Raw genomic sequence first — 112,503 nt, forward strand, 5'->3', positions numbered from 1 at the left:
GTGATCGACAATCAGGCGGCGGATCAACTCACCGAAAGCTTCCTCTACCTGATGAGTCACGGCGGCCGGCCGATCAAACATCTGGTGCGTCTGTCAGAGGAGCGGCCTTTACTAAGCCCCGCGATCATAGACGTGACCGCGATGGCTGAGCGGCCTGACGTGGAACTGTTCGGGCCTTTGTTGCAGGTCATCCGGGTGCCGGATTTCCCAGCGGCGATCGCGGAGGCGAACAATAGCCGTTATGGGCTTTCCGCTTCGCTAATCGGGGGATCGCCAGAGCAATATAATCAATTCTGGGCGAATGTCCGATGCGGGATCGTCAACTGGAACCGGCCGACCAACGGCGCTTCGTCATCGGCGCCTTTCGGCGGGCTTGGGATTTCCGGCAACCACCGGCCGAGCGCTTATTATGCCGCGGATTATTGCGCCTATCCTGTGTCTTCGGCAGAGATTGAGCAGCCGCGAGCATCCATTGGCGTCGGGCTGAAGGATATTGATACAAGCGCAATGGGGGAGTGAAGCGATAGCTTCTTTGCCCCAGCCGTTGCTCGAGGACGAGCTTACCCCAAATTTTCCTTCGTCCCGGACAAAGCATTCTGAATTGAAACGCTTGGGCCTTTTCGCCATTTGCCCGTCATGGCCGAACAAGCACCTGCTACCGTCTTTCTCGTCGGCGCGGGTCCGGGTGATCCGGAACTGCTGACACTTCGCGCTGCACGGTTGATCGCGCAGGCGGAGGTGATCGTGCATGACGGGCTGGTTTCGAAAGATATCCTGGCGATGGCGTCGCAGGGTGCCGAACTGATCTCGGTCGCCAAGCAGCGCAGCCGCCATTCAATGCCGCAGGAGGGAATCAACGCGCTGCTGGTGAAGCTGGCTCTCGCCGGGCGGTCTGTGGTGCGGTTGAAGGGTGGCGATCCGTTTGTTTTCGGGCGGGGCGGCGAAGAAATGGAAGCCTGCCGCGAAGCTGGCGTGCCCGTGGAGGTAGTGCCGGGAATCAGCGCGGCGATCGGCTGCGCAGCGCAGGCGCAGCTTCCCCTCACCCATCGCGATGCGGCGAGCGCGGTGAGCTTCGTCGCGGGCCAGTGCAAGGGGCTGACGGATCAGGATTGGTCGGGATTGGCGGGCAAAGGGCGGACGCTCGTCATCTACATGGGCGTGGCGACGGCGGCGGACATTGCAGACAAGCTGATCGCCGATGGCGTGTCGCCGGCCATTCCGGTGGCGGTGCTGGAAAATGGCACGCGGTCTGACATGCGGACGCTGCGGACGCTACTCGCCGACCTGGGCGACATGGTGGTTCGCGAACACGTAAAAAGCCCGGCCCTGATTGTGGTTGGCGATGTGGCGGCCTATGCGGTGGCGCAGGATGTGCTGACCGGCTGGGCTGCGCAAATGAACAATGGGGCGGAGATGCATTCGTGAAGATTTTGACCGGCAATGACCTTGGCACCGGGGATGTGATCTGGTGGGCGGGCGACGGCTGGTCGCGGCAGGTCGGCGATTCCATTGATGTGGGCGACAAGGGCGAAGAACTGGCGCGCTCCGAAGAGGCTGCGCTGCGAGTCGTTGGCGCTTATGTGATCGATGCGACCGTCACTGACGAAGGCGTGCGCCCGGCCCATATCAAAGACCGCATCCGCGCTCTGGGACCGACCGTGCGGCCCGACCTGACGCTGAAACCGAATGACGCCGATGCCGGCAACTGGGTGATCTGAACCATGTATCGTTACGACAGCTACGACCAGTCCATCGTTGACGCACGCGTCGAGGAATTTCGTGATCAGGTGCAGCGGCGCCTGGCCGGTCAGTTGACTGAGGATCAGTTCAAGCCCCTGCGGCTGATGAATGGCCTCTATCTGCAGCTCCACGCCTATATGCTGCGCGTAGCCATTCCTTATGGCACGCTGAATGCGCGGCAAATGCGCAAGCTGGGCGAGATCGCGCGTAAATATGACAAGGGCTACGGCCATTTCACGACGCGTACGAATCTGCAGTATAATTGGATCAAGCTGGCCGACGCGCCGGACATCCTGGCAGAGTTGGCGACGGTCGAGATGCACGCCATCCAGACCAGCGGCAACTGCATCCGCAATATCTCTTCTGACCAATATGCAGGGGTATCAGCGGACGAAGTAGCCGACCCACGTCCTTGGGCGGAGCTGCTGCGTCAGTGGTCGACCTTCCATCCGGAGTTCACCTATCTGCCACGCAAGTTCAAGATCTGCGTGATCGCGTCCGAAGAGGATCGTGCGGCGATGAAGCTGCACGATATCGGCCTAAAGCTGGTGTCGCGCGATGGGCAGGTAGGCGCGGAAGTCTATGCCGGTGGCGGTATGGGCCGTACGCCGATGGTTGCGCCGCAAATCAGGGACTTCGTGCCCGAAGATGAGATCGTGCCTTATCTGGAAGCGTGCCTGCGCGTCTATAACCGTTACGGCCGCCGCGATAACAAATACAAGGCGCGGATCAAGATCCTGGTCCATGAACTGGGGGTCGAGGAATATAAGCGCCAGGTGGAGGAAGAGTTCGCGCATATGCGGATCCTCGGCCTCAATCCGCCGGTCGAAGAGCTGAATCGTATCCGGCCTTTCTTCGCCAACCCGGCCTATGAGCAGGGTTTGAGCGATGATCTCGATCGCACCGATCCGGCCTTCGCGCTGTGGGTTGACCGTCAGGTCGCAGCCCACAAACAGCCCGGTTATGCCATCGTCAACATCAGCCTGAAGCCGCGCGGCGGCATTCCAGGCGATGCTTCGGCGGAACAGATCGAACTGGTGGCGGATCTGGCGGAGACTTATTCGCTCGACGAACTGCGCGTCACCCATGCGCAGAACCTGGTTTTGCCGCATGTGAAGAAGGCGGATCTCTACGCCATCTGGCAAAAGCTGGATGAGGCTGGGCTGGCCGAGGCCAATCTGGACCTGATCACCGACATCATCGCCTGCCCCGGCCTCGACTATTGCAGCCTCGCCAATGCGCGGTCGATCCCGCTGGCGCAGAAACTGTCGGAGCGGTTCGCCGCGGCAGACCGGCAGAAGGATCTGGGCGAGCTGAAGGTCAAGATTTCCGGCTGCATCAACGCTTGCGGCCACCATCATGCCGGCCATATCGGCGTGCTGGGCGTGGACCGGAAGGGCGTGGAGAATTTTCAGCTCTCCCTCGGCGGATCAGGCGCCGAAGATGCGAGCGTCGGCCAGATCACCGGCCCCGGCTTCTCCGAGGACGGCGTGGTGGACGCGATCGAGAAGGTGACGGACCTCTATCTCGCCCAGCGCGAGGAAGGCGAACGCTTTCTCGATACCTATCGCCGTCTTGGCATGAAGCCCTTCAAGGAGGCGATCTATGGTTGAGTTCCTGTCTTTCCGCGACGGTGAAGCCGCGCAGGAGCCCGCCGTGACGGTCGAATCGTTCACGGGCCAGTCCAACTCGACCGCCGTTCGGATCGAAGCGGGCGAGGATGCGCGCGAATTGCTGCCCTATATTGACCGCCTGTCGCTGGTGGAGGTGAACTTCCCGGCCTATGGCGACGGGCGTGGCTATTCGGCGGCGCGTATCCTGCGTGAGGCCGGATATCAGGGCGAACTGCGTGCCGTAGGTGATGTGCTCGTCGATCAGCTTGTCGCGATGCGCCGCTGCGGTTTCGACAGCTTCCGGCCCGACAAGGCGCTGGACGATGCCGCCGTGGAGCGTGCGCTCAATCGTTATGCCGACGTCTATCAAAAGACCGTCGATGGCCGCAGCCCGGTTTGGGCAAAGCGGCACCCGGAGAGTGTGAATGGCTGAACCAGCCCGCCAGCTTGACGTCATAGACGCCCGCCCCGCCTTTACCCAGGCAGATGCCGATGCGCTCAATGCGCGGTTCGAAGGTGTGGATGCGCTGACCATGCTGAAGACCGTCTTCGCCGAAGGGCTGGCTGGCAAGGTTGCTGTCGTATCGTCTTTCGGCACCGAGAGCGCCGTGCTGCTGGACCTGGTGGCAAGGGCGGACAAAACCGTTCCGGTGATCTTCGTCGATACGCTCAAGATGTTTGCGGAGACGCTGAACTATCGCGACACGCTTATCGCGCGACTGGGCTTCACAGATAGCCGTTCGGTGGTGCCCGATCTTGATGTGCTGGCGAAGAAGGACGAGACGGGCCTGCGCTGGTCTTACGATCCCGACGGCTGCTGCGACATCCGCAAAGTTGAGCCGATGAATCGTGCCAAGCAGGGATTGGACGCATGGATTTCCGGGCGCAAAGCGTTCCAATCGACCACGCGCCAGAATATGCCCCGCTTCGAGATTGAGGATGGTCGGCTGAAGATCAATCCGCTGGGAGATTGGGCCAAGGACGACCTTGAAGCCTATTTCGCGGAACATGACCTGCCGCGCCACCCTCTAGAAGCGCAAGGCTATCTGTCAGTAGGCTGCGAGCCGTGCACATCCAAGGTGCTGCCGGGCGAAGACCCGCGTGCAGGACGCTGGCGGGGTTGGGACAAGGTGGAGTGCGGGATCCACTCGCCGATCACTCCCATTCCGGTTCCGGTTGTCGATCCGGATGATCCGGCTAACCAGCCAGTGTTCTGAGGCGCGGTCCATGGTTCGTCTCGTTTCGACCGAGCCATGGCGCCGCCGCTCCTGGTAAGATAGTGTCGCGCCCGGAACAAATGGCGGGAGAGACATATGGCCGTGGAGTTGAAGATCCTTACATGGAGTTGCGCACTGCTGCTCGTGCATATTTTTGCGGCGGCGCATCTCAAGACACGGCAATATGGCGTTAAATGGAACATGGGCGCGCGGGACGAGACGCTTCCGCCGCTCAATCCGCTCGCTGGGAGGCTGGTAAGAGCGCAAGCCAATTTCATGGAGACCTATCCCTTGGCCATTGTGGGTCTGTTGGGAGTGGTGATCGCCGGACGAACAGGCGAAATGACGGCGATCGGCGGATGGCTATGGCTGGCAGCCCGCGCGGTCTATCTCCCACTGTATGGCATAGGCGTGCCTGTTGTGCGGACGTTGGCCTATGGTGTCAGCATGGTCGGCTTGGCTCTCGTGTTCGGGGCGTTCGTCAGCGGCTGAGCGATTTGCTCGTCATACGTTCAAGCGCGTCCGCTACGGCGGTCATTCCCGCCAGATTGGGGTGATAGGGGGCGAAGGAGGCGCTACCCTTCGGTTTGATGAAACCGTTCATCCAGGAATTTGCCGCGCAGGCATCATGCCCGCGGCTGAGCGAAGATGCTGCCAGTATCTCAGCACCCGCGTCGTGGGCCACCTTGGCTGTCAGCGCTGCGAGGCGGCTCGCGATCATCCGGCTCCTGTCGGCCTGCTCGGGCGACAATGGTGCTGCTGCACATTGTCCGTGGTCCGGGAGAACCGTCGGATAATGACAAGAATTATGCGGGCGTTCGGTGCCCGGCGTCGCATTTCGGCAAGCAGCTTGCGCATATCGGCTTCGAGCTTCTGCCATTTCTGCTCGGTGGGTTCCGGCACGGTCATGCACGCCTTGCCGTTCATCGCCTGGCATGACGCGGCCATGATGCCACCAATATAGCCCATATCATTGCCGCCGATGGTCGCGGTTATCAGCGATGTGTCAGGGGTGAGCGCGTCAAGCTGCGGAGGCAGTTCGGACCAGGGACCAAGAAGATGAGCCGTAGTCGCAGCACTACAGCTTACGTCGATCAGCCGAAGTCCCTTTTTTCGCGCGAGTTGATGCGCATAATTATCGATAGATCGAGCGCAGCGCGTGGGCGGCGTGTCCGCCGGTTTGCTGATCCCTGGCCCGGCCGCGAAAGAGCTGCCCATGGCCACATAGATGTCACCCGGCGCCAGAGATCGCCTGCCAGCGCCTGGTTCTAGGGTCATGCAGCCCGGCAGGCCGAGCGCCAAAGCGCAGGCGAGATTATCCGCCCGATTTTATTCATAATCGCCCATATATCCACCGTCGGCGAGGTCGGAGAAGCGGGTGATCTTGGCATCGAACTTCATGCGGATGCGACCGGTGGAGCCATGGCGCTGCTTTGCCACGATCAGCTCGGCAAGGCCGTAGATCCGCTCCATTTCCTGCGCCCATTCGAGATGCTCGGAGCTTTCCTTATTCCCCGGCTCTTTGGCTGCGACATAATAGTCTTCACGGAACACGAACCAGACCATATCCGCGTCCTGTTCGATCGAGCCGGATTCGCGCAGGTCCGATAGCTGCGGGCGCTTGTCCTCGCGCTGCTCGACGGCGCGGCTGAGCTGCGATAGGGCTAGAACCGGAACGTTAAGTTCCTTCGCCAAAGTCTTTAAACCACGAGATATCTCGGAAATTTCTTGCACGCGGTTGTCGCTGCCCCTCCCACTACCCTGAAGCAGTTGGAGATAATCGACGATGACCAAGCCGATGTCGTGGCGGCGTTTCAGACGGCGGGCGCGGGTGCGTAGGGCAGCGATGGTGAGGCCGGGCGTGTCGTCGATAAAAAGCGGCAACTCCTGGAGATCGCGCGCGGCGCGGGAGAGATTCTGGAAGTCAGCGCGGCTGATCTTGCCCATGCGAAGTGCTTCACCGCTAATGCCCGACTGCTCGGCGAGAACGCGGGTAGCCAACTGGTCGGCCGACATTTCCAGGCTGAAGAAAGCCGTCTTTGCGCCCATATTTTTTTCAGGCGGGATGCCGTCGCCATTATCCCGCATCCAGCGGGAGGCAGCGTTATAGGCAATGTTGGTAGCGAGCGAGGTTTTGCCCATGCCAGGGCGCCCAGCCAGGATCATAAGGTCCGAATTGTGCAGGCCGCCAATCTTCTCATTGAGACTAGCCAGCCCGGTCGTGATGCCCGAAACATGTCCGCCGCTGTTCAGCGCCCGTTCTGCGACCTGAACGGCCATGGTGGTGGCGGTGGCGAAGCTCTTGACGGAACCGGTCTCCCCCTCGCCCTCCGACACCTTATAAAGCGCAACTTCGGCCTGCTCGATCTGCTCGCGGGGATTGACATCCTCGCTGGTATCCAAAGCGTTTTCAACAAGTTCACGGCCAACATTAACAAGCTGACGCAGCAAGGCCAGGTCATAGATTTGGCTGGCAAAGTCGCGTGCGCCCAGAAGCGCCGCGCCATTGCCCGTCAGCTGGGCGAGATAGCCGACGCCGCCCAGTTCCTTGAGCGCCGGGTCCTGTTCCAGCAGCGGCTTCAATGTCACGGGATTGGCGATCATGTCGCGCTCCACCAGCTTCATGACCGCTTCATAGATCCGGCCGTGGAGCGGCTCGAAGAAATGCTCTGGCTTCAGCTTGAGCTGCACGTCCTCGGCGATTCGATTGTCGATCATCAGTGCGCCAAGCAGCGCCGCCTCCGCCTCCACATTGCGAGGGAGTTCGGGCACGCCTGCTTCCGCGGCGGGGTTTATCTGCACCAGTTCGACCATGCGCCTCTCATCGCCTTCGCAGCGGTCCGGCGCAAGTGGCAAGCTACGAGGCGATCGGCAAAACTGTGGAGAACTCCGCTTGCTTTTCGGCGGCCGCAGCAGCAGGGACTATGAGCCCATGACCGACCCGCGCATCATAGATATCACGCTCGACGAGCGGACGATCCTGTGGCGCAATGCGGATGTCGAGCAGGAACGGCGGATCGCGATTTTCGATCTGCTGGAGGATAATCATTTCGAGCCGCAGCGCGCTCACCCCGACGGCTACGCCGGACCCTATCGCGTGCTGCTGCGCGTCGAAGAAGGCCGACTGGTGATCGAGATCAAGCGGGAAGATGGGGAACCGCTGGAGGCCATCATCCTAAGTCTCGGGCGGTTCCGGCGGCCGATCCGCGAATATTTCGCCATTTGCGACAGCTATTATCAGGCGATCAGCAACGCGTCCCCTCAGCAGATTGAAACGGTGGACATGGCGCGCCGCGCCATTCACAATGATGCGGCGGACATGCTGATCGATCGGCTCGAGGGGAAGATCAAGGTCGATTTCGATACGGCACGCCGCTTGTTCACGCTGATCTGCGTGCTGCATATCAAGGGGTAAGGGGACATTCGTCAGGGTTCTTCCGGCCAGTTTCTGGTCCGCATCTTTGCGGGCGCGGCTATCATCGCTCTGCTGGCGGTGATGCTGTGGGCCTATGCGTGTCGCTGGGCACCGGAGCGCGACGTCTATCCGGTTCAGGGTGTGGCGGTAGCGGCCGGCAATGGCCGTATCGATTGGGGTACTCTGGCAGCCAATGGCGTGGATTTCGCCTATATCCGCGCGGCCGAGGGGGCGGAGGGACGCGATCCCGCCTTTGCGCGCAACTGGTCGGCGGCGCGCTCTTCCGGGCTGCGCTATGGGGCGGTGCTCGACTTCAGCCTCTGCAAGCGTGCGGCCGAGCAGGCGACACGCTTCATCACCACCGTGCCCCGCGACAATGCCGCTTTGCCTCCGGTGATCAGGCTGGCGTTCGATCCGTCCTGCACAGCACGACCGGGTCGGGACGCGGTGCTGTCCGAACTCAACACATTGGTGAACCTTATCGAAAGCAATGCCGGCAAGCCTGCCTTGATCAATGTTTCCAACGACTTCGAGGAAGAATATGACATCGCGTCTGGGATCAACCGGACGCTGTGGCTGGATGGCAATTTCTTTCCGCCTGATTATGCGACGCGTAAATGGGTGATGTGGACCGCCAATGACATGCGGCATATCGATGGGGTTGAAGGGCCGGTAAGATGGGGCGTGGTGGCGCCATGAGCGTGGACGAGGCCGTCAAAGAGTTGGTCGAGGCGGCGCAGTTGGCGAAGGGGAACGCCTATGCCCCCTATAGCCGCTTTGCTGTTGGGGCTGCCGTACGGTTGACGGATGGCACGATCATCGGCGCGGCAAATTTCGAAAATGCCAGCTATGGCCTCTCGCTCTGTGCTGAAACGGTGGCTCTTGCAGCGGCCAATGCGCAAGGGCGGCTGGGCGACGTAGAGGCGATCGCAGTGGTTGGCGGAGATACCGCGCCCGTGACCCCGTGCGGTAGGTGCCGCCAGATATTGAACGAGGCGGAGCAGGTGGCGGCACGGCCGATCGCCATCTATTGTGCAACGCGCGGCGATGATTCTGTGGTCACGTACAGCGTCGCTGAACTTCTGCCTTTTGCATTTGGAACCAAAGACTTAGGCTGCACTTCTTCAAGGACGAGTCAAGAATAGCATGTCGATCTTGTCGGATAAATGGATACGCGAACAGGCCCTCTCCCATGGCATGATCGAGCCTTTCGTGGAGAGCCAGCGGCGTGACGGTTGCATCAGCTACGGCCTTTCGTCCTACGGCTATGATGCGCGCGTAGCGGATGAGTTCAAAATCTTCACCAATGTCGATAGCGCAGTCGTCGATCCGAAGGACTTCGCGGCGAACAGCTTTGTCGATCGCAAAACCAGCTGCTGCATCATCCCCCCCAACAGCTTCGCTCTGGCCCGGACGGTCGAATATTTCCGGGTGCCGCGCGATGTCCTGGTCATCTGCCTAGGCAAATCCACCTATGCCCGCTGCGGCATCATCGTGAATGTGACACCGCTGGAACCAGGCTGGGAAGGGCATGTGACACTGGAATTTTCCAACACCACCCCCCTGCCCGCGAAAATCTACGCCAATGAGGGCGCGTGCCAGTTCCTATTCCTGAAAGGCAATGAGCCGTGCGAGGTCAGCTACGCCGACCGGGCCGGAAAATATATGGGGCAGCAAGGCGTCACATTGCCGCGACTCTGACAAGCATGCGAAGATCGCGCTTATGTTTTCCATGCGCGACCCACCATGCTGAAATTCCTCCGCCGCAGAGAAGCGCCGCGTCCCCTGCCCAGCCTCGGTGAGGACCGGCGCGTCTATGCGGTCGGCGACATACACGGCCGCCTAGACCTTTTCGACCAACTGCTTGAGTTGATCGAACGAGACGATGCCCGGCGCCACCCCCTACCCTGCCATCTCATCCTGCTCGGCGATTTGGTGGATCGAGGTCCGCACTCAGCACAGATGGTCGAGCGGGCGATGGCGCTGCAGGACGCAACCGAGAAGGTGCACTTCATCAAGGGCAACCATGAGGAAGTGTTCGTCAGCGCAGCACGCGGAAGCTCCCAGTATGCGGGCTATTGCCGACGGATTGGCGGTGTTCAAACGCTGGCCAGCTACGGGCTCGACGTTGGATCATCAGAACGAATGACCGACGAGGACGTGGCGTCATGGATGCTCAATCACGTGCCGCGAAGCCATGTGGATTTTCTGGACCGGTTCGAAGATATGCTAACGATGGGCGATTATCTGTTCGTTCATGCTGGGATTAGACCCGGCTTGCCGCTGCAGGCGCAAACAGCTGCTGACTTGCACTGGATCCGCAGCGAATTTTTGAACCACAGGGGCGATCATGGATATGTCGTGGTCCATGGCCACAGCATCACGACCAAAGTTGATGAAAAGCCCAACCGCGTCGGCATCGATACTGGAGCATGGAGCAGCGGCAAGCTGACCGCCGTCGGCTTGCAGGGAACGGAGCGCTGGTTCCTGCAAACCTAGACCGAAGCAAAAAGAGGCCCCGACAAACTCAGCCGAAATGGGAGGACCCGCCCTAATAGAAGCTTAGCGCCAACCTTTCGCCTTGGCGGCAGCTTCTCCCGCAGCGTCAGCAGGCGCACCTTCGATCAGGGCATCAACTGTAGCGGTGACGCGAGCATCAGTGGAGGAAGCCTGGCGATAATCGCTTGTAGGGCCCTTCCCCGGTATCAGTTGCTGGACTTGCCAGCCTTTGGTTTCACGGCAGGCTACTCCAGAAAGGGCGCTGCCCTCGAAGCTGCGGCACCAGCCGCCGCCCTTCCTCTGAAAGCTGAGTCCAATGCGGACGCCCGAGTCCTGCGGGATGGAGGCAAGTTGGGTATCGAGAGCGGAAGCGAGTTGCCCTTGTGCCATCATGACGCCATTGCTGACGGCAACGGGTCCTGCGGGCCCGCTTGAGATACGGCCGATACCCAGGCCCAGCAACAGGCTGGCCGCGATCGCACCGCCAATGCTCCAGCTGCGCCAGCGGGGCGCTGCGGGACTGACCAAGCTAACAACCTTGGCGCTGTCCTCCAGCAGCGTGCGCATTGCCGGCGGCACCGGCTCGGCCTCGATCGGGGCATAATAGCTCGAAAGACGCGTGCGCAAGCGGCGGTGCATCTCCAGGCGTTCGGCGAGAGCGGAGTCTTCCGCCACCGCGCGATCGATGCGGCGACGGGTCACCTCGTCCAGTTCCCCATCGACCCAGGCGATCAGCATGGCTTCATCAATGTCGGTCATGCCGCTTCCCCCAACAGTTCAAGTAGGGCGCCGCGCCCCCGCACCAGACGCGAGGTGAGCGTGCCCATCGGGATGCCCAGAACCTCCGCCGCTTCCTTGTAAGACAGGCCCTCAACGAGCACGAGCGCAATGGCTTCGCGCTGCTCGTCCGGCAGAGCGTGCATCGCGCGATCGACGTCGGAGAGCATGACATGCGCCTCCACATCCCGGTCGCCGGCATGACCGACATGCTCGCCCGCCTCTTCCGGTGCAAAGGTCCGGGCGGCGCGCTGCCGCGAACGGCCCTCATCGATCCAGACATTACGCATGATCCGATACATCCAGCTGTCCAATCTCGTACCCGGCTGCCATTGATCGCGCGCCCGCAGCGCCTTTTCCAGCGCCGCCTGGCACAGATCGTCGCCGTCGGCACGATCCCGCGAGAGGCTGGCGGCAAAGCGCCGCAGCCGGGGCAGGATCGCCAACAGATCGCTCTCGAATGACATCCGTTCTCCATTACATGGTCGAAGGATGAAACGGCCCTGCCCAAGCGTTTCATCCCTGAAGCCACATCATCTATCGGAATTTTTTCGCGATGAAGCATTTTGCGGAGGACAGGATCGAAAAATTCGCGTCTGCGCAAGGCGGGAGTAAAGAGGCCGATATGAGATTGGGACGAACCTGGATCGCCGTTGGTTTACTGCTGGCCGGGCCCGGTGCGCAGGCGCAATTATTGCCTTCTCCGGGCGGTGGGCTTGGACAGACGGCGGGCGTGGTACCCAACTTACTCAATCGGGTGGACGGGACGCTGGATGAAGCTGGGCCGGACCGGCTGAACCCGGCGCGGCTGGCCGAACGGCTTACTGCGGCACGGGCAGCGCGTATCGGCGACTTGCTGCGGCGGCATGGCGACAGCATCGAACTGGACGACCGGCGTGAGCCCGCGCGGCGTGGCGTCATCCTGCTGACCGGCGCGAAAACAACAAGCATCGAGGCGCTACGCGGTGCAGGCTATGGCGTTGAGAGCGAGGCGCTGGAAGGCATTGAACTTCCCGTCACCCGCCTGATGGTCCCGCAGGGACGCAGCCTGCCGCGCGCGTTGAAGCAAGTGCGATCAATCGCCCCCGAAGCCCAAGCGAGCGCAGACAACCTGTATTTCCCCAGCGGCGTGCTGACTATGGCGACAGCCGCGACGCTGGCGGGCGCAGGGTCCGTGCGCGGGCGCGCGGTGGGCTTGATCGATGGCGGGGTTGCGCGGCACGCGTCCCTGACCGGCGAGGTCGAGCAGCGCGGCTTTGTTCGCGGGGCGCCAAAGGCCAGTTCGCACGGAACAGCCGTGGCCTCCCTGATCAGCGGGACCGGAATTATTCGCGGCGCAGCGCCCGGCGCGCCGTTACTGGCAGCAGATGTCTATGGCGATGATCCGGCTGGCGGGAGCGCTTTCGCGATCGCCCGCGCGTTGGGCTGGATGGCGGCGCGAGGCGTCCCTGTCGTGACGGTGAGCTTGGTCGGACCAGACAATCCGCTGCTAGCTGGGGCGATACGGCTCGCCCGAGACAAGGGCGTCGCAATAGTAGCGGCCGTAGGGAATGACGGGCCTGCCGCTCCCCCCGCCTATCCCGCTTCCTACCCCGATGTAGTGGCCGTAACGGGCATAGATGGACGCGGGCGTCTGCTGCCAGAGGCGGGGCGCGCGCGCCACGTGGACTTTGCCGCACCGGGCGCCGACATGAATGCGGCTCGTAGCGATGGCGGCAAGGGACGGGTGCGCGGTACGTCTTTCGCAGCTCCCCTGGTGGCGGGACGTCTCTTTGCGGCGGGAAATATCGGCGCGCTGCGGATCGAGGCCAAGCCCGGCCAACGCGAGTTTGGCCGGGGCGTGATCTGTGGAAATTGCAGAAATATCGATTGATTTTCATTGGTTTGAGAAATTTTTTGCGAGGCTTGGGATTAAACTGAAAGTGCGTCCCGTTCTCCTTTCATCGGATCGACAACGAACAAGGAGACGATCGATGAAAGCGAAGTTTTTTCTTGCCACAGCCTTCCTCGCCGCGCTGACGACGGCCCCTGCTTCCGCCCAACTGCTTGGCGGCGGCGGCGGACTGGGTGGCGGTCTTGGCGGTACGCTGGGTGGCGTTGGCGGATCGCTCGGCGGCACGCTGGGCGGATCAGGCGGCGTCGGCCTCGATCGCAGCATCGACTTGCAGAATGGCCGGGTTAGCGCGAACGGCTCCGGTTCTGGCCGGGCCGACGGCTCAGCAGCCGGTTCAATCAGCCGCAAGGGCAAGAGCCGCAGCGCGAACGCATCGGGTTCGGCAAGCGGATCGGCAAGCGGCGGTCTGACTGCCGACACGCTGGGCACCAATGATATGGCCAATGCTGTGGGCAGCGTGCGTGACAGCGCCAGCCAGACAGCAGGCGCCACTCGGGACCGCGCGGTGACCGCCACCGCGGCAGCCCAGGGACAGGCGAGCGCCACTGCACAAGCGGCGCGTAACCGCGCCAGCACGGCAGCTAACGGCGCGGGTAGCGCAGCAGGCAGCGCGACGGGCGCCGCTCAATCTGGCGCGAGCAACGCAGGTGGTAATGCGGGTAATGCGCTGAACGGCGCGGCTTCACTCAGCGCTGCCGGACAGCTTTCGGGAAGCGGGCAAGCCTTCGGGTCGAACGATGGCGCGTCCTCCGGTCAGACGGAAGAATAACCCTTTGCGGGGCGGCTCCCCCCACCTGACGGGCTTTCAGCCCGCCCCTCTCCGCCCCACCGTCTGACAAGGCAGGGCCGGTGATCTCGACGGATCACCGGCCCTTTTTTCGCGCTTCCCCAACGGAAAAGCCGGCAGTCCTTCGAGGACGACCGGCTTTTTCTGCACTTGCAAGAAGCTATTTGATCAGGCCACCTTAGTGGCGAAGTCCACCGCCTCATCCGGATCACGCAGCACATAACCACGGCCCCAGACAGTCTCGATATAATTGTCGCCGCCACAGGCCAGCGCGAGCTTCTTGCGCAGCTTGCAGATGAAGACGTCGATGATCTTGAGTTCAGGTTCGTCCATGCCGCCATAGAGATGATTGAGGAACATCTCCTTGGTCAGTGTCGTGCCCTTGCGGAGCGAGAGCAGCTCCAGCATCGCATATTCCTTGCCGGTCAAATGGACGCGGTTACCATCGACTTCCACTGTCTTGGCGTCCAGGTTCACCGCCAGCTTGCCGGTGCGGATGACAGACTGCGAATGCCCCTTGGATCGGCGGACCACAGCGTGAATACGGGCGATCAACTCTTCGCGATGGAAGGGCTTGGTCACGTAATCGTCAGCGCCGAAGCCGAAGGAACGGACCTTGCTGTCCATCTCTGCAATGCCCGACAGGATCAACACCGGCGTCTGCACTTTGGCCGCGCGGAGCTTCTTCAGCACGTCGTAGCCGTGCATGTCCGGCAGGTTGAGGTCTAGGCAGATGATGTCGTAGTCATACAGCTTGCCGAGATCGAGGCCCTCTTCGCCCAGGTCGGTCGTGTAGACATTAAAGCCCTCGGTCGTGAGCATCAGCTCGATCGCCTTGGCGGTGGTCGGTTCGTCTTCGATTAGCAGAACGCGCATGTGAAGCCCCTGTCCTTGCAGATCCCGTCAACCCCTCAGAACGGCGTCTGCTCCAATTCATTAACCAAAAAACTTCTGAAGGACAAAGGTTAATTTTTCGCTAACCCGCAGAAATCCACGAGTCGTGCGGAATTGAATCTATTTTAAAAGATTTTCAACCGAAGTGATTCAAATTGAGTCAAGATAGATTCGCCTGTGCAACGATGCTCAGCAACCATGATGTTCCGCGATGAAATCAAGTAGCGCCTGCACACGAGCGGGCCGTAGTCGGGATGGCGGCGTCACCAGGTGCAGGCCCAAAGGCGGCGGCCTCCAGTCGATCAATATTTCTTCCAACTCGCCCGATGCCAGCGCGTCTCCGACAATAAAATCGGGGAGCCTCGCAATGCCGATCCCCGCGCGAAGAGCCGGCAACATCGCCTCACCACTGTTGACCGTGATCCGTGCCCTTACCTGGATGGTGACATTCTGCTGCCCTGGCCCAGAGAAACGCCACACGTCGGGCGTCGGGACATTTGCGTAGCAAAGGCAATCATGATCGCTGAGATCCGCGGGATGCGCTGGGCGCCCGCGCTCCACCAGATAATCAGGCGAGGCGATGAGGTGCATGTTGACGTCGGCGAGACGCCGCGCGCGGAGTGAACTGTCGGGCATGTCCGCGATGCGGATGGTCGCGTCCAGCCCCATGTCGATCATGTCGATGCGCGCGTCGGAAAGGTGGAGGTCCACATTGACGGCCGGGTGAAGCTTGGTGAATTCGGCGATCAGGGGAGCGACGCGAAGCAGGCCGAAGGTCATGGGTGCGCCAAGGCGAACCGTGCCCGAAAGTTCGGCTGTGTCGTCCCGCGCCGCTTCCTCGGCGGCCTGTCCCTCGGCCAGGATGCGGGCAGCATGGTCGGCCAGGCGCTTCCCGCTTTCGGTAAGGGCGAGACGACGGCTGGTACGGCTGAACAGGCTGGTCTCCAGATGCTGTTCAAGGCGAGTGACCGCTTTCGACACGGTGGCCTTGGAAACGCTCAGCGCCTTGGCGGCATCCGTAAAGCTGCGGTGCTCCACCACGGCAGCAAAAATGGCCCAGGCTTCAAAGTCGGGAAGACGCATAAGGAAACAATCCGTTTCAATGCTGCTCATTTCAGAAACGATCCTGATGGCTAAATTGATCGAAAGCAAGCGGGAATGGGTTCCCGCCTCATTGGAAAGGCACCGCAATGACCATGACTGTGGACAACTCTATCGAACGCCGCCCCTTTGCGTCGCTGGGTCACGCCGACCATGGGTGGCTGAACGCCCGCCACCATTTCTCCTTTGCCGACTACCATGATCCGGCCCGGATGGGCTGGGGTGCGATCCGCGTCTGGAACGATGATGAAATCGCGCCGCACACCGGCTTTCCGCCGCACCCGCATCGGGACATGGAAATCATCACTTATGTTCGCAAGGGCGCGATTACCCACCAAGACAGCCTGGGCAACAAGGGCCGTACCGAAGCGGGCGACGTTCAGGTGATGAGCGCCGGCACAGGCATTCGCCACTCCGAATATAATCTGGAAGGCGAAACGACGACCTTGTTCCAGATCTGGATCATTCCCAAGGCACAGGGCGACGCTCCCAGTTGGGGAGCCAAGCCTTTTCCCAAGGGCGATCGGTCGGGACGGCTGGTGGTACTCGCCAGCGGTTATGACGAAGATCAGGACGCACTCCGGATCCGCGCCGATGCTCGCCTGCTGGGCGGCACGGTCAAGGCCGGCACGAGCGTCACCTATGACAGCGCGTATGGACGGCATCTTTATCTTGTGGCTGCGACGGGCCGGATAGAGATTGACGGCCAGACCTTCGAAGCCCGGGACGGCGCAGCCATTTTGGGCGGAAAGCCCATCACGATCACCGCGATCGAAGATAGCGAAATCGTCCTGGTCGATAGCGAATAGGCCCACGGGCCTGACGACCGCCTGCTCCCTTCACCCCCCATCTGGAGCAGGCGGTCGCATCTTCGAAGAAACCTTTTTCAGTTCAATGCATTACATCTGATTGGAGATAGCCCCATGGCGAAGGTACTCGTCCTTTACTATTCCTCCTACGGCCACATCGAAACTATGGCGAAGGCCGTGGCGGAAGGTGTGGCATCCACAGGCGCTCAAGTCGATATCAGGCGAGTGCCTGAGACTGCTCCCCTGGAAGTTGCCCAAAATGCGGGGTTCAAGCTGGACCAGGACGCGCCCATTGCGACCGTGGCTGAATTGGCAGACTATGATGCGATCATCATCGGAACCGGCACCCGGTTCGGGCGCATGTCCAGTCAGATGGCGGCATTCCTGGATCAGGCGGGCGGCCTTTGGTCTCGCGGCGCCCTGAACGGCAAGGTGGGTGGCGCTTTCACTTCGACCGCCAGCCAGCATGGCGGGCAGGAAACGACGCTTTTTTCCATCATCACCAACCTGCTCCATTTCGGCATGGTGATCGTCGGGCTGGACTATGGTTTCACGGGACAGATGGGCGTCGATAAGTTGCGCGGCGGTGCGCCCTATGGGGCGACAACCATTGCTCACAGCGACGGGAGCCGCCAGCCAGGCGAGGAGGAACTGGAAGGCGCACGATATCAGGGGCGGCGGATCGCGGAGACGGCGATCAAGCTGCAAGGTTAGGAAAAGGCTGCACCCTCCTCTCAGTGCAGCAGTTGAGCCTTGGGTCGCAAGGCGCAACGATAGGGCCGGCGCACAGGATGGGTGCGCCGGCCCCTTTTTTGCTCACAGGAAGATGCGTCGGCCCCAGCCGTTTGCGCGCAGAAAATAATAGAGGGCGCTAGGCAGCAACAGCGCGTGGATCAACAGCCAGGGCTTGGAAAAATAAGGCGACAGATAGTGTATCACCGCCACATGCAGATACATGATGACGAGCGAGGCCCGCCCGATAGCTGCCAACCATCCGGCGACCGGGGCGATCCGAACCGAAAGCCGAAAGAGAAGCAGCGTGCTCGCGACGGCTGAAGCGATCGACAGCAAGGGCAAGCCATAGTCGGCCGCCTTCATGTTGAGCGTGGGCAAGACAGCGGAAAGCCCGGCGAGAGACAAGGCCGTGAGCGGCAACCACATCCACCGTCGCCATGGAACGCGCTGCCATGCCGCGCCCACCCAGAGTAGGACCAGCGCCATCGGCACGGTGAGAGAGCCCAGCACTGATGCTCGCGTCACGTCGCCTACGATATAAGCCCCGATGAACGCGGGCACGATCGCAAGGGCCCAGCGGTGGTCGAGCGGATCGGGCCAACGAGCGGACACTGCATTGAAAATTATGCGCGAGGCCATCAAGCAGGGCACGAACCAGAAGATGGTGAAAGGGCCGCGCAGCCAGGAACCGCCAAGCAGGACAGGCAGTAGATCTTGCGGCCACTGGTCGAAAATCGGGCTGTTGCCTTTCGACGGTTCGATGATCGAGTCCGCTATGATCAGCAGTATGAGAAAAGCGGCATAGGGACGCATCTGCGAAACCAACTGCCGGATCGCAAAGCGGGCAGGCGGCTGCGGCCGTGACAAAAAGCCTGACAGCAGAAAAAAGAGCGGCATGTGGAAGCTGTAAACAGCATCCCGCAGCGGGCCGCGCGTCCAGACATGCCCAGCCACTACGGCGATAATGCCGATGCCGCGCGCGACGTCGATCCACTCCAGCCGCCCGCCCCCGCGCACCCATTCGGATGCCGCGGACCGGGACTGGACCTCGTCCCCCCTGTTCTCCATGGCTTCCACGCCCTATAGGAAGCCGCGCGCGCGTCAATCATCCCCTATTATCCGGATACTGCCTCTTGTCCCTGCTCCATGACCGAGTTCTTTTTATTGATGGTGAAGCCATCATCATCGACAAGCCTGCTGGCCTGCCAGTGGATGCGCCGCGCGACGGGTCGCTGAGCCTGGAAAACCATCTTTCCTCGCTGACCTTCGGATTCCAGCGCTGGCCGCTGCCGGTGCATCGGCTAGACCGTGATACCAGCGGTTGCCTCCTCCTCGCGCGCAATCCCAAGGCGCATAAGCGCTACGCTGCAGCGTTCGAGGCCGGGACGGTCCAGAAACGCTATGTCGCAGTGGTAGAGGGCGTGCCGGAACTGGACAGCGGGACGATTGAATTGTCGCTCAAGAAAGTGAGCAGCGCAGCCAAGGGTTGGCGCATGATCGCGGCGAAGGATGGCAAGTCAGCCGTCACTGAATGGCGCAAACTGGCCGAAAATGATGGCCGCGCCCTTATCATCTTCACCCCGCGCACAGGCCGGACGCATCAGATCCGCGCTCATACCCTCCATGGTCTGGGCTTTGGCATCGCGGGAGACCCGGTTTATGGCACCGGCCATGGACCGATGCTGCTGCACAGCCGTTTTCTGAGCATCCCTCGTACCGGCAAGGCGCCGGCGGAGGCGACCGCTCCCCTGCCCGCCACCTTCACCGCGGCGGGGTTCGGTCCGGAGTATCTGGACGATGCCGGACTTTGATATTCCCGAAGACGCGCTGGAAGAGCGTTTCATCACAGCGGGCGGTCCAGGCGGCCAGAATGTCAACAAGGTCGCCACGGCAGTGCAATTGCGTGTGGACCTCTACAAACTAGGGCTGCCAGTCCATGCCTTTCGCAAGATGAAGGAATTGGCGGGATCGCGGCTGACCTCCGGCGGAGAAGTCGTGATCCAGGCATCCCGTTTCCGTACGCAGGAAGCTAATCGCCAGGACGCGCGCGAGCGGCTGACCGACATGATCGCGCAAGCGCATCAGCGCGACGCCCGGCGGATCGCGACCAAGCCGGGAAAGGCCGCCAAGGCACGAAGGGTTGACGCGAAAAAGGCCCGAAGTTCAGTCAAACAGGGGCGCGGCAAAGTTCGTATGGATTAAAAGCAACCCCAGCCTCTCTAGAACTTGGTCAGGATGACGGCCGCAGCGAGGGGTTTCCGAAGATGAGGTGGATGTAGCATGTTCGACTTCTATCCCGCCGAGCAGGGCAGCAAGGTGGAACTCTACCAAGACCTTCTCTCCGCCGCTGAAGCCGTGACCAGGGGCGAGCCGGACATCATCGCCAATATGGCCAATGTCGCTGCGCTGATCTGGCAATTTCTGCCGGACCTGAATTGGGCAGGCTTTTACCGCATGGTGGCCGATGAACTGGTGCTTGGCCCGTTCCAGGGCAAGCCCGCCTGCATCCGCATCGCCTTGGGGAAAGGCGTATGCGGTACCGCTGCCGCCACAGCTCAGACCCAACTGGTGAAGGACGTTCACAGCTTTCCCGGCCACATCGCCTGCGACGCCGCCAGCGCTTCGGAAATCGTGGTGCCGGTCATTGTGAAGGAACGCGTTATGGCAGTTCTCGATCTGGATAGCCCATCCCTCAGACGCTTCGATGTTGTCGATCAACAAGGCTTGGAGGCGCTGATCGCCAGGATCGGCACGCGGATCGCTTGACCCGCGCTGCCTCGTTTCGGGACAAGGCAGCCGCGCTCAACGCGTGGATCGGCGGGGTTCACCATGCTAAACAAGCCGTTAACATTGCGGCCGGGTGATCGGCGTGAGGCAAGCAACGGGAGGTTTTGGCATGCGGATCTGGAGCATCATGCTGGCGAGCGCGAGCATAGCGGTCGGCGCATCGGCCCCTGCATCAGCAGGCGAAGCCGTTTCGGCGGGCGCCGCACTGCCCGTGATGGGGAAGAGCTTCACCTCTCCCCGAGTCCGGCATGGCGGCATCCGTGGGGGATCGGCCGTGCATCGCTGGGGTCCGCGCTTTCAAGGGCGCTGGTTCGCGGGCTGGCATGCGCCGGGCGGCTGGACTGCTTACCGTCGGCCAGTCGTGGGCTATGTCTTGCCAAGCTATTGGATCAACCCTTCCTACCGCATCGGTAACTATGGCGGCTATGGCCTGCCCGCTCCGGTGGATGGTTACGGCTGGTCCCGCTATTATGATGACGCAGTGATGGTCGATCGGCACGGAAGAGTGCGGGATCATCGCAGTGATGTCGATTGGGATGCCCATGATGGCGGCGACTTGCCGCCCGGGGCACTCTATGACGACGACGTGACCGCACATGATGGCCCGCCACCGCCCCATGAATATGAGGGCCGCTGGACCGGGACTTGGACGGACGACAAAGGCCGGACGGTCAGCGGCGAATATGAAGGCCGCTTCGAAGGCGAAGCGCGGAGTAATTATGGCGTCGAATATGATGCTCCACCCTATGCGGCTTCGCCCGCCGTCGTGCATCATAGCGGTCCCGGCCAGCCGGTCGTGACTACCACTCAGGCGCCGGGCTATATCGCAGGCGGCTATTATTATCCCGGCCCGACGACGACAACCGTCGTGGTTACCCCGACGATAACGGAAACCAGCTATGTGACCGAAGTCTCCTCGCACCGGCGTCATGGAGCCAAGCGACAGTGCAACTGCAAATAGCTCTGCTCGTTTAAGCCTGTCCGCGCCCCATGGCAGGACAGGAGGAAACGGCATGATCCATCATGTGTCAGTCGGCACCAACGACGTCGATCGCGCGAGGGCCTTTTACGATCCGCTAATGGCGCTGCTCGGTTACCGCAACGTTCGCGATTATCCCCATTCGCTGGACTATGGCGTTACCGATGTGGTGTTCTGCGTCGAGACGCCGGTGAACGGGGAACGGGCCTCTGCCGGCAACGGGGTCCACATATGCTTCGAAGCGGCGGACCGAGAAACAGTCCGGGAATTTTATCGCCTGGCTTTAAAACTGGGCGGGACTGACGAAGGAGCGCCGGGAACGCGCCCTAACTATGACGCCCACTATTATGGCGCGTTCGTCCGCGATCCGGATGGCAACAAGATTGAGGCGGTGACTTTCGTGGCGAAGTAAGCTCAGCATGACGCGAGACATCGCAGTCCATTGCTAGCAGGACTAAGCTGACCGAGTTATTTCCGGAAAATCCCCGCTAGCTCGATCGGCAGCGGCGGCTCGTCCCGCGGCAAGACGACGCGGATGGCCTGCGCCTGCTCCTGCGGATCGAAGCGGACCCAACCGCTGCGGCTCAACTTTTCGAGCGGGCGGTAGCGGACCTTATATTGCATCCGCTGCGACCCTTCGACCCAATAGCCAAGATAGACATAGGGCAACCCCGCCTTCGCCGCGCGCAGGATATGATCCATGATGATGAAGTTGCCGAGCCCCTTGCGATGCTCCGATTCGGTATCGAAGAAGCTGTAGATCATCGAAAGCCCGTCGCCCTGCCGATCGGTCAGGCATGCGCCTATCAGCTTGCCGGGCCGGCCGTTTTCGCCCGGCTCGCGATATTCGACGACATGGCTCTCCACCGGGGTCTGCTCGACCATGTCGGCGAAATCCATCTCATCCATCTCGGTCATACCGCCGCCCGGATGGCGGGCGCGCAGATAGCGCTGGAGCAGTTCGAACTGCTCCTCGGTGGACCAGGGCTTGCACGCGGTAACGATGAGATCGCTGTTGCGGCGGATGAGCTTGCGCTGTGTCGCGTTCGGCGTGAATTCACCAGCGACGACCCGGACTGACACACAGGCAGAGCAGTCCGCGCAGCTCGGACGATAGGCCACATTCTGGCTACGACGAAAACCGATGCGGCCGAGCGCGTCGTTCAGTTCCGACGCATTGTCGCCGTTCAACTCGGTGAACACCTTCCGCTCACTCCGGCCCGGCAGATAAGGGCATGGGCTGGGGTTTGTCACAAAGAAGCGCGGGAAACGAAATGGAGCGCTCACGCCACGGTCTCCGTCAAAACGCTGCGCGAAACTTGAGTCATGGACAGACTATGACGCCCGCAGCCTTCCATGAAAAGGTCATTTACCACGAAAAAAATGCGTACTCCCGACGAGGCTCGCGATCAGGCGACCTCGATCGGGGCGACCTCGTAACCTGCTTCACGAAGGGCGGCGATCAGGCGATCAAGATGATCGCCATCGCGGGTCTCGCACTCGACGTCGAGGCTCAAGCCCTTGGCCGGGAGGTTCGTGAAGATGCGCTGGTGTGACAGCTCCAGGATGTTCACCGCTTCCTGGTCGAAAATGCGCGCGACGTGGAAAAGTGCCCCCGGTCGATCCTGAAGGATGATGCGCAGCCGCGCCAGACGGCCTGAGCGCGCCAAGTCACGCAGTAGCACGTTCGCCAGCAGGCGCGTATCGATATTGCCGCCGGTCAACACGAGGCCGACATTGCGGCCCACGAACATATCCTTATGCGTGATCAGCGCCGCGAGGCCAGCGGCTCCCGCACCTTCCACCACCGTCTTTTCGATCTGGAGCAGCAGGCTGACCGCTTCCTCCAAATGACGCTCGCTGACCAGCAGTACGTCATCCGCCAGACGTTCGACGAAGCGGCGGGTGAGTTCGCCCGGCTCCTTCACCGCGATGCCTTCGGCGAGCGTGTCGCCGTCACAGGCGAGCTTCGCGCCCTTGATATGGCTGTACATCGACGGATAAAGCTCCGCCTGCACGCCATAAACCTTGATATCCGGCTTCATCGCCTTGGCAGCTGTTGCCATGCCGGAAAAGAGCCCGCCGCCGCCGATCGGGATGATCAGCGTATCGATCTCCGGCGCATCCTCCAGCATTTCCAGCGCGACAGTCCCCTGCCCCGCCATGATGTCAGGCTCGTCAAAGGGATGGACGAAGGTCAGCCCATGTTCCTTGGCAAGCTGGCGCGCATAGGTGCTGGCGTCGTCGAACTTCTCGCCGTGCAGCACCACGGTCGCGCCATGCCCTTGCGTCTGCGTGACCTTCACCGTCGGGGTGGTCACCGGCATGACGATCGTCACCGGCACGCCCAGTCGGCGACCATGATAGGCAAGGCCCTGCGCGTGATTGCCGGCTGAAGCAGCGATTACGCCCTTCTCCTTCGCCGCCTTCTCCAACTGAAGCAGGCGATTGAGCGCCCCGCGCTCCTTATAGGCGGCGGTGAACTGAAGATTTTCGAACTTCAGGAAAACCTTGCAACCAAACATCTCGGACAGCGTCTGGCTGACCAAAGTCGGCGTATGAACGACCGCGCCCGAAATCCGCACGCGCGCCGCCAATATGTCATCGACGGTAACGGGGAGCGGCATCGCGCTTTCAATCTTGCTCAAGGTGTTCATGGGGTCGCCCCTAGCTTAATTTTGCTGCGGAAGGAACTGGCCCTCATCGAAAACTCGCCCTATGGCAAAAGGCTACGCGGCTAACTGTACGAGGCATATGGCTAATATCGCGTTTATCGGTCTGGGCATCATGGGCGGCCCGATCGCCGGGCATCTGGCGAAGGCCGGGCACAAGCTGACCGTCTATAATCGCTCCATCGGCAAGGCGAAGCGCTGGGCGGAAGCCTATGGTGGCGCGGTCGCGGTGAGTCCCGCTAAAGCGGCCGAGGATGCCGAGATCGTCATCAGCTGCGTGGGCACGGATGATGATCTGTCACAGGTCACGGTAGGCCGCGAAGGCGCATTCCGCACGATGAAGCCGGGCGGATTGTTCGTCGATCATACTACCGTGTCGGCGCGGATTGCACGGCAGTTGTTCGTGGAGGGCGAGAGCCGGGGCCTGCACTGCGTCGATGCACCGGTGTCGGGTGGCCAGGCAGGCGCGGAAAACGGAAGGCTCTCCATCATGTGCGGCGGCACGAAACCGGCAGTCGAAGCAGCGAAGATCGTCATGCAATCCTATGCCGCGCGTATTGTCCATGTCGGCGGCGCCGGATCGGGCCAGACCACCAAGATGGTGAACCAGATATGCATCGCCGGCGTTATCCAGGGCTTGTCGGAGGCGCTGCGCTTCGCCCAGGCGGCGGAGTTGGACCTCGACAAGGTGTTCGAGGCCGTTTCGGGCGGGGCGGCGCAAAGCTGGCAGATGGACAACCGTTGGAAGACGATGGCCGAGGATAGTTTCGATTTCGGTTTCGCGATCGATTGGATGCGCAAAGATCTGGGTCTGGCTCTGGAGGAAGCGCGCGCTAACGGCGCGACGCTGCCGGTCACAGCACTGGTCGATCAATTTTACGCCGATGTGCAGGCGATGGGCGGCAACCGTCAGGATACAAGCGCGCTTGTGCGGCGGATCACACGGGCATGAAGCGAGCTTTGTTGGCGGCGGTCGCCGCGCTTGTGTTGCCAGCGGCCGCCTTTGCGTCGGGCGTCATCGACAATGTGAACGGCATCGCTCTGGACTCGACCGGCAAGGTCGTTCGCTTTCGGGCACTGATTATCGATGACGAGGGCAAGGTCGAAAGGCTGCTACCCGGCCGCTATGAAGCCCCGCCCCCCAAGAAGAAGCTGAAAAAGGGCGAGTCTTGGCCCAAGGGTCCCGACTTTCAACTGGACGGCGGCGGCAAGACGCTGATCCCCGGCTTCATCGATTCGCATGTCCATGTGATGGCGCTGGGCCTCTCCCAGATCACGCTCGACCTGTCCACGGCGCGCTCATTGGCCGAAGCACAGGCCCGGATACGGGAATATGTAGCGGCCAATCCGGGACGTAAGTGGATCATCGGGACGGGCTGGAACCAGGATCTTTGGGGCCTCGGCCGCTTCCCCACCGCTGCCGAACTGGATGCAGTCGCGAGCGACGTGCCGGTGTGGCTGGAGCGCGTAGATGGCCATGCGGGCTGGGCCAACTCAGTGGCGATGCGCGCGGCCAACGTGACCGCCGCGAGCAAAGCGCCCCCAGGGGGCCGGATCGAGATGGCGGGCGGGAAGCCCTCCGGCGTCTTTATCGATAAGGCGATGGACCTCATCCAGCGTGCGGTCCCCGCGCCTGCGCCCAAGGACCGGGACATCGCGCTCGAGAAGGCACAGCAGCAATTGCTGGCGAACGGCGTCACCGCCATCGCCGACATGGGAACCAATATTGAGGATTGGCAGGCTTTCCGGCGATCGGCTGACCGGGGTGCATTGCGCGTCCGGATCATCTCCTATGCGCTTGGCCTCGACAATATGGTGCTGATCGCCGGACCAGAGCCGACACCCTGGCTATATGACGACCATCTGCGGATGGGCGGGCTGAAGCTCGGGCTCGACGGCGCTCTGGGATCGCGCGGGGCATGGCTGAAGACGGATTATGCCGATGCCGCCGGGCAACGTGGCTATCCGCTGATCCCCGCCACCCAGTTGCGCAATGTCATGAGCCGTGCGGCGATGGACAATTTCCAGATCGCCGTAGATGCCACAGGGGACGCGGCGAACAGCGAATTGCTCGACGCGATCACGGAACTCAGCGAGACCTACAAAGGCGATCGGCGCTGGAGAATCGAACATGCGGAGATCGTCGATCCCATCGACCTGCCCCGCTTTGGGCAGAATGCCGTCGTCGCGTCGATGCAACCTGCCCAGCAGCCATCCGACTGGCGCATGGCAGCGGCGCGGGTCGGCGAAGCACGGCTGAAGGGCGCCTATGCGTGGAAGGCCATGACAGACAATCGCGTCCCTCTTGCGTTCGGATCGGGCGCACCGGGCCAGAGCGTCAATCCCTTCACCGGCATGGCCGTCGCGATGAGCCGGGAGGATGCGGCAGGCGAACCGGCTGGCGGATGGATGCCGCAGCAGCGCGTCAGCTTCGAAACCGCGCTCAACGCCTATACGCGCCAGGCGGCTTATGCGGCGTTTGCCGAGAAGCGATTCGGCAGCCTATTGCCGGGACAACGCGCGGACTTCCTGCTGATCGACCGGGATATCTCTCTTGCCCGCCCGGCGGACATACGCGCCGCCCAGGTGCTGGAAACATGGATCGGCGGAAAGCGCGTCTATATGAAGGGCGTCAAACCCTAAAGCACATCGCCCGAGGCATTGAACGCGTCCTCGATCGTCTCGGGCAGAGGCGGCAGCACCGGCTTGTCGCACCCTTCCGCCTTCATATGCGCACGCAGCGCGTCCATGCGGCCCAGGTTCCACCGGGCCAGCGGCACACCCAGCGGACGGAACTCGGCGCGGTCGAACAGTTCGACCACATAATGCTCGCAAAGCTCATCGACCTGATTCAGCGTAAGCATGCCAAGGTTCATGACCATTGGCCGTCCCGGCACGCCATCGCGCCCGCGCACCAGATCGGTAACGTAAAGTCCGCCGCGCGGATCGACGAGCACGACATCGGCCTTGGAAGCGTCGATCATGCGATGGCTGGCGGCATAGGGCGCAACGAAAACATGCGTGCGCCAGACGAGAAACGCACTCATGACTAGAGTGATCACCACGCCAAGATAGAGCGACCGCATCGCCGCCGGACGGAAGCGCGCCCATCCCAGCCCTGCCAGCAGGCAGAAGGGACCGATAAAACCATGGGCGTAGCGAAAGCCCCAGCCATAGCCCTGCGCCAGAGCCAATGCACAACCCGCGAAACAGCCGAGCGCCAGCGGCAGGGCGATTTCCTGCCCCCTTAAAGCACTGCGCCAGCGCATCGCGAAGACGCCGAGCGTCGCCAACGGCACCATCAGGATATTGTTCCAGGCGACGAAGCGGCTGAGGTTGACCAGCGGCTGCCATCGATCACCCAGCCGCTCGAACAGGCTGCCGACTTTGTCCGCAACGCCCGCCGACGGACGGACATCGGCGGCCGGGCCAAGCGATTGCACCAGAAATCCGGGCCACAGCTTGGCCCATACAATCACGATGGCGGCGAGGACGACGATATGGAACGCCGCAGCCGTCCAGCGCCGGGCAAGCAGCATCCAAAGGATGAAAGGCGCAATGAAGATCGGGGGGAAGTGCCATTGATGCAGCCCAGCCGCCAACACCGCCACGGCCCCGGCGCTGACATGACCAATGACTCCGCCGCGCAGGACCAGCGCCAGCCAGATCATGTTGAGTGCGAAATGCCCGGTCATGGCATAGGGGGTCATCGCCGTGACCCAAAGCTGTGCGGAAGACAGGCCCAGCAGCATCGTTACCCATACCGCGTCGCGCCGAGTGGGAAAAAGATGCAGCGCCACGCGCCACAGCGCGAACAAGCCAGCCATCAGCAGCGCCGGACCCGCAAGATTTGGATCTCCCAACTGCCAGAAAAGCGCCTGGATCGCGCTGTTCACTGGCAGATATGCGGCCGTCCAGTAATCAGCCGCGCCGAAGGGCGAGAAAAACTCTGGCATGATCGCGCGGCGATAGGCTTCCCACTCCGCCGGTATGGGCCGGGCGAACAGACCTTCGCGCATATAAGCGGCGGCAAAGCGGGCGACCTCTTCATCCCGCGAGATCGAATAATTCTGAAACAGCCAATAATGCCCGGCCCAGGCGATCAGCCCGAACAAAAGGATCAGCGGCACGATAACCCGGGCGCGTGGCGCGGGCAGGCGCAGGCCCATCCCTTCGGCAAAAGGCGCAGCGAGCGTCAACAGCAGAAGCCCGCCCAAAAGCGCGGGGAAATCCTGATCCAGAAAAAGGATGACGGCAAGGCTGATGCCCTGACGATAGGTAACGTGCCACAAGAATGTCGCGCCCAGCCATAATGTCAGGCCGATTGCGCCCGCCAGCAACAGACGGCGGGCATCGACAGGCCGGGCGGGCGGAACGTACATTCAGCCTTCCTGCGACAGCAGCGCCTGATTGACGAAAATGCCGTCCATCTCGACCAGCAGCGGGAAATGCCCTTTATTGTTCGCGAAAAAGGCGGAGGGCAGGAAATTCCTGTCGCGCAGCCAATCGATCATCGCGCGATAGCCGGTGCCGCCTTCGTAGATGGGACGCACGCCAAGTTCGGTCTGCACCCCGGCCATTTCTTGTAGAGCCTGCGCGGCCCCATTGCAGACTGACAGGTCGTGGCCCTGCGTATCCATCTTCAGGAACGGCCGTGCAAAGCTGTATGCTTCGCGCAGCTCGGGAAGAAGGCCGTCGATGCGGCGGCATTGCATCTCCACAGTGCGGGTCACGCGGTTCCGATCTGCGAAGATCGCATCCTGTTCCTGCGCAGGTTTCTTAAGCGAACTGAACTGATCAGCCGCCATGATGTTGAAGCTCGCCGTACCATCGAAATCGGACAGAGCGACATTGAAAACGTGCCATTTTGCATCGGATGCCGCGCGGCGACACAGTTGGGCGAAAATGTCGGGATTGGGTTCAAACGACAGGATCGTGCCCGAAAAACCGGCGTCCTTGCGCAGCATCGTGGCATACTGCCCACGGTTCGCGCCCACATCGAACACGCAATCGACGGCAAACGCGGTCAGAAAGCGGCGCAACGCCTGAATTTCCGGATATTGATGCACTCGCCCGGCAAGAGCGAGGCGAGCCGCCAGCACACGGTCGGTTACCTCGCGGACATAGCGATTCACGCGCGTGCAGCCAGTACGGAACGATAGACGCCCATCGTAGCCAAGCCCATGTCCTTCCAACTGCCCATGCTGTCTCCATAAGCGCGCGCTGCTGCGCCTGCCGTCTGCCTGATGGCGGGGCTTTCGAGGAGCCGCAAGAGGGCTTGGGCAAGGAACTCCGCATTTCCAGCGGGCGTGCGGATCGCGACATCGTCGCGCAGCGCGGCGAACATGCCGACGTCCGATGTCACCATCGCCTTGCCATGGTGAAGCGCCGAGAGAAAAGCGCCGCTTGAATCGATCTGGCGATAGGGGAAGATGATGGCGTCCGCCTTCACCATATGCGCGTCAAGCCGCGGTTCGGTGAGGAAGCCCAGATCAGTGACCAGCCGATCGGCAAAACCCGCTGTCCGGACCCTCTCCAGCACGGGAGTGATATCCATGAAGGGCTTCCCCGCTATCGCCAGTTCAAACTGGCGCCCCGCCTGCCACAAGGACAAGCATGCTTCGATCAAAACATCGATGCCCTTATAGGGCCTGATCGTACCGAAGAAGAGAAAGCGCGGCGCTGTCGGCTGAGGAACCGCCGCGATATCTGCGGGTGTCGCTGGCGCCAACTGCATCGGAGGGTGCGGCGTCACATGGATGCGGCGAGGATCGATGCTTTGGGCCTCCAGCGCACGGCGCGTTGTATCGCCATGGACGATGAGCGCATCGAAAAAATCCAGCAGCGCGCGATAACCGCTCCCCTGCACACCCGCGTCCGCATGATAGGCGTCGGCATTATGGACCGTGTGGACCAGCGCCGTCCGTCCTTTCAACCGGCGCAGCAGCAGGCGGTCGGCTGGCGCGAGAGGGAGCCACTGAAAATGGGCCACCTGTGCGCTTGCCAGTTCCTTTAGACCTCCCAATGCGCAGGCGGCCACATATTCCGCAGCCTTGATCAGCCGGAAGGCCCGCCCCTCGCCCAGCCGCGCGCGCAGCGCTTCGCTGCGCCGGAAGAAGTGAGGACTATAATGATAGCCGCAGGGCGCAACGGCGTCAGTCGGCCGCATGGGGCGAGCGAGCAGCCTCACATCCGCGCCTTCGTCTCCCAAGGCTGCGCACAGGCTGTCATCGTAGCGACCCGTGAACAGCGACGGATCGACCATCGCTACCTTCATGGCCGCGCTCCCTGAAGCAGGCGGCGGAGCGAAAGCGCATGAAGCGCCGAGACGGTCAGCAACGTCAGCGCGTAAAGCGACAGGAAGCCAAGGTCGAACCGATCGCCTAGCAGAGCCGCCAAGGGAACACTGAGCAATGATCCGGCGAGGAATGGCAAGGAGCGCTTCAGCAGGTCGGCGAAGCGTCCCAAGGCAGCCTGGATATAGACCGACACGCAGATGACCGTGAGCGCCAGCAGCGCCCCATCGATTATCAACAACTCCGTAATATCGATAGCGGCACGCCCGGCAAATAGCTTGGTAAAGAGCCACTGCCCCACCAGCAGCAAAGCGCCCGAGGCGATCAGGGCAAAGAGGAAGGCTGCCCCCAGCGCGCGGACCAGCAACTGGCGCAGCCGTGCGGCGTCGCCAGCATGGAAAGCGCGCGTGATGCGAGGCAGTGCGGCTTCGACAGTCGCACGGACGGCCATGGATAGTGCGCGCGACATCTTGAAGAAGAAGTCGAACAGCAACATCGGCCGCGCGTCCTGCGTCGCCAGCGCAATGGTGAAATAGGGCGCGTTATAGCCGACGATTTCCGAGATGGTGAACAGCGCCGAAGCGCCGATATCGTGCAAATAATGCGCGCGGACATGCACGCCGCCTCGGCGAAACGCCAGCCAATGCCGCGCCGTCATGCCAAGCCGCTTGTGAACGAGCGTGATCGCATAGCCGATGACAGTCAGGCTGATGGCCAGTTGCAGCAAAACCGAGAGGCGCGGATCAAGCCCGTTGAGGATGAGCAGCAGCAGGGCGATGGTCATTAATCGCCGCAGGCAATCCAGCGCTTCCCACAAGAAATTGCCGTCCACCGCAGCCAGCGCGCGCTTGGCGAGCAGGGCGGGCAGGTTCACGCAGGCCGACAGGAAGAAAAGGATGAAGAGCAGCGGCATCGTCGTACCCACAGCCCCGGCCACAAGCGCGACCAGCAGGATCACCAACCCGCCGAAGATCAGCATTCCCAGGAAAAGAAATAGGACGCCCATCTCTTCCAGTTGGAAGCCACCCGCTCCCTCATCCGTGTGGCCGAGCCAATGACGCCGCAGCCGGGCGTAGATAATGCTGGTGAGGCCAAACTCGGCCGAAATAGTGAAATTGCCGAAAGCGACGAGCAGCAGGAATGCCTGAAACTCGCGCAAAGGCAGGGCGCGCACGAACACATAGGTGACAGCAAAGCCCCAGATCAGCGTCAACCCGACATTGGCCAGCTTGATAAGGGCAAGGAAGCGGGCGGACCCTTCCATCCGGGCCACCGCCCTGCCGAGCGCGGCGCTCACCGCGCGGCGGCTCCTACCGGCTTGCGGGCGCGGAACAGGCGGTCGTCGAGCGCGTAAAAGTGTCGAGTATCCGGATCGATACCGCTGGCGTCGATTTCCTCCAGCTCAAACCCCGCCGCGCGAATCCGGTCGGCGAAGTCCGGCCCATATTGGCGGACATGATCCCACTGACCGAAGCGGCGCTCCCGCTCACGCGGCGGAATATCGAAACTGCCGTCCTCGGTAGGCTTGGCCCACAGCGGCACGATCAGCCAGGCTTCACCGCCGGGCTTCAGCGCCCGGTGAATATTGCGCAAAACGGCATGATCGTCCGGCACATGCTCCATGACATGGCTGGCATAGAAGAGGTCGTACCGTTCCTCGTCAGCCAGCGCCATCAGATCGACGCGCCGCATGCCCTGTACGCTGTAACGGTCCGGATCAAGATCGGCAGGCGTGTAATCGGCGGCAGTGGAGAAGCGGCGCACTAGGCTGCCTTCATTCGGGGCCATGTGCAGGATCGCGCCCTCCGCCGGCACCTGCAGCACCTTACCCTCAATGAGATGGTTCATCAGCCGCTCGCGTGGGGACGCGCCGCAATTGGGGCAGCCCCATTCGGCATTGTCGCCATAACGGAAAAAGCCCACCACGCCCCGCCCGCAGGCAGGACATGCACGGTTCGCACGCGCGCCGATCGCCTTGCGCAGCGCGAGCATGGTTCGGGTCAGATGCTTGCCGGCGGCTTTCGCCACCCGCTGGAAAGTAATCACGCCTTGGCTCCGATCAGCATTGGGGAGGGCCTATACAATATGCCCCGCTTTTGGCGAGGGGGATCAGCGCGACTTGGCCGGATTCCAGACGGTGACTGTGCGGCCGCTCATCGCCTTGAACACACCCTGGAGAGTAGCAGCATAGGCAATGAGGATATCCACCACAGCGGCTACCGGGCCACCCTTCGACCGCAGACCCAGCGCCAGCAGGATAAGGGCCAGCGTCACTCCCACCATCGCTAACAGCGGCGCGATACGCAGCGCCAGCGCGAAGGCCGCCATGACGGCGGTCAGGATGAACAGCCCGCCAAACCACCGCACGATTTTGCGCGAAGCATATTTGAAGCGATCGATGGCACTCATTCGCCGCAATTGTGGGCGCAAATGGCCGTGGGTGTGCCAGGCACGCGCCGCAATCCGAACCTTGCGCCGATATTCATCACCGCGCGCCGCAACCAGCCGTTCGCGGGCAATGACGTCCTTCGCCTTCACCAATCGCTTGCCCGCGAATATCACCGCCATGGAAACAGTAAGGTCATCAAGGACGCTGTCGGGAAAATCAGGGTAAAGCGCGCGCCGGATGGAAAAAATAGAGCCATCCGCCCCAAGCACATTGCCCGTCCGCGATTCCTCGTCCTTCAACCGCTCCTCAATGCGCCAATAGAGCGAACCGACTGACGCCGTCGCGCTCTTCCCCTCCCCCATATAGTGGAGCGAGCCCAGCACGCCGCCAACCTGCGGGTCAGCATAGCGGGCAAGAAGATTGTCGATGGCCTCAGCATCCAGCAGGACATTGGCGTCGGTGAAAATCAGCACATCACCCCGCGCCCGCGCCGCCAACCGCTTCATGCCATGGGCCTTGCCGCTGCGCCCAGGACCTTGGACCAGCGTCACCAAGTCGCCCTGCGCAGCAATCAGCGCAGCGGTGTCGTCGGAGGAGCCGTCATCGAAGGCGAGTATCTGAAGCTGCGGGTGACGTCGTTTCAGCATCGCCAGATTGGCGAGCTTCTCAGGCATCGCCACCGCCTCATTATAGGCGCAGAAAAGAAGCGATGCCGATGGCGGTTGCCCTTGCCCCGGCTGCTCCGGCCGGGTCGTCAGCATGCGCAGGATCAGGGGATAAAAAAGGAACGGCCACAGCACCGCTCCCAGGGAAAGCATGACGACCAACGTCAGGAACAGATCAATGCCGCGCATCAATAAGCCTTGTGATGCACAAGCACGCCGATCGTCGCGAAGATGATCCGCAGGTCCCGCCAGATCGACCATTTGGTGACATATTCCAGATCCGACTGAAGCCGGTCGATCAGGTCCTGATGATGGTCCGTCGATCCGCGATGGCCACGCACTTGCGCCAGGCCGGTCATGCCGGGCTTGATGCAGTGACGCTCCCAATAACGATCGTCCACCTCCCAATAGAGGCTGTCGCCTGCCTTGGCGGCTGCGGCATGCGGCCGGGGGCCGACGATGCTCATGTCCCCGCGTAGTACGTTGAAAAGCTGGGGCAATTCGTCAATGCTGGTTCGGCGGAGGAAACGCCCGACGCTGGTTACCCGATCGTCGTCCCGCGCCGTGAGCTTGTCAGCCTTGCGATCGCTTGCGTCGGTCCGCATCGACCGGAATTTGTATATGTTGAACGGACGGGCGTCGCGACCGATACGGGGCTGCTTGAAAATGATCGGGCCAGGGCTGGTCAGCCTCACCGCCAGAGCTGCGGCAATCAACACCGGAGATATGGCCAGCGTAGCCACAGTAGCAACGATTATGTCGAAGATCCGTTTGATGATGCGGTCACGGAACTGGAACGGTCCACCAGCAACGATGATCGTCGGTTGCCCATCGAACTCGTCAACGCGCGCCGGGGCGAAGCGCAACAGTTCTGGCACGACGATTTCGCCGCGCGCCGACAGGGACTTGAGCGCGACCGACCAATCGCTCATCCGCTCCATGGGACAGGCGACGATCACGCGTTCGGCCATGCCGACCGCCGCCGCAAGTCGCGCAGCCATATCGGCGTCGTGACGTTCCGGACGCAAGTTAGCGGCGTCAGCGTCAATCAACTCCATGTGCGGCCGGGTTTCGATTTCCACGCCATCCATGATGACGGCGGTAAGATGCGGCACCTCCCCCAGCAGCCGCGCGCCGAGGCGGCTGATGGCCAGCCGGACCAGCGCCACGCTGACCGCCGAAAAGCCGAGCCCTGTAATGAAGGTGAGACGGGACAGTTGCTCCGCGATCTTGCCCAGATAGACGATCAGCAGCATCAGGAGCGCTGCTTGCGCCAGGGCGAGCAGGCCGCGGACAATGCCGCGGCGGATATTATCCAGCATATGGATGCCATAAGCGCCGCCCTGCACGGCCAGCAGGATATAGAGCGGCGCGACCATCGCGAACATCACCAGGCCATGCGGCTTGCCTGGCTCACCCAGCAACGCCCCCAACACCAGCCAGTTGGCGAGCAGGAAGGACAGGAACAGCCCCGCCAAATCCCCAAGGAGGCAGAGCAGATATAGCCGCGCTCGAACTATTTCCTTCGAAACTGTCACTTGGCGTCCTGCTTGCCCTTTGCCCGATTGTTCCGTTGGCACCCGCAGGCGTGGGTTGCAAGGGGGGTGCGCGGCATCTCACCCATAGCCGAAGGGGTAATTTAAAGGCCGAACAAGCGCCCTAGCGCCTTGTCGAGCATCAGCAACTGCCAAAGCAAACGACCATGGTCAGCGATGCCCGACTTGTGGTCGGCGGCGACTTTGCCAAGCATTTTGGTGTCGAACCAGCCGGTCTTTGCGAGAGCCGATCCCCCTGCAATGGCAGTTGCCTCTCCCACAAGTGCCCCCCGAAACCAGGAACTGATCGGCGTCACGAAACCCATTTTCGGCCGGTAAAGTATGTCCTGCGGCAGATAAGGCTCCATCGCCTTCTTCATCAGATATTTGCCGCTGTTGCCGCGAATACGCTGAGTGACAGGCAGACGAGCGGCGAACTCGACGAGCCGATGATCGAGCAGCGGCTCTCTCGCTTCGAGGCTGACGGCCATGCTCATACGGTCCGTCTTGGTCAGAATGTCACCGGGCAGCCAGATGCGAATATCGGCATATTGCGCGCGATCGAGCGGATCGCGAGCGGGCGCCTGCGCCATGGCGCGGATATAGCGATCCTCGGCGCGATAGGCGCCCAGCCGACTGCGCATGTCCTGGCTGAACAGCCGCTGGCGCAGCGCATGCGGCGTGACGCTCACCGATGCCGCATAAGCTTCGCCCCCTTCCCCGGCTAGCTCCAGAAGAGTCGATTTGGCACGGAGCGGCCGAGGAGCCCAATCCGCCTTGGGATACCAGCGGCCAAGTGAACCGAACAAAGGCTGGCGAAGGGATGAGGGAATGAGCGCACGGACCCGCTCGCCCTGCATCTGGAAGCGGTGACGGCGATAACCGGCAAAGGCTTCGTCCGCCCCGTCGCCGGACAGTGCGACGGTAACCTTCTCCCGCGCCAATTCGCACACGCGATAGGTGGGAAGCGCCGACGCGTCCGCAAAGGGCTCGTCGAAATGGAAAGCAAGCGTGTCAATCAGGCCATAATCATCGGGCGACACGATCTTGGCCCGGTGATCCGTTGCGAAGCGGCGCGCGATGCGGTCGGCATAGGCCGTCTCGTCCAGGCTTGCGACGTCGAAGCCGATGGTGCAGGTCTTGATCGCCTGCGACGAAGCTTCCGCCATCAGCGCCACGACGCTGGAGCTATCGACACCGCCGGAAAGGAAGGCGCCCAGCGGCACGTCTGCGACCATGCGCGACCGCACGGCCTGCCGCATCAGGTCGATCAGCTCCTCCTCCAGCGCTTCAGGCTTCGCTTTGCTGCGCTCGGCAAAGCTCACATCCCAGTAGCGCTGCGGCTGCGGCACCGGGCGGCCTCGCACCAGGCGCAACGTCTCGCCCGCGCCCAGTTTACGCACGCCCGCCACCATGCAGGCGTCGTCGGGCACATAGCCATAGGCCATAAAATCTTCGACAGCCGCCAAATCGGGCGCGCGGCGGAGCAGCGGATGCGCAAGCAGGCTCTTCAATTCCGATCCGAAGATCAGGCTACCGTCCGACAACTGCGCATAATGAAGCGGCTTCACCCCTAGCCGGTCGCGCACCAGCCAAAGCGACTGAGCCCGCGCGTCGAACAACGCGAAGGCGAACATGCCGTGGAAGCGCTCGACACAGGCTTCGCCCCACTGGCGGTAGCCGTGCAGGATTACCTCAGTGTCGCTGTGCGTGCGAAAGACATGGCCTTTCGCCTCCAGCTCGGCCCGGACTTCCGCGAAATTGTAGATTTCACCATTGAAGGTGACGGCCAGGCTGTCATCTTCCGTCAACATCGGCTGAGCGCCGCCGCCAAGGTCGATGATCGAAAGCCGGAGATGGCCAAGGCCCACACCCGGCGCGGTCCAGATGCCGCTGCCGTCCGGGCCGCGATGCGGCATCACGTCCAGCATCACCCGCACGCGGTATGGATCGACCGGCTTAGCCGTTTCAAGATGGAAAATGCCCGCTATCCCGCACATGCGAAAGGGCTTTAGCGGATGCTGAGGCTGCGGTCAGCCAAATCCTTCATGTCGCCAACATCTTGCAAAAAGGCGGCAATGGCTGCGTCGGCGGGCATGCCTCGCTGCTCCTCGGCGGAAATCAGGATCGCGCCAGCGCGCTGGTCTCCGCCGAGCAGCCTCGCTTTCATCGTGTCGATCTTGACCTGCGGCGCACTGCCTGTGAGCGGCGCTCCGCCGACCTTATAGACGCTGACCACATGGCGGACGACGGGACCGGGCGCGGTGATCTGCTCGCCACGCGCGTCCCTTGGCGCGGGCGCGGGCGACGACCAGCTCCAATGCTGGTCCGGATCGGCAGCACCCTGAGCAAACCCCACCAGTTCACGCCCTTCCTCCTGACGGTCGAAGCTGACGATGGCGAGATCGACCACCTGTCCGGCTGAGTTGCGATAGCGTGCCATGACAAGATGATCCGCCGCGTCGAAGCGCGGCTTCCACGGATAGCGCGGCTGCTCAGTCGTCCGAGCCCAGCCCTTCACTTCCGGGAGCGTGGGAGCGCCTGGCAATGTCTCGCTCGCCGCCGCGCTCACGGTCAGCCAGAGCGGCGCGGCGATAACCACCCCGAAGGCAGCGCCAAATGCGAGGGGAAGCGAGACCGCTCCCCAGGATGAGCCCCTCATTTGCCTCGGGTCGAACCAAGCATCCCCCGGACGCCGATCGAAGAAGGGCCAAGCCGCCGCCATCACCACCGCCATGACGATCGCGAAGAATATCCAGCCATAGAGGACATGGTCGAAGCCCACCGCCGCATCGATGCTCGTCAGATGCGCCACCAGGATCGTGGCAAAGGCGCGCACGCCATTGGCGAGTACCGATAGCATCAGCGCGCCCGTCATGAAGAGGGCACGACGCGGCCAGCTGGTGAAACAGACATTGCAGACCAGCACGCCATAGGCGGTCATAGCGATCACGAACTTCGCGCCCGAACATGCCTCCGCCACCCTAAAATATCCGGTCGCTGTGGTGATGAAGATGCCGTCCATATGCGCAGGCACCCCCGACAGGCTCAGGAACATCATGCACAACCGCGCGGTGATCAGCTGCAAAGGCGCGACGATCTCCTCCCCAATTGGCACCATGAAGAAGGCATAGAAGAGCGGAAAGAGAAGCGCTCGCGCCACTGCAGGCCCCAGCAGGGTCACGACCGCGCCCTGCAACATCAGGATCAACGCGCCATGCCGGAACACCGCGACGCCTGCCGCTGCGCCCAGCAGCCAAGCGAAACCGCCGAGCGCGATCCACAGCAGGCCGGGCGCCCAGGCGATAGGCTCCAACTGCTGCAGGCCGGGCAGGCGCTGCTGCACGAGCCAGGCGATCAGGATCGGGATGAACAGGCAATGGCCGAAGGTAGAAGCGTTCCACCAGATGGAAACCATAGCGACGACATCGCGATGGAAGAGCGACAGGATCAGGAAGCTCAGGACGCCCAGCGCCGCCAAGTGCCCGCGCCAGCCCATAATGGCGCTACCCGACAGCCGGGCCATGGAGAGAGCGCGTGACGTCACGCCGCCCGCACGCTCGCGTCGCCCCGCTGACCGAACAGCAGGGTCGGCAGATCCTTCAGCGTTTCAGACCAGCGATAGCGTTCTTCCATCCTCGCCCGCGCCGCGCGGCCAAGGCGCTGCGCCCGCTCCGGATCAGCCAGCAGAGCGGCAACCTTTTCCACCTCTTCGGCAGGGTCGGCAGCGATCAGGAAATGCTTGCCATTGCTGGCGTCGATCCCCTCGGCCGCCTCTCGCGAAGCCACGACCGGCCGCGCCATCGCCATCGCCTCCAGCACCTTGTTCTGAATGCCCCGCGCGATCCGTAGCGGCGCAACCACCACATCCGCCGCCGCCAACCAACCCCGCACATCGGGCACGGAGCCGGTAACGATCACGCCCGGTAGCGCCTTCAGCGCCTCCACCTGCGGAACCGGGTTCCGCCCGACAATCGCGAAGCAGGCGTCCGGGTGGACCGATCGCACGGCGGGAAGGGTATGATGAGCAAAGCTTTCCACCGCTTCGATATTCGGCCGGTAATCCATCTGGCCGGTGAAGACGATCAAGGGTCCGCTGATCCCCTCAACCGGCTCAGAGGCGGCCGCCGGATCGAAATAATCGAGCGCAACGCCATTTTCGATCGCGATCACGCGACCCGCATCCAGTCCACTGGCACGCCGGAACAGCGCTGCCTCAGCTTCGCTCACAAAGGCGCTGAGGTCTGCGCGACGAGCCGTGGCGCGTTCAAACTCGAGCAAGAGCCGCCCTTCGCGCCGGTTGATCCAGGCCATCGGCCCGCCGCTCCCGGCGCCATAGGCCGCATATTTGGCCGAATCCAAATCCACAAAGTCCATCACGAAGCGCACGCCAGGCGGCAGCGCGGGGACGAAATGCGCCATTTGCGCCGAATAGCCCATGACCGCGGCAATCGGACGCTCGCGCATTGTCCGCTTCACCCAGCGGTGCATCTCCCGGCTTTCGAACAAGGACACCAGCATCGGCTGACGCTTCGCCAGTCCGGCAAGCCCAGCGATAGCGCGTGATCTATCGCGCTTCAGCACGCACTGGCTCTTGGTCAGTGCCTGCATATCCGTCGCAAACCCCATGTCACGATCATCATCGGCGAAGGAGCCGACATGGACGGGCGCGATCTCCGCCAGCCGTTTGAGAATATGGTAGGAGCGGATCTTGTCGCCGCGATCCGGGGGAAAGGGGATGCGGTGGCAGAGGAACAATATCTCCCCCGTCATCCCAGCCCCCGCGAAATGAGCGGGCCCAGCAGGTTGGCGACCGGCAAGGGTAGCTTCTTCCACAGATCGACGCGCCGCTGATATTGGGCGCTGATGGGATTGATGTCCCGCCGTTCTCCGCTCGCTGACCAGCTATGATAGGTGAGCGGCTCGGGATCGAAGCCAAAGCTTTTCTTCCACGCCGCCTGACCGCTGCCCGTCTTGGACCGGCCGAAGTCAAAGAGCTTCATACCCCGCGTCCGGCTATGCCCCATCAGCCGGTAATACATCAGCTCATTCGACCGCAGCCGCCGCGCATCCGCGACGCCGCCGCCCCAGAAGGGCATCGCCCGCCCCTGATGATAGAGCGTGAGAACAGCCGATACGGGCCGGTCGCCGTCCAGCACCAGCAATATGTCGGCATCTTCTCCAAAGGCGGACAGCACCTCGCGGAACAGCTGCGCCGGGAAGACGGGGGTGCCGAGATTACGAACGCTCTGCGCATAAACATCATAGTGCGCGCGGACGAGCCGAGCGTCGCGCCCCACCTCGACCCGGAGCGCGGGATTGGCCAGCGCCTTGCGCAATTCGGCCCGATGCTTGCGCGGTACGGCGAGCAGTTCGGCTTCGTCATCGGCCGCAATCGGCCGGACAAAGCCCAGATGGCTTCCCTCATGCACGGTCCAGCCCTGCCCTGGCAGCGGCCCACCGCGCAGTTCCACCGATCCCACGCCACGGTCACGCGCCAGCCCCTCGGCCGCGCTCGCCAACGCTGCAATGACAGCAGGATCATCCGCTAAAATCCCGCCATCTACAGCGAAGCCCGATGATACCAGCGCCTGCCCGAACAAGCGGCTCCTCATGTGCGTCAGCGGCAACAGACCCGCGATCTGCCCTGAGGACGCTACAGCAGCGAGCATATCGCCGCGATTGCCCGTCCCGCGCGCAATTGCCTTCAACCAAGCCGGTCGGTGGAACGGCGTCGCATCTGCCCTGCCCGCAACGAAGGCCTCGGCGGCCGCCACCTGCGTCGCGTCGTCAAGGTCCAACGGCACCACGCCAAGACCTGTGCCGAGGTTCATGCCGCGCGCTCCGCTTCCCTGGCGACGAGCGCATCGATGCGAGTCCACGCAAAATCACGTGTCAGCCGCCGCAGCTTCTGCGCCATGACGGACAGGTTGGTATAATGACGCAAACGCGAACGAAGCGGCGCACCCCGTACCCGCGGCTGATCCGGATCGATCTCCCACGGATGGAAATAGATGATAGCTGGCCGATCTTCCCGTCCATTCACCTGCCGGATCGCCCAACGGGAAAAACCATAGGGCAGCAGCCTAAAAAACCCGCCCCCGCCAGCCGCCAGCCTGCGCCCGCCAAACTCGGCGGTTGTCACCGGCAGTTCCAGCAAAGATGCGCCCTCCACCGGCTTCCAGGCAAAGCGTGGCGAATCCGGCCAGCCATAATGGTCGTGCCGGATCGGCGCGACGCTGCTCGAATAGAGATAGCCTTCTTCCACCAGCACTTGGTGCGCCCACGGGGTGCGATGATCGATCGAAAAGCTCGGCGCGCGATAGCCGATGACCCGTTCCCCGCTGGCATCCTCCAACAGCCCGCGCGACCGGCGCAAATCCTCCCGAAACGCCTCAGGCGTCAGGGAAAAGACGCGCGCATGGTCATAGCCATGGCTCGCAATCTCATGTCCCGCATCGACGATCCGCCGCATCAGCGCCGGGTAGCGCTCTGCCACCCACCCAAGCGTGAAGAAAGTCGCGCTGACGCCCGTTTCCGCAAACAACGCCAGCACCTCGTCGGTGTTGCGCTCAACCCGATGGGTCAGCGCATCCCAGCCGTCCCGGCCGATCGTGCGCTCGAAGGCGCCGACATGGAACCAGTCCTCCACATCGACCGACAGGGCATTCTGCATCATGACGCGGGCAGCGGACGGTTCAGGCTGCGGCGCTATGCGGCGTATCGCCCATGCGCTGCTCACGCTCGACCCACTCGACCAGCAACGTCAGTACTCGGCGAAGCGCGGTATCCTGTTCACCGACGCGAAACTCCAGCGATGCCAGGCGCTCTTCGATCAGGGTGAAGCAGTCCTTCAGCGCTTCCGGATCGACGGAGGTGATCGTGGCCTGCTCGACGCGGAGCGACTCCACCTCCGCTCGCAACGCCGCGATCTCATTCATCAAGCTGACCGAAGGCTCCGGCTGGCGCGCCCGCAGCGCGTCCAGTTCCGCGCGCAACGTTTCCCGAGCAGGCGTAGACTGCGCCGCCGCAGGAGCAGGCACTTCCTCTGCACGATCCAGGACCGACGGTGGGACTGCCTGCAATGTCGCGTCGCTGTCAGCGCCCATATCCTCGATCACCGCCTGCACCGCATCGGCGTCGATTTCGGACAGCTGGTCCAGCGCACCCAGCAGCAGGACACGGCTGGCGAGCACATTGACTCGGCGCGGTACGCCGCCCGTCGCCGCGTAGATTGCGGCGAAGGCGTCAGCCGTGAAATGGGGATCGCCATTCCAACCCACGATCGACAGTCGGTGCAGGATATAAGGTTCGATTTCGCTCCGCTGCATCGGGTCAAGATGATGCGTGGCTATGACGCGCTGCCGCAGCTGCTCTAGTTGGGCGGACTTCAACAAGTCGCGAAATTCGGGCTGGCCCAGCAGGAAGATCTGCAACAGCGATTGTCCGCCCAACTGGAAGTTGGACAGCATCCGCAGTTCCTCGATCGCCGAAACCGAAAGATTTTGCGCCTCGTCTACGATCAGCAGCGACCGGCGGCCAGCGCGTGCCTGACCATGCAGGAACGCCTCGATCTGACGAAGGATCTGCGCTTTGGGCATGTCGTCGGTAGGCAGTCCGAAGCTCTGCGCCGTCAACCGCAGCATGTCGTCGCCGCCCACTTGGGTGGACACGATCTTGACCGCGGTCAGCCGCGCCGGATCGATCGTCGCCATCAAATGCCCGACCAGCGTCGTCTTGCCCGCCCCGATGTCGCCAGTGATGACGATGAAACCTTCCCCTTGGGCGAGGCCGTATCCCAGATAGGACAGCGCTTTGCGATGCGTGGCGCTTTCGAAATAGAAGTGCGGATCGGGCGTCAGCTGGAAGGGGCGGCCCTCAAATCCGTAAAACTGATCGTACATCTCTCGTCTCCACCCCGACGGGATTAGAAGCTGTACCGCAGGCCGACTTGGCCCATGGCGTTGATAACCGCATCCAGTTCATCCGCCTTGGCGCTGTCGAACCCAAGCGAAGCGGATGCCTGAAGATTGCGGTTGATGAGGCGGTTGTAGCTGGTGAAAGCGCCCATGTTCAGCACGTCCAGCCGCGCGCCGCTCGCGTCGAAATAATTGGCGTAGATCGCACTATCCAGGCTCGACCGGCTGTCGATGACATAGCTAAGCGACGCGGTGCCGTACCAATTCTGGTCCTTCGATCCGCGCACCAGGATCGTCTCTCCCGAAGGCGTCACGAACTTGCGCTGCGAATAGCCGAGGCCCACGCCCAGCCCCCACGGTCCCCGCTGCGCCGAATATTGTGCCGCGATACCCCTGTAGCGGAAGTTGGCGGCGGTGATCCCCGACAGCGCGTCGTTGAAGCATTGCCCGCCCCCGGTCTGGGAGAAAGCGCAGCCGGTGAAATCGCCGGTGAAGGGGTTACGCACGATATTCAGGCTGCTGCCTGAAACGGCCGCCACGTTGGAGGTGATGATCCGGCCGAAGCTGTCGATGCCGTCGAACACCACCAGCGCAAAGGACTGGTTACGCCCTTGCCAGACGAAGCTGCCGCTATAGCTCATGCCGCCATAGCGCTCTCCGACCCGCGCCTCGAGCGAGGTGCGGCGGTTGGGCCGCCAGAGGACGCCTACATCCCATATGATGTCGTCGAAATCATAGATGAGCGCGCGGGGCGAATTGTCATCGGTGACATAGCGGCCGTTGCGGACCACAGGCTGGCCATTGCTGTCCAGAAGCGGCGAACGCTGGCTGATCTTGATCCGCTCATAACCCACGCCCCCTGCAAGGGCGACAGTAGGCGAGACGGCCAGCGTCGCATCGACGCGGCCCCAGCCATCTTCGAACCGCTGATCGAGTTGGCTCGCATCCTCGCGATCATATCCCGCACTCACGACGATGCCGAGCGGCAACCAGACACCCGGCGCAACCCCGACGGAGCCGGTCAGGCTATGCGAAACGGAATCGGCGAAAGCGCCCGCATTGGGCACGCCCGCCAAATCGGCATCGACATCCTCTTCCACCCGCGCATAACCCAGGCGATAGGAAGCGGTGACGTCCACATCGCCCAAGGACGTGGCGTAGGACGGCCCGGCATAAGCAGCATAGACTTGGCTCGTCAGGCTGTCGTTCAGCGTCGCTGCGCCGGACAGCCCATCGGTACGAACGCGCGCCGCAAGGCCGCCTGCATTCAGCGTCAGTCCTCGTGAAACGGCATATTGGCCCGACACGATTCCGCTGATGACATCCTGATCAGTCGCCTCGCGGCCCCAGCCGAAGCTCTGATTATATTGCACATCCGCCACGGCCTCGACCCGGCGCGTGCGCAACTCTGCCGTCACGCCAGCGGTGACATTGGTATAGGTCAGAACATCGCCGCCACCCTTCAGCGGCACCATCACTGTCTGATCAACGCCGAGATAAGGCGTGACATTCACCTTGCGGTCCTGCGCGCCCGCCGGAGATGAGGCAAGCGCCACCGCGCCCAACAGAATCAGGGAAGTGCGGAGCATCATTCGCCCTCGCCCCCCTTGGCATAATAGCTGCCGAACCGGCGACCGCTGGAATAGGTGACGCCGTTCAGCAGCAATTGCACCTGACCCGCGCCCTTCAGCAAGCCCGCCGCATCGCGCAGCGCGCTTTCACTGGTCTGATCGGCACGAACCACCAGCACGGCAACCGCCGCATGGCTTGCCAGCACCGCGCCAGCCGAAGCGGCAAGCAGCGGCGGCGAATCGAACAGGATCACCCTGTCCGGACGGCCTTCGGTCAGGCGGTTCAGCAATGCCTCGGTGCGCGCCGACGCGAGATATTCGGTATCATTATTGCTGCGCTGACCCGCGGGCAGCACTGACAGAGACGGAACGTCGGTGCGGATCACGCAATCCTCGATCGCTTGTCCCGGATCGGCAAGCGCATCCATCAGACCGGGTCCACCGGTCAGCCCCAGCGCATCCGGAATGCCCGGTTTGCCGAAATCGGCATCGACCAGCAGGATTTCCCGGTCCTTCTCCGCCGCTAGACTGAGCGCCAGGTTGATCGCGCAGAAGCTCTTCCCCTCGCCGCTATGGGCGGAACAGATCAGGATGCGATTGCCGCGCGGATCGCCGCCAAGCTGCGCCAGCAGGTCGCGCTTCAGGAGGCGGAACTCCTCGCTCATCGCCGTAACCGGCCCGTCCGGCAGCAGATAGCCGCCTTCCGCCAGCGCGATCCGGTCGATACTCTGCACCGGCCCGCGCCAGTCGGGCGCGCGAAACTCACCAGCGGCAACAATCGGCTGCACGATCTCAACCACCGGCGGCAAGGTCGCTTCAACCGGCACCTCCATGGCGGGAGCCGCGCGTCCTTGCAGGGCCGCGCTGAAATCGTAGATCTCAGTCGCCCGCTCGATCAGCGACCCTTTGGACAGTGAGCTATGCTTGTTCATTGTCCGCTCCTCACGCCATGCCGCGCTGGATGAATTCGACCAGGATCAGCAGCAGGCAGAGCCCGGCCAGTCCTCCGCTCGCTCCCGCGAACCATTTCAACCGCTGCTTTTCGACCGCTTTTTGCGCAGCGCTGACCGTCTGGGTGATGGAGCCGATGACCGGCACGCCGACCGCCCTTTCCAGCCGCGCCGCAGTCGGAAAGCTGCCCTTGAGCTGCCCCATGGCGAAGGCGCTACCGATGCCCGCGCCAATGCCCACGATCAATATGCCCAGCAACAGCAGCGGACGATTTGGCGCGGTCGGCGCGGTCGGCGCGGTCGGCGGATTGATGACGCGGAACTGGACGGATCCAGTCTCGGTCTTCACATCGCCACGCAGCCTCACATCCTCGCGATCGGCAAGCAGCTTGTCATATTGCGTCTTCAGCACCTCATAATCGCGGTCGAGCTTTTCCTGCTCGGCGGCGAGGCCCGGTTCATCGGTCTGGCGCGAGGACATGGCGTTGAGGTCCGCCTGAAGCTGCGACTTGCGGGTCTGAAGCGCCTGCACGGTCGCGGCGCGTTCCGCCTGCATCGACTTGATCGACAGATAGGCGGGGTTGGGCGATCCACCTGCCGCACCTCCACCACCGCCCTGACGGCGCAGCGCATCGACCTGCCGTTGCGCGGCGATCACGTCCGGATGGTCGCTGGTCCAGCCACGCGCCCGCATGCCCGCCAAGTCGGCCTGCGCCTGCGACAGTGCCGAGGGACCACCCGACGCGCCCATGCCCGGCAACACCTGCGGCGTCCCGGCAAGTTGGCCATTCATGGCGCTCAACGCGCTCGATGCCTGCACCAGCTGCGACTCGATATTGTTGATCTCCATCCGGGCCGCATCCATGCGTTGGCCAATGGAGCCTGCGCCCGGTAGCATCCCGGCATAGCGCTGCTCGAATTCGACCCGGCGCTGCTCGGCTGCCGCAAGCTGGCGACCGCGCGCGGCGATCTGCTGGTCCAGGAAGGTCAAGCTCTGCTTCGTCTCGACACGATCGGACGACAGATTGGCTTCCTGAAATATCTCGATCAATTTCTGCACGGCCTGCTGCGCGATGCGGGCATTGGCGCCGTCAGACAGGCTGGAGTCTGCCGACTTGGCGCTGATGTCGATCATGCTGGGATCGGCCTGCGCCATAACGGTGATGCCCTCACGCAACGCAGTGATCTTGGCGGCCATGTCACGCGGCCCGCTGATCGTCTGGTTGAGGTCGGTTTCCTTGACGACGCGCTCCAGATTGGCCGTGCTGGCCAATGTCTGGCGCACCCGGTCAAGGTCCTGCTGCGACTGGACCTGAGTGATGCCCACCTTGTCCTGCAGCAGCGACTGCGTGTTCACATAAACCCGCGCCTTGCTTTCATAGCTGTTGGGCACCAGCGCGATGCCGAGCCAGCCCAGCATGCACACGCCCCAGGCGACGCCCAGCGCCAGCCATCGCCGCGTCCATATGCCGTGCAGGACGATCAGCAGTTCATCGTAAAGACCGGCCATATCAGAACATGCTTTCCGGGATGATGATGACGTCGCCGGGCGACAGCATGACATTGGCCTTGCTGTCTCCACGCTTCAGCAGGTCGCCGATGCGCACCTGATATTCCTGCTGCTTGCCGGTTTCCCGGTTGAAGCGGACCAGCCGCGCGCGGTTGCCCGCCGCATATTCGCTAAGCCCGCCGACGGAGATCATCGCGTCCAGCAGCGTCATGTTGGCGCGATAGGGGATGGACGCCGGCTTTTCCGTCGCGCCCACGATCCGCACCTGCTGGCTGAACGTGCCGGAGAAATTGTTGACGATCACCGACACCAGCGGATTTTCGATATATTTGCTGAGCGCGACCTTCATGTCATCCGCCAGCTGCTTGGGCGTCTTGCCCACCGCCGGCATGTCCGCGATCAGCGGCGTCGTGATGCGCCCGTCGGGCCGCACCTGCACCTTCGCGCCCAGTTCCGGGTTGCGCCACACGAACACCGTCAAGTCATCGAGCGGGCCGATCACATATTCCTCGCCCGGTCCTTCCTGCTGCGACACAAAGGAAGCGGGCGGCAATTGCTGACCGCCGCCGCCTGCTGCGCAACCCGACAGAGCCAAGGCGGGCAGCGATGCGCCGATCAGAGCCCGGGAAACCGACAGGAAACGCATATCTTCACCTCATGACACGGCCGCACGGCTGCGCAGCCGCCAGAGAGGTGAAGCGGCCGCAAAGCGAGGGGCTTTGGGCTTCTTCTTGCCTTCAAAGGGTAAAGATACGGTTAGGCGTCAAACTATTGGCATATCAGCCAAGTAATAGTTCCAGAGCAGGTGGATGACCCAAAAATCCGGAGGGGCTGGCCGATGCGCCATAGGCGCCCGCGACGAAGATAGCGATCAGATCGCCTTCCATGACTTTGGGCAGCGCCACCTTGTCCCCCAGCTTGTCGATCGGTGTGCAGAGGCATCCAACCACGGTTACCGCCTCCTCGGCCGCGGCCTGACCATAGCGATTGGCGACGGCCATCGGATAGTTGCGGCGCACCACCGTGCCGAAATTGCCGCTCGCCGCCAATTGGTGGTGCAGCCCGCCATCGACGACGACGAACGTCTCGCCCTGGCTCTGCTTCACATCGACAACGCGCGTCAGATAAACGCCCGCCTCGCCCACCAGCCAACGACCCAGTTCCATCGCGAACTCGCTGCCCGCCAAAATATCGGCCCGCGCTTGCAACGTCTGACCCAGCGCATCGCCGATCGGAACGATATCCAGCCGTTGATCGCCGGGGAAATAAGGGATGCCAAAACCGCCTCCCAGATTGACCAGCGGTGGCGTCACGCCAACCTCATTCGACAATCGCGCTGCAAGGCCCACTGTCGCCGCCTGCGAGTCAATCAGCGCTTCCGCGTCCAGCGCCTGCGACCCGGCAAAGATGTGCCATCCGCGCCAGTCCGCTCCGGCGTCGATCAAGGACCGCGCAAGCCCCGCCGCCCGGTCGGCATCCACACCGAACGGCTTGGCTCCGCCGCCCATGCGCATGCCCGATCCTTTTAGGTCGAAATCGGGATTGACCCGCACCGCAAGCCGGGGCGTCCGTCCACGCTGCTCCGCAAGCGCAAGCGCCCGCCGCGCCTCCCCCTCAGACTCCAGATTCAGCGTGATCCCCGCATCGATCGCGGCGATCAGTTCATCATCTCGCTTCCCCGGACCGGCGAAGCTCACATGCGCTGCATCCATACCCGCTTCCAGCGCTCTGGCCGCTTCACCGCCCGACGCTACGTCAAATCCATCAACCAGCCGCGCCATCCGCTCCAGCAATGCCGGGTGCGGGTTGGCCTTCACCGCATAATGGATCGACAGTTCGGACGGCATGGCGTCACGCAGCGCCCGCACCTGCCACTCGACGATCCCCATGTCATAGACGAATAGCGGCGTATCCCCCGCTTCATCCACCAAACTCGCAGCGCCGCATCCGCCGATCAGCAGCATGCCCTCTTCGCTTTCGAAAAAGGGTGGAATGGGTCCCATCGGCTTCATCGGTCATATTCCTTGGCCAGCGCCACGCGATCAATCTTGCCATTGGGCGTGCGCGGGAAGTCCACAAGCCGGATGATCGTTCGGGGCTGCATGAAATTGGGCAATTCGGTCTTCAGCCGGACCTCCACCACCGCCTCCACTTCGACATCGTCCGACCGGATCAACAGCAGGACGGCCTGCCCCAGCCTGTCATCCTTGATCCCCAGGGCGACCGCTTCGGCAACGCCGGGCACGGCTACCGCTGCTTCCTCGATCTCCGTCGGGCTGATGCGATTGCCCGATGATTTGATCATCGCGTCATCGCGCCCGACGAAATAGAGAAGCCCCTGCGCATCCCGCCGCACGCTGTCGCCCGACCATACGGCCAAGCCTCCATAGCGCGAAGCTGGCGGCGCAGACCGGAATCGTTCCGAAGTTCGCTCCGGATCGCGCCAATAACCCTGCGCCACAAGCGGCCCGCAATGCACCAGTTCGCCGGTTTCCTCATCATCGGTAAGGCTGCCGTCCTGCCTCACGACCAATATCTCCGCATGCGGTATCGCCGACCCCATCGAGTCGGGATGGCTCTCGACCAAAGCAGGCGGCAGATAGGTCGATCGGAAGGCTTCGGTCAGCCCATACATCGGATAGAGATCGGCCTTGGGAAACAGGCTGCGCAGCTTAACCACCAGCGGCCGCGTAAGCGCCCCGCCGCTGTTGGTGAGACGCTTCAGCTTGCCCGCCACTTCGGGTTGCCAATCCAGTTCGGTTAGCTGCACCCACAACGGCGGCACCCCAGCTAATGTCGTGATATCCCGCCGATCGACCGACTTCATGACATCACGCGCCGTCAAATAGTCGAGCGGATAGACGCACCCACCCGCATACCAGGTGGAAAATAGCTGATTTTGCCCATAGTCGAAGCTGAAAGGCAGCACGCACAGCGTTCGGTCGTCAGCCCCCAGCTTCAAATAGCGCGCCACCGCCGCAGCGCCGAGCCAGAGATTGGCATGGCTCAGCATCACACCCTTAGGCCGCCCGGTCGATCCGCTCGTATAGAGTATCGCCGCCAGGTCATGCGGCCCGGCGTTCGACGGAGGCAGCGGGTCCCCGCCACTCATGGCGCAAGCCGCATCATCTTCCCGCAGCAGACGGCACTCGTCCGGAACGTCACCATCCGCCAGCGTATCCAGGCGACTCGCCGTGGCGATCAGAAGCTGCGTACCGCTGTCGGCCAAAATATGCGCAACCTGCGCGTGTTTCAGAAGCGGATTGACCGGCACATGGACCAGCCCGGCACGCGGCACGGCCAGCGGCATCAGCGCGGCGACGGGCCCTTTCGCGATCCAGCTTGCGACTCGCGCGCCTTTTTCCAGACCGAACCCCGCCAGCCAGGCGGCCAGCCGTCCCAGACTTTCTTCCAACTCCGCATAATTCTGCAGTCCCGACCGCCCGTCCAGCGCCGGGCGCATGGCGTCTCCCTGCAGCAGCAGATGGTCGATCGGCCGGACTTCCTCGCCATCGATCAAGGCGGCGCTGCTTAACTCCATTTCCAGACTTTTCACCTAAGGCAGAGGATGGTGCCGGGGAGATAATGATTTGCTGGTCACAAGGGAATATAGCACGATCGCCGATGCGCGAATGGCGCTCGCAGGACAGATGGAGCGCGCCGCGACACCATCGCTGTTCAACCGCATCGATTGGTTCGAATCTCTTCACAGCCATTGCTTTGCCCGGCAGCCCCTCCGCGCCCTGCAAGTGATCGAAGAAGAGGTGGAGGCATGGCTATTCCTGCTCTCTCCTTCGCCGGAACGGCAAAGCGCGCTCGCCAACTGGTATAGTTTCGCCTGGTCGCCGGTCTATCTCGGCAATCCGGACGCACCCACGCAGCGAAGGCTAGCGGAGGTGCTCGCGGCCGAGTTGTTCAAGACCGGCCGCCACATCGATCTTTATCCTGTCGCGGAGAATGCCGACATGCTGCTTGACGCCTTTCGGCGTAGCGGCTGGTTCGGGGTGCGGCGGCCGATGGGCGGGCGTCACCTGCTTCTCGTAAACGGCCGCGATTTCGCCACCTATTGGGCTGATCGTCCCAGTCGCCTGCGTAACCAGGTTCAGCGGAAGGCGCGCGCAGGCCGCTTCACTATCGATATTCGCCACGAAGTGACGGACGCGCTTTGGAACGATTATGTCGCGGTCCATGCGAGCAGTTGGAAACAGCCTGAGCCCGGCCTCCCCTTTCTTCGAGCATTGGCCGAACGCGAAGCTGCCGCCGGAACGCTCAGGCTGGGCTTTGCGAGGCTGAACGCGCAGCCGGTGGCGACACAGCTATGGACCGTCGAAAATGATGTGGCGCTGATCCACAAACTATCCCACGATCGCGCCTTCGACGGCGCATCGCCAGGCACGCTGCTCAGCCACGCGATGTTCGCCCATGCGATTGATCAGGATGGGGTGCAACTCATCGACTATGGCACCGGCGACAACAACTATAAGGCCGAATGGATGGAGCAGCGCCAGACTCTGTACCGGCTCGACTTCTTCAATCCGCGATTCGCCTCTACGTGGCTGCCTGCCGCGCGAACGGCCATTTCCGCCCTTGTGGGCTAGAGGCGGAACGATTAGGTAAGCCCCCCATCATGCGGGCGGAAACCTCTATGCCGGTCGACCGGACAAGCGACGTAAAAAACGCGATGCGCGATCTGCTGCGCGACGTGCTGGGCCTGTCACAGGATCGGGTCGATGCTTTCGATGCCGACACCCCGCTCTTTGGTGCGCTTCCGGAACTCGACTCCATGGCGGTCGCCACGCTTCTCACCGAAATGGAAGATCGCCTCGGCATCCTGATCGAGGATGACGATATCGACGGCGAGACGTTCGAGACATTCGGAACGCTGACCGCTTTCGCACAGGCGAAGGTCGCAGACTGAACCGTTATTAGCCGTCCCTGCTTGATAGGAACGATTCGACCGGCCTCCGTTCGCTCCCAGCGAAGTCGAGAAGCATCACGCATGACGCACCTCGACTTTGCTCACACGAACGGAGATTGAGCTACGCCCGCCAGGGCCTTACTCCGCCGCCAGCGCTTCGAAATCCGCTTCGGCCAGGAATTTCTCCACATCCAGCGCCGCCATGCAGCCCATGCCGGCCGCCGTCACCGCCTGACGATAAATCTTGTCGCTGACGTCACCCGCAGCGAACACGCCCGGAATGGCCGTACGGGTCGTGCCCGGCTCCACCAGCAGATAGCCTTCATCCATCGGCAGCTTGTCCACGAACAGCTCGGTCGCGGGCTGATGTCCGATTGCGACGAAAGCACCATCGGTCTCGATATGCGACGCCTTGCCCGTGACCGTATCGATCAGGTCCACACCGACCAGCCCTTCCGGGTTGCCGCCGCCGACGAACCGATCGATCTTCTGGTTCCAGAGCACCTTGATGTTCGGATGCGCGAACAGCCGCTGCTGCAGGATCTTCTCCGCGCGCAGCGAGTCGCGGCGGTGGATCAGTGTCACGTCATGGCTGTGGTTGGTAAGGTATAGCGCCTCCTCGACCGCGGTATTGCCGCCGCCGATCACCACCACTTTCTTTCCGCGATAGAAGAAGCCGTCGCAGGTGGCGCAGGCGGACACGCCCTTGCCCTGCAACAACTGCTCACCCTCTGCGCCCAGCCACTTCGCCTGCGCGCCGGTCGCGATCACTAGGCTGTCCGCATAATAGACGGTGCCGCTATCGCCCTTCAGCCGGAACGGACGATCGGACAGATCGACGTCGATGATCTGGTCATACATCATCTTAGCGCCGACATGCTCGGCCTGCGCCTGCATCTGCTCCATCAGCCAGGGCCCCTGGATCACATCGCGAAAGCCGGGATAATTCTCGACATCGGTGGTGATGGTCAACTGCCCGCCCGGCTGCATGCCTTGCACCACGATCGGCGCCAGACCTGCGCGCGCGCCATAAATGGCGGCGGAAAGCCCGGCCGGACCCGACCCCAGGATCAGCATGCGTGTGGAATGGGTGGCAGTCATCAGATTCCCCATATCTTGGATTCGTTCGTCGGGAGGACATAAGCAGCACGGCCCGGCGCGCAACCCCGACAATGGCATGGATTTCCTTGGGACGGCGGAAGCTGCCCTCCCCTAACCGTCAATCCATCACGTTGGGCAGGTCCTCAAACCCCTTGCGCAGCGCCGCTGACCAGCTGTGCGACAGCAGTTGAAACTCCTCATTATCCGCCTCGATGCGGGTACGGACGCGAAAGTCAAACTTGTCCCGCTCGATCACCGTCAGGTCGAGCGGCATGCCGACCGACAGGTTGGACCGCAGGGTGGAATCCATCGACACCAGCACCGCCTTGGTCGCATCCTCCAGCGTCGTGTCGCGCTTGATGATCCGGTCCAGAATCGGTTTGCCATATTTATGCTCACCGATCTGGAAGAAGGGCGTATCCTCCGTCGCCTCGATGAAATTACCCGCCGAGTAGATCAGGTAGAGGCGCGGCTTGCCTCCCCGGCGCTGTCCCGCCACCAGGATCGACGCATCGGCGCCTGCACCCTGCATTTCGATGGTGCTGCGATAATGATGCTGCATCTCGCTCATGGCGTCACCGACCAGCTGCGCCGCGCGGTGCATCGTCGCGCAATTGAGGATGCTTTCCACCTCAGGATCGAGCTGCGAATCCTTGATTGCTTGGCCCAGCATCGTCTTGACGCCCTGGGTGATCGACAAATTGCCCGAACATAGGAGGACCATCGCCCGCTCGCCTGGAACGCTATAGGTGAAGCTCTTCCGGAACCGCGCAATATTGTCCATACCCGCATTGGTGCGGGTGTCGGACAGCATGACCAGTCCCCGATCGACGCGCACCGCCACACAATAGGTCATCGCCCAGGGGGCTCCTATATCCGTTCAACCCTGCGAGGTGGTTGGCTGAAGGCTTTGTTGCTGCTGCCGTTGCAGCTGCCTTTCTTCCACCCCTTCCTCCGCCTGCGCGATCCGGACGTCCGCGTCAATCCAGATATCTCCCGCCACCGTCACCGACCCCCGGATCGGAGCCGCGGCATGGGCGTCGAGTCCTGACGCAAGGCGCAGATAGCGTTCGGTCACGCAAACCCGGTTGGAAGGATCGAAGCCGACCCATCCCAGATCCGGTACTAATGCTTCGACCCACGCATGGGTTTCATGCAGCGCAACCCCGCCCCGCGCCAGAAGATAGCCGGTCACATAGCGTGCCGCGATGCCGATCGACCGGGCCGCCGCGATAAATATCTGCGCATGATCCTGGCAGACCCCGGCGCCCAACGCGAAAGAGTCCGCTGCGGTGGTGCTGGAGTTCGTAACGCCGCTGCGATAGGCGACCGCATCGCTGACCGCCGCCGACAACGCATGAAGCCGGGCCAGCGTGCCACCTGCTTCCGGCAGCGATCTTGCCATCGCTCGGATTGCGTCGGACGCGCGGGTCAGTCGTGTCTCTCGCAGGAAATAGGCCGGCGGCACGGCTCCGTTCAGCCGGCCCAGCATGCCGTTGGTGTCGCAGGTTTCAACCAGTCCTTCCGCCACGATGACGGCGTCATCCAGCCGGTCGTGCCGGATCCAAACCGCCTCCATCTCGCCAAAGCTGTTGCGCCGAAACGGCTCCACGGGGTCGCCATTCACGCTCACCTGCCAATCCAGCACCTTCTGCGCGCGCGTATCGATCGGCGCGAGTTTCAGCCGCATCGCGACGCGGCCAGCTGAAGCGGCATAGTGATAAATGGTCTGATGGCGGACCAGCAACTTCACTGTGCCCTGTCTCCTTCAGCCGAAATGATAGGTTCGGGCGATTTCCGCGCCCAGCCTGTTGGTCATCCGCAACCCGCTCTGCACCGTTTCATGCAGGCCGACACGGAAAATCTCCCCGCTGTCCAGCTGTTCCAGATCTGTTACCATCTGCCGCACGGTTTCATGGCACGCGCCTCGGCTGTCGTGCCAGCCCGCGAGCCGGTTAAGGCGGTAGGCGAGCTGATCGTAGCAATAGGCAACGCTGCGCGGAAACAGGCGGTTGAGCATCAGGAAATCGGTGATCTGCCAGGGCGTATAGGTGCCGCCATAGACATGATGATAGGCGCGCGCACCCGACAGCGCATAAAGCACCGACGTCCACTGATAATGGTCGCGATTGCCCCCAATCACCTCAGTTTCGGGCAACAGCACATAATATTTGACGTCCAACAGCCGCAAGGTCATCTGCGCCCGCTCCAGCGCAGACCCCGTGCGCAGGAAATCATGCCCCTCATTGCGCAACTGCCCCGAATGCGCCGCCCCGCGAAAGGTCATGACCCGCGTCTTGACCCAGTCGATCAGCGCGGGAAGCTGCTGCCGCGCCTCCCCCACATCATAGCTGTCCAGCTTGCGCCATCCTTCGTTTAGCGCCTCCCACATGTCCTGCGTCAACATGGTGCGCGCCGACTTCGCATTGGCGCGCGCCTTGAGAAGGCAGGACCGGATGGAACTGGGATTGTCGAGGTCCAACATCAGGTAGGAAACAGCATCGCTTTCCGTCACCTGCACGCCTTCGGGAAAGACGCGGCTACCGTTGCCCGTGGCCCGCACGACAGACCGCCATTCATCGCGATGGTGCGCCCCGGGCAGAATCGCCATGCGCTGCCCCATCGTCAGCAGGCGGGCGGTAGCCTCCGCGCGTTCCATATACCGCGCCATCCAGAAGAGGTTTTCGGCGGTCCGGCTCAGCATGCAGCAAGTTCCCGGTCAAACGTGAACTTGGGTGTGCCGCGATTGGGCTCAGGGGGAGCCGAACATGGTGCTGTTCGAGAAGCTTGGAACGAGTCATGCGCCTCATTCCAACGCAGCGTGTTTAAAGCACGTGAGCACCGTAAGCGCAAAACAGTGCCATTTGCAGGCCGCACTGGGCCAGATCGCCGCACACCCACCATCAATCCTGCAACACCCATGTATCCTTGACCCCACCCCCCTGGCTGGAGTTCACCACCAGCGACCCTTCTGTCAGTGCAACACGCGTCAGCCCGCCGGGCACCAGCCGGATCTGCTTCCCAACCAGGCAATAGGGCCGGAAATCCGCATGCCGCCCCACCACCGCCGCCGGTCCCAGCGTCGGCACGGTGGACAGGTCCAGCGTCGGCTGGGCAATGAATTCGCTTGGATTGGCGCGGATGCGGTCGGCATAGGCGGCGATCTCGTCCTTGGTCGATTTGGGACCGATCAACATTCCATAGCCGCCCGATCCATGCACCTCCTTCGCCACCAGTTCGTGCAGATGCTCCAGCACATAGGCGCATTCGTCCGGCTTGCCGCACTGCCATGTCTGGATGTTGTCCAGGATCGGCTGCTCGCCCAGGTAAAAACGGATCATTTCCGGCACATAGATATAGACCGCCTTGTCGTCGGCGATCCCTGCACCGGGCGCGGAAGCCAGCGTCACTCCGCCATTGCGATAGACGTTGAAGATGCCCGGAATGCCGAGCAGGCTGTCAGGCCGAAACACCAAAGGATCGATATATTCGTCGTCGATCCGGCGGTAGATGACGTCCACCTGTTTCGGGCCGAGCGTCGTCTTCATCCAGACGCGCTCCTCATCGACGAACAGGTCGGCAGGCTCCACCAACTCGATCCCCATCAGGTCGGCAAGGAAGCTATGCTCATAATAGGCGCTGTTAAGCGATCCCGGCGTTAGGAGCACTACCACCGGATCGCCCTTGCAGGCAGGCGGCGCGACTTCCTTCAGGCTCTTTAGCAACTCGGCGGGATAATCATCGACCGGCGCTACCAGCCCCTGCCCGAATAGCTCGGGGAACATGCGCGTCATGATCTCGCGATTTTCGAGCATGTAGGACACGCCCGAAGGCGTGCGGCAGTTATCCTCCAGCACTTCAAAGCGCTTGGGACCAGTGCGCACGATGTCGATTCCGACGATATGGCTGTAAACTTTCCCCGGTGGCGTGAAATCCGCCATTTCGGCCAGATAGGCGCTATTCTGATAGATGATGTCGGCCGGCATGATGCCCGCCTTCACGATTTCACCGCGATGATAGACGTCATGCAGGAAAGCGTTCAACGCCCGCGCCCGCTGGCGAATGCCGCGATCCAGCACGCGCCACTCCTGCGCGGTGAAGATACGCGGCAACAGGTCGAAGGGGATCAGCCGTTCCGGATCCCCGCCCTCCCCATAAACAGCGAAGGTAATGCCGATCCGGCGAAAGATCGCCTCCGCTTCCTCCAATCGACGATTGAGCCCGGCAATGCCTGTTCGCTCCACCCAACTCTGCACTTCCGCATAGCAGGGGCGTAGCGGACCATCGGGCTCAAACATTTCGTGGAAGGGCAAAGTGTCGATCCTCCCTCGGGGGCGCCCCCGGTTGTGCATTGCAACATTAGTGCAACGCACGTGCGTGATTGCAAGCTCTAAAACGTAAGCGCGCCTGAAGCTGCCGATATTTTTTGCGCCTGCACGATGCAGAGAGAATTTGCGTGAGGGCCTCAAACCCCGTTGACCCCACCGATCCTGCTGCTTATAGCGCCGCCTCACCGCAGGGCCGCAGCCCGGCGCAGCCCTTGGGGCGGAGTAGCTCAGCTGGTTAGAGCAGCGGAATCATAATCCGCGTGTCGGGGGTTCAAGTCCCTCCTCCGCTACCATTTCACCTTCATGCAATCAGCAGAAATGGCCAGCGAAGGCGGCTATTGGCCTTAGCGTCCGGCGGGCGGCGTATCGCATCCCTGCCCATCCAAGCGCAGTGTCCATTTCAACGCGCCCAGCAGCATCTTCTGATAGGCTGGCTCGGCATAGGATTGCGCCGTATGGCCGAGGCCGGAATAAAGAACCCGCCCCTTGCCGACGCAGTGCCACCAGGCGATCGGGTGATCCTTGCCCATGCGAAGGTCGGTGCCGAACATGCCCTCCGGATTGTAGCTTCCTTCATCCAGCGTCGCGAGCACATGATAACCAGCTTTGCGCGACGGCTTGTCAAAGGAATACCATTCATCCGTGCGCGTCCAGATGGACGGCAAAGCGCGGGTAGCGGGATGGATGCGGTCCTCGACCATCACCCGCGCCTTCTGGAACTGCGGCGACATGGGATGGCCGATGAAGTTCGTCCCGATCACCTCATGGGCATACCAGGCCCAACCCTTATGCGAACTGTCGCCGCTGGCATGGATGGCGAGGAAGCCGCCGCCCTTCTCGACAAAGGCTTTGAACGCTGCTTGCTGTTCGGGCGTGAAGACGTCGCCGCTCACATTGTTGAACAACACGGCGTCGAAGCGTGACAATATGTCGGGGCGGAAAACAGCGCCATTTTCGGTCTGGAAAGCGCCCCATCCATTCTCCCGCGTGAAGCGGGCGAAGAGGCTGTTCGCAGCCGGGATCGCCTCCTCATGCCGGAAAGCATTGGTCTTTGAGAAGATGAGTATCGCGGGACGCTTGATCTGCGCGGGCAGCGGCGGCGGAACACTCTCATGATCATGCTTGCCGCCCAGGGCCACGCGCTGGATCAAGTCCCAGTTCATCGCGACGGAGATTGCAACCCAGGCCGCCAGGGCGAGCAGGCCCCATAAGAGTAGCTTCTTGATCCTGCGAAACATCGACTAGCCCCTCGTCCGCGCGCTGATCGCCTCAGCCGCTTGCTCAGATTTCCAGCTGAGACCCCAACTCGACCACCCGGTTCGTCGGCAGTTTGAAGAAGGCCATCGGGCTTTCCGCATTGCGCACCATCCAGGCGAACAGCCGTTCGCGCCAAATCGCCATGCCGGGACGCGACGAGGGCACCAGCGTCTCCCGGCTGAGGAAATAGCTGGTGTCAGCCACGCCGATCGGCCCACCGCAATCGCGCACCGCCTTCATGGCCGCCGGCACATCGACATTTTCCATGAAGCCGTGGCGCAGGATCAGGCGGTAAAAGCCCGCCCCATGATCTTCCGCGCTCGTTCGCCCCTCGAAGGGCAGATGCGGCACATCTTCGGTGCGCACGGTCAGGATGATGTTGCGCTCATGCAGGATGCGGTTGTGCTTCACATTATGGAGCAGCGCGGGCGGCACGCCCTCCGTCGTCGATGACAGAAAGATCGCCGTTCCCGGCACCCGCTTCAGCGACGCCCCGGCCGATTTGATGAACAGCTCCAGATCCATGGCGTCTTCACGCAGATAATTGCGCATGATTCGCCGCCCCGTTGCCCAGGTCGTCAGCACTAGGAAGGACACGGCTGCCACCAGCAGCGGGAACCAGCCACCGTCCGGGATCTTCGTCGCGTTCGACAGGAAATAGGCGCCGTCGATAACCAGGAACAGGCCGGTCACCAGCCCCGCCAGCACGGGGTTCCAGCGCCACACGCTGAATGTCAGCGCGCCCATCATGCAACTGGTGATGACCATCGTGCCGGTGACCGCGATGCCATAAGCCGCCGCCAGGCGGCTCGAACTGCCAAAGCCCAGCACCAGCAGGATGACCAGCGCCAGCAACGTCCAATTGATGATCGGAACGTAGATCTGCCCTGCCGCCGACGCACTGGTGTGCAGGATGCGCAGGCGCGGCAGGAAACCCAGCTGCACCGCTTGACGCGTGACGGAAAATGCGCCGGAAATCACTGCCTGGCTCGCGATGACCGTTGCTAACGTCGCCAATATCACCAACGGCAACCGCGCCCATTCCGGCGCGAGCAGGAAGAATGGATTTTGCGCCGCCTCCGGATGGTCGAGCAGCAAAGCCCCCTGCCCCAGATAGTTCAGCATCAGGCACGGCAGCGCGGCGTACAGCCAGGCGATGCTGATCGCCCTGCGTCCGAAATGCCCCATATCAGCGTAAAGCGCTTCCGCACCCGTTACCGCTAGCACCACCGACCCAAGCGCCAGAAAGGCGAGCTTTGGATCGAGCTGGAAGAAATGCAGCGCCCACCAGGGATTGACGATCGACACGATCTCCGGATGCCGCAGGATATTGGTGACGCCCAGGACCGCGAGAACCAGGAAATACACCGCCATGACCGGCCCGAACAGCGCGCCGACCTTCGCCGTGCCGATGCTCTGGATCACGAACAGGGCGATCAGGATCACGATGGCAATGGGCAGCACCAGCGGCGTTAGCCCCGCCTGGACGACCGTCAGCCCCTCCACCGCCGACAGCACGGAAATCGCGGGCGTGATGATCGCATCGCCATAGAAGAGCGCCGTCGCCAGCACCCCTAGCACCGCGATCGTCGGGGTCCAGCGCGTCTCGCCCATCCTGCGACCGATCAGCGCCAACAGCGCCATGCTGCCACCTTCGCCATGATTGTCTGCGCGCATGACGATGAACACATATTTCACCGTGACGATCAGCATCATGGTCCAGAAGATCAGCGACAGCACGCCATAGATGTGGGCGGAATCGACGGTCAGCGGATGATGGCCGACGAAACTTTCCTTCAACGCATAGAGCGGCGAGGTGCCGATATCGCCGAACACCACGCCCAGCGCCCCCAGCGCCAGCGCGGGTAGCGGACCATGCTCTCCATGGCTGCCGCCACTCGTCGCCACGTCTTTGTCAGCCATAAGGCAGGTAACCCCCGAGTCCGGTGGCCGCCTATGCCACAGGCCGGGATGACAACGCCATGGGGGACGCATGCGTGCGATAAATAATGTCCCTCTCAGTCGCGTGAATGTCATCCCTGCCTCTTGTCAGCCCCAGGAAAGCGCGCCAATGACGGCTGCAACTTGGATTGAGGGGATTGCTGGCTGATGAGCCATTATGACGTTCTGATCGTCGGCGCGGGGCACGCGGGTGCTCAGGCAGCTATTTCGCTGCGTCAGCTGGGCTTTGAAGGCACGGTCGCGATGATCGGCGACGAAAAGGACCCGCCTTACGAGCGGCCCCCGCTGTCGAAGGAATATTTCGCCGGCGAAAAGACTTTTGAACGCATCCTGATCCGCCCCGCCAGCTTCTGGGACGATCGCAAGATCGACATGCTGCTCGGCCATCGCGTGAAAGCCGTCGATCCTGTCGCAAAGACCGTCACGGCGGGTGATCAGCAGATCGGCTATGGCAAGCTCATCTGGTGCACCGGAGGCAGCCCGCGCATGCTGACCTGCAACGGCGCGGACGCTGAAGATGTCCATGCCGTCCGCCGCCGCGACGATGTCGATGCGATGATGGCGAAGCTCGATCATACCAATCATGTGACCGTGATCGGCGGCGGCTATATCGGCCTGGAAGCGGCCGCCGTACTCAGCAAGTTCGGCAAGAAGGTCGTGCTCCTGGAAGCGCTCGACCGCGTGCTTGCGCGCGTCGCTGGCGAGGACCTCTCCCGCTTCTACGAGGCGGAGCATCGCGCCCACGGCGTCGATCTGCGCACCGGCGCAAAGATGGATTGCATCGAGGTGACCGACGGCAAGGCCACCGCCGTGCTGATGCAGGATGGCGAGCGGATCGCAACCGACATGGTTATCGTCGGCATCGGCATCATCCCCGAAACCGGCCCGCTGATCGCTGCGGGCGCAGCGGGCGGCAACGGCGTCGATGTCGATGAATATTGCCGCACCAGCCTGCCCGACATCTATGCCGTGGGCGATTGCGCGTCGCACGCCAACCGCTTCGCCCGTGGCGCGCAGATTCGCCTTGAATCGGTCCAGAACGCCAATGATCAGGCCAAAACCGCTGTCCAGCACATATTGGGCAAGGAAGAAGCCTATGACGCGGTGCCCTGGTTCTGGTCGAACCAATATGATCTGAAGCTCCAGACCGTCGGCCTCTCGACCGGTCATGACCAGACCATCCTGCGGGGCGACCCCGCCAACCGCAGCTTTTCGGTTCTTTACCTCAAGGCCGGCAAGCTGATCGCTCTCGACTGCGTCAATTCGGTCAAGGATTATGTCCAGGGCCGCGCCCATGTGGTTTCCGGCGCGCTGCTCGACCAGGCGCAACTCGCCGACGCCTCCGTGCCGCTGAAGGAAGTGGACCTCGCCTGACGGGCGCGACCGGGGGCGCCCGTCCATCATGCTGAACTCGTCTCTGCATGACGGTAGCGGTTAAGCGCCCCTACCGCGCAAACCGCCGGAAAAAGCTGTCCTTGTTCCACTGCGGCCGCTTATCCTCATTGGCGACCCGCAGCGTCACCGCCGTCACATAATCGTTCAACTTCACCGACTCACCCGGCATCACCGGCTGTTTCGTGTCGTCGAAGGGCGAATGATAGATATTCGCGCGCCAGGACTTCTCCACCTCCGCTTCGGGCGTTCCCGCCTTGAACCCATATTTGAAGAAGAGCGCCGGAATTCCCGCACGAATGAAGCTATATTGGTCCGACCGGATGAAGACATTGCGGTCCGGAAAGGGATCGGGCGTGATCGGCAATTGCATCTGTGCGCTCACCGCCGCCGCCTGCTGACCCAGGCTACTTTGGTCATAGCCGATGGGCGTCACGCTGGTCAGAGGGAAGATCGGCAGCGCCATGTCGAAATTGAGGTTGGCGACCATCGCACCGCGCGACACCGTCGGCCGCTCCGTGAAATATTCCGACCCCAACAGCCCCCTTTCCTCCCCCGTGACGATCGCAAACAATATGGAACGCCGGGGCTTCACCTCACCCGCCTGCAGGTTGCGAGCGATTTCGATCAAGCTTGCGACCCCCGACGCATTGTCGAAGGCCCCATTATAGATCGCATCGCCCTTCATCGGCGTACCCACGCCATAGCCATCGAGATGCGCCGACAGCACGACATACTCACGGGCCAAGCGCCTGTCCGAACCAGGCAGGACGGCGAGGAGGTTGAAGCCAGTCAAATCGGCTCGCCGCGCGGCCGTTCTCACCCTCAACCGCTGCGCCAACACAAAGCTCGGCACCGCCGCAGAACTGTCCGCTGCTTTCGCGAGGTTGGCGAAATCATGCCCCGACCCCTCAAACAGCATGGCCGACTTGTCCGGGTCCAGTTGCGCGCTGAGGAAAGGCGTTGGACTGTCCCGCAGAGCGGCGTCCTTGAAATAGAGCGCAGGCTGCGCCGACAGCGCGATCCGCCGCGCCCAGGGTATCTCCACCTGCTTGGGCGTCACCAGCGTGATAAGCCCCACCGCCCCCCGCCGCGCCAGCCAGCTCGCCCGCTCCGACCGGGCATGGGATTTGAGCGCACCTGAAATCGTCGCGGGACCGCCGGAAATAACGACGACGATCTTCCCTTTGACGTCGATCCCCGCAAAATCATCATGTCCGGCTTCAGGCAGGTGCAGCCCGTAACCTGCGAAGACCAAAGGCGCGTCCAACGTCTCCGGGACCGGCCCCCCGCTACCGGAAAGGATCAGGTCGCTTGGGATAGCGAGCGCTCTGTCCCCGGCAGGACCCGCCAGCACCGCGCTGCTGCCGTCGGCAAGGATCGTCTGTTCGACAAAGTCGATGGGCTGGCGATAGCCGTCGCTACCCGCAGGCTTCAGCCCGAGTGCCCGGAACTGATCGACGACATAGGACGCCGCGCGCTCGAATCCGCGTGATCCGGTTGCCCGTCCCTCATTGGCATCGCTCGCCAAAGTCTCGACATGCGCCCACCATTGCCCCGCGCGATCGGCTGCAGCCCCCTGCGCCGAGGCGCCCAGCAAAGCCAATGAAAAACAGGGCAAAAGCATGCGCATCCAAATTCCCTCATATTTTTGAGGATGAAAAGCGATCATGCCTCTTCCCTTCCGACGAACAAGCAGAAACGAACCGCCATCTCCACTTGCCGCTGAAAAAGGCGGCGCTATCACCTTGAGCGCATAGATTAATTTGATGAGAGGTTGGCGCCGTGGCAGGTGGATGGAAAAGCAAAGCCTGGCTGGTCGCGCCCTTCGCCGCCCTGCTCGCCACGCCTGCGGCGGCGACGACGCGCGGCTATACGATCACCAGTTTCGATGCGATCCGGGTTGATGCCCCCGTAGAGGTGATCATCACCACCGGCGCGGGCGCGTCCGCAAGGGCGGACGGGGATCAGGCCCTGCTCGACCGCCTAAAGGTGGACGTCTCCGGCCGACTGCTGATTGTGCGAATGGATCGCGCGCGCCCTGGCGAAAAATCGGGCGGCCGCGCTACCGTCAGGCTGTCCACCGGCACATTGGAAAGGCTGGTCCTGACAGGCGGCGGCTCGATTTCGGTCAGCCGCATGAAAGGGCTCCGCGGCGACATCCTCCTGGGCGGCAATGGCGACGTCAGCGTCGCGGCGGTCGATGTCGATCAACTCAATCTTGGCCTCGCAGGCGCGGGCCGCGCGACGCTGGCAGGTCGAGCGGCGATCGCCTCGGTCCGGGTGAACGGCCCCGGCGCGGTGGCGGCAGAAGGACTCCGGGTCCGGCAGGCGACGGTAGGGAATGACGGACCGGGAAATGTCGTTTTGACCGCAGACGTCACGGCGAAGGTCATGGCGTCGGGCTCGGGCGATGTGACCATCATGGGCAAGGCCGAATGCCAGGTCGATAACCGCGGCACCGGCCGGATATCCTGCGGCGGCGAGGCTTATTGAGCCTGCATGACCATCAAAAACATCAAACCATGATCCCGAAACTTCTCACCCGTTCGGGCTGAGCCTGTCGAAGCCGCCTTCCTTTGGAAAAGGGTAAAACCCTTCGACATGCGATTGAGACAAGCAGCGCATTGCGACAGGGCGAACGGGCGTGTTGAAGTCAAACCATCTGCCACCCAATCCCAAGTCCGCTTTCCTTATCAAAGTCTTTACCGCACCACCGCTAGGACCAGAAGCCAACTAAAACCGCCGGATTTTCCGATGTTCGCTCGTTGCCTTCTTCTCTTCCTTTTCCTCGCCTCGCCGCAGACCGCGAATGCGCAGGTCGCGGTTGCGGTCGCGGATAGTGGCGACACCGGCTGGATGATCGTCTGCGCCCTGCTGGTGTTGCTCGCCGCGCTGCCGGGGCTGCTGCTGCGTAACGCGGGGCTGGTCAACGTGCGCAGCGCCCTATCGGTGGCCGCCCAAGGCATCGCTGTCGCTGCAGGCGCATCGCTGGCCTGGGCGATTGCGGGCTATAGCCTAGCCTATGCTCCAGGAAGCAGTTGGCTGGGTGGCGGCGCAAACCTGCTGCTCGCCAATCTCGGCTCTCTTCGCCAAGGGCTGACCATCCCGGAATCCGCCTTCGTCCTCTTCCAGATGGCGCTCGCCCTGCTCGCCGCCTGCCTCCTGCCCGGCGCGACGGCGGAGCGGGCGCGGTTCGGTTGGATGGCGGGGCTTGCGCCCCTCTGGCTGCTTATCGTTTACGCCCCGCTGGCCCATGCCATCTGGGGCGGGGGCTGGCTTGCGGAGTTCGGCGTCATCGATTTCGCGGGCAGCCTCGTTATCCACATGAGCGCGGGATTTTCCGCGCTGGCGCTGTCCCTGATCCTCGGCCGCCGTCGAGCTTCGCCGGTTGCGAGCCATGCGCCGGTACTCAGCCTCGCTGGCGGCGCACTGATCTGGATCGGCTGGGCGGGTATCGTTGGCGGCTGGGCGCTAGGCGCAACCGACGACGCCGCTGCCGCCATCCTGAACACACATTTCGCGGCTTGCGCGGGAGCGCTGGCCTGGATGCTGGCAGACCGTGTCGCCACCGGGCGCGTGAGCGCCACCGGGGCGCTGTCTGGCGCAGTCGCGGGCTTGGTCGCCATCTCCGCTTCCGCGGCCTTGGCCGGCACGGGCGGCGCGATGCTGATTGGTCTCATCGCGGCGATTCTCTGCCGCGCCGGGAAAGCGATGCTCGGCAACCGGATCGATGACCCGGCAAGCATTTTCCTGCTCCACGGCGTTGCTGGCCTGATAGGCGCGCTGTTGCTGCCGCTATTTGTTCAGCCCTTGCTCGGCGGCGTCGGTTTTGAAGGTGACATCAGTCTGCGCGCCGTCATGCTCAGCCAGTTTGCAGGCGTCGCCGTCGTCGCACTGTGGTCAATGGCCGGAACAGCGATAGCGGCACTGTTGCTCTCCGTCGCATTGCCGATGCGTCTCACTTCGCAAGAGGCCACGGAGGGCCTCGACCAGATCGATCATGGCCAACAGGGCTGGGACTTCCGCTAGGTTCATGACGACCGCCGTCGGCATCTTCGCTCATCAGGAGGAGCGGCGGATCGGCGCTTGCCTCGCGTCTCTTCCACTGGATCGGCCAAATACCTGCTATCATATACTGGTGAACGGATCGACCGACGCTACCGCTGCGCGCGCGCGGAATGCGGCGGGGAATCGTGCGAATGTGCTGGTGCACGACATTGCAACCGGCGGAAAATCCCGGACCTGGAATCACTTCGTCCACGACCTGCTCGGTGGCGGCGAGGACGCCGTCATCTTTCTGGATGGAGACGCGGAAATCGCGCCCGGCTCGATCGACGCGTTGGTGAGAAGGCTTGGGAAAGGGCAGGCAAATGCAGCTGCGGGCATGCCGCGCAATGGCCGTATGGCAACCCACTACCGCCGCCTCCTGCGCGACGAAGGCGGGCTCTTCGGTGATCTTTATGCGCTGTCAGGCAGCTTCGTCGATCGCATTCGTTCGCGCGAGTTGCGCCTCCCGCAAGACCTGATCGGGGATGACGGGCTGGTGGCCGCCTGGGCGCACACTGACCTGGGAACCGACGCCGCCTGGAATCGCGATCGCGTCATCGCCTGCGAGGATGCGGGCTTCCTCTGCGAACCCGTGCGCCTCACCAGCCCCGCGACCTGGCGGATGCAATATCGCCGGATGATCAACTATTCGGTCCGCTTCTTCCAGAACCGGATCGTGTCGGACATCATGGGCCGGGTAGGGCCGGATGGCCTGCCGGACGAACTGCGGGATCTCTATCCGCTATGGCTCCCCCGCTTCACGCCCCGCTCCGGGCCGACAGGTTGGTTCGACCGCAAGGCGCTCGCGCGGATGCGGGCAGCCGCTTAGCGGTCCTTGCCCGCCAGTTCCTTGTTGATGAACAACGCCAGCCCGGTGACGATCGCGCCAGAGAGCAGATAAACGCCCGAAGCCGCCAGCCCAAAGGTTACCGACAGCGCAAGCGCCACCAGCGGTGCGAACCCCGCGCCCACCAGCCAGGCAAGGTCCGACGTCAGCGCCGACCCGGTATAGCGCGTCGCCGTCGAAAAGTTGGACGCCACCACGCCGGACGACTGGCCGAAGCTCAGGCCCAGCAGCATGAACCCCAGGATCATGAAAGCGATCTCAGCCAATTCCCCGCCGTTCAGCAGCAGCGGCGCGGCGATGCTGAAAATGCCAATGCCCAGCGCCGACCAGGCCAGCAGCTTGCGCCGCCCCACCATGTCCGCGACGAAGCCCGACACGATAATCGCCAGCACCCCGACAGTCGCGCCGATCGCCTCGATCACCAGGAACCGCTCCAGCGGCTGCTTCGTGTAAAGCGCGATCCAGGACAGCGGGAACACCGACACCATATGGAACAGCGCAAAGCTCGCCAGCGGAGCGAAGGCGCCGATAATGATGTTCCGCCCGTCGCTCCGCACCGTCTCCAGCACCGGCGAGGGCTGCAGCTCGCGCGCCTCGAACAGCCGCTCGAACTCATGGGTCACCACGATCCGCAGCCGGGCAAACAGCGCCACCACATTGATCGCGAACGCCACGAAGAAGGGATAGCGCCAGCCCCACTCAAGGAAGTCGGCCCGTGACAGCACCGAAAGGAAGAAGGCGAAGAGCCCGCTCGCCACCACCAGCGCCAGCGGTGCGCCCAGCTGCGGCATCATCGCATACCAGCCGCGCTTGTTCTGCGGCGCGTTGAGCGACAGCAGCGAAGCCAGCCCGTCCCATGTCCCGCCCAGCGCCAAGCCCTGCCCCGCCCGGAATATCGCCAGCAGCACCGCCGACCATATCCCGATCGTCTCATAGCCGGGCAGGAAGGCGATGAACGCGGTCGATCCACCCAACAGGAACAGCGCGATGGTCAGCTTCACCCCTCGCCCATAGGCACGATCGACCGCCATGAAGATGAAGGACCCGATCGGCCGAGTGATGAACGCCAGCGCGAAGATGGCGAATGACCAGAGCGTGCCCGCTAGCGGGCTGAGATAAGGAAAGACATGCGCCGGAAACACGATGCACGACGCGATCGCATAGACGAAGAAGTCGAAAAATTCCGACGTCCGCCCGATGATCACGCCAATCGCGATCTCGCCGGGGGCGACGCGATGATCGCGCGCGGTTACCTGGCGGGCATCGCGCTCCAGCGATGTGGAGGATGGCGTGGTGGTCGCGGCGTTCATCGGTTCGGACAGGCCTTCATGCTGCGGGAACGATCCATGCCAAACATCGTTGCAGCATAGCGAATCGTCCCGGTGGTCGAAAGGCCATTGCCCTATTTTGCGCCTGCGAGGGGATAGGACAAAAGGTCCAATGTCGATCCCGGAGAAGCCCTCCTATGCGGGCTGCATGACTGCGCGTCCTGCCCGCCTCTCTCCCGCATTTTTGCGCCGATTCGCGCCTTTGCTGCTGCTTCCCCTGGGGGCGTGCAACTGGGTGGTCATGTCGCCCGCCGGCGATGTCGCGGTGCAGCAGCGGGACTTGATCCTCATCTCTACCCTGCTGATGCTGCTCATCATCCTGCCGGTCATGGCGATGACGATCTGGTTCGCCTGGCGTTACCGGGAACAGGCGCAGGCGAAGGATTATGACCCCGATTGGGACCATTCGACCAGCCTCGAACTGCTGATCTGGTCCGCCCCGCTGCTGATCATCATCGCGCTGGGCGCCATCACCTGGACCAGCACCCATCTTCTCGACCCCTACCGCCCGATCGAACGCATCGATTCTGCGCGCAAGGTCGATCCCGCCGCCAAGCGGCTCCAGGTCGAAGTCGTGGCGCTCGACTGGAAATGGCTGTTCATCTACCCGGAACTGGGCATCGCGACCGTCAATGAACTGGCCGCGCCGGTTGATCAGCCGATCGAGTTCAAGATTACCTCGGCCACGCTGATGAACAGCTTCTTCGTGCCCGCGCTCGCCGGGCAGATCTACGCCATGCCCGGCATGCAGACGGTCCTCCACGCCGTCGCCAACAAGCCCGGCAATTTCGAAGGCTTCTCCGCCAACTATTCCGGCGCGGGCTTCTCCAACATGCGCTTCCGCTTCAAGGCGATGGATCGGGCCGGCTTCGATCGCTGGGTCGCTCAGGTGAAAGCCAGCAAGGCCAAGCTCGACCGCGCGGCCTATGTGAAGCTGGAACAGCCGAGCGAGAAGGTCCCGCCGATGTATTTTGCGGGCGTCGAGCCCAAGCTCTTCCACGCCGCGCTCAACATGTGCGCCCAGCCCGGCAAGCGCTGCATGGACGAGGTCATGATGACCGACATGATGGGTGGCGGCGGCAAGGAGTCTGCCCGCGACACGCAAGGACTACGCCATGACGGCACCATCGACGTAGGCGGCTTCCATCCGGTCGAGCCCGGCAAGAAGGGCGAGGTCGCCCAGCCCGCAGGCATGACCCCGGCAGCAGAGCGGACGCCTGCCGAGCAGGGCCATGCGGCTCCTGGACAGAAAGACGCTGATGGACATGCCGGGCATCATGGTCACTGAAATGCCCGCAACCTCACTCACCTCCGTTCGTGTCGAGCGGAGTCGAGACACGCATCGCGCCCTGCCAGAGTTTCTCGACTGTGCTCCAGACGAACGGGCCTTTGCTCCCGATGCGCCACTGAACCACGCACCCCCTCATTCCTTCCCCCCGAGGCCCTGACGCCATGTCCCCCCATCCCGCATCCGAAAATAGCGGCATCTGGAAACTGATCTTCGGCCGCCTCGACTGGAGCGCCGTCCCTATCCACGAACCCATCGTGATGGGCACCTTCCTCGCCGTGGTCATTGGCGGCGTGGCGATCCTTGGCATCGTCACCAAATACCGCCTGTGGGGCATGCTGTGGCGCGACTGGTTCACCACCGTCGATCACAAGCGCATCGGGATCATGTATATGATCCTGGGCCTCATCATGTTCGTGCGCGGCTTCGCAGACGCTCTGATGATGCGGCTTCAGCAGGCATGGGCCTTCAATGGTTCGGAAGGCTATCTGAACGCGCATCACTACGACCAGATATTCACCGCGCACGGCGTCATCATGATCTTCTTCGTCGCGATGCCGATGATCACCGGGATCATGAACTATATGGTCCCGCTGCAGATCGGCGCGCGCGACGTCAGCTTCCCCTTCCTCAACAATTTCAGCTTCTGGATGACCACCGCAGGCGCCGTCATCACCATGATGTCGCTGTTCGTGGGGGAGTTCGCGCGGACCGGCTGGCTCGCCTATCCGCCACTGTCAGGCATCGCCTATAGCCCAGGGGTCGGCGTCGATTATTATATCTGGGGCCTTCAGATAGCGGGCATCGGCACGTTGTTATCGGGCGTCAACCTGATCGCGACCATCGTGAAGATGCGCGCGCCCGGCATGAGCATGATGAAGCTGCCCATCTTCGTCTGGACCTCGCTCTGCTCCAACATCCTGATCGTCGCCGCCTTCCCAGTGCTGACCGCCGTGCTCGCGCTGCTCAGCCTCGACCGCTATGTCGGCACCGCCTTCTTCACGAACGACATGGGCGGCAACCCCATGATGTATGTGAACCTCATCTGGATCTGGGGCCATCCGGAGGTTTACATCCTCATCCTGCCGCTGTTCGGCGTGTTCAGCGAAGTCACCTCGACCTTCTCGTCAAAGCGCCTCTTCGGCTATTCCTCGATGGTCTATGCGACGGTCGTCATCGCGATCCTCAGCTACCTGGTCTGGCTGCACCATTTCTTCACCATGGGATCGGGCGCCAGCGTCAACAGCTTCTTCGGCATCACGACGATGGTGATCTCCATCCCGACCGGGGCCAAGCTCTTCAACTGGCTCTTCACCATGTATCGCGGCCGCATCCGCTTCGAACTGCCGATGATGTGGACGGTCGCCTTCATGCTGACCTTCGTGGTGGGCGGCATGACCGGCGTTCTGCTTGCGGTGCCGCCCGCCGATTTCGTGCTGCACAATTCGCTGTTCCTGATCGCGCATTTCCACAATGTGATCATCGGCGGCGTGCTGTTTGGCATGTTCGCGGCGATCAACTATTGGTGGCCCAAGGCGTTCGGGTTCAAGCTCGACCGGACTTGGGGCGTGCGCAGCTTCTGGCTGTGGGTCGTGGGCTTCTGGGTCGCCTTCATGCCGCTCTATATCCTTGGCCTGATGGGCGTGACCCGCCGCATGCGCGTGTTCGACGATCCTTCGCTACAAATCTGGTTCCAGATCGCGGCCTTGGGCGCCGTGATGATCGCGGCGGGCATCGCCTGCATGTTCATCCAGTTCGGCGTCAGCATCATGAAGCGCGATCAGCTGCGCGACACGACCGGCGATCCTTGGGACGGCCGCACGCTCGAATGGGCGACCAGCTCGCCACCGCCCGACTATAATTTCGCCTTCACGCCCGTCATCCATGATGGCGACGCATGGGCGGACATGAAGAAGCGCGGTTATGAGCGTCCGCTCTCGGGCTATGAAGCGATCCACATGCCCAGCAACACCGGCAGCGGCATCATCCTGGCGGGCCTCTCGGTGGCCTTCGGGGTCGGCATGATCTGGTACATGTGGTGGCTCGCGGGCCTCAGCTTCATCGGCATATTGGCCGTCGCGATCGGTCATACCTTTAACTACAAGCGCGACTTCTACATCCCCCAGAATGTGGTGGAGCGCACCGAGGGCGAGCGTACGCGTCAACTCGCCATGCAGGGCTGAACCACCATGGCAAGCGCACCCACCCCAGATACCGTTTTTGGCGATCCCGCCTTCCTCGACAAGGACGGCAATCCGCTCTTCCACCTTCCCCATGAGCCCCATCATCCGGAAGGCTCCAGCACCATGCTGGGCTTCTGGATCTACCTGATGAGCGACTGCCTCATCTTCGCCTGTCTGTTCGCGACCTATGCGGTGCTGGGCGGTAGCTATGCGGCAGGACCGAGCCCCAAGGACCTGTTCGATCTGCCGCTGGTCGCGCTCAATACCGCAATGCTGCTCTTCTCGTCCATCACCTATGGCTTTGCCATGCTGGCGATGGAAAAGAACCGCGTGGCGGCCACGCAGGGCTGGCTGGCCATCACCGGCCTGTTCGGCCTCGCCTTCCTCTCGATCGAGCTGTACGAATTCGCGCACCTCATCCATGAAGGCGCGACCCCGATGCGCTCGGGCTTCCTGTCGGCCTTCTTCACCCTGGTCGGCACCCACGGGCTGCACGTGACCTTCGGCACCATCTGGCTGGTGACGCTGATGGTTCAGGTCGCGAAAAAGGGCCTGATCCCCGCCAATCAGCGCCGCCTCATGTGCCTGTCCTTGTTCTGGCACTTCCTGGACGTCATCTGGATCGGCGTCTTCACCTTCGTCTATCTCATGGGGATGCTGCGATGAGCGCGCACGACCAACATCACGACGCCCATCACGCCGACGGCCATGCCCATGGCACCTTCGGCAGCTACATGATCGGCTTTGGCCTGTCGGTGATTCTGACGGCCATCCCCTTCTGGCTGGTCATGACCGGCGTGCTGAACGATCCGCAGCTGACCGCCTTCACAATCTTGGGCTTCGCGGTGGTGCAGATATTGGTCCACATGATCTACTTTCTGCACATGAACACCCGCTCCGAAGGGGGCTGGACGATGCTGGCGCTGATCTTCACGATCGTGCTGGTCGTCATCACCCTCTCGGGCTCCATCTGGGTAATGTATCATCTCAACCATAATATGATGCCGCAGATGCAAGGCATGAGCGCGCATGACATGAGCCAGATGCCGTGACAGCCGACGCACCCCGCCGCCGGTCGGCGGGGTTCCTTATCGGCTTTACGATAGCGGCCGTGCTGGCCGTGGCCGGGCTTGTCAGCCTTGGCGTCTGGCAACTCAACCGTCTGACCTGGAAACGCGATCTCATCGCTAAGGTCGAAAGCCGCGTCCACGCCGCGCCAATCGCGGCCCCTTCTGCGGCAGGTCCGAACGACGCCTATCGTCGCGTGACAGCGTCGGGCCATTTTCTACACGACCGCGCCACATTGGTTCAGGCTTCGACCGTGCGCGGGGCGGGCTATTGGGTGCTGACGCCGCTGGCGACGGATCGCGGCTTCACCCTGCTCGTCAATCGCGGCTTCGTGCCTCCTGAGGGACGCATGCGCTACGGACAGCCCATAGGACGCATCCGGATCAGAGGCCTGATGCGCTTGACCGAGCCCGGCGGCGGTTTCCTGCGGAGCAATGATCCCGCCGCCAACCGCTGGTATTCGCGCGACGTGACCGCTATCGCGGCGGCGCGCCGGCTTCGCGCTCCTGTCGCCAATTATTTCATCGATGCGGAACGCGGGCCGCCTGACGCCCTGCCCGTCGGGGGCCTCACCGTCCTCCGCTTCCCCAACAGCCATTTATCCTATGCGCTCACATGGTTCGCGCTGGCGGCGCTGGTCGCTGGCGGGTACATGGTCGTCATGCGGCACGAATGGAAAGAGCGCCGGAGATGAAGCGATCGCTTCCCATCAGCGCCCGCTGGCTACCCGGTCAGTGGCCCGCCGACGCGGCTGGTCGCAAGAATATGGCGCTACTGGTGCAACTGCGCTGGATCGCCATTGCCGGACAGGTCGGCACCATCCTCTTCGTTCATTGGGGCATGGGCATTAACCTGCCGGTGGCGGCGATGCTGCTGGTGGCGTCGGTGGCCGCCGCCGTGAATGTCGTCAGCTTCGCCGCGCTCCGCCACCGCACCGATGTCGCCCGCGCCGAACTGTTCCTTGCGCTGCTCTTCGACGTGCTGCTGCTGACCGCGCAGCTTTATCTCAGCGGCGGCGCTACCAACCCCTTCATCGCGCTTTACCTGCTGCAGGTCGCGCTGGGCGTGGTTCTGCTCGACCGGCTGAGCATCTGGGGAATCGTCCTTATGGCGATGCTCTGCGCCGCGCTGCTCTCCTTCGTCTACCGCCCGCTGGGTCTCACCGACGCGCTGCAGGGGCATCTTTTCGACTTGCACATCGTCGGCACCTGGATTTGCCTCGCCATGATCGCGGTGCTGCTCGTCCTTTTCATGAGCCGCGTGACCGGCAACCTCCAGGCCCGCGAAGCCTATCTCGCCCAGCTGCGCCAGCAGGCAGCGGAGGAAGAACATATCGTCCGCATGGGCCTTCTGGCCTCCGGGGCCGCCCACGAACTGGGCACCCCCCTCTCCCAGCTCGCGGTCGTGCTGGGCGACTGGCGTCACATGCCCGAAATCGCCGCCCATCCGCCCCTCCTCGAAGAGGTCGGGGAGATGCAGGCCGCTGTACAACGCTGTAAGCAGATATTGACTAGCATTCTCATTTCGTCCGGCGAGGCGCGCGGCGAAGCCCCAGAAATCACTTCAATTCGCTATTTCATTGATGAAATCGCCGAAAGCTGGCGCTCCGCCAATCCCGGAATGCCACTCCGCTGCGACTTCGGCCCCCATGATTATCCCCGCATCATCGCCGATCCCGTCATCCGCCAGGCCATCGTCAATCTACTCGACAACGCCCGCGAAGCCGGCGCCACCTATATCGATCTGCTCGTCGGCCGCGACAGTAGCTCGCTCAACATCGCCGTCCGCGACAATGGCAGCGGCTTTTCCGAACAGATGCTCGCCGACTTCGGCAAACCCTACCGCTCCAGCAAGGGCAAGCAGGGCGGCGGCCTCGGCCTCTTCCTCGTGGTCAACGTCGTCCGCAAACTCGGCGGCAGCGTATCAGCCAGCAACGGCGCCGACGGCGGCGCATTGATCCTGCTCCGCCTGCCCCTCAGCACCGTCGCCTTGGAGGAACCGGCCGATGACAAGTGACAGGGTCCTCGTCCTGGTCGAGGATGACGAAGCCTTCGCCAAGACCCTTAAGCGATCCTTCGAACGACGCGGCTATCAGGTCCTGACCGCCGACAGCCACGCAGCGCTTCTCTCTCTGCTCGAAGAGCATAAACCTGGCTATGCGGTCGTCGATCTGAAGCTGGGGCCGGAATCGGGATTGGTTTGCGTCCAGACGCTCCACGCCCATGATCCCGACATGTTGATTGTCGTGCTGACCGGCTTCGCCAGCATCGCGACCGCCGTGGAAGCGATCAAGCTCGGCGCATCCCATTATCTCGCCAAGCCATCCAATACCGACGACATCGAAGCCGCCTTCGCCCGTTCGTCAGGCGATCCGTCAACGCCCCTCGCCCCCCGCCCGACGTCGATCAAGACGCTGGAGTGGGAGCATATCCACGAAGTTCTGAAAGACAGCGACTTCAACATTTCGGAAGCGGCACGCCGCCTCGGCATGCACCGCCGCACCCTGGCGCGAAAGCTGGCCAAGCGGCAGGTGGGCTGATCATGTTTCAGGTGGAGCGGGTGAAGGGAATCGAACCCTCGTCGTAAGCTTGGGAAGCTTCTGCTCTGCCATTGAGCTACACCCGCGCGCTGCGAGCGGGATTAGCGGCTGTCCCGGACAACGTCAACGACCTCTCCGCAGCGCAAAAATATACTCTAGTTTATAGCTGGCTATGCCTCACGCCGGTACAAACGGCCTATCCTGTGGAACGATCAACCAGGCGGCGTGTTGAGAAGTTTCAAGAAGATAAAATATCAAATGGGGATTTTATGAGCACGGCGGCGCCGGAGAACTCTGGAAACCGCTTCGAGTTGCTTGTCCAGAGCGTTACAGATTACGCCATCTACATGCTTTCCAAGAACGGCACGGTCGTCAGTTGGAATGCGGGCGCACGCCGGTTCAAGGGATATGAAGCGGACGAGATTGTCGGCGAACACTTCTCCCGCTTCTACACGCCCGAGGATCGTGCCGCCGGCATTCCTGCGCTTGCCCTGGACACCGCCGAACGCGAAGGCCGCTTCGAAGCCGAAGGCTGGCGCGTGCGAAAGGACGGCACTCATTTCTGGGCCAATGTAGTCATCGATCCCATTCGCGATTCGACTGGCAAATTGATCGGCTTCGCCAAGGTGACGCGCGACCTGACCGAGCGGCGGCTGGCGCAGGAGGCGCTGCGGGCGAGCGAGGAGCGCTTCCGGCTGCTGGTCGAAAGCGTCACCGATTATGCGATCTATATGCTGGATCCGGTGGGCACGATCACCAGTTGGAACCCAGGCGCGCAACGCTTCAAAGGCTACACCGCAGACGAGATCCTGGGCCTAAATTTCTCCCGCTTCTATTCCGAAGAGGACCGGATGGCAGGCGTCCCGTCCCGCGCCCTCGAAACGGCATCAAGGGAAGGCCGGTTCGAAGCGGAAGGCTGGCGCATCCGCAAGGATGGCTCGCGCTTCTGGGCCAGTGTCGTTATCGACTCTATCCGCAATCCCATGGGCACCCTGATCGGCTTCGCCAAGATCACGCGCGACCTCACCGAACGGCGCGAAGCTCAGTTGGCGTTGGAGGAAGCCCGCGAGGCCATATTCCAATCGCAGAAGATGGATGCGATCGGGAAGCTTACCGGCGGCGTTGCGCATGATTTCAATAATCTGCTGGCCGTCATCATGGGCAGTCTCGATCTCGCCAGACAGCGGCTGCAAACGGGCGCCGACATTTCCCGCTATATCGACAATGCTATGACCGCGGCGGATCGCGGCGCCATCCTTACCCAACGCATGCTGGCTTTCGCGCGCAAGCAAGAATTGAAATTGCGCAACGTCGATTGCCCAGCATTGGTACGCAATATGGCGGGCCTGTTGAAATCAACCCTCGGCTCGACCGTGACGATCGAAACCCGCTTCCCTCTCATCCTCAACGCGGCCCATGCAGACCCGGCTCAGCTGGAGCTGGCGTTGCTGAACCTTGCGGTCAATGCGCGGGACGCAATGCCAGAGGGCGGGCGGATCATCATCGAGGGGATGGAAGCCCATCTGCAGGCTGAACAACGCCCTGATCTCGGAACGGGCGATTATGTTCGCCTGTCCGTCATCGACGAGGGCGAAGGCATGGATGAAGCGACGCTGTCCCGCGCCCGCGAGCCGTTCTTCACAACGAAGGGCGTGGGCAAAGGAACGGGGCTCGGCTTGTCGATGGTGCATGGTTTCGCCCAGCAGTGCGGTGGGTCGTTGACCATTTCGAGCGAACCGGGTCAGGGAACGACGGTATCGCTGTGGTTGCCGGTCGCAACCGCTTCGGACGAACCATTGGACGAGGCTGAAAGCCAGGCCCAAGCTCCATGTCCGCTAAGCGATCAGCCACTGGTCATCCTGGCCGTCGACGACGACGATCTGGTACTGACAAATACCGCAGGAATGCTCGAAGAGCTTGGCCACACCGTGTTTCAGGCGGCATCGGGCGCAGATGCCCTTCGCGTGTTGGGCGAGGGCGAAGTCGATCTGGTCATCACCGATCATGCCATGCCGCAAATGACCGGCGCGCAACTGGCCGACGCTCTGGACGAAAGCCACCCCGGCCTGCCCGTGATCATCATCACCGGCTATGCCGAACTCCCGCCCCATGCCACGAAGCGGCTGCGCCTCGACAAACCTTTTAAGCAGGCCGATCTCGCCCGCATCGTTTCTCTCGCCCGGCTGAACCGCAGCGGCGAGCGACTGACCCCCGTCCCAGGGCGAGCCCCCCGGTTTTGACCAGGGCGCCATCCATTCTCCTCCCGTTTTGGCACGAACGTTGACCGCTCTCTTCATTATGGTCATCAATTTTCTGGAAAAAGCTGTTATAACAGCTGTGTCATAATCCCTGTTCAGCATCGCGGAGTCCGCCCGAGGACATGAACATCACGCCTACCTTTTCCGGCCCTTTCGACGATCGTGCGGACATCCTCCCGGCGCCAAGCCCCACTTCGCATTTCTTCACATCGCTTCGTACCCGCCTTCACTATATCGATTGGGGCAATCGCTCAGCCCCTACGCTCATCTTGGTTCATGGCGCGCTCGACCATGCTCGCAGCTGGGATTGGACGGCTCGGGCACTGGCGCGGGATTATCATGTCGTTGTCCCCGATTTGCGCGGCCATGGCGACAGCGCGTGGTCAGCCGAAGGCGCCTATCTGATGGCAGACTTGGTCTATGATCTCGCACAACTGGTGGAGCAGTTCGGCCGGGACAAGGTGACGTTGGTCGGCCACTCCCTCGGAGGATCGCTCGTCCTGCGCTATGCAGGGCTTTTTCCGGAGCGCGTGGAGCGGCTGGTTGCGATCGAGGGGCTGGGCCTCTCGCCTGAGAGCCTCAAGGAGAAATCCTCCCGCCCCGCACCCGATCGCTGGCGGGAATGGATCGAACACCGCCGCGCAAGCGCTCGGCGGGCGCCCCGGCATTATCCCACGTTGGAGGCTGCCGTCGCCCGCATGAGAGAGCGCAATGACCACCTATCAGTCGAGCAGGCGCTGCACCTGACTGCGCATGGGGTCAACCGCAACGAAGATGGCAGCTATGGCTGGAAGTTCGATCCCTATTTGCGCAACCTCCCACCGCAAGACATGACGGATAATGATCTGCCCGATTTCTGGCATAGGATCAGTTGTCCCATACTCCTTTGTCTTGGACTGGATAGCTGGGCATCGAACCCCATCAAGGATGGGCGCGCCGCTTATTTTCAAGACGTTCGACTGGTCGAATTTGCCGAGGCGGGACACTGGCTCCATCACGACCGGTTCGACGCATTTCTCGGGGAATTGCGCGCCTTCTTATGATCTAAACGCAGAAATTGCCGCCTGATATTCATTCTTTAGTTGCTCGATAAAAGACGCCGCGGGCTGAATGTTTCGGATAGCGCCTATTCCTTGGCCAGCGCCCCACACGTCACGCCAAGCTTTCTTGCCGCCCTCAGCGATAGAGCCGAAATCCATGCTCGCTGCCGTCGGCAGTTTGTCCGCGTCCAGACCGGCGGCCGCGATGCTGGGCCTTAAGTAGTTGCCGTGCACGCCCGTGAAATAGTCGGAATAAACAATCTCAGCCGCACCACTATCCACTATCATCTGCTTGTAGCCGGGTTCGGCATTTGCCTCCTCCGTCGCGATAAAGGGGGAACCCATATAGGCTAGGTCAGCACCCATCATCCGGGCCGCCGCGATCGATCGACCGGTGGCGATCGCTCCTGAAAGGATCAACGGGCCGTCGAACCAGGCACGGATTTCTTCGACAAGGGCGAAAGGAGACAGTGTTCCTGCGTGCCCCCCTGCCCCTGCCGCCACGGCGATCAAGCCGTCGGCTCCCTTCTCGATCGCCTTCTTGGCAAACATATTGTTGATGACGTCATGCAATACTATCCCGCCATAGCTGTGGACCGCCTCATTCACCTCTGGCCGTGCGCCAAGCGAGGTTATGACGATAGGCACGCGATATTTGACGCAAAGAGCTAGATCCTCCTGCAGTCGCGCATTGGTCTTGTGCACGATGAGGTTGACGGCGAAGGGCGCGTCCCGCTCCGTCAGCTCTTCTCGCAGCTGCCGAAGCCATTGTTTCAAAACGCCCGATGGCCGCGCGTTGAGCGATGGGAAGGCACCCACGATGCCGGCGCGGCATTGGGCGATCACCAGCGACGGCTGCGAGACGATGAACATCGGCGATGCGATGAGCGGCAAAGAAAGACGGCCTTCAAGCAGTGCCGGCAAAGTCATGGATGAGCCTTCTTCCCGTTGTTCAATCCTCGCTAGCACCAGGCGTGGTCACAACAAAGCTCAACTTTGCCTTTGAGTATAATATTGAGCCTGCAAAGTCTGGAGGACTCAGTCCCGGACGATCTTGAGCAAACGACGCTCGACAGGGGCCAAAATACCCTGCAGTTCCGTTCCGCGCTTCAGAATGTCACCCGCTTCCCCCACCAGCGCCCACATGCCCTGGCGATGTCGAAGGGAGGGGCGTTTCTCGATCCGGTATTCCGGACGTTCGGTAGTCCGGCGAAATGCCGAAAAGACCGCGACATCACGGCCCAGATCGATGGCGTAATCACGCCAGTGACCGGCAGAGACCATACGTCCATAGAGGTCCATGATCCGTTGTAGCTCCAGCCGATCGAACCCCGTCTGACCCGCCGTAGTGGCTTGGGACGGGAACGGCGTGACGTTGGTCATCAGCCGCGACCACGCTCCCGAAACAAGGGGATGTCGTCATCCGGGCCGATATTCTTGCCACCCCTCTGCTCGATGAGCTCCGCCAGCCGCTTTTGCAGGTGCTCCATCTCCGCCTGAAGTTGCTCCAGCTTGTGCTTGTCCGGATCGTAGCAGTCGGTGCAAGGGGTGCCATAAGGCAGGAAATCGCGCTGATAGGCTGTGACGTCCACCAACATCTGACGTGCCGGGATACCCACCATGGTAGCGCCTTCAGGCACATTCTTCGTTACCACCGCGTTCGCCCCGATGCGGGCGCGCGAACCGACATGAACAGGTCCCAATATCTGCGCACCCGATCCAACGATCACCCCGTCTGCCAAGGTGGGGTGACGCTTGCCAGCAATGCCGTTCGCAGGATCAGTACCGCCCAGCGTGACATTCTGATAAAGGGTGACGTCATCGCCGACCTCCGCAGTTTCCCCAATCACGGTAAAACCATGGTCGATAAAGAAGCGCTTGCCGATGCGGGCACCCGGATGGATGTCGTTGCCCGTCAGAAATCGTGAAAGGTGATTGACTGCACGGGCCAAGAAATACAGTCGCACATTATAGAGGCGGTGCGCGACGCGATGGAAGCCAAGCGACCATACCCCAGGATAAAGCAGGATTTCCGCCCGCGAGCGCGGCGCGGGGTCACGCGACTTGACCGAGTCCAGATAAGCAACAAGATTGCGGAACATGCAAACGGCCCCTGAAAACCGAACCTACCCTACATAGGCGCATAGGGATGAGTTTTCCAGATAGCGGCTATTTCGGCTTCTTACCATAAAACAGAATGTTTCTTGGCGGCCTTTGATATACCAATCAAGGCGGTAGACAATCAACCAGAGGCCCGTGAATGACCGATCCCATCCTCGCCCATCTTGGCGATCTTCTACCCTTCATTCTGATCGGCTTCGGGGCCCAGATGATCGATGGCGCGCTCGGCATGGCCTATGGGGTCATTTCCAGCACCTTGTTGCTGGCGCTGGGGGTGCCTCCAAGCAGGGCATCCGCGAGCGTCCACGCGGCGGAAACCTTCACCACCGCGGTATCTGCGCTCAGCCACATTGCGCACCGCAATGTCGATTGGCGGCTGTTTGCGCGCCTCATTATTCCTGGCGTGATCGGCGGCGTCGCAGGCGCCTACATTCTGTCGAACATTGACGGTTCGATCATCAAGCCCTTCGTGCAGCTCTATCTCACAGGGATTGGCGTCTATCTGATCTGGCGGGGCTTTCATTTCCCCCCTCATGCACGCGATCCTAAATGGGTAGCTCCGCTTGGCCTGGTCGGCGGCTTCATGGACGCAACCGGAGGCGGCGGCTGGGGGCCTATCGTGACGTCCAACCTGCTCCTTCAAGGGTCCAGCCCGCGTCACACGATCGGTACGGTGAACACGGTCGAATTCGTGCTGACCTTCGCTATCAGTCTCACCTTCATCCTGCATTTGGGCTGGCAGGCCTTTACGACTTACACTGTCGGCCTCTTGCTGGGCGGCGTCATTGCTGCGCCCTTCGGCGCGATGTTGGCCCGCCATGTCGCACCACGCGTGCTATTCACTGCAGTGGGCACGATCCTGACCGTCACCTCACTGTTCGGCGTCGCCAAATGGCTTGGATATATCGGCTAACGCTCTTATCTTCGGCTTTCTAATCGAGAAAGGCGATCAATGTCGAGCTACATGCCCACGCTGAAGCAGCTGCAATATCTGGTTGCGCTGAAACAGCATGGGCATTTCGGCAAGGCGGCCGATAGCTGCTATGTTACCCAATCCACCCTTTCGGCAGGTATCCGCGAGCTTGAGTCGCTGATTGGCGTCACTCTGGTGGAGCGAACGCGCCGCGTGGTTCGGTTCACGGCGCTTGGTGACCGCATAGTGGAGAAGGCGCATCGCGTGCTGCGCGAAGCAGAGGAACTGGCGGCGATTGCGGAGGCGTCGGGCAAGCCCCTTACAGGCGAGCTGCGGATGAGCGTCATCCCGACGATCGCCCCCTTCCTGCTGCCCCGTCTCTTGCCGCGCTTGCGTGCGGACAGGCCGGAACTCAAGCTCTATCTTCGGGAAGAGACATCCCAGGCGGCCGTAGAATCCCTGCGCCATGGCAATGTCGATTGCGTGTTGCTGGCCCTTCCCTTCCCGACCGGCGAACTGGATAGCGAAGTGCTGTTTCAGGACCAGCTCTATGTCGCGTTTCCACACGACGATCCTCATGATCCACCCGAACTGATTGCGCCGGACATGATCGATGAGACAAAATTGTTGCTGCTGGAAGATGGTCATTGTCTGAAGGATCATGCCTTGGCTGCCTGCAATCGCCCCGAGATCCGCTCCAACGCAATGATGATGGGCACTTCGCTGCACACGCTTGTGCAGATGGTGGATAATGGCCTTGGTATGACGATCATGCCAGAAATGGCGATCAATGGCGGCATATTGGATCACACGCGCATCACTGCGCGGCCACTGCAATCCGAGCGATCGCATCGTGACATCGCTCTCGTCTGGCGCAAGAACAGCCCGAGAGAGAAGGAATTCCGGCTGCTCGCGGAGCTTCTGCGCGACGCTGCGGACCTACCGCAGCCGAGCGTCGCCGCCTGACGTCAATCAGTCCAGCGGCGCGCTTTCGCCTCGTCCTCCGCTTTGGCTTCCACCCACGTGGCATTGCCCTCGGCGAAATGCTCCTTCTTCCAGAAGGGCGCTTCCGACTTCAACCAGTCGATGAGGAAGGCGCAGCTTTCCAGCGCAGCAGTGCGATGGCGCGATGCGGTACCCACGAAAACGATGCGCTCGCCGGGCGACAGTCTGCCGAAACGATGGATCACACGCACGCCCAGAAGCGGCCAGCGGGCCATCGCGTCATCCACAATGCGTTCGACCTGTTGGGCCGTCATCGCGGGGTAATGCTGAAGCTCGAGCGCTGTCAGCCCATTCCCTCCCCGTACGATGCCGGTGAAGCTTGCAACGCCGCCACCGCCCGTTTCTTCCAGCGCTGCCAGTTCGGCTGCCGCGTCGAAATCCTCCGCCTGTATCGAAATCCGCTTCATCCGCCTGTGACCGGCGGGAAGATCGCCAGTTCCCTTGCCTGACCGATCGTTGTCTCTAGTGGAACGAACCGCTGGTCGAGTGCGGCGCGCAGCCGTTGATGGTCGCCGAGCGCCTCAGCGTAACCGCCCCCGCGATTTGCAAGCCTCTCGATAAGGCTGGCTATACTGCTGTCTGGAGCAGGCCGCTCAACCTCTTCATCGTCGCGACCAATCAGTTCACGGACCCAGGCGAAATAGAGGATGTTGAGCGTCGCCATGGGTCAATCCATATGCTTGACGCCGACCCGCAGATAGTCCCATCCGGTGATCAGCGTCAGTATTGCTGCGGCCCACAGCGTCGCAATGCCCACCAACTGCACGACCGGGAAATTGGGCACTGCACCAGCCAGGATCAACGCCCCCAGAGCGATCAGCTGAAATGCCGTCTTCCACTTCGCCAAGCGGGAGACCGGCACCGACACCTGAAGCCCCGCCAAGAACTCGCGCAGCCCGGATACCGCAATTTCGCGCAGCAGGATGATCATGGCGGCGACGACGTGGATACCTGCAATGTCGCGCGTGGCAGCCAGCATCAGGATGACCGCGCCCACCATGATCTTGTCGGCGATCGGATCCAGAAAGACGCCAAGCTTCGACACGGTTCCTTGTGCCCGAGCCAGATAGCCGTCGAAATAGTCGGTGATTCCCATTAGGCAATAGAGCGCGAAGGCGAAGGCATAGCCGGTCGTCCACCGCGCGCCAATTTCCGCCGGCCACAGCAGCGCGACCAGCAGCGGCACAGTGAATATCCGCGAAAGCGTCAGCAGATTTGGCAGCGTCAGCATGGCGGCGAACTGCCACAGTCCGTGCTCTTGCACAAGCAGAGGCGACAACGGCTTTCGCTGGCTTCGTGCGGACGGGGTTGGACAGAGGCCGCGGCAGCCGCTAGACCGCGCTCCGCTCGTCCACAGCGAAGAAGACCCCCTCGCCTATGCAAGCCTCCCTTAGGCTCCTCAACAAGCGACGTTTTCTGCCGCTTTTCATCACTCAGCTGCTCGGCGCCTTCAACGATAATCTGTTTAAGAACGCGATGGTGCTGTTCGTCGTGTACAGCGTCTATAATGACGAGCGGTCTGAAACATGGTTCAGCGCTCTGGCGACCGGCATATTCATATTGCCCTTTTTCTTGCTATCCGCCCTGTCGGGTCAGCTTGCCGACCAAAGGGATAAAGCGACCATCATCCGCTATGTCAAAGCCGCGGAAATCGTCATCATGCTGGTGGGTGCAACCGGACTGGGGCTCATCTGGAGCGGCTTCGCCGTCCATAGCCTCGCCATCCCGCTATTGCTCTGCGCCCTATTCGCGATGGGCATCCACTCTACGTTTTTCGGCCCGATAAAATATGCGATCCTGCCGCAGCATCTGCATGATGACGAAGTGCTGGGCGGCACGGGCCTCGTGGAGGCTGGAACCTATATCGCCATTCTAGCAGGGACAATCCTGGCCGGTATCATCCCGGTCGAAGCTGCCGCCATTGGCATAGTGATCACGGCGGCGGTCGGTTATATGGCGGGGCGCGAAGTGCCTCCCGCCCCATCACTGCTCGACCGGCAGCCGATCGATTTCCATATCATCCGCTCCTCGGTAACGCTGGTGCGCGGCACCATGCATATCCGGCGGCTCTATCTCGCGATCATGGCGATCAGCTTTTTCTGGGCGGTGGGATCGATCCTGTTCATTCAGTTCCCACCGCTGGTGAAGAATGTGCTGACGGCCGATAAGGCTGTCGCCAGCCTCTTCCTGGCCATCTTCTCGATCGGCATCGCCATCGGATCGATCGCCATCAACCGGCTGCTGAAGGGGCATGTGTCGGCGCGCTATGCGCCGGTGTCGGTCATCGGCATGGGCCTGTGCATAATCGCCTTTCACATTGTATGTGATCTCTGGACGCCTGCCGCGGCCGGGACGATGCTTTCGCTCCAGGGCTTCCTTGGCCATCCGCTCGCGGTGGCGCTTTCGGCCTGTTTGCTGGGCGTCGCGACATTCGGCGGCATGTTCGTGGTCCCGCTCTACGCCTTCCTCACCACTACCGTCGAAAAATGCGAGGCTGCCCGCACGGTCGCGGCGAACAATATCGTCAATTCAGGCGCCATGGTGCTGGGGTCCTTTTTCGCAATCGGCCTCAGCGTTGCCGGCATGTCTGTCGTCAATCAGTTGCTTCTGGTGGCCGCATTGTGCCTGCCCTGCGCCTGGATCGCCTGGACGCTGCACAAAGCTTGCGACTGAGGCGCAGCGTTAGAAAATGAAGCTGTAGAAAGCCGTGAAGAAAGCGCAAAAGCTCAGCACGAAAAGCTTCCAGTCATTGTCATCCGACGCGACGGCCGGGACGCCCCGCGCTTCGAGCACATGATGCGGCAACCGCTGGCGGAAAGGGTGGCGGGCCGATTCAGTTGTCAAAGTGAGCGGTCGGGTTCGCATGGTCGCATGTTAACGCTTCATTTACCTTTTCGGCCATCCACAATCGTGGTTAACCAGAGAGTGTCCCGCGTCAGGACGATCTTGACTGTATCAAGTGATTAATACAGCATGGCCGAACCGATGAGAGACCCCCTCCCCGCGCCTCAGCCCGATCCACCCGCTCGCGACTTTGGCGCAGGGCCTCCCAGTGCGTTCGCTCCACCCACGCCTTGGCGGCGGCGTTTGCATATAGCAGGGTGGATCGTCGCGGCGATGCTCGCGCTGTTGACGTTGATGATCGCCTGGCTGGCGGTCACTGCTCCGCTGTCGCGCTCGCTCAAGCCGATTGCGCCGCCGAGCGTGAGCCTCATGTCCGCTGACGGTCATCTCATTGCCCAGCGCGGCGCGATCATCGACCGGCCGGTCGCGATCGCCGACTTGCCCGAGCATGTGCCTCAAGCCTTCATGGCGATTGAGGACCGGCGCTTCTACAGCCATTGGGGCGTCGATCCGCGCGGCGTAGCGCGGGCCGCCTGGCACAATCTCTGGTCGGACGGGTCATCGCAGGGCGGCAGCACCATAACCCAGCAGCTTGCCAAGGGTGTGTTCCTGTCCAGCGATCGGACCTTCGGCAGAAAGGCGCGAGAGGCGATGATCGCCTTCTGGCTGGAAGCGTGGCTAACCAAGGACCAGATTTTCGAACGCTACCTATCCAACGTCTATTTTGGCGACAATGTCTATGGCCTGCGCGCGGCCTCGCTGCATTATTTCAACCGCCAGCCAGAGCGGCTCACCATCCCGCAAGCCGCGATGCTCGCCGGGCTGCTAAAGGCGCCCTCCCGCCTTGCCCCCACGACCAATCTGAAGGGCGCACGTGATCGTGCGGCGCTTGTGACCCAGGCAATGGTGGAGGCAGGCTACATCAGTAAAGCCACTCGGGATACGCTACGTCCAGCACGGCTCGACCTGAGGGAAGCGCCCAATTCCACCACGGGCACCTATTTCGCAGACTGGGTGCTGCCCGATGCGCGCGACCGCGCAGGCGCCGTCTATGGGGCGCAGACGGTCCCCACGACGCTAGATTGGCGTGTGCAGCGGCTCGCAGAGGCGGCCATCCGCCGCGCACCGCTGGGCAAGGCGGAAGCCGCGCTCGTGGCGATGAAGCCCGATGGCAGCGTCGTGGCAATGGTAGGCGGCAAGAATTACCGCAAGAGCAGCTTCAACCGGGCGGTGCAGGCGAAGCGCCAGCCTGGATCAACCTTCAAACTGTTCGTCTATCTCGCCGCCTTCCGCGCAGGCATGACACCAGAAGATTTCGTGGAAGACACGCCGATCACGACCGGCAGCTATCGTCCCGCCAACCATGGTGGCAAATATCGCGGACGAATCACCTTGCGGCAGGCCTTCGCCGCGTCGAGCAATGTGGCGGCAGTGCGATTGACGCAGAAGGTGGGTGTCGATGCTGTGATCAAGGTAGCGCGCGAGCTCGGCGTCACCGCCCCGTTGACCGAAGACCTCAGCCTCGCGCTCGGTACATCCGAAATCCCACTGGTGGAGCTGGCGCAAGCTTATGCGACAGTAGCGGCGGGCGCTTACCCGGTGATAGCCCACGGCCTGCCGCCAGAGGAACAGGGCTGGTTCGAGCGGCTGATGAGTCGTCAGCGGCGCTTCAGTCAGGACCAGCTGGAAATGATCCGCGACCTGCTGTCGTCGGCCGCGAACCGGGGCACCGGCAGCGCGGCGGCGCTTCGCACCAGCACCTTCGGCAAGACTGGCACAACGCAGGACAGCCGCGATGCGATTTTCGTCGGCTATGCGGGCGGTCTGGTGACGGCAGTGTGGATCGGCAATGACGACAACTCGCCGCTGCCTGACGGAGCGGCGGGCGGCGGTGTGCCTGCGCGGATTTGGCGCAATTTCATGGCAGGGGCGATCAACGAACCAGCCGAAGTGGCACCCGAGGAGCAGGATAGCGACCTGGTCAATGCCATCGCAAATGTGACGGTCGAGGCGGGGCTCGGCAATATGAGCGTCGGGATCGATCAGGACGGTATGTCCGTGAATATCGGCCCCAATCAGCTCCGCCTGCCGATCGACGAGCCCGAGCTGCCACCTCCCGGGCCAACTCCATCGACACCGCCGCCGCGTATCGCGCCGACACAACCGGCAGACGAAGGCGTGGAACCCTGAGGATGATTGACGTCTAATTGGCGGTGACGGCAGGCGCCTATGCTGAAGTAGGCGATTCGAAGGGCAGAAGATGGCATTTACCGCGAAGATATTGCTGCTGGGTTCGGGTGAACTCGGCCGCGAATTCGTCATCTCCGCCAAGCGGCTCGGATGCGAGGTGATCGCTTGCGACAGCTATGCCGGTGCCCCCGCCATGCAGGTCGCCGATGGATTCGAAATCTTCTCCATGCTTGACGCGGAACTGCTGCGCGCAGCGATCGAGCGGCACCAACCCGACTATATCGTCCCTGAAATCGAAGCGATCCGGACCGAAGTGCTGGCCGATGTAGAAGCGCAGGGCCGAACCGTCGTTCCATCCGCAAGAGCAACAATCATGACTATGAACCGCGACAGGATCAGGGAGGTGGCGGCGGTCGAACTTGGACTACGAACATCACGCTATCGCTATGCCGAAAGCCTGGAGGAAGTGCTGGCTGGAGCGGAGCATACCGGCCTGCCCTGCGTCATCAAGCCAGTCATGTCATCGTCCGGCAAAGGCCAGAGCACCGTCCGGTCGCCGGACGAACTGGATCGCGCATGGAATTATGCAGTCGCCAACATGCGCGGGGATCGCAGCCGCGTGATCGTCGAGGAATTTGTCGATTTCGACTATGAAATCACCCTGCTGACGGTGCGCAGTCGGGACGGAGTGAGCTTCTGCCCGCCGATCGGCCATCGGCAGGATAGGGGCGACTATCAGGAAAGCTGGCAGCCGGCGCCCATGACCGGCCGCGCTCTTGCCGCCGCGCAAGACATGGCGCGCGCCGTGGTCGATAACCTTGGCGGATGCGGCATCTTCGGCGTGGAATTCTTCGTGAAGGGCGAAGATGTGATCTTCTCCGAACTGTCCCCCCGCCCGCATGACACCGGCATGGTAACGCTGATCTCACAAGATCTAAACGAGTTCGACCTGCACGCCCGCGCAATCCTGGGCCTGCCGGTCCCGGAGGTGCAGTTGCGCGGAGCTTCCGCATCCGCGGTCTTGCTGGCAGATCGCGAATCGGCGGACTTTCGTGTGGAGGGATTGGCCGACGCTCTCGCCGCGCCCGAGGGACAAGTTGACCTGCGCATCTTCGCCAAGCCCACGACGCGTCCCTACCGGCGCATGGGGGTAACGCTTGCCTTGGCGAAAAATACCGACAGTGCCCGCCGCATAGTCGCTGACGCAGCCGCCAAACTGCGGATTATCTACGAAGGATAGCGTGATCGCCCGACCTGGCCTAAAGGGACAAGGATGAGCGCCCCCCTCTATAACAAGGACATATTGCGGCTCGCCGCCAGCATCCTGCATCATCAGCGTTTGGCCGCCCCGCAAGCAAGCGTCGAGAAGCGCTCGCCTACCTGCGGTTCGCGCGTCACGGCTGATGTGCGGATGGAGGACGGTAAGCTGGCCGCTCTCGGCCTGGATGTGAAAGCCTGCGCTCTTGGCCAGGCTTCGGCCGCCCTGATGGCGGCCCAGGCGATCGGTATGACCGCCGATGAACTGGCAGACGCGCGTGACAAGCTGACCGCCTATTTAGCGGGTCAAAGCGATGACCTGGATTTCTGGCCTGGGCTCGCCGTACTGGCGCCCGCACGCGGATATCCGGCGCGTCATGCTTCGATACGGCTGGGTTTTGAGGCAATTGCCGAGGCCGCGCGGATGGCGGACGCTTGATGTCCAATCCGGCTGTTACAGCGGCACAGGCCCCATTTTCCGCAACTGACGTTCTACTGTCGGAAGGCGTGATCCTCCTCGGCGCGGCGGTACTGTTCGTTATGCTCTTCCGCCGCTTCGGACTTGGCGCGGTGCTGGGCTATCTCGTCGCGGGCGCACTGGTCGGACCTCAGGGGCTTGGCCTCGTCGGCGGCGGAGAATCGAAGCTGGCGATCGCGGAGATCGGCATCGTCCTGCTGCTTTTCCTCGTGGGCCTTGAACTTCATCCGGCCCGGCTGTGGCGATTGAAGCGGGACATTTTCGCGCTGGGACTTGCGCAGGTGGTGATCTGCGGACTGGCGCTGACTGCGATTATCTTCTTCACCACCGGCTTTACCTGGGGCGCGGCAATCGCGCTTGGTCTGCCGCTGGCGTTGTCGTCCACCGCGCAGGTTCTGCCCAGCCTCAAGAGCAGCGGCCGGATCAACTCACCTTTCGGTGAGAAGGTTTTTTCCATCCTGTTGTTCCAGGACCTGTCGATCGTCCCGCTGATCACAATCGTGGCGGCCCTTTCGCGCAATCCTGCTGATGCGGGAGGTCCGCCGGGTTGGATGCTAGCAGGCTATACCGTAGCCGCGATCGCCGGACTGGTCTTAGCGGGCCGATTCATCCTGCGTCCGTTATTGCAACTGGTCGGCCGCCTTGGCGAGCGGGAACTATTTGTAGCGGTAGGCCTGTTCACCGTCCTGGCCGCTGCCGCGCTGATGCATGCGCTTCACCTCTCGACCGCACTTGGCGCCTTTGTGGCAGGTGTGATGCTCGCCGACTCTCCTTACCGGCACGAGATTGAGGCGGACGTTGAACCATTCCGTTCGATCTTGCTCGGTCTCTTCTTTCTCGCCGTCGGCATGGTTCTCGACTTGCACACTGTTGCCGCCAATCCTGTCTTCGTAATCGGTATGGCGGCCATGCTGGTTCTCACCAAGGCGCTGCTGATCAGCAGCCTTGCGCGGCTGTTCGGTATGGAATGGTCGCAAGCGGTGGGTGCTGGTCTGCTTTTGAGCCAAGGCGGCGAGTTCGGCTTCGTCCTGTTCGCACAGGCGCAAAATGCCCTGCTGGTCGCGCCCGAAGGCGCCAGCCTGTTCAGTGCGATCGTCACCTTTTCCATGGCGACGACCCCCTTCCTCATGCTCTTCGCCCGCCGGTTCGAGTTCGCCAAGCCTAAAAACCCCACCGATCTGGCTGGACCGGACGAGGCGACACGCGGCACGGCGATCATCGTTGGCTATGGTCGCTTCGGCCAGACGGTGGCCCAGATGCTGATGGGCCATGGGTTCGAAGTCGTGCTGATTGACAAAAAGCCAGCGCAGATCGAGGTTTCGAGCCGGTTCGACATGAAAGTCTATTACGGCGACGGGACACGGATCGACCTGCTGCGCCGGTCAGGGGCAGAGGAAGCGCAGCTGATCGCCTTCTGCCATGACGATCCTTCGCTCGACAGCCGGGTGCTTGAACCCATTGCCGAGGCTTTCCCGCAAGCCGCCCTGCTCGTCCGCGCCTTCGATCGACGCCAACTTCTCGCTCTCAAGGACATGGATCTTGCGGGCATCGTTCGCGAAGTCTTCGAATCGGCTATCTGCATGGGCGTGCAGGCGATGGCGACATTGGGCGTTCCCCAGCCGGAGATCGAGGAAGTCGAACGCCAATATCGCCAAAATGACGAACAGCGCTTGACCGTACAGAGTGAGCAAGGAACATTGATGGCTGCCAAGGAACTGATGTTCCGGCCCGGCCGCCGCATGCATCTTATCGCGCGGGGCGAGGAAGAGGAAAAAGCATGATCGCAGTCCTGGCCGCTTTGTCGGCCGCGCTAGCCATCGCGGCGGGCGCTTTTGGTGCCCATGGTGCATCCAGCCCCCAACACGCGGAGTGGCTGCGGACCGGCGGCCTCTATCAGCTGATCCACGCGGTCGCGGCGCTCACCTTGGCCAACGCCGCACGAGGCCCTGCGCTGCTGCTTCTGACTGGCGCGGCGATCTTCGCTTTTTCGCTCTATGCGATGGCGATAGGCGGGCCGCGCTGGCTGGGTGCGATCACGCCGATCGGCGGCACCTTGATGATCGCAGGATGGCTATGGACGGCATGGATCTACTGGCGCGGCTGACAGCCTGCCCTTGCCCCGAACAGCGCCCAAGCATAGATTAACCCATATGGCCGAACAGCATCACCACCATCATGAACCGACGGGGCAAAGCCTGGCGGAAGCGGCGCGCACCACGCTCGAAGCGCAGAATGAGCAGTGGACGCCGATGCGCGCTGCGATCTTTGATGCCTTGGCGGCGGAAGAAAAACCGACATCGGCCTATGACATCGCCGACAACGTCTCCAGGACGCGTGGCAAGCGGGTAGCGCCCAACAGCGTCTATCGCATCCTCGACCTGTTCGTCGCGAACAACATCGCGATGCGCGTGGAAAGCGCCAATGCCTATATCGCCAATGCGCATCCGGGCTGTCACCATGACTGCATCTTCCTCGTGTGTCGAAGCTGCAAGGAAGCGACTCATGTCGATGACGACGCAGTGACCGGCGATGTGCGCGCAGTCGCGGAACATCAGGGATTTCGGCCAGAACGCCCTGTAATCGAGATTTTGGGAACTTGCGCCAAGTGTATGGCGTGAAGGGAGCGTTGCGCTTTGCCCAGGAACGGCCTAGCGCGCTCGGGAGTCTATGTCTTTCATGAATGATCGCCCCTCCACACCGCTGCTCGACCAGATTGTCTGGCCGGCGGACCTGCGCACGCTGAAGCCGGAACAGCTTCACCAGCTTGCCGACGAACTGCGGCAAGAGGTGATCTCCGCCGTTGGCGTTACCGGCGGCCATTTGGGTTCAGGACTGGGTGTAGTTGAGCTGACCACCGCCATCCATTATGTGTTCGACACGCCCAACGACAAGCTGGTCTGGGACGTCGGCCACCAATGCTATCCGCACAAGATCCTGACCGGCCGGCGCGACCGCATCCGTACGCTGCGGCAGGGCGGCGGCCTGTCTGGCTTCACCAAGCGGGCCGAAAGCGAATATGATCCGTTCGGCGCGGCGCATAGCTCGACATCGATCAGCGCGGCGCTCGGTTTTGCTGTAGCCAGCAAGCTTTCGGGCAAAGCCGGCAAAGGCATTGCGGTTATCGGTGACGGCGCCATGTCGGCCGGCATGGCCTATGAGGCGATGAATAATGCGCGCGAGGCCGGGAACCGGCTGATCGTGATCCTCAACGACAATGACATGTCCATCGCGCCTCCGGTGGGCGGCCTGTCGGCCTATCTTGCTCGCCTAGTGTCCAGCCGTGAGTTCCTTGGCCTGCGCGATCTGGCGAAGCGCCTCGCGCGCCGGCTGCCCCGGCCGCTGCACAATGCTGCCCGCAAGACGGACGAATTTGCACGCGGCATGGCGATGGGCGGCACGTTGTTCGAGGAACTGGGCTTTTATTATGTAGGCCCGATCGACGGACATAATCTGGACCAGCTGATTCCCGTCCTTGAAAATGTGCGCGACGCGGCCGAAGGTCCCTGCCTCGTCCATGTCGTTACGCAAAAGGGCAAGGGTTATGCGCCCGCTGAAGCCGCAGCTGATAAATATCATGGCGTGCAGAAATTCGACGTCATCACGGGCGCGCAGGCTAAGGCGCCTCCTGGCCCGCCCAGCTATACCGCCGTGTTCGCGAAGGCGCTGATTGCCGAAGCGCAACGCGACGAGACCATCTGCGCAATCACAGCAGCGATGCCCTCGGGCACAGGCCTCGACAAATTCGCTGAGAGCTTCCCGGCTCGCTCCTTCGATGTGGGCATCGCCGAACAGCATGCAGTGACCTTCGCGGCCGGACTGGCTGCCCAAGGCATGCGCCCGTTCTGCGCGATCTATTCGACCTTCCTGCAGCGCGCCTATGATCAGGTCGTGCATGATGTTGCGATCCAGAATTTGCCGGTGCGTTTCGCTATTGATCGGGCGGGACTGGTGGGCGCGGATGGATCGACGCACGCTGGCAGTTTCGACATTACCTATCTCGCCACGCTCCCGAACATGGTTGTCATGGCTGCGGCCGACGAGGCAGAACTGGTGCACATGGTTCACACCTGCGCGGTCTATGATGATGGCCCGATCGCCGTTCGCTACCCACGCGGCAACGGCATAGGCATACCGCTGCCTGAAACGCCCGAGCGGCTGGAAATCGGCAAGGGCCGGATCGTACGAGAGGGGCGGCAGGTCGCTATTCTCTCCCTCGGAACCCGGCTTGAAGAAGCGCTGAAGGCCGCCGAGGTGCTGGAAGCCAAGGGTCTGTCCACGACCGTAGCTGACCTGCGGTTCGCCAAGCCACTCGATGAGGCGATGATCCGTCGCCTGCTGACGACCCACGAAGTCGCCGTGACGATCGAGGAAGGCGCGATCGGCGGTTTGGGCGCGCATGTGCTGACGCTGGCTAGCGACCTTGGTCTGATAGACAATGGCCTAAAGCTGCGGACGATGCGCTTACCGGACGTTTTTCAGGATCAGGACAAGCCTGAGCTGCAATATGCCGACGCGCGTCTGGACGCGGTAGCGATTGTGGAGACGGTGCTGACAGCACTTCGCCACAACAGTCCCGGCATCGGCACAGAGGCTCGCGCTTGAATCGCAACCAAATGGTTGCTTAACTCACCCAGAGGGCGCATGTCTGCAATCAGGAGGTTGCCGACATGCCTGAGTCCATCACAAAGAGCGTCGATATCGCCGCGCCCATTGAACGCGTCTGGGATGCGCTCATCAATCATGAGAAGTTCGGAACGTGGTTCCGTGTAGCGTTGGATCAGCCTTTTGTTGTCGGCCAGCCATCCACGGGACATATGACCTATCCAGGCTATGAGGATTATCGCTGGGAGGCGCGGGTAGTAGCGATCGAGCCCATGAGGCGCTTCGCATATGAGTGGCCAGCCACCGGCGGCGACAAGGAGTTGATGGAGAGTGGCGTGCCCGTCCAGGAATGGACGCTGGTGGAATTTCTACTCGAACCGACGGGGGATGGCACGCTGCTGACGGTGACCGAAAGCGGCTTTGATAAGGTGCCGGAGCCTCGACGGAGCGATGTCATGCGCTCCAATGATGGCGGTTGGACGGAGCAGGTTCAGACCATCCGCGCCTATGTTGAAGGTTGAGAACGCCCCTGCCCGGCTTTTTGCGGCTCTGGGCGATGTAACGCGGCTGGGATTGATAAGTCATCTCTCCGACGGCACGGCGCGCTCCATAGTTCAACTGGGCGAAGGCTTGCCGATCACTCGGCAGGCCGTTGCAAAGCATCTGGATGTGCTACTAGGCGCTGGATTGGTGGAACGCACCCGGAGTGGCCGGGAAGCGCTCTTCGCTCTGCGCGCGGAAGCGGTTGCGGAAGCGCGAGACTGGCTTGCTCAGGTCGGTAGCCAGTGGGAAGAAACTTTGGGCCGGTTCAAGACCTTTGTCGAGAACCAGCCCTAAGCCTTTGTTGCAATTATTGCTGTGGGACAGCCGCGCGCGCATCCTGGCCGTCGCCTTCCGGAGCGGCGATGATTTCACGAGTCGTAGCGCCCTTATCCACAACCTCGGTCCCCGGATCACCAACGGAGGAACGAATGCCCGCAGCAGCATTGGCGCGACCCGCAGCCGTCAAGGCAGCCGCCTCGGCAGCGCTGCGCTGAGCCGGGCCACCAAACATGGCTTCCACTGCAGCGCGGCTGGAATCGACTGACGCGGCGGCTGGAGTGCCGGGTGCGGGCGGGACCAGCGCGTAATCAGGCGGGATCACCAGTGGAGCCTGGCGCGACACGGCGAACTCATCGGGGCGGTCACGGTTGAAAAGGCCGCCGCCACCGCCGCAAGCGGACAGCATCGAAATCAGGCCAGCGGCGAGGATCAGTTTACGCATTAGTTCAATGACTCCGTCTTTGCGCCCTTCTCGCGCAGCAGAAGCGCCCGCGCAAGAAGGATCAACACGCCGAAAGTGATGGCCGCATCAGCCAGGTTGAAAATCAGGAAGGGCCGCCATTCACCGAAATGCAGGTCGGCATAATCGACCACATAGCCGAGGCGCACGCGATCCACGATATTGCCGATCGCACCGCCAAGGACGAGGCCGAGCGCCGCAACGTCCTGCCGCGCCTTTTCACGCCACATCCACACGCCCACGAAACCCGCGATCAACATGGTCATCCCGACCAAAATCCAGCGCATCATGTTCGTGTCCGCGTGGAAAAAGCCCATCGAAACGCCCCGATTTTCGAGCCAACGCAGGCGGAAGATCGGCAGGATTTCGATGCCGTCATCCAACCGGCTCTTAAGGGCGAGCGGATAGGTGACGGTATATTTGATGAGCTGGTCCATCGCCAAAGTGACGATCGCGACAATCAACCCAAGGGGGCGGTGATTGACGACGGCCATCAGCAGTACGAGCCGCAGGATTTGAGTGGCAAAGATGACACGAGAGAACCCCAGAGAAGCGCCATATTATTCCTGTTTTCCTGCAGCCCCATCCCGCGCTGGGCATATAGCCCGGTACAGCGCGTGTAGGACAGAGCAAAGATCATGCACCAAGCACTTCATCGCAGCGGTTGCAAAGGGTGCCGTCTTCCTCAACTTCCGGCAGCAGGCGCCAGCAGCGGCCGCATTTGTGCCAGTCGCTGGGCTTGACGATAATGCCGTCGCCCACACCCGTTTCGATGCGCGCGACGATGGCGATTTCGGCGAAGTTCACACCGTCACTGGGGACCTGCTCGCCCATGGTGACGTCGGCCTCTAGGCTGGAGCGGATCACCTTTTCGCGGCGGAGCGGTTCGATGGCTTCGTTGACCTGATTGCGCTGGCTGCGCAGGGCGGTCCATTTGCCTTCGAGGCCGCTGTCGAGCCAAGCCGCATCGATCTCGGGCCATTCAAGGAAGTGCACGCTTTCTTCTTCATTTGGATAGCGGCTTTGCCACACTTCCTCAGCAGTGAAGGGTATGATCGGCGCGGCATAGCGGACGAGCGCGTGGAACAGCGTGTTGAGCACCGTGCGATAAGCGCGGCGCTTAAGGTCCGACTTCGCATCGCAGTAGAGGCAGTCCTTGCGGATGTCGAAGAAGAAAGCCGACAGGTCGCTGTTGGCGAAATCGAACAGGGCGCGGGTATAGCGGCTGAATTCCAGCCAATTCTCGCTCCCCGCCGCCTTATCGACCACGGCCCTGAGGTCCGCATCGAGCTTGGAGAGCAGGTGGAGCATGTAGCGCTCCAATTCCGGCATTTCGTTGACGGGCAGCTTTTCCTCTTCGGAAAAATCAGAAAGAGCGCCAAGCAAGTAGCGGAAACTATTGCGGAGTTTGCGATAGGCGTCAGAGGATCCGGCCAGCACTTCCTTGCCGATGCGGACGTCATCGAAATAGTCGGTGCTTGCGACCCAGACGCGAAGGATGTCGGAGCCGCTTTCGCCGATCACCTTCAGCGGATCGACCACATTGCCGAGGCTCTTCGACATTTTCCGGCCCTGGCCGTCCAGCGCGAAGCCGTGCGTGAGGACGGCGTCATAAGGTGCGCGACCGCGGGTGCCGCTGGCTTCCAGCAGCGAGGACTGGAACCAGCCGCGATGCTGGTCGGAGCCTTCGAGATAGAGGTCGGCGCGGACGCCTTCTCCATAGCGGCCCTCGACAACGAAGCTGTGGGTTGAGCCGCTGTCGAACCAGACATCGAGAATGTCGTTCACCACCTCATAGTCATTGAGGTCGTAATCGGGACCAAGAAACGCCTGGTGATCCGCACCGAACCAAGCGTCGGCGCCCGCGCTCTTGAAAGCTTCGATGATGCGAGCGTTGACCGCCTTATCAACGAGATACTCGCCCGTCTTCCGATTAACATAGAGGGCGATAGGGACGCCCCAGGCGCGCTGGCGGCTGATCACCCAATCGGGGCGGCCCTCCACCATCGAGCGGATGCGGTTGATCGAGCGCTCCGGCACCCACCGGGTCTTTTCGATGGCGTCGAGCGCGGTGCCGCGCAGGGTCGCGCCGTTACCTTGGGCAGCGAGGATCGCTTCTTCTTCGGCGCAGCGCGGGATGATGCCGTCGCCGATCGCGCGGTCCATCGGGATGAACCATTGCGGTGTGCAACGGAAAATGATCTTCGCCTTGGAACGCCAGCTATGCGGATAGCTATGCTTGAAGTCATCCGACGCGGCGAGCAGACCTCCGGCTTCGCGCAGGTCGGTGCAGATCGGGCCATCCTTGCTGACGAATTTCGGGTTGATGACCGATCCCTGGCCGCCGAGCCACGCCCAATCCTCGCGATATTTTCCGTCATTTTCGACGGCGAAGACGGGGTTGATGCCATGCGCCTTGCAGAGTCCGAAATCGTCTTCGCCATGGTCAGGGGCCATGTGAACAAGGCCAGTGCCGGCGTCCGTGGTGACGAAATCACCGGGCAGGAACGGGCGGGGCTTGGCGTAAAAGGCGAGCGCAGCCTCATCCACAGGAGCGGGACCCTGGCTTCCGCCGGGATGACGAAGGAGGTTGTAGATCGGATGGCGCGCCACAGCTCCAGCGAGTTGCGAGCCCTTGAAGTGCTTGTGCGGCTGCGCATGGAGCAGGCCAGTGCGCTCCTTGAACGGGCCGATCAGAGCTTCGGCGATAAGGAACTTCCGCCCTTCACCTTCAAGCAGGACATAATCGACCTCCGGCCCGTAGGCCAAAGCCTGGTTCACCGGGATAGTCCAAGGCGTCGTCGTCCAGATCACCGCATGGGCGCCGACCAGTTCGGGCGCGTTGGGCGCATCGACAATCTCGAACGCCACATCGATCTGGGTCGAGACGATGTCCTCATATTCGACTTCCGCCTCGGCCAACGCAGTCTTTTCGACCGGGGACCACATGACGGGCTTCGCCCCGCGATAAAGTTGGCCGCTCTCCGCAAATTTCAGCAGTTCAGACACGATGGTAGCTTCGGCGTCGAACTTCATTGTGAGATAGGGATCGTCCCAATCACCCATTACGCCGAGGCGCTTGAACTGCTCCTTCTGAACCCCGACCCATTTGTCCGCATAGGCACGGCATTGAGCGCGGAATTCCTGTGCGGGAACCTCGTCCTTATTCTGCTTCTTTTTGCGATACTCCTCCTCGATCTTCCATTCGATCGGAAGACCGTGGCAGTCCCAGCCGGGCACATAGGGCGCGTCCTTGCCGAGCAGCGACTGGCTGCGGACGATGATGTCCTTCAGCACCTTGTTCATCGCATGGCCCATATGGATGTCGCCATTGGCGTAGGGCGGGCCATCATGAAGGATGAAGCGTTCGCGGCCCTTCCGCCGTTCGCGCAGCTTGCCGTAGAGGTCCATTTCCTCCCATCGCGCGAGGATCGCCGGTTCTTTCTGCGCCAGGCCCGCCTTCATCGGGAAGTCGGTGACGGGGAGAAAGACGGTGGACTTGTAGTCAGGCTGATCGGTCATCTTCGGTCCGGCACTAAAACTCACCGTTCGTGCTGAGTGGGGACTGAGCTTGGCGAAGGCCCGTATCGAAGCATCTGCGCAAGACCAAATCCTTCGATACGCCATTTCGACAAGCTCAATGGCTACTCAGGACGAACGGAGTAAAATGGAAAGTGCGCCCTACGCGAGGTGTGGCGTTCTCGCAAGGATTTGCCGCGCGGCGTCGCAGTCCTTGGCGATCTGGGCTGTGAGCGCCTCCAGCCCGTCATATTTCGCCTCGGGCCGGAGATAGTCGATCAGTTGCACTTCGATGCACTGATCATAAAGGCTTTCGGCGAAATCGAAGAAGTGGGGCTCCAGCAATTCCTTCGGCGGATCGAAGCTGGGGCGGACGCCAAGATTGGCCGCTCCATCCAACACGCGGCCGTCGGACAGCAATCCGCGAACCGCGTAGATACCATAGGCGGGGCGAAGATAATGGCCAAGGTCGATATTGGCGGTAGGAAAGCCGATCGTGCGGCCGAGCTTGTCGCCGTGCTGAACCAGCCCCTGAATGGCGAAAGGCCGGGTCAAAAGGCGAGTAGCCGTCGCGCAATCGCCCGATTTCAGCGCTGCGCGGATGCGGCTGGAGGACACGACTTCCCCGCGCTCATCGGTGACAGGCGCGACTGCTTCGGCACTCATGCCGCGCGCCGCGCCAAGCTGCGCCAAGGTCGCCACCGTGCCGCTGCGGCCCTGGCCGAAGGTGAAATCCTGGCCTGTGACCACGCCCGCGACGCCCATCCCTTCGACCAGCAGTTCGACGAAATGCTCGGGGTCCAGCGCAGCGAGTTGGCGGGTGAAGGCGAAAACGAGCATGGCGTCCGACCCTGCCTTGGCAAAAAGAGCTTGCCGCTGATCCAGCGTGGTAAGGCGGAACCAGGGCGTATTCGGGCGGAAAAGGCGCATCGGATGCGGATCGAAGGTCGCAATGATGACGGGACGTCCTTCCGCGCGGGCGCGAGCGACTGCCCGGCCGACGACCGCCTGATGGCCGAGGTGAAACCCGTCAAAATTGCCCAGCGCCATGATGCTCCCGCGCAAATGGGCGGGGATCGGGACGCCGCTTTCAAGCCGCTCCATGGCGGTGGCTATAGGGACCTGCCCCGCCGCTGGCAATGCGGCTTCATGGCGCAGTGCGGCGGCGGAAGGTGACGAAGCTGTAGGCGGGATATTCGCCCTGCGCGGCATGATCCTGCCGCGCGACCTCCTGCCATTCGGCAGCGTCGGGATAGGGAATGGCCGCATCGCCGGGCGTATCCAGATGAACCTCGGTGAGTTCGATGCGGTCGGCTTGTGGAAGGAACAGCTGGTGGATTTCCGCGCCGCCGATCACCATGACCACGGGCGCGTCCGCCAAACGGATCGCTCCGGCAACGTCATGAGTGACCTCCGCGCCTTCACGGCTCCATCCGGCGTCGCGAGTGAGGACGATATGACGGCGGCTGGGAAGCAGGCCCGGCAGGCTGTCGAAAGTCTTGCGGCCCATGATCATGGGATGACCAAGGGTGAGCGCCTTGAAATGCTTGAGGTCCGCTGGAAGCCGCCAGGGGAGTCCGCCGTCCCTACCGATCACGCCATTGTCGGCGCGGGCGAGGATGAGGACGATCTCCGGCTTTGCACTCACAGCGTTAGCCGGGTGACATGGCCCATCTTGCGCCCGGCACGCGCTTCATGCTTGCCGTAGAGGTGCAGATGAGCGGCCGGATCGGTCATGATCGCCTGCCATTCATTCGCTTCGTCGCCGATCAAGTTGCGCATTTCCACCCGCTTGGCGGCGAGGCGGGTGTCACCCAAAGGCAGACCGCAAATGGCGCGGACGTGATTTTCGAACTGGCTGGTGACGGCGCCTTCGATGGTCCAATGGCCGCTATTGTGCACGCGCGGAGCCATTTCGTTGAAGACCGGGCCATCGGCGCTGGCGAAAAACTCCAGGGTCAGTACGCCGACATAGTCCAGTGCGGCAGCGACCTGCGCGGCAAGGGCCCGCGCACCCTCTACCTGCGCCTCGATGCGTTCACCTGCAGGAGCCGTGGAGGTGGACAGGATGCCATCGACATGGACGTTGACGGGCGAATCCCAGAAGCGGACTTCACCGTCCGCGCCGCGCGCCAGGATGACGGAAAACTCCTCCTCAAAAGTCACGAAGCCTTCAAGGATCGCGCTCTGCCGGCCGATCGCGTTCCAGGCGCCGACTGCATCGCCCGGCTCGTTCAGGCGCGCCTGCCCCTTGCCGTCATAGCCCATGCGGTTGGTTTTCAGAATCGCGCGGCTGCCGATGGTGGCGATCGCCTGCTCCAGATCGTCGAGGCTCTCTACCGATGCGAAGGGCGCGGTGAGCCCGCCCAGGTCGCGCACGAAGCTCTTTTCCGCCAGTCGGTCCTGCGCCACGCGCAACGCTTGTGCGCCCGGACGGACCAGGCCGTGGGTGGCGAGCACTTCGACCGCTGAAGGGTCGATATTCTCGAACTCATAAGTGACGACATCGACGCTGTCTGCGAAAGCCGCCAGCGCGGCCGCATCCTCATAGGCGCCCTGGGTCCAGCGCGGAGAGACGTCAGCAGCCGGGCCGCTCGTCTCGGGTGCATAAATGTGGGTGCGATAGCCCAGTTGCGCGGCGGCGATCGCGATCATGCGGCCGAGCTGGCCGCCGCCAAGAATGCCGATGGTGGAACCGGGCGCGATGGTCGTCATCTTATTCGGGCGTCTCCGCGACGTCGTTGGTCTGCTTTTCACGCCACATGTCGAGCCGCTCCGCCAGCGCGTCGTCGGTGGTGGCCAGGATCGAGGCGGCGAGCAGCGCGGCGTTAATCGCGCCGGGCTTTCCGATAGCAAGAGTGCCAACGGGTATGCCGCCGGGCATCTGCACGATCGAAAGGAGGGAATCCATGCCCTTCAGCGACTTAGATTCGACCGGCACACCCAGCACCGGGAGGCGCGTCATCGAAGCGGCCATCCCGGGGAGATGAGCCGCGCCCCCTGCCCCGGCGATGATGACCTTCAGGCCACGGGACACCGCGCCGGTCGCATAGTCGTAAAGCCGCTGCGGCGTGCGATGGGCCGAGACCACCTTGCATTCATGCGGGACGCCGAGAGCGGTCAGCGTCTCGGCCGCATGACGCATCGTTTCCCAATCGGAACGCGATCCCATGATGATGCCGACTTTAGCGGTCATTCGCCTGACTTCCCCTGATGGCGCGGAAAGCAAAGCCCCTTAGCGGCAGGACCGGAAAGGGGCAATGCGGGATTTGGAACGCTCAACGCTCCGACAGATAATAGCGCTCCTTCGCGGTCAGATCGTCGGCCAGGTCATAGACGATCGGCTGGCCGGTCGGGATCTCCAGTTCGGTGATTTCGTCATCGGGTATACCAGACAGATGCTTGACCAGAGCGCGCAGCGAATTGCCGTGGGCGGAAATAAGGACGCGCTTGCCCGCTTTCAATTCCGGCACGATCCGGCTTTCCCAATAGGGCAGCACGCGCGCGATCGTATCCTTGAGCGATTCCGTGGAAGGAATGGCGATGCCGTCATAGCGGCGGTCTTTCGACAGGTCGAACTCACCGCCCGGCTCCAGCACTGGCGGCGGAATGTCGAAGCTGCGGCGCCAGATCTTGACCTGCGCGTCGCCATGCTTGGCGGCCGTCTCCGCCTTGTTAAGGCCGGTGAGCCCGCCATAGTGCCGTTCATTCAGGCGCCAGTCCTTTTCGACAGGCAGCCACAGCCGGCCCATTTCCTCCAGCGCCAGGTTCAGCGTCTTGATCGCGCGCGTCTGGACCGAGGTGAAGCAGCGATCGAAGTCCAGTCCCTTGGCCGACAGCAACTGGCCAGCAGCGCGCGCTTCCTCCACGCCCTTTTCCGTCAGGTCCACGTCCCACCAGCCGGTGAAGCGGTTTTCCAGGTTCCAGGCCGATTGGCCATGACGGATCAGAACGAGTGTGGGCATGAAACGCTTCTCCTGCACTAAGCGAATGTTGGCGCTTCCCATAACGCCGGAAATCACGGGCGCAAGCTTGTGCGCCCGGCCCACCGCCCCACATTGCAGTCGGTCCGCCGATCGGATAGCTCGAAGGACAGTTGAAAAAGGAACTGGCAACTTGGCATTTGTGAAGGGTGTTTGGCGCATATTGGTCGCCATCAAGGACGGGCTGGTGCTGCTGCTCCTGCTTGGTTTCTTCGGCCTGCTCTATGCCGCCCTGTCCTGGTCCCCCAAGCCTGCCCGCAGCGTCAGCAGCGGCGCCTTGCTATTGAAGCTCGACGGCACGATCGTCGAGCAGCCTGCGGAGATCGATCCATTTTCCCTGCTGACCGGATCGGGGCAGGAGACCAGGGAATATCGGCTGTCCGACATCGTTACCGCGCTGGAAGCAGCCAGGACCGATGACAAGGTCAAGGCGGTTGTCCTGAACCTCGATGGGTTCCTGGGCGGCGGCCAAGTTGCCCTGTCACGCGTGGGCAAGGCGCTGGACGGCGTTCGCGCCGCGAACAAGCCGGTCTTCGCCTTTGCGACCATCTACAGCGATGACAGCTATCAACTTGCTGCCCATGCCAGCGAAAGCTGGGTCGATCCGCTGGGCGGCGTCGCCATTCTGGGCCGCGGCGGTTCAGGGCTTTATTACAAGGGCCTGATCGACAAGCTGGGCGTCAACACGCACGTCTATCGCGTCGGCACTTACAAGAGTTTCGTCGAACCCTTCATCCGCTCCGATCAATCGCCCGAGGCGCGGCAGGCCAATCAGGCGCTGGCTGATGCGCTGTGGGAAGGTTGGCAGCAGGAAGTCGCTCGGGCCCGCCCGAAAGCCAAGCTGGCCGCCTATGCCGCCAATCCTGCAGGCGCAGCCGAAGCCGCACGCGGCAACCTGGCGAAGGCGGCCCTGAGTGCGGGACTGATCGACCGGCTGGGCGATGAAGCGGCTTTCGGTGAGCGGGTGGCGCAAGTTGCTGGCGAACCTTCCGACGAACGGCCTGGCGACTTCGCCAGCATCGACCTTCCCACTTACGCCAAGGCGCACCGGCCAGCCAATAATGGCCAGATCGGCGTGATCACGATCGCAGGCGAGATCGTCGATGGCGATGCGGGACCCGGGAGCGCGGCCGGAGACACGATCTCCGCGCTGCTTTACAAGGCCCTGTCCGAAAAGGAACTGAAGGCGCTGGTGGTCCGCGTCGATTCCCCCGGCGGCTCCGTCATGGCATCGGAAAAGATCCGGCAGGCCATCATGGAGGCCAAGCGGGAAGGACTGCCTGTCGTCGTGTCGATGGGCAATGTCGCGGCGAGTGGCGGCTATTGGGTTTCGACCCCCGCCGACCTGATCCTCGCCGAGCCCGGCACGATCACCGGATCCATCGGCGTCTTCGGCATCTTGCCGAGCTTTGAAGGAACGCTGGCCAAGCTCGGTATCACCACGGATGGAGTGCGCACCACGCCGCTATCGGGCCAACCGGACCTTGCGGCCGGGACGACGCCGGAGTTCGATCGCATCATGCAGATGGGGATCGAGGACATTTACGGCCGCTTTGTCGGCTTAGTGGCCAAAGCCCGCCGCAAATCGCCCCAGCAGATCGACGCCATCGCCCAAGGCCGCGTCTGGGACGGCGGCACGGCGCGACAGATCGGCTTGGTCGATCGCTTCGGCGGCCTTGAAGAGGCGATCGCGGAAGCAGCCAAGCTCGCCAAGCTCGACCCCGCGAAGGCAAAAACCTACCGCATCGAGAAGGAACCCGACAAATTCGCCGAGTTCATCCAGTCGATGACCGAACGCGACGACGAGGATGCCGACACGGCACGCGACATGCTGAGCCACCAGGCGATGATCCAGCGCCGCTGGGCAATGCAGGCCATCGCTGATGTGCGGGAATTGCTGAGCGGTGCAGGCGTGCGCGCCGATTGCCTTGAATGCAGAGGTTATGGCGCACCGAAGGCCGTGAGTGCAGCTGATCAGCGAGGCTTGATGGCGTTGCTGACTTCGATTTGGCGGGGGTGAGAGAAGTTAAAAGCGGCCATATCGCAAGACCGTTGCGCTTCGCCGAGTCTTCGCGCGAGGCGATTGGAACTCCCAGCGGGCGAGCACATTTGGCGAAGATGCTGCACCATATCTCCCTCGGCACGACCGACCTGGAACGAGCGCGCGCCTTTTATGACCCGGTCATGCATGAGTTGGGCATGCGGCGAACGTTGGATGTCAGTGACGCCATAGGGTACGGCGCTGGCATCACCGTCTTCAGCCTCAACCTTCCCGCAGACGGCGGCGGCGCGTCGGTTGGCAACGGGGTCCATGTTGCTTTCGAGGTTGAAAAACGAGCCGCTGTCGATGCATTTTTCAAGGCCGCAATAGCCCATGGCGGCTCAGGTGACGGTGCGCCTGGCCTAAGACCCGGATATGACGCCAATTACTATGCCGCCTTCGTTCGTGATCCGGACGGAAACAAGATCGAGGCTGTCACGTTCACCGCTGCCTGAAATGATACCGGCGATTGGCAAATCAAAGACGCTTTACTCACCCCGATAGACTGGCAACCCCAACCCTCTCCAGATCGCGATGGCCCGCAACAGAAAACCCAGCAGCGCAGCCACGACGCCCGCTACGGGTACATCCAGCCCCCACCAATGCAGCACCACGAACAAGCCCGATGCCAATGCGGCCGCAGTCACATAAAGCTCTGGGCGTAGCAGGATGGATGGCTCATGGGCGAGCAGGTCGCGAAGAATGCCGCCTACGCAACCCGTGACCACGCCCATCATGGCTGCGACGAGAGGCGGGATGCCGTAGCTCATCGCTTTGGCGGCTCCGAACACGGCGAAGGCCGCAAGGCCGATGGCGTCGAGCCAATCCAGCGCGCGGTCGCTCCACAGCCTGCGCGGGGTGAACCAGACGAGCAGGGCCGCGATCATGCAGGTGATGGCGGGGACCGGATCATGCACCCAAAAGACCGGCGCACCGATCAGTAGATCGCGCACGGTGCCGCCTCCCACCCCCGTTATCAGTGCGAAGAAGGCGAAGGTGACAAGCGTTTGGCCCAACCGCGCGGCGGCCAGCGCGCCGGACGCCGCGAAGACGAAGATCCCCACGATGCTGAGTGTTTCCAGCACCGGGCCGATCTGATGAAGGGCGATCGCAGATGGTATCATGAGGCGAGTTAGCCTCTGGCACCACTAGCTGTCGAGGGACGGCACAAGATAGAGTGCTGCGCCGACGTGCCGCTATTCCGGTTCGCTCGCCCTGTCGTACAGGCCGGCGCCAGAATAGCGGCGCTTGGCTTTACTTGGCCAATTCCGCCTCGATCGCCGACACCAGCGCGGGATCGTCGGGCGTGGTGGCGGGCGCGAAGCGTGCGGCGACCGTGCCGTCCTTGGCGATCAGGAATTTTTCGAAGTTCCACAGAACTTCAGGCTCTTCGGTCGGCGTCATGCCATATCCCTTGAGCTTGTCGCGGAACGCGTCGCCTTCGCCCTGCGCCTTGGGCTGCTCGCTGGTGAGGGCGGCATAAAGCGGGTGCTTTTCCGGGCCGGTCACGACGATCTTTTCGAACATGGGGAAATCGACGCCGAAATTGGTCGTGCAGAAAGTCGCAATCTCATCATTGCTGCCCGGCTCCTGCGCGCCGAAGTCGTTGGCGGGGAAACCCGCGACGACCAAGCCCTTGTCCTTATAATCGCGATAGAGCTTTTCGAGCCCCTCATATTGCGGGGTGAGGCCGCATTTGGAGGCGACATTGACCGCCAGCACCACCTTGCCCGTATAGTCCGCCAGGCTGGCGTCTGCGCCCTTGATCGTCTTCAGCGGAATTTGCTGGATCGAAGTCATGATCGTCTCCTTGAGATTCTTGAACGCGCGGACCTTGCCATCATATGGCCGCGCCGAAAAGCCTGCCCGCACCCGCCGTCACCACCATCGCCAGCATGCCCCAGAAGACCACTCGGCCGACCGAACGGGCAGTCTTCCCCCCGCCCAGCCGCGCGCCGACGTAACCGAGCAGCGCCAGGCACAGTAGCGATGTAATAACGATCACCGGAAGCGCTATGGAGGCAGGGCATAAGGCTGCTGCAACAACCGGGGCGAGCGCGCCCGCAGAAAAGGTCGCGGCGGATGTAAGCGCCGCCTGCACCGGCCGCGCGGTGCTGATGTTGGAAATGCCCAGCTCATCGCGGGCATGGGCGGCCAGTGCATCGGCGTCCATCAACTGCCGCGCCACCTCCCCGGCCAGTTCAGGCGTGAGGCCGCGCTCCACATAGATGCCGCGCAGTTCCTGCCACTCGACATCCGGTTGCTGCGCGATCGCTCGCTTTTCCTTGGCAAGGTCCGCCCGCTCCGTGTCGGACTGCGCGCTGACCGACACATATTCGCCGGCCGCCATGGACATGGCGCCCGCGACCAACGCTGCTATGCCCGACAGCAGAATCGCCTCACGTGCGGCCCCCGAGGCGGCGATGCCCGCAAGCAGGCTGGCGGTCGAGACGATGCCGTCATTCGCGCCTAGGACCGCCGCACGCAGCCAGCCCACGCGATTGACATAATGGACGGCGTGGTGCGCTTGCTCTGGCGCGCCTGCCGCTGATCCTTCCATCGCCGCCATGCCTTCGCGTCTCCTGCTGTCAGCCGTTTAGCCCCTCGGCCTTTTCCGCCAATTCCAGCCAGCGTTCCTCGGCCGCATCCTTGTCCGCGCGCGCCTGCTCGATCGCCTTGGTTAGCGCGGCGAAACGCTTGGGATCGCGGGCGTAGAGCGCAGGGTCAGCCATCGCCTCTTCATCGCGCGCTATGGCCTTCTCCAGTTCCTCGATGGTCTTGGGCAGCAGGTCCAGGTCACGCTGATCCTTGTAGCTGAGCTTGGTCGCGGCGGTCCTGGGCGGTGGCGGAGCGGCAGCGGCTTTCTTTTCCGCTTTGGGCGCGCTTTTCGGCTGGCGCTTGGCCACCCAGTCCGCATAGCCGCCGACGATCACATCGACCTGCCCCGAGCCGTCGAGGCCGAGCGTCACGGTCACTGTCCGGTCAAGGAAATCCCGGTCGTGGCTGACGATCAGCACCGTGCCGTCATAATCGGCAATGACCTCCTGCAGCAGGTCGAGCGTTTCGAGGTCAAGGTCGTTGGTCGGTTCGTCCAGCACGAGCAGGTTCGATTCGCGCGCGAACTCCCGCGCGAAGAGCAGACGCGACCGCTCGCCGCCCGACAGCGTGCCCACGCGCGCTTCGGCCAAAGACGGGTCGAAGAGAAATTCCTTCAGATAGCCGTGGACATGCTTGCGCACCCCGCGCACGTCGATCCAATCGCCGCCTTCGGCCAACACGTCGCGCACGCGCTTGTCGGCCTGCATCAGGCTGCGCTGCTGGTCGATGAAGATCATGTCGAGCGACTTGGCCTGCCTCACCACACCGGCATCCGGCGCGAGTTCGCCGGTCAGCAGCTTCAAGAGCGTCGTCTTGCCCGCGCCATTGCCGCCGACGATGCCGATCCGGTCGCCGCGCTGGATGCGCAGGGTGAAGTCCTTGATGACTGTGCGCGCGCCGAAGCTCTTCGTTACATGTTCCGCGGTGATGACGCTCTTCGTCTTGCTGTCGTCGGCAGCGACGGCGATCTTGGCGACGCCCTGCGGTCCGACCATCGCGGCACGCTGGGCGCGCATTTCCCACAGCTTCGCGAGGCGGCCCTGGTTGCGCTTGCGGCGGGCGGTGACGCCGCGCTGGAGCCAATGCGCCTCGATCTTGAGCTTTGCGTCGAGCTTTTCGGCCGCGCGGGCTTCTTCGGCATATACGGCTTCCATCCAATCCTCGAACCCGCCAAAGCCGATCTCGTTGCGGCGGATGGACCCCCGATCGAGCCACAGCGTCTGCCGCGTCAACCGGGTCAGGAAGGCGCGGTCGTGGCTGATGACGATGAACGCCCCGTTGTAGCGGCCCAGCCAGCCTTCCAGCCAATCGATTGCGTCAATGTCGAGATGGTTGGTCGGCTCGTCGAGCAGCAGCAAGTCGGGCTCGCTCGCCAATGCGCGGGCGATGGCGGCGCGGCGGCGCTCGCCCCCGCTGGCAGTCGCGGCTTCGCGGGACAGGTCGATGCCGAGCTGGCTCGCAATCGCCTCCACCTCATGCGCGGGCGGTGCAAATTGACCGGCCAGCGCAAAGTCTCGCAACGTCGCGAACTCAGCAACGTCCGGGTCCTGCTCGAGCATGATGACCCGCGCGCCGGGACGGACGGATCGCGTGCCCTCATCGGGCTCTACCTGCCCCGCGATCAGCTTCAGCAGCGTCGTCTTGCCCGCGCCATTGCGACCGATCAGCGCAAGCCGGTCCCGCTCGCCCACAAAAATGTCGAGATGGCGGAAAAGCCAATGCGTGCCTTGGCTGAGGCCAAGATTTTCAAAGGAGAATATGGGTGCCGGCATGGCCGTGCAGCTAGGACTTCCAGCGCGCCGGGGCAAGAGCATGTGGAACCGGAAGCTGTCCAAAGGCTTTCAACGCCCGTCAGCGTCCATTCATCGCAGCCGTTACAAACAGGACGTCTGCTTTCCCAAGGAGATACGTCCATGAAGTCTGCCTTCGCCATGATGGCCCTCGCCGCCGCATCGCTCCCCGCAGCGGCGATCGCGCAGACGAGCGTCACCATCGCCGAAACCGCTCCGGTCGTGACACTGAATGTCACCGAAACGGTGGAAGCCGCTCCGGACCGCGCCGTTGTGGGCACCGGCGTGCAGACGCGCGCGCCCACCGCCACGCAAGCGATGCGCGACAATGCAGCGAAGATGGACCGCCTGATCGCCACGCTCGCCAAGGCAGGCATCGCCAAGAAGGACATCCAGACCAGCGGCATCAATCTCAGCGCCCAATATGACTACAGCAACCGCGAGGGACAGCCTGCCGGGCCACGCTTCATCGGCTATGAAGCGTCGAACCAACTGACCATCAAGCTGCACGACATCAAAAAGGTGGGCCCACTGCTCGATACGCTGGTCGAAGCGGGTGCGACCAATGTGAACGGTCCATCCTTCTCGATCGAAAACCCTGCGCCGATGCTGGCGCAGGCGCGCGCGGCTGCGCTGAAGAGTGCCAAGTCACAGGCGGACTTCTATGCCCAAGCGGCCGGTTACCGTTCGGCCCGCCTGATCTCCATTTCGGAAAGCAATAGCGGGGGCAATCCCCCGATGCCGATGCTCGCCGCCCGGTTCAAGGCGGATGCCGAGCAGGCTACGCCGGTCGAACCCGGGCAGGTCGGATCGTCCGTCACACTAACCGTCCAATATGCGTTGGAGCGCTAATCCCGCTCGGATCGCCGCTTTGACGCCACCATTCACCACCTGTTCAATGCTTCGGCGCTATGGCATGCCCTATGACGATGAAGCATAGCATCCTGATTACCGGTCTGGCCGCCCTCGCCGCGATGGCGGCCACGCCTTCCCAGGCCGAGATCGGGCAGCGCGGTGAACAGGACGCCGCGCGCCGCGCCATGCTCGACGGGCAAACCATGCCCTTCTCCCTCATCAAGCGCCGGGTCGATGCCGCCATGGGCGGGGCAACCTATCTTGGTGCGGAATTCAATCCCTCCTCCAACCGCTATCGCTTGAAATATGTGAAGGACGGTAAGGTGGTTTGGGTTGATGCGGACGGGCGCACAGGCGATATAACCGGCTGGGCGCACTGACGCGCCAGGCAAAACACTAAGAAACGGGGCCATATGCGTCTGCTGATCGTCGAAGATGAACCGAGCCTCGGGCAACAGCTCCGCAATACCTTGGAAGGCGCGGGCTATGCCGTGGACCTCGCAACCGATGGCGAGGACGGTCATTTCCTGGGCACGACCGAAAGCTATGACGCCGTAGTCCTGGACCTGGGCCTGCCCACCATCGACGGGCTGACCGTGCTGGACCGCTGGCGCAAGGAAGGCCGGGGCTTTCCCGTCCTCGTGCTGACCGCGCGAGACAGTTGGTCGGACAAGGTGGCGGGCCTGGATGCCGGCGCCGACGATTATCTGGCGAAGCCGTTCCAGAGCGAGGAGTTGATCGCCCGCCTGCGCGCGCTCATCCGCCGCGCGTCGGGCAACGCTTCGAGCGAACTTACCGCGGGCGACGTGCGGCTGGATACCCGCTCAGGCAAGGTCACGCTGAAGGGCGAGCCGGTAAAGCTGACCGCTCAGGAATATAAGCTGCTGTCCTACCTGCTCCATCATAAGGGCAAGGTGGTCAGCCGCACCGAACTGATCGAACATATATATGATCAGGATTTCGATCGCGATTCCAACACGATTGAAGTCTTCGTGACCCGCATCCGCAAGAAGCTGGGCGCGGATGTCATCACGACGATCCGGGGACTGGGATACAGCCTGGACGAGCCCGGCCGCTGACGACCCGTAATCTCCATTCCACGCGTATGGCTCTGACATAAGCGCCATGGCAAGCCCGTCCGAATCCACCACTCCTCCCCCAGTTCATTCCACGGGGTCGCTGAGCCGACGCATGATCGGGATTGCGGCGCTGTGGATCAGCGTCCTGTTGTTAGGCGGAGGGCTGGCGCTCGACCGGGTCTTGTCCGCGGCGATCACGCGCAATTTCGACGATGGCCTCAATTATGTGCTGACCGCGATGATCGCGTCGGCGGAAATCGGGCCGGATGGCGAAGTGCTGTTCAATCGCCCGCTAGCCGATCAACGCTTCCTGGAACCCAATAGCGGGCTTTATTATCAGATCAGCGCCAAGGGGCATGAGGATTGGCGATCGCGATCCTTGTGGGACCGTGCGCTGCGCGTTCTGCCCGAACATGATGACCGCACTTTTCACGCCTATGACAGCAAGCAGTTTCCCGGCGAAGACCTGCGCATCATGGAGCGGACGATCGTCCTGCCGGGCTCCAACACGCGATGGATGTTCATGGTCGCCGCCGCTCGCGCAGGGCTGGATGACCAGATCAGAGCCCTGCGATCGACACTGACGCAAAGCTTCGCGCTGCTCGCGCTGGGGCTGATCGTGCTGACGACGCTGCAGACCCTCTATGGGCTGCGGCCGTTGCGCCGTGTGCGGAAGGAAATCGTGCGCATGCGCACCGGGGAAAAGAGCCGCGTCACCGAACCCATGCCCGCCGAAGTGCTTCCCATGGTCGAGGAATTGAACGCGCTCCTCGCCCATAATGAGCGCCAGGCTGAAGAAGCGCGGACCCATGCAGGCAATCTGGCCCACGCGCTCAAGACGCCGCTGACGGTCATCATGAATGCCGCGACAGCGCAGGCGGCTGACCTTGGCGAAACGGTCATCCGTGAAGCCACGACGATGCGCCGGCAGGTCGATCACCATCTCGCCCGCGCCCGCGCGGTCGGGCGGCGTGGCGCGGCGCAGAGCCGGGCCGAGGTCTGGGGCAGCCTTCAGGCTGTCGAGCGCGCGGTGCAACGCCTTTACCCCGAGACCCGCATCGACATGGATGGCGACAAGGAGGCCACGGTCCGCGTAGAGCGGCAGGACCTTGACGAGATGCTCGGCAACCTCATCGAAAATGCTGCGAAATATGGCGGCGGCAGCGTGTTCGCGACGGTCAGCCGCGTTAGCGCGATGGTGGAAATTGTGGTGGAGGATGACGGCATGGGCATCCCCCCAGAGGAACGCACGCGCATTTTCGACCGGGGCGTCCGGCTTGACTCGGGGAAGCCCGGCACCGGCCTTGGCCTTGCGATCGTCCGTGATGTCGCGGAAATCTATGGTGGCTCGGTCGGGATGGAGGAAAGTGAAGATCTGGGCGGTCTGCTGGTGCGGCTTCGCCTTCCCGCCGCCTGATGCGGCAGGCGCTCTATCTAACGGGTGGGTTTGTCGCGCTGGCGCTTGGCGCGCTGGGCATCTTCCTGCCGCTGCTGCCCACGGTGCCCTTCATGATATTGGCCGCGTTTTTCTTCGCTCGATCAAGTCCGGCGCTGGAAGCAAGGCTTCTCGATCACCAGCATTTTGGACCGCATATCCGGCGGTGGCGCGAGCGCGGAGCCATCAGCCGCCGGG

At 62.4% G+C, this 112,503-nt stretch carries 114 protein-coding genes and 2 tRNA genes (2 of these 116 running past the window's edge); 58 read left to right on the forward strand and 58 right to left on the reverse strand.

Annotated features, from left to right (window positions below):
- The 7 genes from astD to EP837_RS02125 form a co-directional block, all read left to right on the forward strand.
- Positions 1-519: the 3' end of a succinylglutamate-semialdehyde dehydrogenase gene (gene astD, locus EP837_RS02095; protein ID WP_066524065.1), read on the forward strand. The gene continues 915 nt to the left of window position 1, outside the view; the window shows 519 of its 1,434 coding nt (coding positions 916-1,434); the start codon falls outside the window, past its left edge; its stop codon occupies positions 517-519.
- Positions 520-636: 117 nt separating this feature from the next.
- Positions 637-1,425 carry a uroporphyrinogen-III C-methyltransferase gene (gene cobA / locus EP837_RS02100; RefSeq protein ID WP_066524066.1) on the forward strand — a complete coding sequence of 263 codons (789 nt, stop codon included), beginning with the start codon at positions 637-639 and terminating at the stop codon, positions 1,423-1,425.
- Complete coding sequence (locus tag EP837_RS02105; RefSeq protein ID WP_066524068.1) at positions 1,422-1,718, forward strand: DUF2849 domain-containing protein; 297 nt, start codon at positions 1,422-1,424, stop codon at positions 1,716-1,718. The genes cobA and EP837_RS02105 overlap by 4 nt, the downstream gene beginning before the upstream one ends.
- A gap of 3 nt (positions 1,719-1,721) precedes the next feature.
- The gene (locus EP837_RS02110) at positions 1,722-3,353 is read left to right on the forward strand and encodes a nitrite/sulfite reductase (RefSeq protein WP_066524070.1); all 1,632 of its coding nucleotides are present in this window, start codon (positions 1,722-1,724) and stop codon (positions 3,351-3,353) included.
- A complete protein-coding gene (locus EP837_RS02115) occupies positions 3,346-3,786 on the forward strand; it encodes a DUF934 domain-containing protein (RefSeq protein WP_066524073.1) in 441 nt (146 codons plus the stop codon). The genes EP837_RS02110 and EP837_RS02115 overlap by 8 nt, the downstream gene beginning before the upstream one ends.
- Positions 3,779-4,570, forward strand: a complete 792-nt coding sequence (locus EP837_RS02120) for a phosphoadenylyl-sulfate reductase (RefSeq protein WP_066524074.1) — start codon at positions 3,779-3,781, stop codon at positions 4,568-4,570. Before EP837_RS02115 ends, EP837_RS02120 begins: the two co-directional genes overlap by 8 nt.
- Positions 4,571-4,666: 96 nt before the next feature.
- A complete protein-coding gene (locus EP837_RS02125) occupies positions 4,667-5,062 on the forward strand; it encodes an MAPEG family protein (RefSeq protein ID WP_066524075.1) in 396 nt (131 codons plus the stop codon).
- On the opposite strand, the gene EP837_RS02130 is transcribed toward EP837_RS02125, so the two are convergent.
- The 3 genes from EP837_RS02130 to EP837_RS02140 are packed head-to-tail and all read right to left on the reverse strand — an operon-like array spanning position 5,052 to position 7,384.
- Positions 5,052-5,291: a hypothetical protein gene (locus EP837_RS02130; protein WP_066524077.1), complete on the reverse strand. Its 240-nt coding sequence runs from the start codon at positions 5,289-5,291 to the stop codon at positions 5,052-5,054. The two genes, EP837_RS02125 and EP837_RS02130, sit on opposite strands and share 11 nt — an antisense overlap.
- Complete coding sequence (locus EP837_RS02135) at positions 5,288-5,848, reverse strand: SGNH/GDSL hydrolase family protein (protein ID WP_156518361.1); 561 nt, start codon at positions 5,846-5,848, stop codon at positions 5,288-5,290. Before EP837_RS02135 ends, EP837_RS02130 begins: the two co-directional genes overlap by 4 nt.
- A 51-nt stretch (positions 5,849-5,899) precedes the next feature.
- On the reverse strand, positions 5,900-7,384 hold the full coding sequence (locus EP837_RS02140) for a replicative DNA helicase (protein WP_066524079.1): 1,485 nt from the start codon (positions 7,382-7,384) through the stop codon (positions 5,900-5,902).
- Positions 7,385-7,502: 118 nt separating this feature from the next.
- On the opposite strand from EP837_RS02140, the gene EP837_RS02145 reads away from it, so the two are divergent.
- From EP837_RS02145 to EP837_RS02165, 5 genes are all read left to right on the forward strand, one after another.
- Entirely contained in the window at positions 7,503-7,985 is a 483-nt protein-coding gene (locus EP837_RS02145) for a UPF0262 family protein (RefSeq protein ID WP_066528531.1), read from the forward strand.
- Positions 7,986-8,066: 81 nt separating this feature from the next.
- On the forward strand, positions 8,067-8,684 hold the full coding sequence (locus EP837_RS02150; protein WP_066524080.1) for a GH25 family lysozyme: 618 nt from the start codon (positions 8,067-8,069) through the stop codon (positions 8,682-8,684).
- Entirely contained in the window at positions 8,681-9,130 is a 450-nt protein-coding gene (locus EP837_RS02155; RefSeq protein ID WP_066528534.1) for a cytidine deaminase, read from the forward strand. The genes EP837_RS02150 and EP837_RS02155 overlap by 4 nt, the downstream gene beginning before the upstream one ends.
- 1 nt (position 9,131) lies before the next feature.
- Positions 9,132-9,686, forward strand: a complete 555-nt coding sequence (gene dcd, locus EP837_RS02160) for a dCTP deaminase (RefSeq protein ID WP_066524082.1) — start codon at positions 9,132-9,134, stop codon at positions 9,684-9,686.
- A gap of 45 nt (positions 9,687-9,731) precedes the next feature.
- Positions 9,732-10,484 (forward strand): metallophosphoesterase, encoded by a 753-nt coding sequence (locus tag EP837_RS02165; protein ID WP_066524084.1) that lies wholly within the window; start codon positions 9,732-9,734, stop codon positions 10,482-10,484.
- 63 nt (positions 10,485-10,547) lie between these two features.
- On the opposite strand, the gene EP837_RS02170 is transcribed toward EP837_RS02165, so the two are convergent.
- Positions 10,548-11,243 (reverse strand): anti-sigma factor family protein, encoded by a 696-nt coding sequence (locus EP837_RS02170; protein WP_066524086.1) that lies wholly within the window; start codon positions 11,241-11,243, stop codon positions 10,548-10,550.
- Positions 11,240-11,728 (reverse strand): RNA polymerase sigma factor, encoded by a 489-nt coding sequence (locus EP837_RS02175; RefSeq protein WP_066524087.1) that lies wholly within the window; start codon positions 11,726-11,728, stop codon positions 11,240-11,242. The genes EP837_RS02170 and EP837_RS02175 overlap by 4 nt, the downstream gene beginning before the upstream one ends.
- Before the next feature lie 158 nt (positions 11,729-11,886).
- On the opposite strand from EP837_RS02175, the gene EP837_RS02180 reads away from it, so the two are divergent.
- Together EP837_RS02180 and EP837_RS02185 are read left to right on the forward strand one after the other, a co-directional pair.
- A complete protein-coding gene (locus tag EP837_RS02180; protein ID WP_156518363.1) occupies positions 11,887-13,134 on the forward strand; it encodes a S8 family serine peptidase in 1,248 nt (415 codons plus the stop codon).
- Between the two features lie 100 nt (positions 13,135-13,234).
- On the forward strand, positions 13,235-13,924 hold the full coding sequence (locus EP837_RS02185) for a hypothetical protein (protein WP_066524088.1): 690 nt from the start codon (positions 13,235-13,237) through the stop codon (positions 13,922-13,924).
- Positions 13,925-14,110: 186 nt separating this feature from the next.
- Here the strand turns inward: EP837_RS02185 and ctrA are convergent, their stop codons facing one another.
- Positions 14,111-14,818 carry a response regulator transcription factor CtrA gene (gene ctrA, locus EP837_RS02190; protein WP_066524089.1) on the reverse strand — a complete coding sequence of 236 codons (708 nt, stop codon included), beginning with the start codon at positions 14,816-14,818 and terminating at the stop codon, positions 14,111-14,113.
- A 207-nt stretch (positions 14,819-15,025) separates the two neighbouring features.
- Positions 15,026-15,919 (reverse strand): LysR family transcriptional regulator, encoded by an 894-nt coding sequence (locus EP837_RS02195; RefSeq protein ID WP_066528537.1) that lies wholly within the window; start codon positions 15,917-15,919, stop codon positions 15,026-15,028.
- A 107-nt stretch (positions 15,920-16,026) separates the two neighbouring features.
- Between EP837_RS02195 and EP837_RS02200 the strand changes: the two genes are divergently transcribed.
- Both EP837_RS02200 and wrbA read left to right on the forward strand, forming a co-directional pair.
- Complete coding sequence (locus EP837_RS02200; RefSeq protein ID WP_066524091.1) at positions 16,027-16,746, forward strand: pirin family protein; 720 nt, start codon at positions 16,027-16,029, stop codon at positions 16,744-16,746.
- A gap of 114 nt (positions 16,747-16,860) precedes the next feature.
- Positions 16,861-17,460, forward strand: coding sequence for an NAD(P)H:quinone oxidoreductase (wrbA, locus tag EP837_RS02205; protein ID WP_066524092.1), 600 nt, complete (start codon positions 16,861-16,863; stop codon positions 17,458-17,460).
- A 102-nt stretch (positions 17,461-17,562) separates the two neighbouring features.
- Here wrbA and EP837_RS02210 read toward each other — a convergent pair whose 3' ends face one another.
- The gene (locus tag EP837_RS02210; protein ID WP_066524093.1) at positions 17,563-18,549 is read right to left on the reverse strand and encodes an acyltransferase family protein; all 987 of its coding nucleotides are present in this window, start codon (positions 18,547-18,549) and stop codon (positions 17,563-17,565) included.
- A 65-nt stretch (positions 18,550-18,614) separates the two neighbouring features.
- On the opposite strand from EP837_RS02210, the gene EP837_RS02215 reads away from it, so the two are divergent.
- The 5 genes from EP837_RS02215 (at position 18,615) to EP837_RS02235 (ending at position 21,659) form a co-directional block, all read left to right on the forward strand.
- Complete coding sequence (locus tag EP837_RS02215; RefSeq protein WP_066524095.1) at positions 18,615-19,292, forward strand: RluA family pseudouridine synthase; 678 nt, start codon at positions 18,615-18,617, stop codon at positions 19,290-19,292.
- Entirely contained in the window at positions 19,279-19,683 is a 405-nt protein-coding gene (gene arfB / locus EP837_RS02220; protein WP_066524096.1) for an alternative ribosome rescue aminoacyl-tRNA hydrolase ArfB, read from the forward strand. Before EP837_RS02215 ends, arfB begins: the two co-directional genes overlap by 14 nt.
- A 78-nt stretch (positions 19,684-19,761) precedes the next feature.
- Positions 19,762-20,247 carry a GAF domain-containing protein gene (locus EP837_RS02225; protein ID WP_066524097.1) on the forward strand — a complete coding sequence of 162 codons (486 nt, stop codon included), beginning with the start codon at positions 19,762-19,764 and terminating at the stop codon, positions 20,245-20,247.
- Between the two features lie 130 nt (positions 20,248-20,377).
- Positions 20,378-21,229 carry an RcnB family protein gene (locus EP837_RS02230; protein WP_066524100.1) on the forward strand — a complete coding sequence of 284 codons (852 nt, stop codon included), beginning with the start codon at positions 20,378-20,380 and terminating at the stop codon, positions 21,227-21,229.
- Between the two features lie 52 nt (positions 21,230-21,281).
- Positions 21,282-21,659, forward strand: coding sequence for a VOC family protein (locus tag EP837_RS02235; protein WP_066524101.1), 378 nt, complete (start codon positions 21,282-21,284; stop codon positions 21,657-21,659).
- 56 nt (positions 21,660-21,715) lie between these two features.
- On the opposite strand, the gene EP837_RS02240 is transcribed toward EP837_RS02235, so the two are convergent.
- Positions 21,716-22,534, reverse strand: coding sequence for an arginyltransferase (locus EP837_RS02240; protein WP_066524102.1), 819 nt, complete (start codon positions 22,532-22,534; stop codon positions 21,716-21,718).
- Positions 22,535-22,656: 122 nt separating this feature from the next.
- Positions 22,657-23,904 carry a threonine ammonia-lyase gene (locus EP837_RS02245; RefSeq protein ID WP_066524103.1) on the reverse strand — a complete coding sequence of 416 codons (1,248 nt, stop codon included), beginning with the start codon at positions 23,902-23,904 and terminating at the stop codon, positions 22,657-22,659.
- A 97-nt stretch (positions 23,905-24,001) separates the two neighbouring features.
- Here EP837_RS02245 and EP837_RS02250 point away from each other — a divergent pair, with 97 nt between their 5' ends.
- Together EP837_RS02250 and EP837_RS02255 are read left to right on the forward strand one after the other, a co-directional pair.
- Entirely contained in the window at positions 24,002-24,871 is an 870-nt protein-coding gene (locus tag EP837_RS02250) for an NAD(P)-dependent oxidoreductase (protein ID WP_066524104.1), read from the forward strand.
- Entirely contained in the window at positions 24,868-26,562 is a 1,695-nt protein-coding gene (locus EP837_RS02255) for an amidohydrolase (protein WP_197486295.1), read from the forward strand. The genes EP837_RS02250 and EP837_RS02255 overlap by 4 nt, the downstream gene beginning before the upstream one ends.
- Here the strand turns inward: EP837_RS02255 and EP837_RS02260 are convergent.
- From EP837_RS02260 to EP837_RS02350, 19 genes are all read right to left on the reverse strand, one after another.
- A complete protein-coding gene (locus EP837_RS02260) occupies positions 26,559-28,301 on the reverse strand; it encodes an MFS transporter (protein ID WP_066524106.1) in 1,743 nt (580 codons plus the stop codon). The two genes, EP837_RS02255 and EP837_RS02260, sit on opposite strands and share 4 nt — an antisense overlap.
- On the reverse strand, positions 28,302-29,054 hold the full coding sequence (locus EP837_RS02265; protein WP_066524107.1) for an FkbM family methyltransferase: 753 nt from the start codon (positions 29,052-29,054) through the stop codon (positions 28,302-28,304).
- The gene (locus tag EP837_RS02270; RefSeq protein WP_066524110.1) at positions 29,051-30,196 is read right to left on the reverse strand and encodes a glycosyltransferase family 4 protein; all 1,146 of its coding nucleotides are present in this window, start codon (positions 30,194-30,196) and stop codon (positions 29,051-29,053) included. Before EP837_RS02270 ends, EP837_RS02265 begins: the two co-directional genes overlap by 4 nt.
- Positions 30,193-31,479, reverse strand: coding sequence for a hypothetical protein (locus EP837_RS02275; protein ID WP_066528540.1), 1,287 nt, complete (start codon positions 31,477-31,479; stop codon positions 30,193-30,195). The genes EP837_RS02270 and EP837_RS02275 overlap by 4 nt, the downstream gene beginning before the upstream one ends.
- Positions 31,480-31,508: 29 nt before the next feature.
- Positions 31,509-32,261 (reverse strand): class I SAM-dependent methyltransferase, encoded by a 753-nt coding sequence (locus EP837_RS02280; RefSeq protein WP_066524111.1) that lies wholly within the window; start codon positions 32,259-32,261, stop codon positions 31,509-31,511.
- A gap of 63 nt (positions 32,262-32,324) precedes the next feature.
- Positions 32,325-33,458 (reverse strand): glycosyltransferase, encoded by a 1,134-nt coding sequence (locus tag EP837_RS02285; protein WP_066524112.1) that lies wholly within the window; start codon positions 33,456-33,458, stop codon positions 32,325-32,327.
- Positions 33,458-34,807: a sugar transferase gene (locus EP837_RS02290; protein WP_066524113.1), complete on the reverse strand. Its 1,350-nt coding sequence runs from the start codon at positions 34,805-34,807 to the stop codon at positions 33,458-33,460. Before EP837_RS02290 ends, EP837_RS02285 begins: the two co-directional genes overlap by 1 nt.
- A gap of 101 nt (positions 34,808-34,908) precedes the next feature.
- Positions 34,909-36,804: an XrtA/PEP-CTERM system amidotransferase gene (locus tag EP837_RS02295; RefSeq protein ID WP_066524116.1), complete on the reverse strand. Its 1,896-nt coding sequence runs from the start codon at positions 36,802-36,804 to the stop codon at positions 34,909-34,911.
- Between the two features lie 11 nt (positions 36,805-36,815).
- Positions 36,816-38,351, reverse strand: a complete 1,536-nt coding sequence (gene xrtA, locus EP837_RS02300) for an exosortase A (protein ID WP_066524117.1) — start codon at positions 38,349-38,351, stop codon at positions 36,816-36,818.
- Positions 38,348-39,577, reverse strand: coding sequence for a TIGR03087 family PEP-CTERM/XrtA system glycosyltransferase (locus EP837_RS02305; protein WP_066524118.1), 1,230 nt, complete (start codon positions 39,575-39,577; stop codon positions 38,348-38,350). Before EP837_RS02305 ends, xrtA begins: the two co-directional genes overlap by 4 nt.
- Positions 39,574-40,638 carry a FemAB family XrtA/PEP-CTERM system-associated protein gene (locus EP837_RS02310; protein ID WP_066524120.1) on the reverse strand — a complete coding sequence of 355 codons (1,065 nt, stop codon included), beginning with the start codon at positions 40,636-40,638 and terminating at the stop codon, positions 39,574-39,576. The genes EP837_RS02305 and EP837_RS02310 overlap by 4 nt, the downstream gene beginning before the upstream one ends.
- The gene (locus EP837_RS02315) at positions 40,635-41,483 is read right to left on the reverse strand and encodes an XrtA system polysaccharide deacetylase (RefSeq protein WP_197486325.1); all 849 of its coding nucleotides are present in this window, start codon (positions 41,481-41,483) and stop codon (positions 40,635-40,637) included. The genes EP837_RS02310 and EP837_RS02315 overlap by 4 nt, the downstream gene beginning before the upstream one ends.
- Positions 41,484-41,502: 19 nt before the next feature.
- Complete coding sequence (locus tag EP837_RS02320) at positions 41,503-42,708, reverse strand: XrtA/PEP-CTERM system-associated ATPase (protein WP_066524124.1); 1,206 nt, start codon at positions 42,706-42,708, stop codon at positions 41,503-41,505.
- Between the two features lie 23 nt (positions 42,709-42,731).
- Complete coding sequence (locus tag EP837_RS02325; protein ID WP_197486296.1) at positions 42,732-44,315, reverse strand: hypothetical protein; 1,584 nt, start codon at positions 44,313-44,315, stop codon at positions 42,732-42,734.
- On the reverse strand, positions 44,312-45,226 hold the full coding sequence (locus tag EP837_RS02330; protein ID WP_066524126.1) for a P-loop NTPase: 915 nt from the start codon (positions 45,224-45,226) through the stop codon (positions 44,312-44,314). Before EP837_RS02330 ends, EP837_RS02325 begins: the two co-directional genes overlap by 4 nt.
- Before the next feature lie 10 nt (positions 45,227-45,236).
- The gene (locus tag EP837_RS02335) at positions 45,237-46,754 is read right to left on the reverse strand and encodes an XrtA system polysaccharide chain length determinant (RefSeq protein ID WP_066524128.1); all 1,518 of its coding nucleotides are present in this window, start codon (positions 46,752-46,754) and stop codon (positions 45,237-45,239) included.
- Position 46,755: 1 nt separating this feature from the next.
- Positions 46,756-47,400, reverse strand: coding sequence for an XrtA/PEP-CTERM system exopolysaccharide export protein (locus tag EP837_RS02340; protein ID WP_066524130.1), 645 nt, complete (start codon positions 47,398-47,400; stop codon positions 46,756-46,758).
- A gap of 133 nt (positions 47,401-47,533) precedes the next feature.
- Entirely contained in the window at positions 47,534-48,766 is a 1,233-nt protein-coding gene (locus EP837_RS02345) for a pyridoxal-dependent decarboxylase, exosortase A system-associated (RefSeq protein WP_066524131.1), read from the reverse strand.
- Positions 48,763-50,295: an acyl-CoA ligase (AMP-forming), exosortase A system-associated gene (locus tag EP837_RS02350; protein WP_066524133.1), complete on the reverse strand. Its 1,533-nt coding sequence runs from the start codon at positions 50,293-50,295 to the stop codon at positions 48,763-48,765. Before EP837_RS02350 ends, EP837_RS02345 begins: the two co-directional genes overlap by 4 nt.
- 49 nt (positions 50,296-50,344) lie before the next feature.
- Here EP837_RS02350 and EP837_RS02355 point away from each other — a divergent pair, with 49 nt between their 5' ends.
- Positions 50,345-51,352 carry a GNAT family N-acetyltransferase gene (locus tag EP837_RS02355; protein ID WP_066524134.1) on the forward strand — a complete coding sequence of 336 codons (1,008 nt, stop codon included), beginning with the start codon at positions 50,345-50,347 and terminating at the stop codon, positions 51,350-51,352.
- Positions 51,353-51,381: 29 nt separating this feature from the next.
- A complete protein-coding gene (locus EP837_RS02360) occupies positions 51,382-51,672 on the forward strand; it encodes an acyl carrier protein (protein WP_066524135.1) in 291 nt (96 codons plus the stop codon).
- A 138-nt stretch (positions 51,673-51,810) separates the two neighbouring features.
- Here the strand turns inward: EP837_RS02360 and trxB are convergent, their stop codons facing one another.
- From trxB to EP837_RS02385, 5 genes are all read right to left on the reverse strand, one after another.
- Positions 51,811-52,773: a thioredoxin-disulfide reductase gene (gene trxB / locus EP837_RS02365; protein ID WP_066528545.1), complete on the reverse strand. Its 963-nt coding sequence runs from the start codon at positions 52,771-52,773 to the stop codon at positions 51,811-51,813.
- Between the two features lie 118 nt (positions 52,774-52,891).
- On the reverse strand, positions 52,892-53,629 hold the full coding sequence (locus EP837_RS02370) for a peptidase (RefSeq protein ID WP_066524137.1): 738 nt from the start codon (positions 53,627-53,629) through the stop codon (positions 52,892-52,894).
- A 24-nt stretch (positions 53,630-53,653) separates the two neighbouring features.
- Positions 53,654-54,526: a transglutaminase family protein gene (locus EP837_RS02375; protein WP_066524139.1), complete on the reverse strand. Its 873-nt coding sequence runs from the start codon at positions 54,524-54,526 to the stop codon at positions 53,654-53,656.
- A gap of 15 nt (positions 54,527-54,541) precedes the next feature.
- A complete protein-coding gene (locus tag EP837_RS02380) occupies positions 54,542-55,477 on the reverse strand; it encodes an alpha-E domain-containing protein (protein ID WP_066524140.1) in 936 nt (311 codons plus the stop codon).
- A gap of 199 nt (positions 55,478-55,676) precedes the next feature.
- Complete coding sequence (locus EP837_RS02385) at positions 55,677-57,086, reverse strand: circularly permuted type 2 ATP-grasp protein (RefSeq protein WP_066524141.1); 1,410 nt, start codon at positions 57,084-57,086, stop codon at positions 55,677-55,679.
- Positions 57,087-57,317: 231 nt separating this feature from the next.
- On the opposite strand from EP837_RS02385, the gene EP837_RS02390 reads away from it, so the two are divergent.
- A tRNA-Met gene (locus EP837_RS02390) sits at positions 57,318-57,394 on the forward strand.
- Positions 57,395-57,445: 51 nt separating this feature from the next.
- On the opposite strand, the gene EP837_RS02395 is transcribed toward EP837_RS02390, so the two are convergent.
- Both EP837_RS02395 and EP837_RS02400 read right to left on the reverse strand, forming a co-directional pair.
- On the reverse strand, positions 57,446-58,339 hold the full coding sequence (locus EP837_RS02395) for a ThuA domain-containing protein (protein ID WP_066524142.1): 894 nt from the start codon (positions 58,337-58,339) through the stop codon (positions 57,446-57,448).
- Positions 58,340-58,382: 43 nt separating this feature from the next.
- A complete protein-coding gene (locus EP837_RS02400; RefSeq protein WP_066524144.1) occupies positions 58,383-60,281 on the reverse strand; it encodes a potassium transporter Kup in 1,899 nt (632 codons plus the stop codon).
- A gap of 186 nt (positions 60,282-60,467) precedes the next feature.
- On the opposite strand from EP837_RS02400, the gene EP837_RS02405 reads away from it, so the two are divergent.
- Positions 60,468-61,694, forward strand: a complete 1,227-nt coding sequence (locus tag EP837_RS02405; protein WP_066524145.1) for an NAD(P)/FAD-dependent oxidoreductase — start codon at positions 60,468-60,470, stop codon at positions 61,692-61,694.
- A gap of 70 nt (positions 61,695-61,764) precedes the next feature.
- Here the strand turns inward: EP837_RS02405 and EP837_RS02410 are convergent, their stop codons facing one another.
- A complete protein-coding gene (locus EP837_RS02410; protein WP_066528547.1) occupies positions 61,765-63,345 on the reverse strand; it encodes a M28 family metallopeptidase in 1,581 nt (526 codons plus the stop codon).
- Positions 63,346-63,497: 152 nt separating this feature from the next.
- On the opposite strand from EP837_RS02410, the gene EP837_RS02415 reads away from it, so the two are divergent.
- The 3 genes from EP837_RS02415 to EP837_RS02425 all read left to right on the forward strand — a co-directional run bounded on the left by EP837_RS02415 (position 63,498) and on the right by EP837_RS02425 (position 66,591).
- Positions 63,498-64,208 carry a GIN domain-containing protein gene (locus EP837_RS02415; protein WP_066524146.1) on the forward strand — a complete coding sequence of 237 codons (711 nt, stop codon included), beginning with the start codon at positions 63,498-63,500 and terminating at the stop codon, positions 64,206-64,208.
- A gap of 261 nt (positions 64,209-64,469) precedes the next feature.
- On the forward strand, positions 64,470-65,744 hold the full coding sequence (locus EP837_RS02420; protein WP_066524148.1) for an ammonium transporter: 1,275 nt from the start codon (positions 64,470-64,472) through the stop codon (positions 65,742-65,744).
- A gap of 4 nt (positions 65,745-65,748) precedes the next feature.
- Positions 65,749-66,591, forward strand: coding sequence for a glycosyltransferase (locus EP837_RS02425; RefSeq protein WP_066524149.1), 843 nt, complete (start codon positions 65,749-65,751; stop codon positions 66,589-66,591).
- Here the strand turns inward: EP837_RS02425 and EP837_RS02430 are convergent.
- Positions 66,588-67,919: an MFS transporter gene (locus EP837_RS02430; protein WP_066524151.1), complete on the reverse strand. Its 1,332-nt coding sequence runs from the start codon at positions 67,917-67,919 to the stop codon at positions 66,588-66,590. The genes EP837_RS02425 and EP837_RS02430 overlap by 4 nt on opposite strands.
- 166 nt (positions 67,920-68,085) lie before the next feature.
- Between EP837_RS02430 and cyoA the strand changes: the two genes are divergently transcribed.
- The 7 genes from cyoA (at position 68,086) to EP837_RS02465 (ending at position 75,015) form a co-directional block, all read left to right on the forward strand.
- Positions 68,086-69,225 carry a ubiquinol oxidase subunit II gene (gene cyoA / locus EP837_RS02435; protein WP_066528548.1) on the forward strand — a complete coding sequence of 380 codons (1,140 nt, stop codon included), beginning with the start codon at positions 68,086-68,088 and terminating at the stop codon, positions 69,223-69,225.
- Positions 69,226-69,389: 164 nt separating this feature from the next.
- Entirely contained in the window at positions 69,390-71,408 is a 2,019-nt protein-coding gene (gene cyoB / locus EP837_RS02440) for a cytochrome o ubiquinol oxidase subunit I (protein WP_066524152.1), read from the forward strand.
- A gap of 123 nt (positions 71,409-71,531) precedes the next feature.
- Complete coding sequence (gene cyoC / locus EP837_RS02445) at positions 71,532-72,074, forward strand: cytochrome o ubiquinol oxidase subunit III (protein WP_197486326.1); 543 nt, start codon at positions 71,532-71,534, stop codon at positions 72,072-72,074.
- Entirely contained in the window at positions 72,071-72,460 is a 390-nt protein-coding gene (gene cyoD, locus EP837_RS02450; RefSeq protein WP_066524155.1) for a cytochrome o ubiquinol oxidase subunit IV, read from the forward strand. The genes cyoC and cyoD overlap by 4 nt, the downstream gene beginning before the upstream one ends.
- Positions 72,457-73,170, forward strand: a complete 714-nt coding sequence (locus tag EP837_RS02455) for an SURF1 family protein (protein WP_066524157.1) — start codon at positions 72,457-72,459, stop codon at positions 73,168-73,170. The genes cyoD and EP837_RS02455 overlap by 4 nt, the downstream gene beginning before the upstream one ends.
- Entirely contained in the window at positions 73,167-74,492 is a 1,326-nt protein-coding gene (locus EP837_RS02460; RefSeq protein WP_066524158.1) for an ATP-binding protein, read from the forward strand. Before EP837_RS02455 ends, EP837_RS02460 begins: the two co-directional genes overlap by 4 nt.
- Positions 74,482-75,015: a response regulator transcription factor gene (locus EP837_RS02465; RefSeq protein ID WP_066524159.1), complete on the forward strand. Its 534-nt coding sequence runs from the start codon at positions 74,482-74,484 to the stop codon at positions 75,013-75,015. Before EP837_RS02460 ends, EP837_RS02465 begins: the two co-directional genes overlap by 11 nt.
- A 12-nt stretch (positions 75,016-75,027) precedes the next feature.
- Here EP837_RS02465 and EP837_RS02470 read toward each other — a convergent pair.
- Positions 75,028-75,101 (reverse strand) — tRNA-Gly (locus EP837_RS02470).
- Positions 75,102-75,284: 183 nt separating this feature from the next.
- On the opposite strand from EP837_RS02470, the gene EP837_RS02475 reads away from it, so the two are divergent.
- A complete protein-coding gene (locus EP837_RS02475; protein WP_066524160.1) occupies positions 75,285-77,255 on the forward strand; it encodes a hybrid sensor histidine kinase/response regulator in 1,971 nt (656 codons plus the stop codon).
- A gap of 140 nt (positions 77,256-77,395) precedes the next feature.
- Positions 77,396-78,316 carry an alpha/beta fold hydrolase gene (locus EP837_RS02480; protein WP_066524161.1) on the forward strand — a complete coding sequence of 307 codons (921 nt, stop codon included), beginning with the start codon at positions 77,396-77,398 and terminating at the stop codon, positions 78,314-78,316.
- Here EP837_RS02480 and EP837_RS02485 read toward each other — a convergent pair.
- The 3 genes from EP837_RS02485 to epsC all read right to left on the reverse strand — a co-directional run bounded on the left by EP837_RS02485 (position 78,311) and on the right by epsC (position 80,415).
- Positions 78,311-79,243, reverse strand: coding sequence for an NAD(P)H-dependent flavin oxidoreductase (locus EP837_RS02485; RefSeq protein ID WP_066524163.1), 933 nt, complete (start codon positions 79,241-79,243; stop codon positions 78,311-78,313). The two genes, EP837_RS02480 and EP837_RS02485, sit on opposite strands and share 6 nt — an antisense overlap.
- A gap of 108 nt (positions 79,244-79,351) precedes the next feature.
- On the reverse strand, positions 79,352-79,696 hold the full coding sequence (locus EP837_RS02490; protein ID WP_066524167.1) for a DUF2794 domain-containing protein: 345 nt from the start codon (positions 79,694-79,696) through the stop codon (positions 79,352-79,354).
- Positions 79,696-80,415 carry a serine O-acetyltransferase EpsC gene (gene epsC / locus EP837_RS02495; RefSeq protein WP_066524169.1) on the reverse strand — a complete coding sequence of 240 codons (720 nt, stop codon included), beginning with the start codon at positions 80,413-80,415 and terminating at the stop codon, positions 79,696-79,698. Before epsC ends, EP837_RS02490 begins: the two co-directional genes overlap by 1 nt.
- A gap of 158 nt (positions 80,416-80,573) precedes the next feature.
- Here epsC and EP837_RS02500 point away from each other — a divergent pair, with 158 nt between their 5' ends.
- Both EP837_RS02500 and EP837_RS02505 read left to right on the forward strand, forming a co-directional pair.
- Positions 80,574-81,347 (forward strand): sulfite exporter TauE/SafE family protein, encoded by a 774-nt coding sequence (locus tag EP837_RS02500; RefSeq protein WP_066524171.1) that lies wholly within the window; start codon positions 80,574-80,576, stop codon positions 81,345-81,347.
- Between the two features lie 39 nt (positions 81,348-81,386).
- Positions 81,387-82,313 carry a hydrogen peroxide-inducible genes activator gene (locus EP837_RS02505; RefSeq protein ID WP_066524176.1) on the forward strand — a complete coding sequence of 309 codons (927 nt, stop codon included), beginning with the start codon at positions 81,387-81,389 and terminating at the stop codon, positions 82,311-82,313.
- Positions 82,314-82,315: 2 nt separating this feature from the next.
- Here EP837_RS02505 and EP837_RS02510 read toward each other — a convergent pair whose 3' ends face one another.
- The 3 genes from EP837_RS02510 to pgsA are packed head-to-tail and all read right to left on the reverse strand — an operon-like array spanning position 82,316 to position 83,583.
- Positions 82,316-82,759: a molybdenum cofactor biosynthesis protein MoaE gene (locus EP837_RS02510; RefSeq protein ID WP_066524177.1), complete on the reverse strand. Its 444-nt coding sequence runs from the start codon at positions 82,757-82,759 to the stop codon at positions 82,316-82,318.
- On the reverse strand, positions 82,756-83,016 hold the full coding sequence (locus tag EP837_RS02515; protein ID WP_066524178.1) for a MoaD/ThiS family protein: 261 nt from the start codon (positions 83,014-83,016) through the stop codon (positions 82,756-82,758). The genes EP837_RS02510 and EP837_RS02515 overlap by 4 nt, the downstream gene beginning before the upstream one ends.
- Positions 83,017-83,019: 3 nt before the next feature.
- Positions 83,020-83,583, reverse strand: coding sequence for a CDP-diacylglycerol--glycerol-3-phosphate 3-phosphatidyltransferase (pgsA, locus tag EP837_RS02520; protein ID WP_066524179.1), 564 nt, complete (start codon positions 83,581-83,583; stop codon positions 83,020-83,022).
- Positions 83,584-83,729: 146 nt separating this feature from the next.
- Here pgsA and EP837_RS02525 point away from each other — a divergent pair, with 146 nt between their 5' ends.
- On the forward strand, positions 83,730-85,025 hold the full coding sequence (locus EP837_RS02525; RefSeq protein WP_066524181.1) for an MFS transporter: 1,296 nt from the start codon (positions 83,730-83,732) through the stop codon (positions 85,023-85,025).
- 9 nt (positions 85,026-85,034) lie between these two features.
- Here EP837_RS02525 and EP837_RS02530 read toward each other — a convergent pair whose 3' ends face one another.
- Positions 85,035-85,217 carry a hypothetical protein gene (locus EP837_RS02530; RefSeq protein WP_066524183.1) on the reverse strand — a complete coding sequence of 61 codons (183 nt, stop codon included), beginning with the start codon at positions 85,215-85,217 and terminating at the stop codon, positions 85,035-85,037.
- Positions 85,218-85,325: 108 nt separating this feature from the next.
- Here EP837_RS02530 and EP837_RS02535 point away from each other — a divergent pair, with 108 nt between their 5' ends.
- The 9 genes from EP837_RS02535 to EP837_RS02575 all read left to right on the forward strand — a co-directional run bounded on the left by EP837_RS02535 (position 85,326) and on the right by EP837_RS02575 (position 94,560).
- Positions 85,326-87,386 (forward strand): transglycosylase domain-containing protein, encoded by a 2,061-nt coding sequence (locus tag EP837_RS02535; protein WP_066524185.1) that lies wholly within the window; start codon positions 85,326-85,328, stop codon positions 87,384-87,386.
- Between the two features lie 70 nt (positions 87,387-87,456).
- Entirely contained in the window at positions 87,457-88,626 is a 1,170-nt protein-coding gene (gene purT / locus EP837_RS02540; RefSeq protein WP_066524186.1) for a formate-dependent phosphoribosylglycinamide formyltransferase, read from the forward strand.
- 33 nt (positions 88,627-88,659) lie between these two features.
- Positions 88,660-89,082, forward strand: a complete 423-nt coding sequence (locus tag EP837_RS02545; RefSeq protein ID WP_066524187.1) for an iron-sulfur cluster assembly scaffold protein — start codon at positions 88,660-88,662, stop codon at positions 89,080-89,082.
- A complete protein-coding gene (locus EP837_RS02550) occupies positions 89,082-90,902 on the forward strand; it encodes a cation:proton antiporter domain-containing protein (RefSeq protein WP_066524188.1) in 1,821 nt (606 codons plus the stop codon). The genes EP837_RS02545 and EP837_RS02550 overlap by 1 nt, the downstream gene beginning before the upstream one ends.
- Complete coding sequence (locus tag EP837_RS02555; protein ID WP_066524189.1) at positions 90,899-91,225, forward strand: DUF423 domain-containing protein; 327 nt, start codon at positions 90,899-90,901, stop codon at positions 91,223-91,225. Before EP837_RS02550 ends, EP837_RS02555 begins: the two co-directional genes overlap by 4 nt.
- A 46-nt stretch (positions 91,226-91,271) precedes the next feature.
- Positions 91,272-91,739, forward strand: a complete 468-nt coding sequence (locus tag EP837_RS02560) for a Fur family transcriptional regulator (RefSeq protein WP_066524191.1) — start codon at positions 91,272-91,274, stop codon at positions 91,737-91,739.
- Positions 91,740-91,788: 49 nt separating this feature from the next.
- On the forward strand, positions 91,789-93,723 hold the full coding sequence (dxs, locus tag EP837_RS02565) for a 1-deoxy-D-xylulose-5-phosphate synthase (RefSeq protein WP_197486297.1): 1,935 nt from the start codon (positions 91,789-91,791) through the stop codon (positions 93,721-93,723).
- A gap of 65 nt (positions 93,724-93,788) precedes the next feature.
- Positions 93,789-94,244 carry an SRPBCC family protein gene (locus EP837_RS02570; RefSeq protein WP_066524192.1) on the forward strand — a complete coding sequence of 152 codons (456 nt, stop codon included), beginning with the start codon at positions 93,789-93,791 and terminating at the stop codon, positions 94,242-94,244.
- Entirely contained in the window at positions 94,231-94,560 is a 330-nt protein-coding gene (locus EP837_RS02575) for an ArsR/SmtB family transcription factor (RefSeq protein WP_066524194.1), read from the forward strand. Before EP837_RS02570 ends, EP837_RS02575 begins: the two co-directional genes overlap by 14 nt.
- Positions 94,561-94,573: 13 nt before the next feature.
- Here the strand turns inward: EP837_RS02575 and EP837_RS02580 are convergent, their stop codons facing one another.
- The 8 genes from EP837_RS02580 to gpmA all read right to left on the reverse strand — a co-directional run bounded on the left by EP837_RS02580 (position 94,574) and on the right by gpmA (position 102,489).
- On the reverse strand, positions 94,574-94,987 hold the full coding sequence (locus EP837_RS02580; protein WP_066524196.1) for a DUF3035 domain-containing protein: 414 nt from the start codon (positions 94,985-94,987) through the stop codon (positions 94,574-94,576).
- Positions 94,987-95,499 (reverse strand): signal peptidase II, encoded by a 513-nt coding sequence (gene lspA / locus EP837_RS02585; RefSeq protein ID WP_066524198.1) that lies wholly within the window; start codon positions 95,497-95,499, stop codon positions 94,987-94,989. Before lspA ends, EP837_RS02580 begins: the two co-directional genes overlap by 1 nt.
- Positions 95,500-95,641: 142 nt before the next feature.
- Entirely contained in the window at positions 95,642-98,527 is a 2,886-nt protein-coding gene (gene ileS, locus EP837_RS02590) for an isoleucine--tRNA ligase (protein WP_066524202.1), read from the reverse strand.
- A gap of 159 nt (positions 98,528-98,686) precedes the next feature.
- Positions 98,687-99,628: a bifunctional riboflavin kinase/FAD synthetase gene (locus EP837_RS02595; RefSeq protein WP_066524205.1), complete on the reverse strand. Its 942-nt coding sequence runs from the start codon at positions 99,626-99,628 to the stop codon at positions 98,687-98,689.
- A 43-nt stretch (positions 99,629-99,671) separates the two neighbouring features.
- Positions 99,672-100,172 carry a dihydrofolate reductase gene (locus tag EP837_RS02600; protein WP_066524206.1) on the reverse strand — a complete coding sequence of 167 codons (501 nt, stop codon included), beginning with the start codon at positions 100,170-100,172 and terminating at the stop codon, positions 99,672-99,674.
- A complete protein-coding gene (locus EP837_RS02605) occupies positions 100,169-101,239 on the reverse strand; it encodes a 5-(carboxyamino)imidazole ribonucleotide synthase (RefSeq protein WP_066524207.1) in 1,071 nt (356 codons plus the stop codon). The genes EP837_RS02600 and EP837_RS02605 overlap by 4 nt, the downstream gene beginning before the upstream one ends.
- A 1-nt stretch (position 101,240) precedes the next feature.
- Positions 101,241-101,720: a 5-(carboxyamino)imidazole ribonucleotide mutase gene (purE, locus tag EP837_RS02610; protein WP_066524209.1), complete on the reverse strand. Its 480-nt coding sequence runs from the start codon at positions 101,718-101,720 to the stop codon at positions 101,241-101,243.
- A gap of 82 nt (positions 101,721-101,802) precedes the next feature.
- Positions 101,803-102,489, reverse strand: coding sequence for a 2,3-diphosphoglycerate-dependent phosphoglycerate mutase (gene gpmA, locus EP837_RS02615; RefSeq protein ID WP_066528555.1), 687 nt, complete (start codon positions 102,487-102,489; stop codon positions 101,803-101,805).
- 151 nt (positions 102,490-102,640) lie between these two features.
- On the opposite strand from gpmA, the gene sppA reads away from it, so the two are divergent.
- The gene (sppA, locus tag EP837_RS02620; protein ID WP_066524211.1) at positions 102,641-104,527 is read left to right on the forward strand and encodes a signal peptide peptidase SppA; all 1,887 of its coding nucleotides are present in this window, start codon (positions 102,641-102,643) and stop codon (positions 104,525-104,527) included.
- A 98-nt stretch (positions 104,528-104,625) separates the two neighbouring features.
- Positions 104,626-105,003, forward strand: coding sequence for a VOC family protein (locus EP837_RS02625; RefSeq protein ID WP_066524213.1), 378 nt, complete (start codon positions 104,626-104,628; stop codon positions 105,001-105,003).
- Between the two features lie 33 nt (positions 105,004-105,036).
- Here EP837_RS02625 and EP837_RS02630 read toward each other — a convergent pair whose 3' ends face one another.
- From EP837_RS02630 to EP837_RS02645, 4 genes are all read right to left on the reverse strand, one after another.
- Positions 105,037-105,672: a trimeric intracellular cation channel family protein gene (locus EP837_RS02630; RefSeq protein WP_066524217.1), complete on the reverse strand. Its 636-nt coding sequence runs from the start codon at positions 105,670-105,672 to the stop codon at positions 105,037-105,039.
- A 130-nt stretch (positions 105,673-105,802) separates the two neighbouring features.
- Positions 105,803-106,348 (reverse strand): glutathione peroxidase, encoded by a 546-nt coding sequence (locus EP837_RS02635; protein WP_066528558.1) that lies wholly within the window; start codon positions 106,346-106,348, stop codon positions 105,803-105,805.
- Positions 106,349-106,388: 40 nt separating this feature from the next.
- Entirely contained in the window at positions 106,389-107,117 is a 729-nt protein-coding gene (locus tag EP837_RS02640; protein ID WP_156518368.1) for a VIT1/CCC1 transporter family protein, read from the reverse strand.
- A 19-nt stretch (positions 107,118-107,136) separates the two neighbouring features.
- Complete coding sequence (locus tag EP837_RS02645; protein WP_066524219.1) at positions 107,137-108,918, reverse strand: ABC-F family ATP-binding cassette domain-containing protein; 1,782 nt, start codon at positions 108,916-108,918, stop codon at positions 107,137-107,139.
- A 141-nt stretch (positions 108,919-109,059) separates the two neighbouring features.
- Between EP837_RS02645 and EP837_RS02650 the strand changes: the two genes are divergently transcribed.
- The 5 genes from EP837_RS02650 to EP837_RS02670 form a co-directional block, all read left to right on the forward strand.
- Entirely contained in the window at positions 109,060-109,788 is a 729-nt protein-coding gene (locus tag EP837_RS02650) for an SIMPL domain-containing protein (RefSeq protein WP_066524221.1), read from the forward strand.
- Positions 109,789-109,859: 71 nt separating this feature from the next.
- Complete coding sequence (locus EP837_RS02655; RefSeq protein WP_225870565.1) at positions 109,860-110,171, forward strand: hypothetical protein; 312 nt, start codon at positions 109,860-109,862, stop codon at positions 110,169-110,171.
- Positions 110,172-110,204: 33 nt separating this feature from the next.
- Complete coding sequence (locus EP837_RS02660) at positions 110,205-110,870, forward strand: response regulator transcription factor (RefSeq protein ID WP_066524223.1); 666 nt, start codon at positions 110,205-110,207, stop codon at positions 110,868-110,870.
- 112 nt (positions 110,871-110,982) lie between these two features.
- A complete protein-coding gene (locus EP837_RS02665; protein WP_066524224.1) occupies positions 110,983-112,287 on the forward strand; it encodes a sensor histidine kinase in 1,305 nt (434 codons plus the stop codon).
- Positions 112,287-112,503 carry the 5' portion of a YbaN family protein gene (locus EP837_RS02670; protein ID WP_066524226.1) on the forward strand. It continues 137 nt past the right edge of the window, so the window shows 217 of its 354 coding nt (coding positions 1-217); it begins with the start codon at positions 112,287-112,289; the stop codon falls past the right edge of the window. Before EP837_RS02665 ends, EP837_RS02670 begins: the two co-directional genes overlap by 1 nt.

Source organism: Sphingobium sp. EP60837, assembly GCF_001658005.1.
GTDB lineage: Bacteria > Pseudomonadota > Alphaproteobacteria > Sphingomonadales > Sphingomonadaceae > Sphingobium > Sphingobium tyrosinilyticum.

Bases quoted from the DNA above. Each gene is read 5' to 3' on its own strand.
- EP837_RS02350 (WP_066524133.1), bottom strand. From the start codon at position 50,295: ATGGAGTTAAGCAGCGCCGCCTTGATCGATGGCGAGGAAGTCCGGCCG.
- EP837_RS02345 (WP_066524131.1), bottom strand. From the start codon at position 48,766: ATGAAGCCGATGGGACCCATTCCACCCTTTTTCGAAAGCGAAGAGGGC.
- EP837_RS02340 (WP_066524130.1), bottom strand. From the start codon at position 47,400: ATGCGTTTCCTGTCGGTTTCCCGGGCTCTGATCGGCGCATCGCTGCCC.
- ctrA (WP_066524089.1), bottom strand. From the start codon at position 14,818: ATGCGCGTTCTGCTAATCGAAGACGAACCGACCACCGCCAAGGCGATC.
- EP837_RS02305 (WP_066524118.1), bottom strand. From the start codon at position 39,577: ATGACGGGGGAGATATTGTTCCTCTGCCACCGCATCCCCTTTCCCCCG.
- EP837_RS02310 (WP_066524120.1), bottom strand. From the start codon at position 40,638: ATGAACCTCGGCACAGGTCTTGGCGTGGTGCCGTTGGACCTTGACGAC.
- EP837_RS02130 (WP_066524077.1), bottom strand. From the start codon at position 5,291: ATGATCGCGAGCCGCCTCGCAGCGCTGACAGCCAAGGTGGCCCACGAC.
- EP837_RS02255 (WP_197486295.1), top strand. From the start codon at position 24,868: ATGAAGCGAGCTTTGTTGGCGGCGGTCGCCGCGCTTGTGTTGCCAGCG.
- EP837_RS02630 (WP_066524217.1), bottom strand. From the start codon at position 105,672: ATGATACCATCTGCGATCGCCCTTCATCAGATCGGCCCGGTGCTGGAA.
- EP837_RS02510 (WP_066524177.1), bottom strand. From the start codon at position 82,759: ATGAAGCGGATTTCGATACAGGCGGAGGATTTCGACGCGGCAGCCGAA.
- EP837_RS02430 (WP_066524151.1), bottom strand. From the start codon at position 67,919: ATGAACGCCGCGACCACCACGCCATCCTCCACATCGCTGGAGCGCGAT.
- EP837_RS02465 (WP_066524159.1), top strand. From the start codon at position 74,482: ATGACAAGTGACAGGGTCCTCGTCCTGGTCGAGGATGACGAAGCCTTC.
- EP837_RS02180 (WP_156518363.1), top strand. From the start codon at position 11,887: ATGAGATTGGGACGAACCTGGATCGCCGTTGGTTTACTGCTGGCCGGG.
- EP837_RS02275 (WP_066528540.1), bottom strand. From the start codon at position 31,479: ATGGAAGGGTCCGCCCGCTTCCTTGCCCTTATCAAGCTGGCCAATGTC.
- EP837_RS02210 (WP_066524093.1), bottom strand. From the start codon at position 18,549: ATGGAGAACAGGGGGGACGAGGTCCAGTCCCGGTCCGCGGCATCCGAA.
- EP837_RS02195 (WP_066528537.1), bottom strand. From the start codon at position 15,919: ATGCGTCTTCCCGACTTTGAAGCCTGGGCCATTTTTGCTGCCGTGGTG.
- EP837_RS02165 (WP_066524084.1), top strand. From the start codon at position 9,732: ATGCTGAAATTCCTCCGCCGCAGAGAAGCGCCGCGTCCCCTGCCCAGC.
- EP837_RS02555 (WP_066524189.1), top strand. From the start codon at position 90,899: ATGATCGCAGTCCTGGCCGCTTTGTCGGCCGCGCTAGCCATCGCGGCG.
- EP837_RS02120 (WP_066524074.1), top strand. From the start codon at position 3,779: ATGGCTGAACCAGCCCGCCAGCTTGACGTCATAGACGCCCGCCCCGCC.
- EP837_RS02490 (WP_066524167.1), bottom strand. From the start codon at position 79,696: ATGACCAACGTCACGCCGTTCCCGTCCCAAGCCACTACGGCGGGTCAG.
- EP837_RS02380 (WP_066524140.1), bottom strand. From the start codon at position 55,477: ATGCTGAGCCGGACCGCCGAAAACCTCTTCTGGATGGCGCGGTATATG.
- EP837_RS02370 (WP_066524137.1), bottom strand. From the start codon at position 53,629: ATGACCTATTGTGTGGCGGTGCGCGTCGATCGGGGACTGGTCATGCTG.
- EP837_RS02155 (WP_066528534.1), top strand. From the start codon at position 8,681: ATGAGCGTGGACGAGGCCGTCAAAGAGTTGGTCGAGGCGGCGCAGTTG.
- EP837_RS02505 (WP_066524176.1), top strand. From the start codon at position 81,387: ATGTCGAGCTACATGCCCACGCTGAAGCAGCTGCAATATCTGGTTGCG.
- EP837_RS02320 (WP_066524124.1), bottom strand. From the start codon at position 42,708: ATGTACGATCAGTTTTACGGATTTGAGGGCCGCCCCTTCCAGCTGACG.
- EP837_RS02335 (WP_066524128.1), bottom strand. From the start codon at position 46,754: ATGGCCGGTCTTTACGATGAACTGCTGATCGTCCTGCACGGCATATGG.
- EP837_RS02225 (WP_066524097.1), top strand. From the start codon at position 19,762: ATGTTCGACTTCTATCCCGCCGAGCAGGGCAGCAAGGTGGAACTCTAC.
- EP837_RS02640 (WP_156518368.1), bottom strand. From the start codon at position 107,117: ATGGCGGCGATGGAAGGATCAGCGGCAGGCGCGCCAGAGCAAGCGCAC.
- EP837_RS02595 (WP_066524205.1), bottom strand. From the start codon at position 99,628: ATGGAGCGGCTTGAAAGCGGCGTCCCGATCCCCGCCCATTTGCGCGGG.
- EP837_RS02665 (WP_066524224.1), top strand. From the start codon at position 110,983: ATGATCGGGATTGCGGCGCTGTGGATCAGCGTCCTGTTGTTAGGCGGA.
- cyoC (WP_197486326.1), top strand. From the start codon at position 71,532: ATGCTGGGCTTCTGGATCTACCTGATGAGCGACTGCCTCATCTTCGCC.
- EP837_RS02170 (WP_066524086.1), bottom strand. From the start codon at position 11,243: ATGACCGACATTGATGAAGCCATGCTGATCGCCTGGGTCGATGGGGAA.
- EP837_RS02395 (WP_066524142.1), bottom strand. From the start codon at position 58,339: ATGTTTCGCAGGATCAAGAAGCTACTCTTATGGGGCCTGCTCGCCCTG.
- EP837_RS02645 (WP_066524219.1), bottom strand. From the start codon at position 108,918: ATGCCGGCACCCATATTCTCCTTTGAAAATCTTGGCCTCAGCCAAGGC.
- EP837_RS02185 (WP_066524088.1), top strand. From the start codon at position 13,235: ATGAAAGCGAAGTTTTTTCTTGCCACAGCCTTCCTCGCCGCGCTGACG.
- EP837_RS02605 (WP_066524207.1), bottom strand. From the start codon at position 101,239: ATGACGACCATCGCGCCCGGTTCCACCATCGGCATTCTTGGCGGCGGC.
- EP837_RS02525 (WP_066524181.1), top strand. From the start codon at position 83,730: ATGCAAGCCTCCCTTAGGCTCCTCAACAAGCGACGTTTTCTGCCGCTT.
- EP837_RS02545 (WP_066524187.1), top strand. From the start codon at position 88,660: ATGAGCGCCCCCCTCTATAACAAGGACATATTGCGGCTCGCCGCCAGC.
- trxB (WP_066528545.1), bottom strand. From the start codon at position 52,773: ATGACTGCCACCCATTCCACACGCATGCTGATCCTGGGGTCGGGTCCG.
- EP837_RS02475 (WP_066524160.1), top strand. From the start codon at position 75,285: ATGAGCACGGCGGCGCCGGAGAACTCTGGAAACCGCTTCGAGTTGCTT.
- purT (WP_066524186.1), top strand. From the start codon at position 87,457: ATGGCATTTACCGCGAAGATATTGCTGCTGGGTTCGGGTGAACTCGGC.
- EP837_RS02530 (WP_066524183.1), bottom strand. From the start codon at position 85,217: ATGCGAACCCGACCGCTCACTTTGACAACTGAATCGGCCCGCCACCCT.
- EP837_RS02405 (WP_066524145.1), top strand. From the start codon at position 60,468: ATGAGCCATTATGACGTTCTGATCGTCGGCGCGGGGCACGCGGGTGCT.
- EP837_RS02325 (WP_197486296.1), bottom strand. From the start codon at position 44,315: ATGATGCTCCGCACTTCCCTGATTCTGTTGGGCGCGGTGGCGCTTGCC.
- EP837_RS02655 (WP_225870565.1), top strand. From the start codon at position 109,860: ATGACGATGAAGCATAGCATCCTGATTACCGGTCTGGCCGCCCTCGCC.
- EP837_RS02145 (WP_066528531.1), top strand. From the start codon at position 7,503: ATGACCGACCCGCGCATCATAGATATCACGCTCGACGAGCGGACGATC.
- EP837_RS02580 (WP_066524196.1), bottom strand. From the start codon at position 94,987: ATGCGTAAACTGATCCTCGCCGCTGGCCTGATTTCGATGCTGTCCGCT.
- EP837_RS02250 (WP_066524104.1), top strand. From the start codon at position 24,002: ATGGCTAATATCGCGTTTATCGGTCTGGGCATCATGGGCGGCCCGATC.
- EP837_RS02125 (WP_066524075.1), top strand. From the start codon at position 4,667: ATGGCCGTGGAGTTGAAGATCCTTACATGGAGTTGCGCACTGCTGCTC.
- EP837_RS02410 (WP_066528547.1), bottom strand. From the start codon at position 63,345: ATGCGCATGCTTTTGCCCTGTTTTTCATTGGCTTTGCTGGGCGCCTCG.
- EP837_RS02500 (WP_066524171.1), top strand. From the start codon at position 80,574: ATGACCGATCCCATCCTCGCCCATCTTGGCGATCTTCTACCCTTCATT.
- EP837_RS02560 (WP_066524191.1), top strand. From the start codon at position 91,272: ATGGCCGAACAGCATCACCACCATCATGAACCGACGGGGCAAAGCCTG.
- EP837_RS02235 (WP_066524101.1), top strand. From the start codon at position 21,282: ATGATCCATCATGTGTCAGTCGGCACCAACGACGTCGATCGCGCGAGG.
- EP837_RS02230 (WP_066524100.1), top strand. From the start codon at position 20,378: ATGCGGATCTGGAGCATCATGCTGGCGAGCGCGAGCATAGCGGTCGGC.
- dxs (WP_197486297.1), top strand. From the start codon at position 91,789: ATGTCTTTCATGAATGATCGCCCCTCCACACCGCTGCTCGACCAGATT.
- EP837_RS02245 (WP_066524103.1), bottom strand. From the start codon at position 23,904: ATGAACACCTTGAGCAAGATTGAAAGCGCGATGCCGCTCCCCGTTACC.
- EP837_RS02550 (WP_066524188.1), top strand. From the start codon at position 89,082: ATGTCCAATCCGGCTGTTACAGCGGCACAGGCCCCATTTTCCGCAACT.
- EP837_RS02150 (WP_066524080.1), top strand. From the start codon at position 8,067: ATGCTGTGGGCCTATGCGTGTCGCTGGGCACCGGAGCGCGACGTCTAT.
- EP837_RS02115 (WP_066524073.1), top strand. From the start codon at position 3,346: ATGGTTGAGTTCCTGTCTTTCCGCGACGGTGAAGCCGCGCAGGAGCCC.
- EP837_RS02175 (WP_066524087.1), bottom strand. From the start codon at position 11,728: ATGTCATTCGAGAGCGATCTGTTGGCGATCCTGCCCCGGCTGCGGCGC.
- EP837_RS02425 (WP_066524149.1), top strand. From the start codon at position 65,749: ATGACGACCGCCGTCGGCATCTTCGCTCATCAGGAGGAGCGGCGGATC.
- dcd (WP_066524082.1), top strand. From the start codon at position 9,132: ATGTCGATCTTGTCGGATAAATGGATACGCGAACAGGCCCTCTCCCAT.
- EP837_RS02660 (WP_066524223.1), top strand. From the start codon at position 110,205: ATGCGTCTGCTGATCGTCGAAGATGAACCGAGCCTCGGGCAACAGCTC.
- EP837_RS02485 (WP_066524163.1), bottom strand. From the start codon at position 79,243: ATGACTTTGCCGGCACTGCTTGAAGGCCGTCTTTCTTTGCCGCTCATC.
- EP837_RS02515 (WP_066524178.1), bottom strand. From the start codon at position 83,016: ATGGCGACGCTCAACATCCTCTATTTCGCCTGGGTCCGTGAACTGATT.
- EP837_RS02260 (WP_066524106.1), bottom strand. From the start codon at position 28,301: ATGTACGTTCCGCCCGCCCGGCCTGTCGATGCCCGCCGTCTGTTGCTG.
- EP837_RS02650 (WP_066524221.1), top strand. From the start codon at position 109,060: ATGAAGTCTGCCTTCGCCATGATGGCCCTCGCCGCCGCATCGCTCCCC.
- EP837_RS02295 (WP_066524116.1), bottom strand. From the start codon at position 36,804: ATGTGCGGGATAGCGGGCATTTTCCATCTTGAAACGGCTAAGCCGGTC.
- cyoA (WP_066528548.1), top strand. From the start codon at position 68,086: ATGACTGCGCGTCCTGCCCGCCTCTCTCCCGCATTTTTGCGCCGATTC.
- EP837_RS02625 (WP_066524213.1), top strand. From the start codon at position 104,626: ATGCTGCACCATATCTCCCTCGGCACGACCGACCTGGAACGAGCGCGC.
- EP837_RS02110 (WP_066524070.1), top strand. From the start codon at position 1,722: ATGTATCGTTACGACAGCTACGACCAGTCCATCGTTGACGCACGCGTC.
- EP837_RS02360 (WP_066524135.1), top strand. From the start codon at position 51,382: ATGCGGGCGGAAACCTCTATGCCGGTCGACCGGACAAGCGACGTAAAA.
- pgsA (WP_066524179.1), bottom strand. From the start codon at position 83,583: ATGCTGACGCTGCCAAATCTGCTGACGCTTTCGCGGATATTCACTGTG.
- cyoB (WP_066524152.1), top strand. From the start codon at position 69,390: ATGTCCCCCCATCCCGCATCCGAAAATAGCGGCATCTGGAAACTGATC.
- EP837_RS02270 (WP_066524110.1), bottom strand. From the start codon at position 30,196: ATGAAGGTAGCGATGGTCGATCCGTCGCTGTTCACGGGTCGCTACGAT.
- EP837_RS02285 (WP_066524112.1), bottom strand. From the start codon at position 33,458: ATGCGCGGCATTGATCTGTTCCTGACGTTGGTCGTCATGCTTTCCCTG.
- EP837_RS02135 (WP_156518361.1), bottom strand. From the start codon at position 5,848: ATGACCCTAGAACCAGGCGCTGGCAGGCGATCTCTGGCGCCGGGTGAC.
- wrbA (WP_066524092.1), top strand. From the start codon at position 16,861: ATGGCGAAGGTACTCGTCCTTTACTATTCCTCCTACGGCCACATCGAA.
- lspA (WP_066524198.1), bottom strand. From the start codon at position 95,499: ATGGCCGTCGTCAATCACCGCCCCCTTGGGTTGATTGTCGCGATCGTC.
- EP837_RS02400 (WP_066524144.1), bottom strand. From the start codon at position 60,281: ATGGCTGACAAAGACGTGGCGACGAGTGGCGGCAGCCATGGAGAGCAT.
- cobA (WP_066524066.1), top strand. From the start codon at position 637: ATGGCCGAACAAGCACCTGCTACCGTCTTTCTCGTCGGCGCGGGTCCG.
- EP837_RS02200 (WP_066524091.1), top strand. From the start codon at position 16,027: ATGACCATGACTGTGGACAACTCTATCGAACGCCGCCCCTTTGCGTCG.
- cyoD (WP_066524155.1), top strand. From the start codon at position 72,071: ATGAGCGCGCACGACCAACATCACGACGCCCATCACGCCGACGGCCAT.
- EP837_RS02535 (WP_066524185.1), top strand. From the start codon at position 85,326: ATGGCCGAACCGATGAGAGACCCCCTCCCCGCGCCTCAGCCCGATCCA.
- ileS (WP_066524202.1), bottom strand. From the start codon at position 98,527: ATGACCGATCAGCCTGACTACAAGTCCACCGTCTTTCTCCCCGTCACC.
- EP837_RS02480 (WP_066524161.1), top strand. From the start codon at position 77,396: ATGAACATCACGCCTACCTTTTCCGGCCCTTTCGACGATCGTGCGGAC.
- EP837_RS02330 (WP_066524126.1), bottom strand. From the start codon at position 45,226: ATGAACAAGCATAGCTCACTGTCCAAAGGGTCGCTGATCGAGCGGGCG.
- EP837_RS02635 (WP_066528558.1), bottom strand. From the start codon at position 106,348: ATGACTTCGATCCAGCAAATTCCGCTGAAGACGATCAAGGGCGCAGAC.
- purE (WP_066524209.1), bottom strand. From the start codon at position 101,720: ATGACCGCTAAAGTCGGCATCATCATGGGATCGCGTTCCGATTGGGAA.
- gpmA (WP_066528555.1), bottom strand. From the start codon at position 102,489: ATGCCCACACTCGTTCTGATCCGTCATGGCCAATCGGCCTGGAACCTG.
- EP837_RS02460 (WP_066524158.1), top strand. From the start codon at position 73,167: ATGAAGCGATCGCTTCCCATCAGCGCCCGCTGGCTACCCGGTCAGTGG.
- EP837_RS02140 (WP_066524079.1), bottom strand. From the start codon at position 7,384: ATGGTCGAACTGGTGCAGATAAACCCCGCCGCGGAAGCAGGCGTGCCC.
- arfB (WP_066524096.1), top strand. From the start codon at position 19,279: ATGCCGGACTTTGATATTCCCGAAGACGCGCTGGAAGAGCGTTTCATC.
- EP837_RS02420 (WP_066524148.1), top strand. From the start codon at position 64,470: ATGTTCGCTCGTTGCCTTCTTCTCTTCCTTTTCCTCGCCTCGCCGCAG.
- epsC (WP_066524169.1), bottom strand. From the start codon at position 80,415: ATGTTCCGCAATCTTGTTGCTTATCTGGACTCGGTCAAGTCGCGTGAC.
- EP837_RS02315 (WP_197486325.1), bottom strand. From the start codon at position 41,483: ATGATGCAGAATGCCCTGTCGGTCGATGTGGAGGACTGGTTCCATGTC.
- EP837_RS02570 (WP_066524192.1), top strand. From the start codon at position 93,789: ATGCCTGAGTCCATCACAAAGAGCGTCGATATCGCCGCGCCCATTGAA.
- EP837_RS02575 (WP_066524194.1), top strand. From the start codon at position 94,231: ATGTTGAAGGTTGAGAACGCCCCTGCCCGGCTTTTTGCGGCTCTGGGC.